Source organism: Streptomyces sp. G-G2 (assembly GCF_030063135.1).
Classification (GTDB): Bacteria; Actinomycetota; Actinomycetes; order Streptomycetales; family Streptomycetaceae; genus Streptomyces.
Genome location: NZ_JASISO010000015.1, coordinates 56,630 through 155,504, shown reverse-complemented (window position 1 = coordinate 155,504; position 98,875 = coordinate 56,630). Strand labels below are relative to the sequence as shown.

79 protein-coding genes and 3 pseudogenes (1 of these 82 only partly in view) are annotated in these 98,875 nt (G+C 73.4%); 40 read left to right on the top strand and 42 right to left on the bottom strand.

The window, feature by feature from the left end; translation table 11 throughout:
• Positions 1 to 105, top strand: a pseudogene (locus QMF80_RS14925) (IS982 family transposase); the annotation flags it as partial.
• Between the two features lie 18 nt (positions 106 to 123).
• On the opposite strand, the gene QMF80_RS14920 reads toward QMF80_RS14925, so the two are convergent.
• The 5 genes from QMF80_RS14920 to QMF80_RS14900 form a co-directional block, all read right to left on the bottom strand.
• Positions 124 to 348 carry a hypothetical protein gene (locus QMF80_RS14920; RefSeq protein WP_283453320.1) on the bottom strand — a complete coding sequence of 75 codons (225 nt, stop codon included), beginning with the start codon at positions 346 to 348 and terminating at the stop codon, positions 124 to 126.
• Positions 349 to 609: 261 nt separating this feature from the next.
• On the bottom strand, positions 610 to 1,095 hold the full coding sequence (locus tag QMF80_RS14915) for a S1 family peptidase (RefSeq protein ID WP_283453318.1): 486 nt from the start codon (positions 1,093 to 1,095) through the stop codon (positions 610 to 612).
• Positions 1,096 to 1,132: 37 nt separating this feature from the next.
• Positions 1,133 to 2,374 carry a PP2C family protein-serine/threonine phosphatase gene (locus QMF80_RS14910; RefSeq protein ID WP_283453317.1) on the bottom strand — a complete coding sequence of 414 codons (1,242 nt, stop codon included), beginning with the start codon at positions 2,372 to 2,374 and terminating at the stop codon, positions 1,133 to 1,135.
• Between the two features lie 55 nt (positions 2,375 to 2,429).
• Positions 2,430 to 2,792 (bottom strand): DUF4180 domain-containing protein, encoded by a 363-nt coding sequence (locus QMF80_RS14905; protein ID WP_283453315.1) that lies wholly within the window; start codon positions 2,790 to 2,792, stop codon positions 2,430 to 2,432.
• Positions 2,785 to 3,282 (bottom strand): helix-turn-helix domain-containing protein, encoded by a 498-nt coding sequence (locus QMF80_RS14900; RefSeq protein ID WP_283453313.1) that lies wholly within the window; start codon positions 3,280 to 3,282, stop codon positions 2,785 to 2,787. Before QMF80_RS14900 ends, QMF80_RS14905 begins: the two co-directional genes overlap by 8 nt.
• A 226-nt stretch (positions 3,283 to 3,508) precedes the next feature.
• Between QMF80_RS14900 and QMF80_RS14895 the strand changes: the two genes are divergently transcribed.
• Positions 3,509 to 4,495 (top strand): NAD-dependent epimerase/dehydratase family protein, encoded by a 987-nt coding sequence (locus QMF80_RS14895; RefSeq protein ID WP_283453312.1) that lies wholly within the window; start codon positions 3,509 to 3,511, stop codon positions 4,493 to 4,495.
• Positions 4,496 to 4,576: 81 nt separating this feature from the next.
• Here QMF80_RS14895 and QMF80_RS14890 read toward each other — a convergent pair whose 3' ends face one another.
• Entirely contained in the window at positions 4,577 to 6,937 is a 2,361-nt protein-coding gene (locus QMF80_RS14890) for a family 20 glycosylhydrolase (protein ID WP_283453310.1), read from the bottom strand.
• A 220-nt stretch (positions 6,938 to 7,157) separates the two neighbouring features.
• Between QMF80_RS14890 and QMF80_RS14885 the strand changes: the two genes are divergently transcribed.
• Both QMF80_RS14885 and QMF80_RS14880 read left to right on the top strand, forming a co-directional pair.
• A complete protein-coding gene (locus QMF80_RS14885; protein ID WP_283453308.1) occupies positions 7,158 to 8,012 on the top strand; it encodes a class I SAM-dependent methyltransferase in 855 nt (284 codons plus the stop codon).
• 170 nt (positions 8,013 to 8,182) lie between these two features.
• Complete coding sequence (locus QMF80_RS14880) at positions 8,183 to 8,998, top strand: DUF6585 family protein (RefSeq protein ID WP_283453306.1); 816 nt, start codon at positions 8,183 to 8,185, stop codon at positions 8,996 to 8,998.
• Positions 8,999 to 9,098: 100 nt separating this feature from the next.
• On the opposite strand, the gene QMF80_RS14875 is transcribed toward QMF80_RS14880, so the two are convergent.
• The 4 genes from QMF80_RS14875 to QMF80_RS14860 form a co-directional block, all read right to left on the bottom strand.
• Complete coding sequence (locus QMF80_RS14875) at positions 9,099 to 9,305, bottom strand: cold shock domain-containing protein (protein ID WP_283453304.1); 207 nt, start codon at positions 9,303 to 9,305, stop codon at positions 9,099 to 9,101.
• A 138-nt stretch (positions 9,306 to 9,443) separates the two neighbouring features.
• Positions 9,444 to 11,303, bottom strand: coding sequence for a M1 family aminopeptidase (locus QMF80_RS14870; protein WP_283453303.1), 1,860 nt, complete (start codon positions 11,301 to 11,303; stop codon positions 9,444 to 9,446).
• Between the two features lie 515 nt (positions 11,304 to 11,818).
• Positions 11,819 to 14,752 (bottom strand): AfsR/SARP family transcriptional regulator, encoded by a 2,934-nt coding sequence (locus tag QMF80_RS14865; protein ID WP_283453301.1) that lies wholly within the window; start codon positions 14,750 to 14,752, stop codon positions 11,819 to 11,821.
• Between the two features lie 354 nt (positions 14,753 to 15,106).
• Entirely contained in the window at positions 15,107 to 15,928 is an 822-nt protein-coding gene (locus QMF80_RS14860) for a helix-turn-helix transcriptional regulator (protein ID WP_283453340.1), read from the bottom strand.
• A gap of 327 nt (positions 15,929 to 16,255) precedes the next feature.
• Between QMF80_RS14860 and QMF80_RS14855 the strand changes: the two genes are divergently transcribed.
• Together QMF80_RS14855 and QMF80_RS14850 are read left to right on the top strand one after the other, a co-directional pair.
• A complete protein-coding gene (locus QMF80_RS14855) occupies positions 16,256 to 17,557 on the top strand; it encodes an MFS transporter (RefSeq protein ID WP_502962850.1) in 1,302 nt (433 codons plus the stop codon).
• A gap of 131 nt (positions 17,558 to 17,688) precedes the next feature.
• Positions 17,689 to 18,078, top strand: a complete 390-nt coding sequence (locus QMF80_RS14850) for a hypothetical protein (protein WP_283453296.1) — start codon at positions 17,689 to 17,691, stop codon at positions 18,076 to 18,078.
• 85 nt (positions 18,079 to 18,163) lie between these two features.
• Here QMF80_RS14850 and QMF80_RS14845 read toward each other — a convergent pair whose 3' ends face one another.
• The 3 genes from QMF80_RS14845 to QMF80_RS14835 are packed head-to-tail and all read right to left on the bottom strand — an operon-like array spanning position 18,164 to position 25,277.
• Complete coding sequence (locus tag QMF80_RS14845) at positions 18,164 to 19,183, bottom strand: ABC transporter ATP-binding protein (protein ID WP_283453294.1); 1,020 nt, start codon at positions 19,181 to 19,183, stop codon at positions 18,164 to 18,166.
• Positions 19,180 to 21,915, bottom strand: coding sequence for a hypothetical protein (locus QMF80_RS14840; protein ID WP_283453292.1), 2,736 nt, complete (start codon positions 21,913 to 21,915; stop codon positions 19,180 to 19,182). Before QMF80_RS14840 ends, QMF80_RS14845 begins: the two co-directional genes overlap by 4 nt.
• Entirely contained in the window at positions 21,912 to 25,277 is a 3,366-nt protein-coding gene (locus tag QMF80_RS14835; protein WP_283453290.1) for an FtsX-like permease family protein, read from the bottom strand. Before QMF80_RS14835 ends, QMF80_RS14840 begins: the two co-directional genes overlap by 4 nt.
• Before the next feature lie 146 nt (positions 25,278 to 25,423).
• On the opposite strand from QMF80_RS14835, the gene QMF80_RS14830 reads away from it, so the two are divergent.
• The 3 genes from QMF80_RS14830 to QMF80_RS14820 all read left to right on the top strand — a co-directional run bounded on the left by QMF80_RS14830 (position 25,424) and on the right by QMF80_RS14820 (position 28,838).
• Positions 25,424 to 26,167: an ABC transporter ATP-binding protein gene (locus tag QMF80_RS14830; RefSeq protein ID WP_502962848.1), complete on the top strand. Its 744-nt coding sequence runs from the start codon at positions 25,424 to 25,426 to the stop codon at positions 26,165 to 26,167.
• A gap of 307 nt (positions 26,168 to 26,474) precedes the next feature.
• The gene (locus tag QMF80_RS14825; RefSeq protein ID WP_283453287.1) at positions 26,475 to 27,086 is read left to right on the top strand and encodes a hypothetical protein; all 612 of its coding nucleotides are present in this window, start codon (positions 26,475 to 26,477) and stop codon (positions 27,084 to 27,086) included.
• A 120-nt stretch (positions 27,087 to 27,206) separates the two neighbouring features.
• Entirely contained in the window at positions 27,207 to 28,838 is a 1,632-nt protein-coding gene (locus tag QMF80_RS14820; protein WP_283453285.1) for an alpha/beta hydrolase, read from the top strand.
• Positions 28,839 to 28,912: 74 nt separating this feature from the next.
• On the opposite strand, the gene QMF80_RS14815 is transcribed toward QMF80_RS14820, so the two are convergent.
• The 4 genes and pseudogenes from QMF80_RS14815 to QMF80_RS14800 all read right to left on the bottom strand — a co-directional run bounded on the left by QMF80_RS14815 (position 28,913) and on the right by QMF80_RS14800 (position 31,534).
• On the bottom strand, positions 28,913 to 29,794 hold the full coding sequence (locus QMF80_RS14815) for a GNAT family N-acetyltransferase (protein ID WP_283453283.1): 882 nt from the start codon (positions 29,792 to 29,794) through the stop codon (positions 28,913 to 28,915).
• A 260-nt stretch (positions 29,795 to 30,054) separates the two neighbouring features.
• Positions 30,055 to 30,268: pseudogene (locus tag QMF80_RS14810) on the bottom strand (transposase); the annotation flags it as partial.
• A 232-nt stretch (positions 30,269 to 30,500) separates the two neighbouring features.
• Positions 30,501 to 30,797, bottom strand: coding sequence for a hypothetical protein (locus QMF80_RS14805; RefSeq protein ID WP_283453281.1), 297 nt, complete (start codon positions 30,795 to 30,797; stop codon positions 30,501 to 30,503).
• On the bottom strand, positions 30,794 to 31,534 hold the full coding sequence (locus QMF80_RS14800) for an HNH endonuclease family protein (RefSeq protein WP_283453279.1): 741 nt from the start codon (positions 31,532 to 31,534) through the stop codon (positions 30,794 to 30,796). The genes QMF80_RS14805 and QMF80_RS14800 overlap by 4 nt, the downstream gene beginning before the upstream one ends.
• A gap of 190 nt (positions 31,535 to 31,724) precedes the next feature.
• Between QMF80_RS14800 and QMF80_RS14795 the strand changes: the two genes are divergently transcribed.
• On the top strand, positions 31,725 to 32,255 hold the full coding sequence (locus QMF80_RS14795; protein WP_283453278.1) for an alpha/beta hydrolase: 531 nt from the start codon (positions 31,725 to 31,727) through the stop codon (positions 32,253 to 32,255).
• A gap of 177 nt (positions 32,256 to 32,432) precedes the next feature.
• Here the strand turns inward: QMF80_RS14795 and QMF80_RS14790 are convergent, their stop codons facing one another.
• Positions 32,433 to 32,804, bottom strand: coding sequence for a peptidase inhibitor family I36 protein (locus QMF80_RS14790; protein ID WP_283453276.1), 372 nt, complete (start codon positions 32,802 to 32,804; stop codon positions 32,433 to 32,435).
• A 605-nt stretch (positions 32,805 to 33,409) separates the two neighbouring features.
• Here QMF80_RS14790 and fusA point away from each other — a divergent pair.
• On the top strand, positions 33,410 to 35,536 hold the full coding sequence (gene fusA / locus QMF80_RS14785) for an elongation factor G (protein ID WP_283453274.1): 2,127 nt from the start codon (positions 33,410 to 33,412) through the stop codon (positions 35,534 to 35,536).
• Positions 35,537 to 35,594: 58 nt separating this feature from the next.
• Here fusA and QMF80_RS14780 read toward each other — a convergent pair whose 3' ends face one another.
• From QMF80_RS14780 to QMF80_RS14750, 7 genes are all read right to left on the bottom strand, one after another.
• A complete protein-coding gene (locus tag QMF80_RS14780; RefSeq protein WP_283453272.1) occupies positions 35,595 to 36,278 on the bottom strand; it encodes a DUF4230 domain-containing protein in 684 nt (227 codons plus the stop codon).
• A 45-nt stretch (positions 36,279 to 36,323) separates the two neighbouring features.
• Entirely contained in the window at positions 36,324 to 37,046 is a 723-nt protein-coding gene (locus tag QMF80_RS14775; RefSeq protein ID WP_349372208.1) for a VanZ family protein, read from the bottom strand.
• Positions 37,047 to 37,116: 70 nt separating this feature from the next.
• The gene (locus QMF80_RS14770) at positions 37,117 to 37,947 is read right to left on the bottom strand and encodes an alpha/beta hydrolase (protein WP_349372207.1); all 831 of its coding nucleotides are present in this window, start codon (positions 37,945 to 37,947) and stop codon (positions 37,117 to 37,119) included.
• Entirely contained in the window at positions 37,944 to 39,236 is a 1,293-nt protein-coding gene (locus QMF80_RS14765) for a class I SAM-dependent methyltransferase (protein ID WP_283453271.1), read from the bottom strand. The genes QMF80_RS14770 and QMF80_RS14765 overlap by 4 nt, the downstream gene beginning before the upstream one ends.
• 115 nt (positions 39,237 to 39,351) lie before the next feature.
• Positions 39,352 to 39,567: a hypothetical protein gene (locus QMF80_RS14760; RefSeq protein ID WP_283453269.1), complete on the bottom strand. Its 216-nt coding sequence runs from the start codon at positions 39,565 to 39,567 to the stop codon at positions 39,352 to 39,354.
• 287 nt (positions 39,568 to 39,854) lie between these two features.
• Entirely contained in the window at positions 39,855 to 41,348 is a 1,494-nt protein-coding gene (locus QMF80_RS14755) for an ATP-binding protein (RefSeq protein WP_283453267.1), read from the bottom strand.
• Complete coding sequence (locus QMF80_RS14750) at positions 41,341 to 42,018, bottom strand: response regulator transcription factor (RefSeq protein ID WP_283453265.1); 678 nt, start codon at positions 42,016 to 42,018, stop codon at positions 41,341 to 41,343. Before QMF80_RS14750 ends, QMF80_RS14755 begins: the two co-directional genes overlap by 8 nt.
• Before the next feature lie 133 nt (positions 42,019 to 42,151).
• Between QMF80_RS14750 and QMF80_RS14745 the strand changes: the two genes are divergently transcribed.
• Positions 42,152 to 42,832 (top strand): hypothetical protein, encoded by a 681-nt coding sequence (locus QMF80_RS14745; RefSeq protein WP_283453264.1) that lies wholly within the window; start codon positions 42,152 to 42,154, stop codon positions 42,830 to 42,832.
• A gap of 166 nt (positions 42,833 to 42,998) precedes the next feature.
• Here QMF80_RS14745 and QMF80_RS14740 read toward each other — a convergent pair whose 3' ends face one another.
• The gene (locus tag QMF80_RS14740; RefSeq protein WP_283453262.1) at positions 42,999 to 43,808 is read right to left on the bottom strand and encodes a TrmB family transcriptional regulator; all 810 of its coding nucleotides are present in this window, start codon (positions 43,806 to 43,808) and stop codon (positions 42,999 to 43,001) included.
• A 231-nt stretch (positions 43,809 to 44,039) separates the two neighbouring features.
• Between QMF80_RS14740 and QMF80_RS14735 the strand changes: the two genes are divergently transcribed.
• Entirely contained in the window at positions 44,040 to 46,070 is a 2,031-nt protein-coding gene (locus QMF80_RS14735; RefSeq protein ID WP_502962847.1) for a putative Ig domain-containing protein, read from the top strand.
• On the opposite strand, the gene QMF80_RS14730 is transcribed toward QMF80_RS14735, so the two are convergent.
• Both QMF80_RS14730 and QMF80_RS14725 read right to left on the bottom strand, forming a co-directional pair.
• Positions 45,971 to 46,495, bottom strand: coding sequence for a class I SAM-dependent methyltransferase (locus QMF80_RS14730; RefSeq protein WP_283453260.1), 525 nt, complete (start codon positions 46,493 to 46,495; stop codon positions 45,971 to 45,973). The two genes, QMF80_RS14735 and QMF80_RS14730, sit on opposite strands and share 100 nt — an antisense overlap.
• Positions 46,496 to 46,678: 183 nt before the next feature.
• Positions 46,679 to 47,155 carry a hypothetical protein gene (locus QMF80_RS14725; protein ID WP_283453258.1) on the bottom strand — a complete coding sequence of 159 codons (477 nt, stop codon included), beginning with the start codon at positions 47,153 to 47,155 and terminating at the stop codon, positions 46,679 to 46,681.
• 240 nt (positions 47,156 to 47,395) lie between these two features.
• Between QMF80_RS14725 and QMF80_RS14720 the strand changes: the two are divergent.
• Positions 47,396 to 48,109 (top strand): annotated as a pseudogene (locus QMF80_RS14720) (oleate hydratase); the annotation flags it as partial.
• 681 nt (positions 48,110 to 48,790) lie between these two features.
• Here QMF80_RS14720 and QMF80_RS14715 read toward each other — a convergent pair.
• Positions 48,791 to 49,336, bottom strand: a complete 546-nt coding sequence (locus QMF80_RS14715; protein ID WP_283453256.1) for a DoxX family membrane protein — start codon at positions 49,334 to 49,336, stop codon at positions 48,791 to 48,793.
• Positions 49,337 to 49,574: 238 nt separating this feature from the next.
• Between QMF80_RS14715 and QMF80_RS14710 the strand changes: the two genes are divergently transcribed.
• From QMF80_RS14710 to QMF80_RS14700, 3 genes are all read left to right on the top strand, one after another.
• On the top strand, positions 49,575 to 49,985 hold the full coding sequence (locus tag QMF80_RS14710; RefSeq protein ID WP_283453254.1) for a VOC family protein: 411 nt from the start codon (positions 49,575 to 49,577) through the stop codon (positions 49,983 to 49,985).
• 129 nt (positions 49,986 to 50,114) lie between these two features.
• On the top strand, positions 50,115 to 50,432 hold the full coding sequence (locus QMF80_RS14705) for a hypothetical protein (protein ID WP_283453252.1): 318 nt from the start codon (positions 50,115 to 50,117) through the stop codon (positions 50,430 to 50,432).
• 134 nt (positions 50,433 to 50,566) lie between these two features.
• Positions 50,567 to 50,722: a DUF6131 family protein gene (locus QMF80_RS14700; protein ID WP_283453251.1), complete on the top strand. Its 156-nt coding sequence runs from the start codon at positions 50,567 to 50,569 to the stop codon at positions 50,720 to 50,722.
• On the opposite strand, the gene QMF80_RS14695 is transcribed toward QMF80_RS14700, so the two are convergent.
• Positions 50,713 to 52,635 (bottom strand): glycoside hydrolase family 15 protein, encoded by a 1,923-nt coding sequence (locus QMF80_RS14695; RefSeq protein WP_283453249.1) that lies wholly within the window; start codon positions 52,633 to 52,635, stop codon positions 50,713 to 50,715. The genes QMF80_RS14700 and QMF80_RS14695 overlap by 10 nt on opposite strands.
• Positions 52,636 to 53,087: 452 nt before the next feature.
• On the opposite strand from QMF80_RS14695, the gene QMF80_RS14690 reads away from it, so the two are divergent.
• Positions 53,088 to 55,067, top strand: coding sequence for a peroxidase (locus tag QMF80_RS14690; protein WP_283453247.1), 1,980 nt, complete (start codon positions 53,088 to 53,090; stop codon positions 55,065 to 55,067).
• A gap of 110 nt (positions 55,068 to 55,177) precedes the next feature.
• Here the strand turns inward: QMF80_RS14690 and QMF80_RS14685 are convergent, their stop codons facing one another.
• Positions 55,178 to 55,747 (bottom strand): helix-turn-helix domain-containing protein, encoded by a 570-nt coding sequence (locus QMF80_RS14685; protein ID WP_283453246.1) that lies wholly within the window; start codon positions 55,745 to 55,747, stop codon positions 55,178 to 55,180.
• Between the two features lie 132 nt (positions 55,748 to 55,879).
• Between QMF80_RS14685 and QMF80_RS14680 the strand changes: the two genes are divergently transcribed.
• Both QMF80_RS14680 and QMF80_RS14675 read left to right on the top strand, forming a co-directional pair.
• Positions 55,880 to 56,998 (top strand): arylsulfotransferase family protein, encoded by a 1,119-nt coding sequence (locus QMF80_RS14680; protein WP_283453244.1) that lies wholly within the window; start codon positions 55,880 to 55,882, stop codon positions 56,996 to 56,998.
• Positions 56,995 to 58,404 carry a uracil-xanthine permease family protein gene (locus QMF80_RS14675; RefSeq protein WP_283453241.1) on the top strand — a complete coding sequence of 470 codons (1,410 nt, stop codon included), beginning with the start codon at positions 56,995 to 56,997 and terminating at the stop codon, positions 58,402 to 58,404. The genes QMF80_RS14680 and QMF80_RS14675 overlap by 4 nt, the downstream gene beginning before the upstream one ends.
• 37 nt (positions 58,405 to 58,441) lie before the next feature.
• Here the strand turns inward: QMF80_RS14675 and QMF80_RS14670 are convergent, their stop codons facing one another.
• A complete protein-coding gene (locus QMF80_RS14670; protein ID WP_283453239.1) occupies positions 58,442 to 59,317 on the bottom strand; it encodes an MmyB family transcriptional regulator in 876 nt (291 codons plus the stop codon).
• A gap of 218 nt (positions 59,318 to 59,535) precedes the next feature.
• On the opposite strand from QMF80_RS14670, the gene QMF80_RS14665 reads away from it, so the two are divergent.
• A complete protein-coding gene (locus QMF80_RS14665) occupies positions 59,536 to 60,909 on the top strand; it encodes an MFS transporter (protein ID WP_283453332.1) in 1,374 nt (457 codons plus the stop codon).
• A 22-nt stretch (positions 60,910 to 60,931) separates the two neighbouring features.
• On the opposite strand, the gene QMF80_RS14660 is transcribed toward QMF80_RS14665, so the two are convergent.
• A complete protein-coding gene (locus QMF80_RS14660) occupies positions 60,932 to 61,528 on the bottom strand; it encodes a TetR/AcrR family transcriptional regulator (RefSeq protein ID WP_283453237.1) in 597 nt (198 codons plus the stop codon).
• A 161-nt stretch (positions 61,529 to 61,689) separates the two neighbouring features.
• Between QMF80_RS14660 and QMF80_RS14655 the strand changes: the two genes are divergently transcribed.
• From QMF80_RS14655 to QMF80_RS14640, 4 genes are all read left to right on the top strand, one after another.
• Complete coding sequence (locus tag QMF80_RS14655; RefSeq protein WP_283453235.1) at positions 61,690 to 62,889, top strand: cytochrome P450; 1,200 nt, start codon at positions 61,690 to 61,692, stop codon at positions 62,887 to 62,889.
• Positions 62,890 to 62,894: 5 nt separating this feature from the next.
• Complete coding sequence (locus QMF80_RS14650) at positions 62,895 to 63,119, top strand: ferredoxin (protein WP_283453233.1); 225 nt, start codon at positions 62,895 to 62,897, stop codon at positions 63,117 to 63,119.
• Between the two features lie 240 nt (positions 63,120 to 63,359).
• On the top strand, positions 63,360 to 63,809 hold the full coding sequence (locus QMF80_RS14645) for a BP74-related protein (RefSeq protein ID WP_283453231.1): 450 nt from the start codon (positions 63,360 to 63,362) through the stop codon (positions 63,807 to 63,809).
• 149 nt (positions 63,810 to 63,958) lie between these two features.
• Positions 63,959 to 65,782 (top strand): AfsR/SARP family transcriptional regulator, encoded by a 1,824-nt coding sequence (locus QMF80_RS14640; RefSeq protein WP_283453229.1) that lies wholly within the window; start codon positions 63,959 to 63,961, stop codon positions 65,780 to 65,782.
• 66 nt (positions 65,783 to 65,848) lie between these two features.
• Here the strand turns inward: QMF80_RS14640 and QMF80_RS14635 are convergent, their stop codons facing one another.
• Complete coding sequence (locus QMF80_RS14635; RefSeq protein WP_283453227.1) at positions 65,849 to 66,511, bottom strand: helix-turn-helix transcriptional regulator; 663 nt, start codon at positions 66,509 to 66,511, stop codon at positions 65,849 to 65,851.
• A 184-nt stretch (positions 66,512 to 66,695) separates the two neighbouring features.
• On the opposite strand from QMF80_RS14635, the gene QMF80_RS14630 reads away from it, so the two are divergent.
• Together QMF80_RS14630 and QMF80_RS14625 are read left to right on the top strand one after the other, a co-directional pair.
• The gene (locus QMF80_RS14630) at positions 66,696 to 69,530 is read left to right on the top strand and encodes an AfsR/SARP family transcriptional regulator (RefSeq protein ID WP_283453224.1); all 2,835 of its coding nucleotides are present in this window, start codon (positions 66,696 to 66,698) and stop codon (positions 69,528 to 69,530) included.
• A gap of 215 nt (positions 69,531 to 69,745) precedes the next feature.
• A complete protein-coding gene (locus tag QMF80_RS14625; RefSeq protein ID WP_283453222.1) occupies positions 69,746 to 70,564 on the top strand; it encodes a class I SAM-dependent methyltransferase in 819 nt (272 codons plus the stop codon).
• Between the two features lie 8 nt (positions 70,565 to 70,572).
• On the opposite strand, the gene QMF80_RS14620 is transcribed toward QMF80_RS14625, so the two are convergent.
• Together QMF80_RS14620 and QMF80_RS14615 are read right to left on the bottom strand one after the other, a co-directional pair.
• Positions 70,573 to 71,463: a hypothetical protein gene (locus QMF80_RS14620; RefSeq protein WP_283453221.1), complete on the bottom strand. Its 891-nt coding sequence runs from the start codon at positions 71,461 to 71,463 to the stop codon at positions 70,573 to 70,575.
• Complete coding sequence (locus QMF80_RS14615; protein ID WP_283453218.1) at positions 71,460 to 71,798, bottom strand: PadR family transcriptional regulator; 339 nt, start codon at positions 71,796 to 71,798, stop codon at positions 71,460 to 71,462. Before QMF80_RS14615 ends, QMF80_RS14620 begins: the two co-directional genes overlap by 4 nt.
• 336 nt (positions 71,799 to 72,134) lie before the next feature.
• Between QMF80_RS14615 and QMF80_RS14610 the strand changes: the two genes are divergently transcribed.
• The gene (locus tag QMF80_RS14610) at positions 72,135 to 74,078 is read left to right on the top strand and encodes a transglycosylase domain-containing protein (protein ID WP_283453330.1); all 1,944 of its coding nucleotides are present in this window, start codon (positions 72,135 to 72,137) and stop codon (positions 74,076 to 74,078) included.
• Between the two features lie 46 nt (positions 74,079 to 74,124).
• Here the strand turns inward: QMF80_RS14610 and QMF80_RS14605 are convergent, their stop codons facing one another.
• Positions 74,125 to 75,447: a polysaccharide deacetylase family protein gene (locus tag QMF80_RS14605; protein WP_283453216.1), complete on the bottom strand. Its 1,323-nt coding sequence runs from the start codon at positions 75,445 to 75,447 to the stop codon at positions 74,125 to 74,127.
• Between the two features lie 317 nt (positions 75,448 to 75,764).
• Here QMF80_RS14605 and QMF80_RS14600 point away from each other — a divergent pair, with 317 nt between their 5' ends.
• From QMF80_RS14600 to QMF80_RS14580, 5 genes are all read left to right on the top strand, one after another.
• Positions 75,765 to 76,871, top strand: a complete 1,107-nt coding sequence (locus QMF80_RS14600) for an amidase domain-containing protein (protein ID WP_283453214.1) — start codon at positions 75,765 to 75,767, stop codon at positions 76,869 to 76,871.
• A 135-nt stretch (positions 76,872 to 77,006) separates the two neighbouring features.
• Positions 77,007 to 78,776 carry a serine/threonine-protein kinase gene (locus tag QMF80_RS14595; protein ID WP_283453211.1) on the top strand — a complete coding sequence of 590 codons (1,770 nt, stop codon included), beginning with the start codon at positions 77,007 to 77,009 and terminating at the stop codon, positions 78,774 to 78,776.
• A 63-nt stretch (positions 78,777 to 78,839) separates the two neighbouring features.
• The gene (locus QMF80_RS14590; protein WP_283453210.1) at positions 78,840 to 80,108 is read left to right on the top strand and encodes a VWA domain-containing protein; all 1,269 of its coding nucleotides are present in this window, start codon (positions 78,840 to 78,842) and stop codon (positions 80,106 to 80,108) included.
• Positions 80,108 to 80,944 (top strand): hypothetical protein, encoded by an 837-nt coding sequence (locus QMF80_RS14585; RefSeq protein WP_283453209.1) that lies wholly within the window; start codon positions 80,108 to 80,110, stop codon positions 80,942 to 80,944. Before QMF80_RS14590 ends, QMF80_RS14585 begins: the two co-directional genes overlap by 1 nt.
• A gap of 237 nt (positions 80,945 to 81,181) precedes the next feature.
• Positions 81,182 to 84,577, top strand: a complete 3,396-nt coding sequence (locus QMF80_RS14580; protein WP_283453208.1) for a CARDB domain-containing protein — start codon at positions 81,182 to 81,184, stop codon at positions 84,575 to 84,577.
• Positions 84,578 to 84,686: 109 nt separating this feature from the next.
• Here the strand turns inward: QMF80_RS14580 and QMF80_RS14575 are convergent, their stop codons facing one another.
• Entirely contained in the window at positions 84,687 to 85,301 is a 615-nt protein-coding gene (locus tag QMF80_RS14575; protein WP_283453207.1) for a TetR family transcriptional regulator, read from the bottom strand.
• Between the two features lie 77 nt (positions 85,302 to 85,378).
• Between QMF80_RS14575 and QMF80_RS14570 the strand changes: the two genes are divergently transcribed.
• The 3 genes from QMF80_RS14570 (at position 85,379) to QMF80_RS14560 (ending at position 92,361) form a co-directional block, all read left to right on the top strand.
• Positions 85,379 to 86,881 carry an FAD-dependent monooxygenase gene (locus tag QMF80_RS14570; RefSeq protein ID WP_283453206.1) on the top strand — a complete coding sequence of 501 codons (1,503 nt, stop codon included), beginning with the start codon at positions 85,379 to 85,381 and terminating at the stop codon, positions 86,879 to 86,881.
• 711 nt (positions 86,882 to 87,592) lie between these two features.
• Positions 87,593 to 89,302: a glycosyltransferase family 2 protein gene (locus QMF80_RS14565; RefSeq protein WP_283453205.1), complete on the top strand. Its 1,710-nt coding sequence runs from the start codon at positions 87,593 to 87,595 to the stop codon at positions 89,300 to 89,302.
• 14 nt (positions 89,303 to 89,316) lie between these two features.
• Positions 89,317 to 92,361 carry an acyltransferase family protein gene (locus QMF80_RS14560; RefSeq protein ID WP_283453204.1) on the top strand — a complete coding sequence of 1,015 codons (3,045 nt, stop codon included), beginning with the start codon at positions 89,317 to 89,319 and terminating at the stop codon, positions 92,359 to 92,361.
• Between the two features lie 105 nt (positions 92,362 to 92,466).
• On the opposite strand, the gene QMF80_RS14555 is transcribed toward QMF80_RS14560, so the two are convergent.
• The 4 genes from QMF80_RS14555 to QMF80_RS14540 form a co-directional block, all read right to left on the bottom strand.
• Complete coding sequence (locus tag QMF80_RS14555) at positions 92,467 to 93,657, bottom strand: acyltransferase family protein (protein WP_283453203.1); 1,191 nt, start codon at positions 93,655 to 93,657, stop codon at positions 92,467 to 92,469.
• A gap of 124 nt (positions 93,658 to 93,781) precedes the next feature.
• Entirely contained in the window at positions 93,782 to 94,459 is a 678-nt protein-coding gene (locus tag QMF80_RS14550) for a response regulator transcription factor (RefSeq protein ID WP_283453202.1), read from the bottom strand.
• On the bottom strand, positions 94,432 to 95,625 hold the full coding sequence (locus QMF80_RS14545) for a hypothetical protein (protein WP_283453201.1): 1,194 nt from the start codon (positions 95,623 to 95,625) through the stop codon (positions 94,432 to 94,434). Before QMF80_RS14545 ends, QMF80_RS14550 begins: the two co-directional genes overlap by 28 nt.
• Entirely contained in the window at positions 95,622 to 96,755 is a 1,134-nt protein-coding gene (locus QMF80_RS14540) for a sensor histidine kinase (RefSeq protein WP_283453200.1), read from the bottom strand. The genes QMF80_RS14545 and QMF80_RS14540 overlap by 4 nt, the downstream gene beginning before the upstream one ends.
• 180 nt (positions 96,756 to 96,935) lie before the next feature.
• On the opposite strand from QMF80_RS14540, the gene QMF80_RS14535 reads away from it, so the two are divergent.
• From QMF80_RS14535 to QMF80_RS14520, 4 genes are all read left to right on the top strand, one after another.
• Entirely contained in the window at positions 96,936 to 97,445 is a 510-nt protein-coding gene (locus QMF80_RS14535; RefSeq protein ID WP_283453199.1) for a phospholipase A2, read from the top strand.
• A 112-nt stretch (positions 97,446 to 97,557) separates the two neighbouring features.
• The gene (locus QMF80_RS14530) at positions 97,558 to 97,758 is read left to right on the top strand and encodes a hypothetical protein (RefSeq protein WP_283453198.1); all 201 of its coding nucleotides are present in this window, start codon (positions 97,558 to 97,560) and stop codon (positions 97,756 to 97,758) included.
• Positions 97,759 to 97,825: 67 nt separating this feature from the next.
• A complete protein-coding gene (locus tag QMF80_RS14525) occupies positions 97,826 to 98,473 on the top strand; it encodes an Imm49 family immunity protein (RefSeq protein ID WP_283453197.1) in 648 nt (215 codons plus the stop codon).
• Positions 98,474 to 98,769: 296 nt separating this feature from the next.
• Positions 98,770 to 98,875 carry the 5' end (the start) of a DUF6882 domain-containing protein gene (locus QMF80_RS14520; protein WP_283453196.1) on the top strand. Its footprint extends 590 nt past the window's final position, so 106 of the gene's 696 nt are visible here — the first part of the coding sequence; the start codon lies at positions 98,770 to 98,772; the stop codon falls past the right edge of the window.

Here is a 98,875-nt window from a genome sequence, read left to right as displayed (position 1 = left end):
ACAGTCCGCGTCCTGCAACGCATCCTGGCCCTCACCGCCGCAATCTGGCACAACACCAAGGCCGGCGAACCAGTGCTCCGCTCACTGACCGCCTACGATCACTGACCCCTTGGAATCAATCATCTAGAGCAGCGCGCCGAGCCCGAGGCCGATCCCGAGCACCCCGCCGTGGTGACCGTGGTGCCAGTTCTCGTGGTTCCCGTACTCATGGGCGCACCCGCCCTGCTCGTTCCCGTCGTCGAGCCGCACCCGCGCCCCGGCGGGGGCGGCGGCAGCCGTACCCGCCAGCGGTACCAGAACGGCGGCGGTCGTGCAGACCAGCGAGAGGCCACGGGTGATGCGCTTCACGGACAGCCCTTCGGCCGACGGCGGAACCGGACCCGACCGACACTATGAGCGCCCCGCGGCCCCCGCCTCCGGTGGCCCACCGGACGAGTGAGCAGGTCCCGCTCCCCGGAGGAGCCGGACAGCACGAAGTCCCGGACCCTGGGGCCCGGGACTCCTCGTGCACTTCGCTTGACCTACCCGTTCAACGACGCCCCGGCTCCGGGGACACGGGTGTCCCGCACCCAATCCGCCGGGCCCGCCTCGCCCGCCGGACCCGCGCCGTCAGGGACCCCGGCTCTCAGACCGGCAGGCCCAGGCCGAGTCCTGGGGGCCCGCGACGGGCAGCGCGGAGTAGGGCATCGGGGTGGAGAGGGTCAGCACCGCCGCGTCGTAGGTGAGCGTGCCCTCGGCGAACTTCGGGTGGACCTTGACCGAGGCGACGTGGCGGACGGCGCCCCTCGTACTCGCGATGGTCGTACGCCCGCCGATCACCAGCAGGTCGAGCGGTGCGGGGGAGTCCTTGACGCAGTGCGCGGCCGTCAGCACCTTCGTGGGTGCCACGAGGGCGCCGCCGCGGAACTGCTGTCCGTCCGCGGTCTCGATGAGCAGGGCGTACGGGTGATCCGTCACGGTGGCGTTCTGGCCGCCGTGGACCGCGGCCGCCGGAGTCGCCGTGGCCGCGGGGCCCGCCGTGGCGAGCACGGTGGCGGTGAACGCGGCTGCCGCCGTACGGGCGTCGAGTCCGAACGTGTGGTCCCCCCGGAACACGGAGCGCGGCCCGATGGCCGCGCGTCCTCGCTGCCGGTCACGACGTGCGCGGAGGGGACCCGGTTGCGTCGGAAAGCAGCCGATCCGCGGGGGTGCGCCGGTCCGGGGCCGCTTCGACCGCCCCCGCGGCCCGTTCGATGGCCACCATCGCGGCGTCGTCACCCAGGTGGCCGCCCGGGCAGTGGGCGAGCAGGTCCGCGCACAGGTGGCGCAGCAGGGCTTCGGGCCCGTTTCCGGCCCGGTCGGCGGCCCGCTCCGCCAAGGGGTAGAAGTCACCCGCCGCGTTCCGGGCCTCGATCACCCCGTCCGTGTAGAGGAGGACCGTGTCACCCGGCTCGAAGGCGAAGGACTGCGGGGTGAAACCGGCCTCCGCGAACTCCGTGAGGCCCAGTGGCGGCGCCGGGCGGTCCACGTCGAGTGCGACGACCCGGCCGTCGCGCAGCAACAGCGGTGGCGGGTGGCCGCAGCTGATGAGGCGCAGGGTCATCTCCCGGTCGGGGATGTCGAGCACGGCCGCGGTGGTGAACGCCTCGTCGTATTCGCAGCCGGCGGGTCCCCCGCCCTCGTGAGGCTCGTACGCCCCGTGCGGCTCGTACTGTCCGTCCACGGTGTCGGGGTCCAGGGCGACGGCGGCCTCCAGATGTGCGACCAGCCCCGGCAGGTCGGCCTCCTGAGGGGCGGCGGCCCGGAACGCGCCGAGTACCAGGGCGGCGTCCCCCACGGCTTCGAGCCCCTTGCCCCGGACGTCACCGATGATCAGCCGGGTGCCGTTCGGGGTGCGCGTGGCGGCGTACAGGTCTCCGCCGATCTGCGCCTCGGCCTCGGCCGCCAGATAGACGGAGGCCAGGCGCAGCGGGCCCATCCGCTCGCGCAGCGGTCGCAGCACCACCTGCTGTGCGGCCTGTGCCACCGAGCGCAGCTGGATCAGCTGCCGCTCGCGGACCTCGCGCAGGTGCGCGAAGAAGGTGACGATCACCGAGATCAGGATCAGCGCGATGATCTGGAAGGTGTGGTTGAGGTCCGTGAGGGTGGTCCGCGTGATGGCCACCACGACCTGGGCCAGCACCGCCACCGCCCCGACGAAGCCCGTCATCCGGGGCCCGGAGAAGGAGGCGGTGAGGGCGGGGGCGGCCACCAGGAACGGCCCGAGGTGAACGCCGGGCGGAGCCAGTACGTCGACGGCCGTGACGATCGCGATCAGTACGAAAGGCACCGGGAGCAGCGTCGGGCGCGGTTCCCGGAACCGGCCCTGGCCGGGATGGCGCAGCCGATGACCCATGGTCCCTGAATACACCGCGCCCGGGCTTCCCGCGCATCGGCGGGCCGTACGCCGCTCACTGGAGCCGCGCGGCCAGCTCGTCGAGGTCGGCCACGAACCAGGCGTGGTGGCCCCGGTTCGACTCGCGGACCAGGTCGGTCAGGGCCCCGCTGGCCTCCAGGTGGTGCGTGATGTCCCCGACGACGATCAGTCGGCGCCGGTAGGTCACGCACTTCTGCAGGACCGCCCCGGCGAGGCCGGTGCGGAGGTCGAAGAAGCGGTCGTCGAGCCGGTCCACCGGGACGGCGACGATCTCCGCGTGCTCGAAGGAGGGCCCGATCAGGTGGTCCAGGGCGTCCTGCTCGGTGCTGATCCGCTCGCCGGTGGCGTCCACGACGAGGACCGGGACGCCGTGGTGTTCCACGACGCGGTCAGCCACGGGGTGCCGCCGGGTTCCCGGGTCCGGCCGGGAACAGGTCGTTCCCGGGTCCGAGCGCGCCGTCGAGCAGCAGCAGCATGTCGGCCGTGTCGGCGGCGTTGCCGAGGATCACTATCTTCATACGGGATCGCTCCTTGTCGTAGACCGTCTGGACGCGCAGTGCGTCGGGGGTGTCGCGCGGGCCCTGGGCGGCAGCCGTGAGCAGCGTGCTCAAGCGGCTCGCCGCCCGCTCGTCGATCGGGTCGATGTGCACGATGCCCGACACCTCCACGTGTCCGCGCGAGGGCGCGGGGGTGCCCGGGGAGTCCTGCTCCGTGGCCGGCTGCCTGGTCAGTGCCTCGAAGTCGGCCCGGGCGATCCGGTACTGCTTGCCGATCCGGACGGCTTTGAGCCGCCCGTCACGCACATAGTTCCGGACGGTCCGCACGTGCAGTCCGAGGCGCTCGGCGACCTCTCCCACGGAATACAGCTCAGGCTCGAGACTCTCCATACGTCTGGACCCTACCTCAAACGCACCTATGGAGGAAGTTTAAGGGAACTTAGGGAATGATAGGGAATGCCAGGTCTCCTCGAACGCGTCGCCCGCGTCGAGGACCTCTTTCAGAGTTCCCCACCGAACCCGGGGCGTCCGCGGCCGCCCTGGGCTCGCCGCCGGTCCCCCAGCGGACGGCCTGACAGCCCGCCCGACCGGGATATGCCTGTAGTAGCGTGACGCGATGGAGACTCTGATACTGGGCGGTACGGCCTGGCTCGGCCGCGAGGTGGCACGACAGGCGCTCGCGCGTGGGCACCGCGTCACCTGCCTCGCGCGCGGGGAGAGCGGTCAAGTGGCCCCCGGGGCGCGGCTGGTGAGCGCCGACCGGCGGGAGGCGTCCGCGTACGCGGCGCTGCTCGACCGGGACTGGGACGCGGTCGTCGAGGTGTCGTGGCAGCCCGGCTTCGTCCGCGAGGCGCTCGCCGCGCTGGGCGCGCGGGCCCGGCACTGGACGTACGTGTCCTCGGTCAGCGCCTACGCCTCCCACGCCGTTCCCGACGCCGACGAGTCCACCCCGCTGCTGCCCCCGACCGTGCACGCCACGGTCGGCCGGGAGCTGTACGGCGAGGCGAAGGCGGCCTGCGAGCTGGTGTCCAGGGCCGCCCTGGGCGAACGCCTCCTCATCGCGCGCGCCGGGCTGATCGGCGGCCCCGGCGACCACAGCGGGCGTACTGGCTACTGGGTGGCCCGGGCCGCGCGGGACCCCCGCGGGCCCATGCTCGTACCGGACGCGCCGGACCGGGCGACCCAGGCGGTCGACGTCCGGGACCTGGCGTGCTGGCTGCTCGACGCGGCGCGGGACGGGACCGTCGGCACCTACGACGCGGTCGGCCCGGTCCTCGCCCTCGCCGACTGGATCGCCCTGTCCCGCGCCGTGGGCGGCCACACCGGGCCGGTGACGGCGGCCGGTTCCGACTGGCTGCTCGCGCGGGGCGTGGCCGGGTTCATGGGCCCCGAGTCCCTGCCCATGTGGCTGGCCGAGCCGGGCTGGGACGGCTGGTCGGCCCGCGGGGGAGCCGCGGCCCGGGCGGCGGGGCTGCGTCACCGCTCCCGGGTGGAGCTGTTGAGCGACACGCTGGTCTGGGAACGGGAGCAGGGCCTGGACCGGGACCGGCGGGCCGGGCTCAGCGCCGCGCGCGAGCGCGAACTCCTCACCGTGCTCGGCTGACCGCCCCCGGTTGACCGTGCTCGGCTGACCGCCCCAGCCCGCCGGGTGTGCCGGTGACCCCACCGGCGCACCCGGGCCCCGTCAGGCGATCTGCCACCGCTGGAAGGCCGATCCGGCGGCGGACGGCTGCTGGCTGACCGTCGCGCCGTCCGTCGCGGAGGCGGTGGTCAGCAGCAGGGCGCTCTTCTTGTCGGCCACCGCGTACTCCCCCGAGCCGAGGGCGGTCAGCAGCCAGCGCTGGCTGTCGCCGCCCGTGCAGCCGCTCTGTACGACGGCCGCGCCCGCGGCGGTGGAGCCGCCCGAGACGTCCGCGCAGAGCTGGGAGGAACCGTTGACCAGGGTGTAGCTCCCGTCGGCGTTCAGGCTCAGCCCCCACTGCTGGTTGGCACCGCCGTGCGGGGTCCACGTGATGAGCTGGGTGCCGGAGGCGGCGGAGCCCGCCGGGTCGTCGAGCGCCCTGCCCGCGGCGGTGAGGGTCCTGGTCCCGCTTAACTGTCCGCCGTACACCTCGAATTCGTAGAGGGAGTAGCCGTAGGCGGTGCCCCGCTGGGTGCCGTACAGGCGGATGTAGCGGCCGGACCCGGACAGGCCGGTGAGGTCCTGGACCCCGCCGGTCCCCGTGGTGGCCGTGTACACCGTGCGCCAGGTGGTGGCGTCGTCGGAGAGCTGGATCTGGAAGGCCTTGCCGTACGCCGCTTCCCAGCGCAGCACCACCCGGCTGACGGCCTGGCTCGACCCGAGGTCGACCTGGAGCCACTGCGGGTCGCCGTAGGCGCTCGACCAGCGGGTGGCGGGGTCGCCGTCCGTGGCCGCGGGCGCGGGGAAGTTGGCGGTCTCGGTACTGGAGGCGGTCGTGGGCCGGTTACGGGCGAGGTTGCCGGGCTGGGCGAGCCCCGGCCAGGCGGGGTTGTGGCCCACCGCCGCGACGATCGGCGTGAAGGCCGCGTACGTGCCCACCGGCTTGGGTGAACCCCAGGTCTGCTGGGCCAGGGCGCGCAGCGGGTTCGTGATGCCCGCGGCGATCTGCGCCTCGGTCTCGGCCGCGGGGTTGTCGCACCATACGTGGATGAGCGAACCGGGGTTCCGCGACGGGTCCGTGAGGGTGTTGCCGCCCTCGAAGAGGTCCGGGGTCCACGTCTCGTACATCCACTTGGTGTCCGGCTTGGCGCCGCCGAGCACGTAATAGGTCGGCGTCCAGGACTCGTTGGCCACCCGGTGCCCGGCCGCTGTCAACTGCTGGGGCGTGAGGCCGTAGTTGTACCAGTACTCGACGAGGATCCCGGCGTGCGGGGTGAGCGTCCCGTCCCCGGCCTTGATGCCGTCGTTCCACATCCGGGTGGTCTTGCCGGCCGCCCGGACCAGGTCGTCGGCCCAGTTCACGAAACCGTAGTAGGTGTCCTTCGCGGTGGCGTTCGCGCCGTAGTGGGCCCGGGCATAGCTGAGGAGCTGGGGGTACTTGGCGTAGTCCGTGACGTACTCGTCCGCTCCGATGTGCCAGTACGCCGCCGGGAACAGCGGCAGGTACTCGGTGACCAGATCCTTGATCAGGGCGTACGAGGCGGGCAGCGACAGGTCGATGAAATCGGCGCTGACCGCGCCCGAGCCGCTCTTCAGCTTGAGTTCCGGGTGGGCGGCCAGGATCGGGTTCATGTGCCCCGGGGTATCGATCTCCGGGACGATCGTGACGTGGTACTTCTGTCCGAGCGCGACCAGGTCGGCGATGTCCCGCTTGGAGTAGTGGTCGGCGGAGACGATCTCGGGGTGGCCCGCACTCTCCAGGCGGAACCCGAAGGTGTCCGACAGGTGGAAGTGGAAGTAGTTGAGCTTGAGGTAGGCCAGTTCCTTGATGTGCTGCTTCACCCAGTCGACCGTGAAGAACTTCCGGCCCTGGTCGATCATCAGACCGCGCTCGGCCTTGGCGGGCCAGTCCACCGCGGTTCCGGCGGGGATCGAGGGGGACTGGTGCAGCAGCTGGAGCACGGAACGCGTGCCGTAGAACGCCCCGGTGCCGGTTCCCGCCTGGAGGGTGACACTGGACCCGACGGTCATCCGGTATCCCTCGGCGGGCAGCGCGGCGTCGCCGAGGGTCAGGGCGATGTCGCCGGGGGAGGCGGCGCCGGTCACGACGGCCACCGGCCGCCCCACCAGGGCGCCCAGGTCCTCCGCGAAGGTGGCGGCCTCCGCGGAGAGCTGGGCGGAGTAGGCGGGGTCGACGACGACCCGGCCGGTGGCGGTGAAGGTGTAGGTGCCGGTGGCGGCCGTCCACTGGCGCAGGGCCGGGACGGTCTGCGGCGCCGCCGCGGCGGCGGCCCGCACGGGCGCGGCGGCGGCCCGCACGGGCGCGGCGGCGGCGGCGCCGGGCAGGGAGAGTGCGGCCGCGGCCAGGACGGCGGCGATCAGGAAGCGGAGCGGACGCGGGGGCCGAGGTGCCGGCCGGCGCATGGACAGACGCCTGGAAAGGCGTACGGGAAGACGCATCGTGAGTCCCCGGGGTGGGAGGGAAAGGGGAGTTCGGGGTGCGGGCAAAGTGCAGCGCAGTGCCGCGTCCATGTCAATAGGTGCTCGAAACCCCGTGGCTGCGAGCACGAACACGCACCAGGCCGCTCTCGGCCCGCCGTGTCGTAACCCGCGGTCGAGGCCGTCACGGCCCGATAGTGGTGCGGTGAGCGACTGGTCGGCGGAACCCGGGCAACCCGGAACAAGCGGTGACGGACACGGACGCGGCGGCGGGCCCGACGGTCCCGGCGGCCCCGGCAGGGGCGAGGGGGAAGCCGCCGCCTGGTCCGGGAGGGAGGGCGCGCGGGCCTTCGCCGCCGTGGTGGCGGCCACCGACTGGCTCCTCGGCTACCCCTTCGTCTTCCGGGCCCTCGCCGAACGCATCGACAGCCGCCACGTCCTGGTGGACTACGGCTGCGGCCCCGGCACGGTCGCCGACCACGCGGCCCGGCTGCTCGGCGCCAAGGTGCTGGGCGTGGACACCTCCGCCGAGATGCTCGCGCTGGCCCGCTCCGCGCGATCGGCGGTCGCGGAGTACCACCTGGTCCAGGACGGCCGGGCCGTCGGCCTGCCGGACGGCTGCGCGGACGCCGTGATGTGCAATCACGTACTGGCGTCACTGCCGACCGAGGAGGCGGTGCTCGCGGTGTTCACGGAGATCCACCGACTCCTGCGCCCCGGCGCGCCGTTCGTGCTCCTCGCCACCGATCCCGCCTGCGCCGGTACGGAGTACGCCTCCTTGCGCATCGGCGAGCCGGGGGAGGTCTACGGCCCGGGCGATCCGGTGACCGTACGGCTCCTGCGCACGGACGGGAGCTGGCAGGAGATGCCCAACCACGCGTGGCCCGTGGACGTCTACCCCCAGCTGCTCGAACAGGCGGGATTCCGGGAGGTCGTACAGCGCCACCCGACCGTGGACGAAGCCCTGCTCCTGGCCGATCCGGACCTGGTCCGGGGCCGTGCCTGGACGGCCGAGCGGGCCAGACCGCCGCTGGTGGTCACCACGGCCCGGGCGGTCTGACGGGGCGCGGCCCGGACGCTGCGGCGGGAGTGTCTTGCCCGGCCGCTGATCGTGGTGTTGGCTGCTGGGGCCACTCACCGGAACGGGCCCCGTTCCGGTGAGTGGCCCGTCGACTCCCTCCCGTCCAAGCGGCCTCGCGGGTCCGCTGTGACTCTGAAGCCGAGGCCCCCATGACCACGCCGCCCCCCCTCTCCCAGCCGGTGGACGCGCTCGCCCTCCGCAACCGCCTCGGGGGGCTGGAGCACACCTACCGGCCCGAGAGCGAGGTCTCGGTGCAGGAGAAGTACCGGCCCTGGTACATCGCCGGCTCCCTGGTCGCCATAGCCGCGCTGCTGGGCGGGGGCGCCCTGTTATGGATCTACGTGCACTGGGGGGTCGCCCTGTTCCCGCTGTGGATCGGCATCCTGGCGACCGGGCTGGTCGTCCGCGGCCCGCTCTTCCGCAAGGGCCTGGCCGCCAAGCGGCTGCACCTCTTCGAGCACGGACTGGTCGTGGACGGCGGCGGCGGGGGAGACCTGTTCGCGGTGCGCTGGGACCGGGCGCTGCTGTACCAGGAGACGGTGCGGGAAGTGATCAACTACAAGGGAACCCAGACCCCCTTCAACAGCTCGCACTCCTCGGTGGTGGTCGCCCCCGGCGGGGCCAAGACCGAACTCACCGACTTCTACAAGGAGTCGGGCACCTGGTCCGTCCTGTTGGCGGAAGCCATCGCCCACGCCCAGGTGGACAAGGTGTGGAAGGCGGTGCAGGAGGGCGGCACGATCGGGTTCGGCCCCTACACACTGTCCCGCTCCGGCATCACGAAAGGCTCGGCCGAGGGCCTGTCCTGGGGGGACGTCAGCGAGGTGGCCGTCCGCGGGGGTTTCGCCCTGGTGTGGCGCACGGGCCAGACCAAGGCCTGGGGCAGCTGCTCCGCCAAGCAGGTACCGAACCTGCTCGTCTTCCTGACCATCGCGGAGAACCTCCGCCGGCGCCAGCCCCGCTGAGGGCCGCCGCGGTCCGCTGAGGAGCGCCGAGCCCGCGGGGACACGACGGCGTGGCCGCGGCTGCCCGGAACCCTGGACGCGCCACCGCTCGGGGACGTGCTCAGGGACGGACCTGACGGGCGACGAAGCGGCCGCGGCTGAAGTCGATGCTGAAGGTGACCTGCTGGTCCTCGGAGAGGGTCTGCGGATCCGACTCTATGTCGTCGCGTTCGACGTACAGGGGGTCCTGGGCGCCGTAGGGGACAAGGAACCCGTAGCCGTTCTCACGGTTGTAGGACTGGACGAATCCTTTGACTCTCTGGGTCATGCGCCGCGCCCTTCGCCGCCGGGATCACACGTCCACTGTGCGGCGAGGGGGGCGGGCGCGCATGCCGGGCACCCGCGGTGGTGCGGCCGAACGGGTGAGCGCCCGGAGGCGCTCACCCGTGGCGGACCGCAGTCCGTATCAGCCGTCGATGCGGTGGGTGGTCCAGAACGAGGTCAGGTCCGTGGCCGTGGCGGCCTGGGCGGCCGCCTTGAACTCGGTCGTCGTCGAGACGCCGTACCAGTGGGACGCGGCGTAGTCCTTGAGCAGCTTGGCCATGACCGTGTCGCCGAGGACCCGGCGCAGGTCGTGCAGGGCGCACTTGCCGTAGCCGTAGACCACGGTGGAGTAGCGGGACGAGTGGGCGTCCCAGTACCCCATCGAGTTGGTGATCTTCTCCGCCGAGGAGGCCCACGAGACGCTGTTCCAGCAGCTCGCGCCCGTCTTGTTCTGCGCGAGGTCGGTGGCGTAGTCGGTGAACGCCTCGTCGAGCCAGGGGCTCGTGTACTCGTCGTCACCGACGATGCCGTACCACCACTGGTGGGCGATCTCGTGGGTGAGCGCCGTGGTGCTGACCAGGTCGAGGACGAAGCCGGGGTACTCCATTCCGCCGAACCAGTAGTTGTTGTCGATCACGGCGTCCAGTTCGCCGTACGGGTAGGCGCCGAAGCGCGCCGAGTGCGCGTCCACGGCGGACTTGGCGGTGCTCAGCATCGACTGGGCGTCGGAGGAGCTGATGCCCGAGACCGAGTAGATGTTGACCGGGGTGCCGGCGGCCGAGGTGCCGGAGATCTTGCTGAACGGACCGGCCGCCCAGGCGAACTCGCGGACCTTGGTGGCGGTGGCGGTGGTGACCGTCCGTCCGCTGGTGCCGGGGGTGTCCACCGAGGCGCCGGTAGCCGGGACCAGCAGGGTGGTCGGGTGGTCGAGGGTCACCTTGAAGTCGGAGGCCAGCGCGTAGAAGGACTCGCCGTTGTTGGTGTACGGGTCCAGGTGCCAGCCCGCCCCGTCCTTGACCGCGAGCACCGGCAGGGCGTTGCCGACCATGCTGAAGGCGCCGTCGTAGCCGAACCGGTCGGCGCCGCTCGGTACGGTGATGCCCAGGTCGAACCCGATCGTGGCGCTCTGGCCCTGGGCCAGGGGAGCCGGGAGGGTGATCTGGAGGGCCGTGCAGCCGACCGACAGGGCGCCCGCGGTGCCCCCGGTGAGGTTGGTGACGGTGATCGGCATGGCGGCGCAGGTGCCGTGGTAGTTGTCCCACAGCCTCAGGTACACCTCGCTGAGCGCGGTGGCGGAGGCGTTGGTGAAGGTCGCGCTCTCGTGGCCGGTCCAGCCGGTGCCGCTCGCGTTGCTGCTCAGACTGACGGTGTAGGCGGGCGCGGCCGGGGTGCGGGTGGAGTCCCCGGGCGGGGTGGTGCCGCCGGAGGTGTTGAGGGCGACGTCGTCGACGACGAAGCTGGTCTGGAGGCTGGAGTCCTCGGTCCCGGTGAAGGCGACGCTGACGGTCTGGCCCGCGAAGGCCGACACGTCGAAGGACTTCTGCGCGTAGCCGGTGTTCTTGTCCAGGTTCGAGTACGTCGCGAGCGTCGTGCTGCCGATCTTCGCCGTGAGCTGGTCGTACTTCGTGGACGTGGTGGTCTCGGCGGTGTCGATGTGCATCCAGAACGTCAGGGTGGCGGAGCTGCATCCCGCCGGGATCGTGACGCTCTGGGAGAGGGTGTCGGTGTGCGTGCTGCCGACGCCGTTGAGCCAGGCGAAGTACGTGCCGCCGTGGGCGGACTGACCGGCCCGGTTGGTGATCACGCTGGTCTGGGACTGGTTCCAGGGTGAAGTGCCGCTCTCGAAGCCGCCGTTGACGACCGCCTGGGCCGGAGTGCAGGCGGCGGCCCCGGTGACGGTGGCGGGCGAGGCCACCGCCGAGGCGGTGGAGAGCGCGGCGGCGGCCAACGTGGCGACGGCGAGTGCGGTCACGGCGAGGGCCTGGTGGGGGGTGGATCTCACACGGAACTCCTTTGAGGTGGCCGGGATTGCGGCCTGCTCGGTGGCGGCCCGCCGGACTGGGTGCGCCGGAGGGCAGCCGAGGGCTGCGCGCATCGCTCGCGCGATCGCTGGGGTGAGATGTGCGCCGCGTCTCCCTGGGTCGGGAGGGCGGCTGCCGGAAGCCTGGCAGATGTGACTGGGACATGCCATCAGCGGTGAGTAAAGGACGTACTGTCTACCCGCGTTGCCTGTTCGGCCGCGCTGCGGTCCGGCCGGAGATCCGCTCGGCGGCCGCATGAAGTCTGCTCGACGGCCGGTCGACGTCGCGGTGGGCGTCCCGGTCGATGCCGGTCGACGTCGCGCTCGTCAGGCGGTGTGGTGGACCGCCGCGACGGCCTCGTCGTAGACGGCGAGCGGATCGGCCGCCCCGCCGTTCCTGGCCGCCGCCAACTGATCAGGTCTGTCGGCCGGTTGATGCCGTCGACGGCGCCGGACGCGCCGGACGTACTGGCTCCCCCAGAGGTGCGCGCCGCCCCCTAACCGGCCGGCGGCCCCGCCGACCCCGCGAGCCCCGCCAGGACCGCGCGCGCCGCGATCTCACCCTCCTCGTACGCGTGCGCCCGGGCCTCCTGGATCGCGTCGTCGAGCTGGCGGACCGCCTCGGCCATACGGCCCGTGGCCGCCAGGGCCTCCCCGTACAGCGTGCGCAGCACCACGCGCCGGGGGGCCGCCAGCGGGGGCGCGGCGAGGGTCAGGCCGCGCAGGGCGTGATCGGCGGCCTCGGTGTGGGCGCCGGCCGCCAGGAGGTGCTGGGTCAGGTGCTGGTGGGCGAGGGTGACCGTTTCGGTACGGCCTGCCGTCTCGGCCAGCGCGAGGGCCCGCACCAGCAGCTCCCGGCTCCGTTGCCCGGCCCGCTCCGCGCCCCCGGACGGGGTGGTGTGCCGGGTGAGGGCGACGGCCAGATTGATCCGGGCCACGGCTTCCCCGGCGGTGTCCCCGGCCCGGGCGGCCAGCTCGGGGGCCCGCTCCAGCTGCGCGAGGGCCTCCGCGGAGCGGCCCTCCTCGGCCAGCACCCAGCCCAGCAGGGACCGGGCCCGGGACTGGGCGCCGGGATCCCCGTCCAGTTCGGCGGCGGCCAGGCCCCGCTGGAGGAGCGGCACCCAGCCGTCGCGGACCTGCCACAGGATCAGGGGCCACTGGAGCAGCACCAGCCGCCACGCGCGGTCGTGCATCCCGGCCGCCATGGCGGCGTCCACCGCACCGCGCAGCGCGTCCCGTTCGGCGGAGTACCAGGCGAGCGCGCCCGACCGGTCCGTGAACGGCCGGATCGCCGCCGGCCGCCGGGCCGCCGCGGGCAGGTCGCAGCAGGGCTCGCTCCCGGGTTCCGCGGCCGCGCTCGCGGCCAGCAGCGTACGCAGCCAGTGGTCGAGCAGCCGGATCAGCCCGTCGGGGTCGGGCCCGGGAACCAGGCTGCGGGCGTAGAGCCGTACGAGGTCGTGCAGGACGTACGCGTGCGGTCCCGCCTCGGCCACCAGCTGCGCGGCGGCCAGCTGGTCCAGTGCGACGGCCGCCTGTTGGGGCGGGCAGTCGGCGAGCGCGGCGGCCGTACAGATGTCCAGGGTGGCGCCGGTGTGCGGACCCAGCCGGTGGAACATCCGCCGGGCCGAGGCGGGCAGGTGCTGGACGGTGAGCCCCAGGGCGGCGGCAACTCCGGTGTCGTCGACGTTCAGCAGGTCCAGCCTGCCGTGCTCGTCGGAGAGTTCACTGGCGAAGGCGGCCAGGCCGAGGTGCGGGCGGGTGGCGAGCCGGGCCGCGGCGACCCGGAGCGCGAGCGGCAGCCCGTCGCACAGTTCGGCGAGCCGTGCGGCGGCCTCGGGCTCGGCCGCGACCAGGTCCGGTCCCAGCACGGCGGCGAGCAGCGCGGTGGACTGGGCGGTGGGGAGCGCGGCGAGCGGCACGGGGCGGGCGGCGTCCGAGGCGATCAGGCCGCCGAGCCGGTCCCGGCTGGTGGCGAGGGTGACGCAGTCCTCCCCGCCGGGCAGCAGGGGGCGGATCTGCTCCGCGTCCCGGGCGTTGTCCAGCACGATCAACATCCGCCGCCGGGCCGTGAGGTCGCGGTAGCGGGCACCCAGCGCGTCGGGTGTCCCGGGCATCCGCTCGGCCGGTACGCCGAGCGCGAGCAGGAACTCGCGGAGCACGGCGGTGGCGCCCCGGGCCGGGAGCGTGCTGTATCCGTGGAGGTCGGCGAAGAGCCTGCCGTCGGGGAAGTCGGCGCGGCGCAGGTGGGCCCAGTGCACGGCGAGCGCGGTCTTGCCGACGCCCGCGGGGCCCGTGAGCACGGCGAGGGGGCCCGGGGTTCCGGCCGTCGCCCGGTCGAGCGCGGCCAGCTCGTCCTGGCGCCCGGTGAAGCCCCGGGGGCGCCGGGGCAGCAGTTGCGGCCCGGCGGCCTCCTCCGGGGCGGCGGTACGGGCGGCGGCGCGGGCGTGACCGGCGGCGGGGGGAGGAGCGGCGGCGCGGGCGTGGCCGGCGACACGGGCCGCCCCCGGGTCAGTGGCTGCCCAGGCGCCGCCGGGACCCGCGCCGCCCCCACCCGCGTCAGCGGGATCGGCAGGACCTTGAGCGGCGACAGCGGTCGACGTCCCGGGTCGTTCCGGTCCCCGCGCGCCCCCGGACGCGCTGGACGGCGTACGGTCCACCACCGCGGCCCGGACCGCGGCCGGTTGAGGTGCGTCGGCCCGCAGCAGAGCGGTGTACGCGTCCGTGAGCACCGCTCCGGGGCCCACCCCGAGCTGGTCGGTGAGCAGTCGCCGGGTGCGGTGGAACCAGTCCAGCGCCTCCGACTGGAGACCCGCCCCGCCGAGGACCCGCATCAGAGCCGCGATCAACGGCTCGCGCAGCGGGTGGGCGACGGCCTCGGCGCGCAGCACGGCCGCCGCCGTCGCGTACTCGCCGAGCAGCGCGTGCGCCCCCGCCAGCTCCTCCACTGCGGTCAGTCGCAGCTCCTCCAGCGCGTGCGCGGCGCTCTGCAGCAACGAGCTGTGCACGGTTCCGGCCAGCGCGGGCCCCTGCCACAGCGCGAGCGCCTCCCGCAGGATCCGCACCCCGTCGCGCGGCTCGCGCTCGGCACGGGCCAGCCCGAGCAGCTCCTCGAAGCGGTGCGCGTCCACCAGGGTCTCCGGCAGCCGCAGGGCGTAGGCCGGACCGTCGGTGAGCAGCTGGACTCCGTACGCCGGTGCTCCGTGCGCCGCCAGCAGGGCGCGCAACTGCGAGACGTGCCCCTGGAGGACGGTGCGGGAGTGCCGGGGTGGCTCCTCGTCCCACAGGGCCTCCGTCAGCCGGTCCACGGCAACCGTCGCGTTGGGGCGCTGGAGCAGCATGGCCAGCAGGGTGCGGCGTTTCGCCGGGCCCAGGGGGAGCGTCTCCCCGTGCTCCGTGACCACGGCGACGGTCCCCAACACGCGGAACTCCATGCGATCCCACCTCTGTTCAGCTGATCATGACCTCCGCGGACGGCCACGTCAGAGCGTACGTCGGCCGATTTCGGGGCATAAGTCCCTTCCCGGCCATGTGCCACCACCCGGCGACCGTCGTTAGGCGGCCGTTAGGGCTTCGTTGGCGACTGGTGCAAAGCTGCGGTGAGCCACGACACACCAGGTGTGCCGCGTCGGCCCCTCGGTACCCATACAGGGGTTGGGTGACACAGCGGCCGACGCGCACGCCGACCCCGTACCCCCTCCACCCCCCCGCCGGTGGGCCGTGCGCCCGAATCGCACGGCTCACCGGCGGAGGGAGGGAGGGCCCCTCGGCCCGCGACCGGGTGCATGTCAGCCCGCGACCGGGTACATGGATCCCCGGCGGCCCTCCGGGGAGGCCAGCCACTCCAGTTTCTCCGCCGTGTCCGTGCCCGGCAGGGGCGTGTGCAGCACGATCGACAGGTCCGGCCGGGCGGGGACACGCAGTTGTGTCGACTCCACGAACAGGGTCCCCACCAGCGGGTGCTCGAACTCCTTCTGCATCAGGCCGCTCGGCTGGATGTCCCGCCGCTGCCACAACTCATCGAATTCCGGGCTCAGGTCGCGGGCCTCCTCGACCACCGCACGGAACCCGTCGTCGTCGGGGACCTCCGAGCACGCCGCCCGGAACTGGGCGACCACCGAGCCCGCGATCTCCTCCCAGCGCGTGGAGCGGGCCTTGTAGAGCGGGTCTGTGAAGAAGGCGATCAGGCAGTTCTGCACGATCTCCGGCCGCATGCCGAGCACCAGCGAGGCCGAGTCGTTGTACATCACCGTGTTCCAGTACACGTCCATGATGTGCGCGGGGAAGGGCATCCACGCGTCGATCAGCCGCTTGAGCCCGTCGCACATCTGCTGGTCGGACGCCGCGACCTGGAGCGCGGGCGGGTTGAGCCCCGCGAGGACGTACAGGTGGCGGCGCTCGGCGCTGGTCAGTTTCAGGACCCGGCCCACCGCGTCCAGTACCTGCGACGACACGGTGATGTCACGCCCCTGCTCCAGCCACTGGTACCAGGACACGCCGACCCCGGCGAGCACGGCCACTTCCTCCCGGCGCAGGCCCGGAGTGCGGCGGCGGGCCCCGCCGTCCGGCAGTCCGGCCTCCGTCGGCGTGATCCTCGCCCGCCTGTTCATCAGGAATTCCCGCAGCTCGGAACGGCGGTGTTTGTCGATCGGTGTTGCCACGTACTCCCCCTACGGCTGCCTGGTGGTGCCACCAACAGGATAAGTTCCCACTCTCCACGGTCATTCCCTGGCCCTGAAGGTAGTTCCATGAAGACCGACACGCAGGCGACGGCCGAGACCCCCGGCACCGCCGACAGCCACCTCCCCGGCACCCGCGTCCCCGACGCACACCTTCCCGAGACCCGGCGCCCCGGCGCGCACCTCCCCGATCCCGGCGACACCCGTCTCTCCGGCCGGGCCAAGCTCGTCCTCTTCGTCCTCTGCGCCGCCCAGTTCATGGTGGCCCTCGACTTCTCCGTGCTGAACGTGGCGCTGCCCGTGCTCGGCAAGGACCTGGGCCTGTCCGCGTCCGCGCTCCAGTGGGCCGTCACCGCCTTCGCCCTGCCCTCCGGCGGTTTCCTGCTCCTCTTCGGCCGGATCGCCGACCTCTTCGGCCGCAAGAAGCTCTTCCTGACCGGCCTCGCCCTCTTCGGCGGCGCCTCGCTGCTCGCCACCCTCGCCTGGGACCCGGCGTCCTTCCTCACGGGGCGCGCCCTGCAGGGTCTCGGCGCGGCCGTCATCGTGCCGACCGGCATGTCCCTGCTGACCACGACCTTCCCCGAAGGCCCGCTGCGCGCCAAGGCGCTCGGCATCTCCGGCACCCTGCTCTCCCTCGGATTCACCGTCGGCATGGTCCTGGGCGGCGTCATGACCGACACCCTCGGCTGGCGCTCCACGATGGGTCTCCTCGCCGTCGCCTCGGTGACCGTGCTGGCCCTGGCGCCCGGGCTGCTGCCCGAGTCCCGCACCCCCGAGCGGCCGCGGCTGGACGTACCCGGTGCCATCACCGTCACCGGCGCCCTGCTCGCCCTGATCTACTCCCTGTCCACGGCCGCCGTACGCGGCTTCGGCGGCGCGGATGTCTGGGGCACGCTGGCCGCGGGTCTGGCCCTGCTCGTCGCGTTCGTCGTGGTGGAGTCGAAGGCTCCGGCCCCGCTGGTCTCCCTGCCCATGCTCAAGCGGCGCACGGTCGCCTGGGGCAACATCGGCGGTCTGGTCACCTTCTCGATGATGTCGACGGTCGTCTTCGTACTGACCCTCTACCTCCAGGAGACCCTGGGCCTGTCGTCGTTCCGGACCGGCCTGGTTTTCGGAGCGCAGGGCCTCGCGTCCGTCGTCGCCGGGACCTACGCGCCCCGGATCATCGGCCGCTTCGGCGCCCACCGCACCCTGGCCGCCTCGCTGCTCGGCCAGGGCACGTTCACCGCGGCCCTGCTCGCCATAGGCGCCGGCTCCGGCGCGCTGCTGGCCACGGTGGCGGTCTCGCTGGCCAGCATGTGCCACCTCGGCGCGATCATCTCGTACGGCGTCACCGTGACGAGCGGCGTGCCCGACGAGGAACAGGGCCTGGCGACCGGCCTGATCACCACCACCCAGCAGGTCGGCATCACCATCGGGATCCCGCTGCTCGGTGTGCTGGCCACCACGGGGGCCTCGCTCTTCGACGGGGTGCGCACGGTGCTGGCCGTCGACGCGGTCATCGTGCTCGCCGCGGCGGCCCTGGTCGGGCTGGGACTGCGTACCCGGGCGAAGGTGTGAACGTCGTCCGCGCACCGGGCTCCAGGGTGATGACGTATCCATCATGACAGGTCAGAGGGTGTTTTCGTAGGACGAAGGGCACAGTGGAATGACCTTGTTCGACCCCCTGTGCACCTTTGAGAATCATCGTCATGACTCACTCAGCGCACACCGATCACCACGCCGTCCTCCGCGCCCGAGTGGCTCTCCTCGGCTCGGGGAAGCCGACCGTCGCCCAGCGGGTCGAGGCCTACCGGGTGCTGGCCCGGGTCAGCCCGCTGGCCTATCTGCCGCTACTGGCGCGGACGTTGGGCAAGTACGCCATCCGGGACTACGCCCACGAGCCGCTCATAGCGCTCGCCCTGCTGGCCGAATCCGTCGCCGCGGGCCGCCGGATGGTGGAGCTGGAACCCGTACGGGGCGACCTCCTCACCGGCTCACTGGCCGCCTACCGGGTCCAGTTGGCAGTGATGGGCCGTCAGGAGGAGGCCCGCGCCGTGGAAGCGGAGATCGCCCGCCTGGTGTCCGCCGCCGAGCGGTGACCGCCGGCGGTGCGGCCGGACGCCGAGGCGGTACGGGCGCGGGCGCGGACCGGGCCCACGCCGCCCGCGCGGGCGCCGGCCGGGCTCACGCGGCCGAATCCGGCCGTACCTCGATGTGGTCCGCGGCCAGGTCGACCGCCACCCGGTGCTCCATCCCCAGCGCCTCCAGGAAGGTGCGCGGCAGCTGCACCCGTCCGCTGCGGTCCAGCATCACGTACTCCCGCTCGCTGACCGACTCCGCGCCGTGCTCGTCGGTGACGGTGCGGCGCAGCACCTCGCTGCTGGTGCGCCCGTCCCGGATGGCCACCGTGCGCCGCACCTCGCCCGCGACCATCGGGTCGTGGGTGACGACGACCACGGTGGCTCCCAGCTCCCGGTTGACGGTGCGGAACGCCTCGAAGACGGCCGCGCCGGTCTCGGAGTCCAGTTCGCCCGTCGGTTCGTCTGCGAGCAGGACCTTCGGGGCGCCCGCCATGGCCACGGCGATGGCCACCCGCTGCTGCTGCCCGCCCGAGAGTTCGGACGGGAGGCGGCCGGCCAGCGGGCCGAGGTCCAGCGCCTCGATCAGCTCGGCCGTCCGGGCCGCGTGCCGCTTCGCGGACTTGCGGCCGCCGTCGGCCAACTCCATGGGCAGGGATATGTTCTGAGTGGCCGTCAAAAACGGCAGCAGGTTGCGCGCGGTCTGCTGCCAGACGAAACCGACCGCCTCGCGCCGGTAGCGCAGCCGGTCCCGGGAGGACATCTCCAACAGGTCGAACCCCGCCACCGTGGCGGTCCCCGCCGTCGGCAGGTCCTGCCCGGCCAGAATGTTCAGCAGCGTCGACTTCCCACTGCCCGAGGCTCCGACCAGGGCGACCAGATCGCCCTGCGCCACCGTCAACTCCAGCCCCTGGAGGGCTTGTACCTCGATGCCGTCCCCACTGAAGACCCGGACCAGACGGTCGCACGCGATGGCCGTGTCCGCCGCGAGCGCCTCGGGCTCGGCGGCGGCCACGGCGCGCCGTCCCAGCTCCTCGTAGCTCGGCTGCCCGGCCCCGGAATCCGCCCCGCCCACGTGGGTGTCCACTCGCCCGCCCGCCCTGTCGTCGGTCCGCTCGCCGCTCATGCCTGGTCTCCCGCTCTCAGTTCCGTAGTGATCTGGCGTCGTCCCGACACCGCCGCCTCCGCCAGCACGGCCATGCCCACCAGGGCGGCCAGTCCCAGCGCCTGGACCAGCACGGGCCCGAGGCCCAGGGGCACTCCGCCCGCCACGTGGGACCCGACCAGCGTGGACAGGTCCACGGCCGGCCCCAGCAGGAGCACCGCGGACGTCGCGGTGACCGCTCCGCCCAGCGCCGCGGTCAGTGCCTGCGGCAGTGATTCGGCCAGGACCAGCAGCACGCCCTGCCGGGGCCGCAGCCCCATGGTCCGCAGCCGCGCCAGCAGCGCGGCCCGTTCGGGCGCCGCCCGAACCAGCGACAGCAGTACGGCCAGCAGCGCGAAGGCCGCGGCGCCGACGGCCGAAGCCGTGAAGAGCCGTACCGCCGCGTGCTGGAGCGGGTCGGACTTCAGCTCGTCGGCCATCCCGTCGCTGGTCTGCACCCGGAAGATCGAGTCGGCCGGAGTCAGCGTGCGCGTCAGTACCCGCAACCGGTCCTCGGCGGGAGTGCCGAGCGCGTACCACCGGTTGGGCCTGGTGGTGACCGGGATCCGCGCGGTGGCCGGGCCCGCGGGCACGATGACGGTGGCGCCCGCCGCGCCGGACCGCACCGGGGTGCCGTCGACCACGCCCTTCACGGCCACCTGGAGTTCACCGCCACCGAACCGGAGCCGGTAGGTGCCCGAGGGGGCCGTCCGGGACAGCCCGCTGCTGAACAGCACGGGCAGTGGGGCGTCGGCCGAGCCGGTGCCCGGGCCCTTGAGCAGCGCCGGATCGTACGGGCCGATGCCGACCTCCTTGGACAGTGCGGCGTAGGCCTTCGGCTCCACCACGACCACGGACACCTGAGTGGTGAACCGCGTGGCCGGGTTGTCCACGAACCCGTCGTCGTCCGTCCACAGCGTGACCGAGGACCGTACGCCGTCCAGCGCGTCCGCGGCCTTCACCAGCGCGTCCGGCAGCGAGCCCCCCGGCGGCGCGGCGATCCACGCGTCCGCCAGGACGCTCACCCGGGCCGCGGCCAGCCGAGCGGCGTCCGACGCGTCCAGCACCGTGGCCCAGAACCCGCCGGTCGTGACCGCCAGCAGCAGCGCCATCAGCGGCAGTACCGGGGCCGGCCCGCGACCGGTGCTCCCGCGCGCGGCGCGGGCCAGTCCCAGGAAGCCGATCACCCCGGGTCCGCGCGCCGCGAGCCGGGCGGGCAGTGCGATGAGCAGCGGCTGGACCCGGGCCAGCAACAGCCCGCCGCACAGGGCGATCAACAGCGGCGAAGCGATCAGCAGCGGGTCCACCTCGGCCCCGGCCTGCGCGATCCCCCGCGAGCGGACCTCCGAGACGGCGGCGGCGGTGACCAGCAGCGCCAGGAGTTCCGCGACCGGCCGCCGCCACCGGTTGCCGGGCCGCGGCGGGGCGAGCAGGATCAGGGCCCGGACCGGGAAGGACAGCCAGGCGAACAGCGTCGTGGCGAGTGCCGCCCCCAGCGCGGGCAGCAGCCGCGGCGCGGGCAGCAGGACGAGGGCCGCCGCCGTGGCGAGCAGCGCGGCCGGGAGCACGGTGACCGCGCCCTCCCCGAGGAGCCTGCGGAGGAGGCCGCCGCGCGAGCAGCCGCGCGCCAGCAGCAGCCGCAGTTCCGATTCGCGCCGCTCGCCGGAGAGCGCGGCGGCCAGGCACAGGACGACGAGAACCACCCCGGCGACCCCGGCCGGTCCGCTCACCCCGAGCGGGGCGGCGGCCTGCTGCCGGGTGCGGGCCTCGGCCAGCAGTTCGGTCAACGGGGAGCTGAGCGCCATGTCGGGCCGTCCCACCTCGCCGAACAGGTCGGCCGCGACGGTCCCGCTCACATAACTGTTGATCAGACCGATCGTGGTGGGCAGCCGGTCCGCGCGCAGCCGGGTGGTGTCCAGCGGCAGCCGCCAGAAGTCCGTGGCGCCGTCGCCCCAGGCCGCGAGCCGCGGCAGCGCGTCGCCGCCGACCAGGGCGCCCGCCTGCCAGAAGGTTTTGGGTTCCCTCTCGTTGGTGTGGCCGGTGCAGGCGTGGGCGAGGCAGGGCAGCCCGGTCCACACGGGATCGGCGTCGTCGTCGGCGACGTACAGGCCGACCACCCGCGCCTCGGCGGCGGCGCTGGTGCCGGCTCCCGCCCGCAGTACCGTGCCGAGCGGTGCGCGGATCGCCTCGGACGCCCGCTTCGACAGGGCGACCGGCACGGGCCCGCCCGCCCCGCCGCTGCTCGGCCAGCCGCCCGCCACCAGCTTCAGGTGCCGCTCGGAACCGCTCAGGTACACCAGGCTCAGCTGGGGTGAGATCCCGTCGGGGCTGGCGAGTTCGGGATTGCCCAGGGCGCGGTAGTGCTCGCTCCGGCTGCCGTGCACCGGACCGCTCGGGGCGAGTGCGAGGTCCCCGCCGGTCCGGGCGGTCAGCAGGGCCGTGATCCGGTCCAGGTCCTGGGGGAGCGGCGCGTCGTCCTTGGCTTCGGAGTAGGCCTGGATGCTCGTCGCGGCGGGTCCCTTGTCCGTCACGAAGGAGCGCAGGGCCTGGTCGGCGCCCCGGTCCAGGGCGCGCGGCAGGGCCGCGCTCAGGAACACGGCGGCGAAGGCCAGTACGGCGCCCAGCAGGGCGGCGGCGGGCATGGCGCGCAGCCGGACGCGCACCCAGGACGCGGGGCGTGCGGCTCGTTCGGCCGGGCGGGCGGTGCGGGTCACGATTCCTCCACCTGACGCAGCCGGGCGGCCGTGTTGCGGTTGCGGCGGCCACCGAGGGTGGCCGACAGCAACGGCACGACGGCGATCGCGGCGGTCAGCAGCAGTGTCCAGCCGACGGGCAGGTCCACCAGTAGTTCCGGGTAGGGGCGGCGGCCCGAGGGCGTCCGTACGATCAGCGGCGCCACCAGGTGGACCAGGGCCGTACCGATCCCCACCCCGGCGGCGCAGCCGAGGCCCGCCAGGATCAGGCCCTCGGCGGCGGCGGTCCGGTTCAGGGTGCGCCGGGGCGCGCCGAGTGCCAGCAGGACCGCCGACTCCCGGGACCGTTCCCGGGCGCCCGCGGCGGCCGACGCGGCGAAGCCGATCGCCGCCAGCGCCGCGCAGGCGACGGCCAGAACGGCCAGTGCGCGCTGCGGGGCCGTGCTCAGCGGATCGTCGAGCAGCCCCGCGGCGACCTCCTCGCGCAGCAGCACCCGCTGCGTCCCGGCTCCGGCCCCGGTGCGCAGCGCGGCGGCGGCGCGGGCCGGTACGGGATCGTCGGGGGAGACGCCGGGCAGCCACCATTCGGTGACCCCGGGCAGCGCGCGGGCGCCGTCGGCGGCCATGATCCGGCCGAGCGAGGTCAGGTCCACCGCCAGTGCGGTGTCACCGGCCACCGGGAGCGCGTTGACGGCCGCGGTGACGCGAACCCGGATCATGGACTGGGCGAAGGGGACCCCGACCACGTCGCCGACCTTCGCGCCGATCGCCTTGAGGTAGCCGCGGGTGGCGATTCCGGGCAGTTCCTGGACCGATGTGACGGGCCCCGCGGTCAGTGCCAGGGTGATCTCGCCCCGGGACGGCGGGGCGCCCGAGTAGCTCATCCGCAGCAGGGCCGGTCCGTCGGCGGGGCCGGCCGCCTGGTTCCCCAGCAGCGCGGCCTCGCTGCCCTTGGGCACCGTACCCAGCTGCCACCCGACGGCCCCCGCGGCGGGCGGGACGGGGACGGCGGGACCGCCCCCGTCCCCGGTCACGGACAGGCCGTGGACCGTCAGCTCGCCGCCGACCGAGGGGAGCGGGGGAGCCTGCGGGTCCTGGGCGCCGTACGAGAGGGACACCGCGACCAGGGTCAGCGGTCCGCCGGGCCGGCCGGCCGGTGCGTCGGCCAGCGCGGCGAGGTCGACCGGGACGGTGACCCGCTTGTCCGTCGTCGGCAGCGCGACCACGGGGGTCAGGAAGGACAGCCCGAACCGGTCGCGCAGCAGCAGTCGCAGCCCGGGTGAGCCGGTCGGGACCCCGGTGGCGCGCAGGGTCAGGTCGAGCCCGATCCGCTGGGGCTGTCCGGGCAGCGGTATCCCGCCCGTCCCCTTGGCGGGAGCGCCCGGGGCGCCGGGGGTCAGCGGGCCGAAGAGCTCGCCCATCGGCTGCTCGTTCCGCAGGTCGGCGCGCAGCGGGACCCGGTCGGCCACGGACGCCGCGTCCAGGGCGAGGAGTTGCCCCGTGCGCCCCTCGGGCAGGGACTGCTCCGAGCGGATCACCGGGAGCACCCGCTCGCCGCCCGGCAGCGCCCCGTACCGGCCGCTCTGGCCGACCGGCGCGAGCTGGCTGCCGGTGATGCGCAGCCCTCCGGCGGTGGTGTAGGAGGCCTGGTCGCGCTGGGAGTCGGACCACGCGGTGTACTGCCCGAGGGCCAACACCCCGCTGGACACCGCGAGTACGAGCAGGACGACGGGACCGGTGGCGCGCTGTGGGCGGCGCGCGAGCTGCCATCCCACCAGGGCCGGACCGAGCCCGGAGCCGCGCGCCGCGAGGTGCCCGCCCAGGCGCGCCGCCAGCGGCAGCACCCGCAGGACGAGCACCGCCCCGGCGCAGAGCGCCAGCGTGGGGGCGGCGATCACGACGGGGTCCACCCCGGTGGGCGCCCCGCCGCCGGCGGTCGGTCCCGCGCCCTTGTACCGGTTCAACTGCTGGAAGGCGAGGGCCGCCAGGGCCAGCAGTGCGAGGTCCGCGCCCGAGCGGGCGGCCCCGGCCACCATCTCCTGCCGTTTGCCGCCGTGTCGTCGCACGACGGCCGAGGCCCCGCGCAGAGCGGCGGGCAGCGTGGTGAGCAGCACGCAGCCGAGCGCGCACCCGGCCGCGACCGGCCACAGCGACCAGTGGCCCGGCCAGGCCCCGGAGTTGCTGTCGACGCCGCCGAGGAAGCGCAGCAGCAGGGGGGCCAGGAGGGGGGCGAGTGCCGCGGCGGGCAGCGCGAGCAGCAGCGCCTCGGTACCGGTCAGCAGACTCAGCCTGCGGCGGGAGGCGCCGCGCGCCAGGAGCAGGGTCCGTTCGGGTTCCTGATGCTTCATCAGGGTGCCGCCGACGATCAGCAAGGTGGCCGCGGTGAGCACGACGAGTTGCATCTCACCGATCAGCAGGGTGGACCAGGCGACGGACCGCGAGGCGTGCAACTCCTGCATGACGGTGCGGAGTTCGGTCTTCGCGTTGAGTCCGGAGGTGGTCTTGAGCGAGGCCTCGAGCGCGGCGCTGCGGGCGCCGACGGCCTCGGCCTCGGCGGTGCGCACACCCGCGAAGTCGGGGGTGAGGAGGGTGAGGCGGCTGTCCTGCGCCAGCCCGCCGACGGTGAAGGCGGAGTCGTCGACGAGCAGCGGCCCGTAGGTGGTGAAGCCGCCGGTCTGGGCCCCCCGGCCGCCGACCGGGTCGAGCTGCCAGTACGCGGCGGCGGGGTCCGCGGCCCGGTACACGCCGGTGACCACCACGGTGAGCGTCGTCCCCTGGAGCCGGTCGTCCAGGCGGACTTCGGCGGGCAGCGCCGAAGCGGTCAGCCCGAGGCGGTGCAGCGCGGCCTCGGGCACGGCGACCGGAACGCGAGTGGCGGTGGCGCCGCTGCCCACGGGCTGCGGCCACTGTCCCGCCACCAGCTTGGTACGGGCCCGGTCGAGGGCGGCGAGCAGGGTCAGGTCGGCCTCCCGCTCGGGCGACGGCCCCGACCCGGCCGGAGTGGACGACGTACCGGAACCGGCCGGAGTGGACGACGTACCGGAACCGGCCGCGGATCCGGGAGTGGCGCCCGGCAGTCCGTACGCGTGGCTGCGCGGCAGGCTCTCGGTGGTGAAGGGCAGCCGGCCGAACAGGGCGTCTCCGAAGCCCCGTAGCGCCTGGTCGTCCTTGGCCCGGTCGGCCGCGGGGTGGTAGCCGGTGACGACGACGGTGGACCGGACCTGGTCACGGCCCTGGAGCGACTCGCGCAGTCCGGCGTCGCCCACCCCGCGGGTGAACGCGAACAGAGCTGTGAGCACGGTCGTGGTGATCAGTACGGTGAGTAGTACGGCGGCGGCGAGGGGCACACGCCCGCGCTGCCGACGCATGACGAACCCGAGCATGCGTGCTGTTCCTCCCCCAATACCGGACCATAGGTACCGGATAGCGGGCGATCTTGTCAGATATACGCGGACATCGGAAGGGCTTGTATCCGGCGCCCGCGGATGAGGGAATGCGCTTGTCAGCAACCATCTTGGGGGAAATGTCCATGACCACGACCGAGCAGCACCGAGCGGACTCCACGACGCCCATGGTGGTGGTGGACGACGTGCACCGCAGTTTCGGCACCGGCCCCCAGGCGGTCCACGCCCTGCGCGGGGTCTCCTTCGCACTGCGCCGGGGCGAACTGACCGCTCTCAAGGGACGTTCCGGTTCCGGCAAGACCACGCTGCTGAACCTGGTCGGCGGCCTCGACGCGCCGACCTCGGGAGCCATCCGGCTCGACGGCACCGACCTGACCGGTCTCGGCGAGGGCGCCCTGCTCGCCCTGCGCCGCGAGCGCATCGGTTTCGTGTTCCAGTCCTTCGGGCTGATACCGGTGCTGACGGCCGCCGAGAACGTCGGCGTGCCGATGCGGCTGCGCAAGGTCGCGGCCGCGCGCCGCGAGGAGCGCGTCCGCACCCTGCTCGCCCTGGTCGGACTGGCCTCGCATGCGGGGCAGCGTCCCGGTGAACTCTCCGGCGGACAGCAGCAACGCGTCGCCGTGGCACGGGCGTTGGCCAACGACCCGGATCTGATCATCGCGGACGAACCCACCGGTCAGCTCGACTCCGAGACCGGCCGCTCGATCATGGAACTGCTGCGCGCGGTGGTGCGCAGCGAGGGCGTGACCGTCCTGGTCGCCACGCACGACCCGGCCCTGATGGAACTCGCGGACCGGGTCGTGGAGATGCGCGACGGACGGGTCGTGGAGACGGCCGAGCCCGCGGTGGTGGGCGCGGACGCGGGCTGAGGCCGGGACCGGTCCCGGGGGGACCGGTCCCGGCACGCCCGGGGGGGCTCCGGCCCTCTTCCGCCTATTCCGGTTGCGGCCGGTCGCCACGCGCATTCCGCTCTCTCCGAGGCCCTCGCGGGGACCCTCGGCGGGGGCCGGGTGTGCCATCTCCCCGACAGGCGGGCGGGGTCCGGGCGGAGGCGTCGAGTCCTCTGTTGTCCGAGGATCTTCTGTGGTCACATCATCTCCGGAGCGCCGAAGACCGCGGCCGGGGCGGCGGAACCCGGGCGGTCCGCGGAGCGTCTTCACCGCGGGGGTGGTGAGCATGGCGGAGACGGACGACCGTGGGGTGTGGCGGCCCGTGGCCGTGCTGCCGGTGGTCACGGCAGCGATCGTGTACGGCTGGGCGCACTGGTGCCTGGCGAGCGGCTCCGCGCCGTCGGTCACGGTCGCGGTGGCGGCCGGCGCCGTTCTGATCGCCGCGGCCTGGGCGGCGTACTTCTTCCTCGTCGGCGGCAACGGCGGATTCCTCGGCGCGTTCCTGCTCGCGGTGGGCCTGCTGCTGGTCGTGGCCACCGCCGACCAGGCGGCTGCCCGGTCCCAGGTCGCCACGTGCGTCGTGCGCGAGGTGCGCAAGAGCGTCGAGCAGTCCGCCGGGGAAGGCGCTCCGCCCCCCAAGGCCGTCCTGCGCTTCGCGCTGAGCTGCCCCGGCGGCTACCCCGCCGAACTCAAGGACGACCGCGACCTCGCCCCGGTGGGCGGCGAGATACGGGTCGCCTACGACCCCCGGCACCGGGTCTCCCCGGCGCCGGACGGCGAGAGCTCACCCTGGAAACCGGCCCTGTGCGCGGCTGTCTTCCTCGGCCTCGCCACACTCGTCGCCGCGAAGACCACAGCACCGGCCGCCGAAACGGCGGGGCCGCCCGCCGGGGCGTAGGGACCGCTCCCGTCGGCCCACCACACCACCGGCCCACCACGCCATCTCACCACCACGCCATGGGGGCTCTCCGGAGCCGTCGGAACATCAACTCCCGGAGAATCAGAAGGAGTTATCAGCATGCAGACCCGCAGAGCCGATGGCCGACGCAGACGAGTGGTGTGGGGCATAGCCCCCCTCCTGATCGCGGTCACGGCCCTCCTCGGCGCCACGCCGGGCGCAGCCTCGGCGAGCGACACCACCGCGGCCCCCTCGCCCGCGGCCGCCGTTCCCACCCTGACCTGGGGTCCCTGCGCCAACGACGACGGCGACGGCTTCGAGTGCGCCACCGCCCAGGTGCCGCTGAACTACCGCGCCCCCGCCGGCCGCACCCTCCCGCTGGCCGTCACCCGCCGCCTCGCCCCCGACCGCGCCCACCGGGTCGGCGTACTCCTCCTGCACCCCGGCGGACCCGGCAACTCCGGAGTCGACTTCGCCCGTAACAGCTACGACGCGCTGCCCGCCTCCCTGCGCGACACCTTCGACGTCGTCGGATACGACATGCGCGGCGTGGGGCGCACGGGACAGGTGGAGTGCTGGAACGACCAGGAGTACTCGGCCGCGGTCGACGCCGCGCGCGGTGTGCCGGGGCCCGGAGCCCTGGACGGCGCGCTCAAGCAGGGCCTCGCCTTCGCGAACGCCTGCCGCGAACGGGCCGGGGACCTCGTGCCGTTCATCGGCACCGCCTCGAACGCCAAGGACATCGACCTGCTGCGTCAGGCCCTCGGCGAAGAGCAGATCACCTTCTACGGCCGCTCCTTCGGCAGCTACGTCGGCACCGTCTACGCCGCGCAGTTCCCCCGCCGCGTCCGCGCCATGGTCGTCGACGGGTCGTACGATCCGCGCCACTACGCCGACGTGGCCTACGCGTACGACGTCGGGCAGTACATCGCTCTCGACGGGGCGTTCGGCCGCTTCCTGGACTGGTGCGCGCAGAACGCCACCGCGTGCGGATTCGGCGACGGACACCCCCGGCAGGCCTTCGAACAGCTCAAGAAGGACCTGGACGCCAACCCCGTCGTCGCCGCGAACGGCCGCCCGGCCACCGGCTACACCCTCGCCTACCGCATCATGTTCAACATCAACTCGGGCAAGGAGATCTGGCCCGACCTCGGCCAGTCCCTGCGGGCGTCCCAGCTGCACCAGCGCACCTGGCTGCTGAACCCGCCCTCGCCGGCCTCCTTCGACTTCCTCAACGCCAACCTCGCCGTCGAGTGCGCCGACCGGATCTACCCGGCCGGTATCCCGCTGCTGCGCGCGGGCGTGAGCGTCCTCACCGCGGCCGCGCCCCTGCTCGGGCCCGCGATCGGTTACGGGCCGCCCACCTACGACCACAACCACGCGCCCGCCTGCGTCCAGTGGTCCGCCGACCGGTTCAGCCGCTTCGACGGTTCCTACCGGGCCGCCGGTTCCGCCCCGATTCTGGTCCTCGGCAACACCGGAGACCCGGACACCCCCTACCAGGACGCCGTGGCCCTCGCGGGAACCCTGGAGAACGGGCGGCTCCTGACCTTCGACGGTGAGGGACACACCGCCTACAACCGGAGCGCCTGCGTCACCGCGCTCGTCAACTCCTACCTCGCCACCCTGGCGCTGCCCGCCAGGGGGACGGTCTGCGCCGATGAGACGCCCCCGCCCGCCGCTTCCTCGCTCGCCCGCCGTCAGGTGACGGGGATCGACGAGACGAGGGACGTCATCCGGACGCTCCGCTAGCCGGCCAGGGCGTGTATCGAAAGTGTCGACGGGCCGGGCGAGGTGATGTCCAGGTCCGGCCCGTCTGTTTGTAGCTAGAGGTCGAGCTGGTGCTGGTGCGTCGTGTGCGTGGGTGTGTAGCCGAGACTGTCGTTGATGTGTCTCATGTGCTTGTTGCTGTCGGCGATGTCGGTCAGGAGGCCGCCGAGGCCCGGATAGTGCCCATGGGCCTGTCGGATCGACTCGGCCTTCATCCATCGGCCAAGGCCGTGTCCACGGTGCTCGGGCAGCACGCCGGTGCCGTAGTGCTGGCCGTCCCCTGTGCCGTTGCCGGGAATGACGAGTTCGGTGAATCCGGCGATCGAGCCGTTGGAGGTGTCGATGGCGACGACGGTGTGCAGCTGGTCGCCGCGCCGTTCGACGGCCTTCGCCGCGGCCCGGACCCGGTCCACGTCCCAGGTCACGGTGCCGTAGTCGCTGTCTTCCATGGGCATGTCGTCCATGGCGCGACGTGAGGCGGCAAACGTTTGGGCGAGGTCGTCGGGGACGGCTCCCCGCCATGCCGCCAGCCGGTAGCCGGGATGCGAATGCTCGATGATCTCGGCGAGGGCGGTGGTGTCCACATCGGCCAGTGGCAAGCGGGAGAACCTCAGGGTGAGGGCCTTACGAAAACCGCGCGCCACCAGGAACTGGTCGCCGGGCGCTCCGGCCTCGGCCTGCGCGATGACGCAGCGGCGGGCGTTGTCCCGGGCGGCGGCCACGGCGGCGTCGAGGAGCTGCGAGCCGACGTGCTGGCGTCGCTCCGCCGGATGGACCTGGAGGGTCAGTTCGGCCAGGTGCTCTTGTCCGGGACTGTTGAACAGGCGCAGAAAGGCGGTTCCGATGGGTATGGAATCGGCGTCGGACGCCAGCCATGCAAGGCGCCGGCTGTTCGGGCCGTGAGCGGGGTCGGTCAGTGGGGTGATGCGAGAGGACAAGGTGTCTCCGTCGTGAGGAAGTGGCAAGGGTCAGTACGCGGACTCAACTGCTGGGCACTCCTGCGCATGTGCTCCACACCTCCTCGTCGACAGCGCCGGTCCGGAACGTCCGGGACGGCTGGGAGAGCCTAGCTGGCCCACCGGTTCCTCGACAAAGGGTTAACGAAAGACCGGTGCGAGCGTGCGGACACAGCCACTCATCGATCGCCGCGGGCAGCACGGTTGCCTCATAGCGGACCGCCAGCTTGTCGTACCTCGTGGCGGGAGGCGTATGCCTTGTCGGCGCGGACCCGGCTGGGCCGGGTCCGTGGCCGGGCCCGAACCAGTGCGGGCGACACGGACTTTGTTCAGGACCGGCTCGAATTGCGAGGAGTCGCCGCGCTGTCCGGCGGTGAACACAATCGACATGGGCTTCTGCCCTTGCTCGACGGCCAGGTGGAGCTTGGTGGTCAGGCCACCGCGCGAGCGGCCAAGGCCATGGTCGTCCGGCTCGACGGCGACACCGCCGGACGGCTCGACCTGCGAGTCTCCCTTTTCGTCGCCCCGGCCGCGTGCTGGTGGGCCCGGCAGACCGCACATCCCGCCACAGCACACCGGTACGGGTGCGAAACCGTATGCCATCGATCAGCTGTCGTCTGGTCCCGGTCGGCGGTCGATCGTAGAGTCAGCCGACCCTACGGAACCGCCGGGGACGGCCGGACCGCGGTCACCCGCCGCCCTCTTCCAGCGCCCGGTAGCCGGCGCGGACCACGGCGAGGGCCGCGGTGTGCCGTGCCTGCGGGGTGTGTTCGAGGAGATGCGGGCCGGGGGAGAGCCGGTACCACTCGTCGGCATCGGCGTACTGGATCTCGATGAGGTCCTGTCCGCCGGCGCGGGCCGTGGTGCGGAGCGTCAGGTCACCGGTGATGACGCCGACCTCCTCCGTCATCGCTCCGCCGGGCCCGGCGGCGACCTTGTCCACCCATTGCTGCGCGGGCTGCTCCGCGGGCTGGGGGCCGGTCATGAGGCGCAGCTGTCCAGCATCGACGTCAGCATCTTCTTCTCCGATTCGCTGACCGTCAGTCCGTAGGTGGACTTGACGGTGGTCCAGGCCCGTCCGTACTGGCACCAGGCGCCCTTGCTCGGCGGCTGCCACAGGTCCGGCTCCTGGTCGCCCTTGGACCGGTTCGAGGACGCGGAGACGGCCAGCAGCTGCGGGTGGACCAGGTCATTGGCGAATGCCTTGCGCTGCTCCGAGGTCCACTTGTTCGCGCCGGAGCGCCACGCGGCGGCCAGCGGCACCATGTGGTCGATGTCCATCTTGGCGGCGTCCGTGATCTCCGCCCCGTCGTACAGGCTCTTCCACGTCCCCGAGACGGCCTTGCAGGAAGCGTCCTGGGTGACGTTCTTGCCGTCCCGCTTGAGCACGGTCTCGCGCGTGTCGCACTTGTTGCCCTGGTCGATCCAGTGCGTGAACTGAGCCCGGCTGTACCCGGCCATCCCGCCCCCCGGAGCCACCTTCAGGGCGGCCAGCTGGGTCCGGGCCACCGCGACGTTCACCATCCCGGGCAGTACGTCCCCGCCCACCGGCTTGGCGTCGTCGGACCCGCCCCCCGGGGCGGACGCCGAAGGCTTCGGGGTCTTCGCGCCCGCCGAGGGACCGCCCGGCTTGCCGTCTCCCACGGGAGAGGAACACCCGGCGACGGCGAGGAGCACTGTGACCGCCAGCACTCCGCCGGACACGCGCATCTGACGTCCCATATCCAGACCCCACCCTCGACCGCACGAGCTCACTTGTCCCGTTCACCCTACCCAGTACCGGTATTTCCCAAGGGGCCGGGTTCCACGTGGCGCCCTCCTTCGTACCGTCCCCCTTCCCCTTCCCCCATCTGCCCGCTTCTCCCCCTCCTCTCCGGCGCTTCTCCTTCGGCCTCTTGGGGGAAAGCCGGCCGTGGCGGCGCGGGTCACGGGCCGGGTCAGCGCCCCGGCGGTCCTCGTCGGCCACTCCTGGGGCGGCTTCGTCATCACCGCCGCCGGTACCGACGACCGGGTCGGCGCGCTCGTCTACATCGCCGCGCTCGCGCCCGACGCGGGGGAGAGCACGGAGGCGCTGATCGGAAAGTTCGACCCGCCGCCGCTCTTCTCCCACCTGGACAGCGAGGACGGGCGGCTGTGGATCGCCCGCGCCGGAATCTCCCACTTCTGCGGCGACCTGCCCGAGGAGGAGCGGCAGCTGGTCTGGGCGACCCAGGGCGCCCCGCGCGCGGAACTCCTCGGGACCAGGACCGACGAGGTCGCCTGGAGGTCGAAGCCGAGCCAGTACATCGTGGCCAAGCAGGACCACGCCATCAATCCAGAGCTGGAGCGGTTCATGGCCGAACGCATCGCCACCACCGTCGAGGCCGACACCAGCCACGTCCCGATGCTCTCGCGGCCCGAGCTCGTCCTCGACTCGATCCGCGCCGCCGCGCGCCAGATCTAGCGGCACTAGCACGGCGTAGGCGATCGCGAAGGAGCCCTGTCGCGGAGAGCGTGCGACAGGGCTCCTTCACGCCCCTCACGCTGCGTGGTGCCCGAGGCCGCCCGTGGCGGCCCGTGCCCCTGCCGCCTTTCCGGCGCGGCGGCGTGAGAATGCGTCCGGTCATTCCCTCGTGAATTATTACTGGGGTTTGAAGGAGCGGATCTGGTAGCTGCCCTGGAGATTCCCGCTGCCACCCGAAGGGGTCGATCCCACGCGGTTGTTGTAGTTGGTTCCCGTGTAGTACTGCTTGCGCCGCCCGGTGCTGTTGGCGACGGAGCGGACGTTCTGGCCGTTGCGGATGAAACTGCAGTCGTCGGCGGTGTTCGCGCGCTGGGCGCTCTGCCACTGGCAGCGTGTCCCGCTGCCGTCCCAGCCGCTGTAGATGCAGAACCAGCCGGTGGAACAGTTGTACGCGGTGGGGGCGGGCGGGGCCGCGAGGGCTGCCGGGGCGGTTCCGATGACGGCGACGAGAGCCATGGCGCCCATGACGAGCGGACGGATGATACGCATGAGAATGATCCCTCTTCCCTTGGGTGGGGGAATGTTCCTGCGGTTCGGCGCCAGTATGTCGACGCCGTTCAAGGGCGGCCCAGTCCACATGCGTGGAGAGCGAATGGATCGCGCCGCCGTCGGACCTGCCGGAATTCCCCGGACCAGCCGCTGAATCCGTCCGTTCCGCCGCCATTCCGTCGCAAAACCGGTCCACCATTCGGCCCTTGAACCCGGGCCGTCGTGACGGAACGTGTCCTCCTGCGCAGAGCCCGGGCGGAAAAAGACCGTGCCGTGCCCGTCCCGGCCGCCTACACTCGCTCCTGCGTGGCACCGCCCTGAGATCGCGGTGCGCGTGTCACCGAACCACCGAACGAGGGGAGCCCACAGCATGTGCCACACCATCGCTGTCCGCGTTCTCCGGTCGCGGTACGACGTGATCCTGGTGTCCTCGGTTTCCCGGTGACCGCCGCGCGGTTGTCACCGGACGTCCGGGACGAAGAGTGAACGCCCTCATGGCCGCTTCGTGAACACCCTCTTCCCCCCTGCCTGTTGAGCCCTGCTCGCGGCATCCCCGGGCACTTCGCGCCGCCCTGACACAGAACACGCCGGAAAGGCCTCGGGCCATGCGCACCGACACCACGACCACTACCACCACCGTCCGCAACCTCGGCATCCTCGCGCACGTCGACGCGGGCAAGACCACGCTCACCGAACGCTTCCTCTACGCGACCGGTGCCACCTACAAACGGGGCGAGGTCCATGACGGCACGACCGTCACAGACTTCGACCCGCAGGAACGCGACCGCGGGATCACCATCTTCGCGGCGGCCGTCAGCTGCACCTGGGACAGCCACCGGATCAATCTCATCGACACCCCGGGCCACGTCGACTTCTCCGACGAGGTGGAGCGGTCCCTGCGGGTGCTCGACGGGGCCGTCGCCGTCTTCGACGCCGTCGCGGGCGTCGAACCGCAGAGCGAGTCCGTGTGGCGGCAGGCCGACCGCCACGGAGTGCCGCGCATCGCCTTCGTCAACAAGATGGACCGGGTCGGAGCGGATCTCGACACGGCCGTCGCCTCCCTGCGGGACCGGCTCCACGTCGTTCCGCTGGTGGTCCAGCTGCCGATCGGGCGGGAGGACGGGTTCACCGGTGTCGTGGACCTCGTACGGATGCGCGCGCTGGTGTGGGGCGGCGGCGCCGAGCCGGGATCCTTCGAGACCGGCGACGTACCCGGCGCGCTGCTCGAAGAGGCGCTGCGGCGACGCCGGTTGCTGGAGGAGCAGGTGGCGGAGCTGCATCCGGCCGCGCTGGAGGAGTACTGCGCCACCTCGGCGCTGTCCGCCGCCACGCTGTCCGCCGCTCTGCGCGACCTGACCCGTGGCGGTGAAGGGGTGGTCGTGCTGTGCGGATCGGCCTACCGCGACCGCGCCGTCGAACCGCTGCTGGACGCCGTGGTGGCGTACCTGCCCTCCCCGGCGGACGTTCCGCCCGTCCGGGGGACCGGAACCGGCCGGGACGGCGGCGTGGAAGAACGCCGCGCCGACCCCTCGGTGCCGTTCGCCGCGCTCGCGTTCAAGGTGAACGCGACGGCGACCGGACGGCTGACCTGCCTGCGCGTGTACTCGGGAACGCTTCGGAAGGGAGACACCGTGCTGGACGCGACGGCGGGCCGCACCGAACGGATCGGCCGGATCCTGCGGGTGCAGGCCGACCGCCACACCGAGGTCGACGAGGCGGTGGCCGGGGACATCGTGGCCGTGGTCGGGCTCAAGTCGGCCCGGTCCGGATCCACGCTCTGCGCGCCCGGCGCCCCGCTCGTCCTCGAACCCCCCGCGGTGGCCGCCCCGGTGGTCTCCGTGGCCGTCGAGGCGAAGACCGGCACCGAGATCGGGAGACTGGCGTCGGCGCTGGGCCGACTGGTCGAGGAGGACCCGTCGCTGACCGTACGGACGGACCGCGAGACCGGCCAGACACTGCTGTCCGGGATGGGCGAACTGCACCTGGAGGTAGCGGTGGAGAAGATCCGCCGCAGCCACGGACTGCTCGTGGACGTCGGCAGGCCGCGCGTGGCCTACCGCGAGACGGTGGCCCGGGGCGTGTCCGGGCTGGTGTACCGGCACGTCAAACAGGACGGCGGCGCGGGCCAGTTCGCGCACGTGGTCATCGACGTCGAACCGTTCGACGGCGGGGGCGAGGTCGCGGGCCCGGGCGATGGCGGCGGCGGCCGCGCGGGCGACGGCGCGCTCGTGTTCCGGTCGGTGGTCGTCGGCGGGCGGGTGCCGCAGGAGTACGTCCGCGCGGTCGAGGCGGGCTGCCGGGACGCGCTCGCCGAGGGCCCCCTCGGCGGCCATCCGGTGACCGGGGTGCGCGTCACGCTGACCGATGGTGCGACGCACTCCAAGGACTCCTCGGAGATGGCGTTCAGGGCGGCGGGCCGGTTCGCGCTGCGCGAGGCCCTGCGCGCCTGTGCGATGGACCTGCTGGAACCGGTGGCCGAGGTCGTGGTCACCGTCCCCGACGAGGCGGTCGGCGGGGTGCTCGGCGATCTGGCGGCCCGCCGCGGCCGGGTCTGCGGTTCGGCGGTCCGTGCGGGCACGACGGCGATCACCGCGTCGGTTCCGCTGGCCGAACTCTTCGGCTACGCCTCCCGGTTGCGCAGTCGCAGCCAGGGCCGGGGCACCTTCACCGCCCGGCCCACGGGCTACGCCCCCGTACCGGAGACGGTGCGCGCGCGGGTGCTCCCCGCGTGAACGTAGGGCCCCCGACCGCTCCGGCGGTCGGGGGCGCATCGTGCGCGCGGGAGGAGCCTCAGGCGTAGGTGACCGTCACCTCCCGGAACCCCAGCGATCGGAGCAGCCCCTCCAGCATCGTCGTGGTGTTCTTCTCGGCGCGTTCGGCGAGCCCGCTCTCGCGCGCGGCGTCGGAGATGTGCCGTACCGCGAGCCGCTGCACGGCCTCCTCGCCGCCGGGATTGCCGGAGAACAGGTCCCCCAGTCGGTCCAGCAGTCCGCGCTGCTGGGACACCGCGTACGAGTGGTCGAGGTCGAGGTTCGCGGTGCCGAGCACGGCGTGCGGCAGGTGGAGCGTCGCCGCGGTGCGGTCCGCGTTCACCGTGATGCTCTTGTCGCCGAGCGCGCCCAGGTCGACGTACCCGCTGACGCTGCCCGCGCCGACGTACAGCGTCCGGGTGCCGCGGATCGAGTCCGGGAGGAAGGGCGCGTCCTTCTCCAGGTCCACCACCACCTGGAAGTTGCCGGCCGCGCCCTCGTAACGGTGCATGTCCTGGATCGACTTGAGGAGTACGGGCCCCGAACGGTCCCGGGTCTCCTCGCCGAAGAGGTCACCGAAACCGGGGAGCAGATGGAACCTGCCTACGAGCGCCACGAGTACCGCCGCCACGACCAGCGCGCCGACGATCCGCCCCCACCACGGCAGGCGGCGCGGATGCGGCGGCCCGGGCCGCCGCTCCGCGTCGAGCGATGACTTGTCCATACGACGCGCATGCCCCGGATCCGCCCGGGCTACGCCGCACCGGCCCTACCGGGCGTCGGCCCGCTGGGTGAAGCGGTGCCACCAGTGCCTGCGCCGGGGATGCACGGCCCGCCCCAGCCGCCGCCCCAGCAGCAGGTAACCGAGCAGTGCGCCCGAGGTGTTGAGGATGACGTCGTCGATGTCGAAGGCCCGGCCCGTCACCAGGGCCCCCTGGACCAGCTCGACCAGCACCATCACCAGCGCGGTGCACGCCACCACCCGCGCCAGCCCGCGCGCCTGCGGCACCAGGACGGGCAGCAGCACCCCGAACGGCACGCCCAGCAGCAGGTTCCCGCCGAGCTGCCGCACGGTCTCGCGGAACGTCCCGTGGTCGACGTAGGCCCGGATCGACTGCCCCGGACGCACATTGCTGTAGGTGAGGGCCGCGGAGGCCGGGGAGGGCTCCAGGGTGAGCCGGGCCAGGACCACACTGAAGGCGATGGTGCCGATCAGCGCGAGGACCATGGCCGCGGCTCGGAGCGCGGGGTGCATCGGAGCCGGGCGGCGCAGCGCGGCGCCCGAGCCGGGGCCCGGCCCGGCGGACGGTTCGACCACGGGCTCGGCCAGGGGCTTTCGTTCCGGCTTTCGCCGGACCGGCTCCCGCGGCCGCTCCCGCACGGGTCCTTTCGAAGGCTTGCGCAGCGTGGCCACCAGGCTCTTCGCCCGCCCGCCAGTTTCGGTCTCCGCACCCGCGCCGGCGGCCCTCCGCTTGTACCAGGTCTGTTTCATGGGCGGCGTATACCCGCGAGCGAGCGAATGAGCCCTCCGCCGCGCCGGGTTGTTGCCGGGAAGTGCGGCATCAGTTCGGCGGGGGCGGGCGGCCGGTGGAGCTCCGCGCCGGGGCGTCCGGCAGCGGTCCCGGCGCCGACCCCAGCCGTGGCAGCAACCGTTCGAGGGGCAGGACCGGCTCGCTGCCCGGAGCCCACAGTTCCGGGGGGAGGGGAGCCAGGCCCAGCAGCCCCAGGGTCAGCGCCGTCGTCACCCGGTGCCAGACGTGAGCGTCGCGCAGCATGGCGTGGCCCCCCTTCGGCATCAGGACGCCCAGCGCCCACGCACCGTCCGCGCGGGCCCGTTGAGCGAAGTCCCAGGTGGCGCGGGCGGCGGTGACCCGGTCCGCCGGATCGTGCAGGAGCAGCAGCCGCCGTCCCGTCAGGTGCCCGGTCGGTTCCCCCGGCGGGCACCAGGGCGCGAGGGCGACCACACCGCGTACGAAGGGGTCGTCCGCCACGGCGAGCGCCGCGCGCGCGCCCATCGAGTGCCCCACCAGCACCACCGGCACCGGACCGGCGTCCCGCCGGACCTCGGCCAGGGCCCGTCGCGCGTCCCGCGCGGCGTCGGCGCGCGCCCCGTTCCAGCCCCGGTGCCGGTAGCGCACCTCCGCCACCAGCACCCGGTCCAGCCCGGTGGCCGCGGCGATGGCGGAGCCGAAGGGGCGCAGCCGAGTCCGCGGCAGGTTGAGCCGCGACGGCGGATCGAGGGCGTCGGCCCGGCCGCCGTGCAGCAGCAGGACCACGGCCTCGGGATCCGGTGGCCCCCACCGCCGGACCAGGACGGGGGCCGCGTCCGGAGCCGGGTCCTGGTCCGCGTCCGGAGCCGGTTCCCCGCCGCGGCTCCCGCCCCCGCGCGTCACGACGCGGCCCGTCCGTACCAGGCCGCCGGTGTCGGCGGCATCGACGCGTCGCCCTCCCGGGACGCGCGTACGGCGAGGATCTGGTCCACACCCATCCGCCGCTGTGCGAAGGCGAGGGCGCTCCCGGCCAGGTAGAGCCGCCACACCCGGGCCGTGGGCTCACCCACCAGCGCGGTGAACCGTACCCAGCGCTCCTCCAGGGTCCGGTGCCAGGCCCGGATCGTACGGACGTAGTGCTCGCGCAGCGACTCCACCGAACGCACCTCCAGCCCCGCGACCTCCAGCAGGTCCACGGTCCGGCCCACGGGCCGCATGTGCATGTCGGGCGCGATGTACGTCCCGATGAACGCCCCGCCGCCCGGCGCCGACGCCCCCCGGGACATCTGCTGGACCAGCAGCCGCCCGCCGGGCCGCAGTACGCCGTGCAGCAGGGCGGCGAAGTCCGGGTACTCGGCGTCACCCACGTGTTCCCCCATCTCGATCGCCGTGACGGCGTCGTAACCGCCGCCCTCGATGTGGCGGTAGTGGCGCAGCTGTACGTCGACCAGCGCGCCCAGCCCCTCCTCCTCGACCCGGGCCGCGACGAACGCGTGCTGGGCCCGGGACAGGGTGACCGCGGTGACCTCGGCCTTGTGCTCCCGGGCCGCGTACAGCGCCAGCGCGCCCCACCCGCACCCGACGTCGAGCAGCCGCTTCCCGGGGCCGAGTCCCAGTTTGCGGCAGATCAGCTCCAGCTTGTCCCGCTGCGCGTCGGCCAGACCGTAGCCGGGATCGTCCGGGCGGGTCCAGTAGCCGCAGGAGTAGGCCATCGTCCGGTCCAGCAGCAGGGCGTAGAACTCGTTCGACAGATCGTAGTGGTGCGCGATCGCCGCGCGGTCCCGGGCCGCGCTGTGCGGCCGGCCGCGCAGCCGGGCCCGCCCGGGCCCGGCGTCCGGGGCGGCGGGCGGCGGGCCCACGGCGCCCAGGCCGGCGGCGAGGGCGGCCGCCTTCGCGAGGGCGCCCGGGCCCGGGCGGGCGGTGCCGTGCTCGCGCAGGGCGCTCCACACCCGGCCCAGCCCTTCGGCCAGATCGCCCTCGACGTCGAGGTCCCCGGCGATGTACGCCTCGGCCAGGCCGAGTTCACCCGGCTGCCAGAGCAGCCTGCGCAGTGCCTCCGGTGACCGCAGTACGACGACCGGAGCCCCCTCGGGCCCGGCCTCCGTACCGTCCCAGGCCCGTACCCGGACCGGCAGGGGCCCGGCGAACCAGGGCCCGAGCAGCGCGGCGAGACGGTCGGCGGCAGGCTTCATCGATGATCCCTCCGGTCAGGAGCCGCCGTCCGGCGGCCTCCCTGCCGGCCCGCCTCCCGCGACCCGGTCACCCCCTCCATTCGGAGCCGCGGACGGACCGGATTGGCCTATGGGCTCAGTTCTGGGCCAGGGTCCACTTCGTGAGCCGGTCCACGATGTCGAGGAGGGACCGCCGGGGGCCGTCGCCGATGAAGGCGAAGACGAAGAAGGAGGGAACGAGCGCGAGCACGACGCACAGTGCCGGGATGATGCGGACGACGACCGTGAGCAGGTCGGTGAGGGCGCGGAGCGCCTTGGCCTGGGCGAGGACGTCCACGAGGCGGTCGAACAAGGTGTCTCCTCAGGGTGCGGATCGGACCGGTTTGTTTGCCGCCCGAGTCGGGGGCAGAGCTGTCCCCCCGGCCCGGCCGATCCGTCGTCTCCGACGTTCTCCCAGTCGTCATCCGCCCCGCCGACCCGCACTGCCCGGGTCAGCGGTGGGTGTGACCCTTCCGCACCAGTGCCGCCCTTCCGGCCCGATGGGGCCGAATGCCGCGACCGCCGGGCACACGCCCGGCCGCCCTCGCAAGGTAGCGGCCAACCGCCGCTGCGTACAAGGGATTTGATTACGACGGGTCGCTACGGCGCCACGTGTGGGACGGCCGGCGGAAGCCTGGCCACCAGATGGGCCCCGCCGAGCCGGGCGGCGGCCGACCCCGGCGGCGGGTCCTGGACCGTGAGCGAGCCGCCCAGCCGGTGGGCGATGTCGCGGGCGATGGCCAGGCCGAGGCCGCTGCCGCCCTGGTCACGGCTGCGGGCGTCGTCGAGCCGGGTGAACCGTTCGAAGACCCGCTCGCGGTCCGCCACCGCGATGCCCGGCCCGTCGTCGGAGACCGTCAGCTCCACCGTCCCGCGGACCGCGTCCACGCTCAGCGCGAGCCGGACCTCGTGCGCGGCGTGGCGCCGCGCGTTGTCCAGGAGATTGGTGACGAGCCGCGAGAGCCACAGCGTGCTGCCCCGCACCGTCCCCCCGCCCGCGATCTCCACCGTGATCTCCACGCCTACGGGGATCCGGTCCCCCCGGCGCGGGCGGGCGGCCTCCCGCGCCACGTCCGGAAGGTCGACGACGGCGGTGGGAGCCGGTTCGGTGGTGTCGAGGCGGGCCAGCAGCAGCAGGTCCGCCGCCAGGTCCTGGAGCCGGACGGTGTCCTCCAGCGCGCCGCTCACCAACTCGCCCCACAGGGCCGGGTCGGGGTGCGCCCGGGCCACCTCCAGCTGGGTGCGGAGCACGGTGATCGGGCTGCGCAGCTCGTGGGAGGCGTCGGCGATGAACTGCCGCTGGCGGATTCCGGCGGCCTCCAACCGGTCCAGGGTGGCGTTCATGGTGACGGCGAGCCGGGCGATCTCGTCCTGGCTGGCGGGCACGGGCACCCGGCGGTGCAGGTCGAGGTCGCTTATCTCGGCGACCTCGGCGCGGATCGCCTCGACCGGGCGCAGCGCCCATCCGGTCACCCGCCAGGTGACCAGGGCGACGGTGAGGACGAGCAGCGGCATCACGACGGCCAGCGCGACCACGATCAGGTCGCCCGCCGCGTCGGCCTGCCGCAGCGAGGTCCCCGCGTAGACGGTGACGAGCCCCTGCGCCGTCGCCGCGGTCACCTGGACCACCCGCTGGCGGTGCTCCTCCCGTACCGGGCCGCCGTTCCAGGTGCCGCGGACCGTACCGGGCGCGCCGGGCCGGGCCCCCGAGACCGCGGGGCGTCCCGAGAGGTTCGGGCTCGCGGCGAGGACCCGGCCCCGGGTGTCGACGACCTGGAGGAAGTCCGTTCCCCGGCCCGGGATCAGTACGGGGCCCAGCCGGCCCTCGGTGGCCAGCGCGGCGGTGGAGACGGCCTGGCGTTCGGCGTCGCTCTGGGCGTTGTGCAGCAGGTTGTCCTCCAGCAGTCCGACCAGGCCGAAGGAGACGGCGCCGAGCGCCAGCGCGACCACGGCGGACGCGCCGAGCGTGGCCCGCGCGCGCACGGACCGGGGCCGCAGGCGCCGGGCCAGGGCGGGGAGCCCACCGCGTTCCGGAACACGGCCGCGTACGCGCTGCCGTACGCGGTCCAGGATCCGGGTCCGCTCCTCAGCCACCGTCGGCCGCCAGCCGGTACCCCGCGCCGCGGACGGTCTCCACGGCCGCCCGGCCGAAGGGCGCGTCGATCTTCCGGCGCAGCGCGCTGACGTGGACCTCGACCACGTTCAGGTCGCCCTCGTAGGCGGAGTCCCACACCTTGTCCAGGATCTCCCGCTTGGACACGACCTCACCGGCCCGCCGGGCCAGGTGCACGAGCACCGCGAACTCCCGAGAGGTCAGGCGCGCTTCGGTGCCGCCCCGGGTGCACCGCTGCGCCGCCGGGTCGATCACCAGGTCCCCGAACTCCATGACCTGCGGGCTGCGGCGGCCGGTCCGCCGGACCAGGGCGCGGAGCCGGGCCACCAGGACGACGTACGAGAAGGGCTTGGAGAGGAAGTCGTCCGCGCCTGTGTCGAGGGCCTCCGCCTCGTCGTACTCGCCGTCCTTGGCGGTGAGCATCAGGATGCCGGATTCGCACCCGGCGGCGCGCAGCCGGGCGCAGACCCGGTAGCCGTTGAGCCCGGGCAGCATGATGTCGAGCACGATGGCGTCGTAGTCGTGCTCGCCGGCCAGCCACAGCCCCTCGGGCCCGTCGTGGGCGATGTCCACGGAGAAGCCCTCGGCCCGCAGACCCCGTTGCAGGGCCACGGCCAGCCGCCGCTCGTCTTCGACCACCAGTACGCGCATGGGGTCAAGGTTCGCAGGTCCCGCCACCGGCTTGCTGAAGAGGTCTTCAGGAGGCTTCAGCGCGGCTTCAGCTTCCCGGGCGCACCATCTGCGCTGCCGGGCGGAGTGCCCGGAGAACACGAGGAGCAACCTGATGACGCAGTCCGCCCCGCAGCCGCACGAACACCCCGCCGACCCGCTGGAACCCGCGGCCGCGCCCGACCCGGACGGTCCGGTCGCCCCCGCGGCGGGCACGGCGGCGCCGGTACGCCGCGGCCGCCTGGTCCGGCTGACCCGGACGGGGCGTACGCGGTGGGTGGCCCTCGGGCTGGTGGTGCTGGTCGGCGCCGGGGCCGCCGCCGTCGCGGTCGAGCACCGCCACGAGGAGCACGCCCGGGGCGGATTCGCCGCCCTGGACCGCGACCACCGCGAGGGGGCCGGGCCGGGAGCCCGGGCCGGGGGCGGTGGCCGTCACGGCGAGGACCGCGCGGACGGCGGGCGGACGGGGTTCGCGCCGGGCCACGGCACCTTCGGCCGGGGCGGGGCGCGGTCCGCCGCCCCCGCGCCCCTGCCCGCGCTGCCCGCCGGCCAGGCCGTGGACAAGGCGGCGGGCGCGGTGTCCGGGGGCAAGGTCGAAGGGCTCCGGGTCATCGCCCAGCAGGGCGGGGGCAGCGCCTGGGAGGCCGTGGTCCTGGGTCCCGACGGGGTGCGGCACCTGGTGACGCTGGCCGGAGCCGACGGCACGGTCACGGGCAACACGGTCACCGGCGACACCGGCACGGGTGACGCCGCCGCCGGCGGACCCGAAGCACCGGAGCAGGACGCCGCCCACTGACCCGCCGCGGCCTCGGCGCGGGACCACCGCGCCGAGGGCGAGGGCGCCGGACACCGCGTGCGGCCCGGTCCCCCCGGTGGCCCGGGCGCTGAGCGGCAGGCAGCCGGTCGGCGTCACGTGCGTGTCCGGGCCGCCCGCTCGGCGCCGCGCCCCGCCCCGCCCGGGATCAGGGCCGGGGCGCGGGTTCCGCCTGTTCCCAGACCGTCTCGAAGGCGAGCCTCAGGCAGCCCGCCAGAGCCGGGTGCTCGATGTAGAGCGCGGTGGTGGCCCCCGTACCCGCCATGGGGTCGGGCATGTCGCACAGCACCAGCGCGGCGTCGGCTATGACCAGCTTGAGGGGGAGTCGCGGCGCGAACCGCGACTCCTCGCCCGCCGCGCTGAAGCGGCGGACGTTCTCCAGGACCTCCGCGTCGCCGAGCGCGTCGTGGGTGTAGACGGCGCGCGCGGTGCCCCCGGCCTGGCGGAGCCTGCGGACGGCCTTGATGCCCTCGTTGTTGGCCGCGGGTGCCACGAACGGGGGCTTGCAGAAGGTGAGCAGTTCGTGCGTGGCCTGCCGCTGGATGCTCGCGAAGCGTTCGGCGATCGCCTTCGGGTCGCGCAGCACCTCGATGTAGTCCAGCGGATCGGTGTGGGTCCGCCCGTCCGCCCACACCGGCAGGAGGGCGGCGGTGAGCGTGGCCGACACCTGGTCCAGCCGCTCCAGCGACTCCCGTTGCAAGGCCATCAGCCGGGCGAGGGCCAACTCCGGTGCCACGGCGGCGAAGGCGGCCACCCGGCCGGGGCGCAGCACGGCCAGCCGCCGCCGGACGAGCGCGTCGAGTACGTCGTACACGCGCTGGCGCGGCACGTCCGCGGCCCGGGCCACCTCCGCCGCGGTGTAGGACTCGCGCCTGACCAGTGCCAGGTAGACCCGTGCCTCGTACCGCGGCAACCCCAGTGACACGAGATCGTTGACCGCGCTGTCGTCCAACTCCATGGCAGCACACGGTATACGGGGATATCACTTACCGAAAGCAAGGCTTTGCCCTTCGCGGGTATTCCCTTGGGCCCGGATGTCATTACGTTCTGCGGTGGCCACCACGGCATGTGGTGGCAGTTCGTTCCAATGAACCCGTGCGCCCGCCGTCCCGCGCCCACACCTCCGTCAGACATGTCATGGACCTGACATGTCTGAGGTGATCCCTCGGCGTGGGACGTCAACCCCCCCATGGAGGGCAGTTCATTGCAATCGACCGTCTCCCGGCACGCCAGAAGAGTGACCCGCGGCGGCGCCACCGCCCTGTTATCGGCGGCGGCCCTGGTATCCGGCGGCATGCTCGCCTTCGCCGCCCCGTCCGTCGCCTCGGCCGTACCCGCCACCGCCACGACGTCCCACACCTCCGCCGCACACGCCCAACGGCTCTGCTCGGAGCCCACGAAGCCCGGCTACATGGCCTGCCACGCGCTCGCCCGCACCGACCTCCAGCAGCACCTCGGCCTCACACCCGGCCTCCTCCCGTCCGGCTACGGCCCCACCGACCTGCAGAGTGCCTACGCCCTGTCGGCCTCCGCCGGAGCCGGGGCCACCGTCGCCATCATCGACGCCTACGACGACCCGAACGCCGAGTCGGACCTGGCGACGTACCGCTCCCAGTACGGCCTGCCCGCCTGCACCACGGCCAACGGCTGCTTCCGCAAGGCCGACCAGAACGGCGGCACCAGCTACCCCACCGCCGACTCCGGCTGGGCCGGTGAGATCTCCCTCGACGTGGACATGGTCAGCGCGGTCTGCCCGCAATGCCACATCCTGCTCGTCGAGGCGAACCAGCCGTCGATGGCGGACCTGGGCGCCGCCGTCAACCGGGCGGTGACCATGGGGGCCAAGTACGTCTCCAACAGCTATGGCGGCGGCGAGGACTCCACCGACCCCGCCTCCGACTCCTCCTACTTCAACCACCCGGGCGTCGCCATCACCGTCAGCTCCGGCGACAGCGGCTACGGGGTCGAGTACCCGGCGGCCTCCCAGTACGTCACCGCGGTCGGCGGCACCTCGCTCAGCCGCGCGGGCGGCACCTCCCGCGGCTGGTCGGAAAGCGTCTGGGGCACCAGCTCGGGCGGCCAGGGCGCGGGCTCCGGCTGCTCCGGCTACACCACCAAGCCGTCCTGGCAGAAGGACACGGGCTGCGCCAAGCGCACCGTCGCCGACGTCTCCGCCGTCGCCGACCCGGCCACCGGCCTCGCGGTCTACGACAGCTACCAGGCCAGCGGCTGGAACGTCTACGGCGGCACCAGCGCCTCGGCGCCGATCATCGCCTCCGTCTACGCCCTGGCGGGCACCCCGGCCGCCGGTTCCTCCCCCGCGTCCTACCCGTACGCCCACACCTCCTCGCTCAACGACGTGACCAGCGGTGCCAACGGCTCCTGTGCGAGCAGCTACCTCTGCACCGCCAAGTCCGGCTACGACGGCCCCACCGGACTCGGCACGCCCAACGGCGCCGCGGCCTTCACCGGCGGATCCACCGGCGGCAACACCGTCACCGTGACCAACCCCGGCCCCCGTTCCACCACCGTCGACACGGCCGCCTCCCTCCAGATCCAGGCCACCGACTCGGCGAGCGGCCAGACCCTCACCTACAGCGCCACCGGCCTCCCGCCCGGCCTCACGGTCAACACCGCGACCGGCCTGATCAGCGGTACGCCGACCACCGCGGGCACCTACACCGTGACGGCCGGCGCCCAGGACACCACCAACGCGAGCGGCAGCGCCTCCTTCACCTGGACCGTCACCCCGGTCGGCGGCAGTTGCACCCCCGCCCAGCTCCTCGGCAACCAGGGCTTCGAGAGCGGCGCCGCCGCCCCCTGGAGCGCCTCCTCGGGCGTCGTCGACACCAGCAGCGGTGAGGCCGCGCACTCCGGCTCCTGGAAGGCCTGGCTGGACGGCTACGGATCCACCCACAGCGACTCGCTCGCCCAGACGGTGACCATCCCGGCGGGCTGCCACGCCACCCTCAGCTACTTCCTGCACATCGACACCGCGGAGACCACCACCGCCACCGCCTACGACAAGCTGACGGTACGGGCCAACTCCACCACCCTGGCGAGCTACTCCAACCTCAACAAGAACACCGGCTACGCGCAGAAGACCCTCGACCTCTCCTCCTACGCGGGGCAGACGGTGACCCTGACGTTCGGCGGCGCCGAGGACTCCAGCCTCCAGACCTCGTTCGTCATCGACGACACGGCCCTCAGCACCAGCTGAGCGCCCCGGCGAGGGCGGGCCCGGACCGAGGTCATCGGTCCGGGCCCGTCCGGTCGGTCCACCGCCGAACGGCGCCTCAGGGCGCGGAGCTCGACGAGGAACCGGCCGTCGGGGCCGGCCAGATGGCGGGCCGTCGCGGCGAAGCAGGCCAGCTGGCGCTGCTGGTCGGCGACGCGGAAGATGCTGTTGAACACCGAGTAGACCAGGGCGAAGCGACGGCCCAGGGAGTAGTCGGCCATGTCGGCGAGGGTGTCGTGGACCAGCTCACCGCCCGTCTTGGCGCGGAGCCTGCGCAGCATGTGCGGCGAGTTGTCGATGCCGTGGACGCTCGCTCCGGCCCGGGCGAGGGGGATGGCGATCCGCCCGGTGCCGACGCCGAGTTCGAGGGCGCCGCCGTGGCGTGCGTAGCGGGCCAGCACCTTCACGGCCCCGGCCCCGTCGTCGAACTCCGGGGCGTACCAGTCGTCGTAGGCGTGGTGGAACGTACCGCCGCAGTCGTCCTCCTGGCCGGTGGCGTGGTGCGCCGGGTCGTCGGTGGTGTCGTCGTTCGCGTCGTGGGGTGGTGGCGGCGCTCGGTGGTCCTCCTCGGCTGGTCGTCGGTCCCGCTGCTATCGGCCGTCCGTCCCGGCGGGCTCCGCCGGCCGCAGCCGCCGGATGTGCGGCAGCGCCGTCCGGACGACCTCCTCGAACGCCGCGACGTCACCGCTGAACACACCCGAGGGGCGGGGCCGGTGCAGGACGAGGTCCGTGAAGCCGAGCGCGGCGCACTCGGCGGCGAAGTCGAGCAGCCGGTCGGCCGACCCGGTCAGGCGGGGGACCAGTCGGCTGCCGAGCACCATCCGGTCCAGGCCCGCGAGGTCGCGGCCCGCCTCCGCGCAGGCCCGGCGCACCCCGTCGAGCTGCCGCCCCAGCAGCGGCAGTACGTCCGGGCCCGCGGTTCCCCCCGGCCGGGCGCGGTCACCATGGGTCACCCAGGCCCGCCCGTACTCCGCCGCGAGCCGCATGCCCCGCGGACCGGTGGCGGCGCCCGCGAAGGGCACGCGCGGGCGCTGGACGCAGCCGGGCACCATCCGGGCGTCCCGCACGCGGTGCGCCGTCGGTCCTCTTGCTTCCCCCGGCTCTCTCCGCGACGCGCGATCGCCCAGATGAGGCGTGGATCGCCCCGGTCGAGCAGGTGGACGTCGGCCATATCCGGGCCGTTCGCCCAGGGGCGGCCGCCTCCGATGACGCACCCCGGTTGCGGGGGCCCCCGGAGGCTGGTGGGTTGGCAGGGTGACCGCACGGCTGACCGGGGCCGGAGCGGACCCGGCGAGCGGAGACGTGTCGTGGCCAAGGCTTATCTGGTGGGCGCGGGGATCGCCTCGCTGTCGGCGGCGGCGCTGCTGATCAGGGAGGGCGGGTTCGCGGGAGGCGACATCACGATCCTGGAGGCGCAGGACCGCACGGGCGGCAGCCTGGACGCGGCGGGTGACCCGGAGACCGGGTACACCATGCGCGGTGGCCGGATGTTCGAGCTGCACTTCGAGTGCACCTACGACCTGCTCCGCTCCATTCCGTCCCTCGACGACCCGGGCAGGTCGGTCACCGACGACACCTTCGCCTTCCACGAGGACTTCGCGTGGAACGACAAGGCCCGCCTGGTGGACGCCACCGGACGGCCGGTCGACACCCGCTCCATGGGCTTCTCGGAGCGCGACCGGCTCGATCTGGTCACGTGCGTGGCCACCCCCGAGTCACGCCTGGACGGCAAGCGCATCTCCGACTGCTTCGCCCCGGAGTTCTTCACCACGAACTTCTGGTACATGTGGTGCACGACCTTCGCCTTCGAGCCGTGGCACTCGGCGATCGAATTCCGGCGCTACCTCAACCGGTTCGTGCACCTGTTCAAGACCTTCGACACGATGTCGGGCATCTACCGCACGCGCTTCAACCAGTACGACTCCATCGTGCGCCCGCTCCAGGCGTGGCTGAAGAACAACGGCGTCACGTTCTCCCTGAACACCACCGTCACCGACGTGGAACTGGCCGACACCGAAGGCACCACCGCCACCGCCGCCGCTGACCCCGGCCCTCCGGGTGCCGGGACCGCCGCCCCGCCGGCGCCCGGAGGGTGTATGACTGCCGGCATGGCGATCCCGCGGGGCGAGCACCCGAGCATCCTCGTCGGTCCCGGGCAGCCGGCGGCCGAGGCCACCGGGCCGGGACCGGCCGCGCCGCCGTGGCGGCTCTTCGAGCCCTCCCGGTCCCTCGACACCGCCCTCGTCCGGCTGCCGCCCGGTGCCGTGGCCGGGGAACACGGCGACACCGGCCCCGCCGGGTCGGCGGACGCCCTGCTGATCGTCATCGAGGGCGCCGGCTTCCTGCGGATCCCCGACGCCCGGGCCCCGCGGGCCCCCGGCGACCGGACCGCCGAGGTGCGGGCCCCGACGGCCGCGCCGAGCTGGGCCCGCACACGGTGCTCTGGCTGCCCCGGGGCTCGGCCGGGTCCTTGAGCGCGGGGCCGCAGGGCATGGTCTGCCTGGCCGTCACCGCCCGGAGCCCCGGATTCCGGGCCCTCCCCGCGATCGCGGAGGGCGGGGAGGGCGCGTGTCTGCTCCATCAGGTGTGCCCGGACTGCGGTCGTCTCGCGGGCGAACCGGGAGCGTGGTACTGCTCCCGGTGCGGATCCCGCCTGGAGCTCTGAGGTACGCCCGGAGTTCCGGTGCGGCGGCGCGGACGGCCTACGGCGCGCCGTCCCCGGGGGCGGCCGACTCGGCCGCCTCGGCGAGCGCGGCGTTGCGGCGTTTCACGACGACGGTGGCGGCGATCGCGCTGAGGGTGAACGCCACCGCGATGGCGGCCGGACGGTCCACCTTGTGGCCGCCCAGGTGGTCGAAGGAGTACCGTCCAGGCCCGGTCACCCCGAGCGCCGCGGCGGCGAAGCCGAGGAAGGCCGGGTACTCGAAGCCGCCGCCCTGCGCGAAGAACCCGGCGGGGGCGTGGACCGCGACGGCCCCCGCCATGGCGCCCGCGGCGGCGGCGCCCGCGGCCGGGGTCGCGAGCCCCAGCGCCAGCAGCGCACCGCCACCGGCCTCGCCGAGCCCCGCCGCGATCGCGCTCTGCCGCCCCGGCCGGAAGCCCATGTGCTCCATCGCCTTGGCCGTGCCGTCGATTCCGCCCCCGCCGAACCAGCCGAAGAGCTTCTGCGAACCGTGCGCCATGAGAACACCCCCCGTGCCGAGGCGCAGGGCGAGCAGTCCGAGATCCTTGCGTACGGTGAAGAGCATGTCGCCAGACCTTTCAGAGGGTGGCCGAGCAGAGTCCGTTCCCCAGCCTCGTGCCACGCCGTCCCGCGCGCATGCGGTACGCCTCCAGCGGAGGTGTGACGGCCGCCACACCCCCGGCCGTTCCCGCCCGGATCCGCCGCGCACGACGACGGTGGATCCGGCGCGCCCGGAGGCCGCGGATCCGGCGGGCACGCTGGATCCGGCGGATACGACGGTCGGCGCGGGGCAAGCGCGGCCCATGACTGTCGCGAAGACGAGCGTTCTCGTACTGGACTGCGCCGAGCCGGAGGCCCTCGCGCTGTTCTACGCCCATCTGCTGGGGGCCGAGGTCCGGTCCGGGCCCGGCTCCGACATGGTCGAGGTGGTGGGCGGAGCCGGGGTCCACCTCGCGGTGTGCCGGGACCGCGGTTACGCCCCGCCCAGCTGGCCGCGCCCCGAGGACTCCCTGCAGGCACACCTGCGGATCATGGTCGCCGCCGAGGACCTGGACGAGGCCGAGCGCGAGGCCGTGTCCCTGGGGGCCCGCCCCGTGTCGGCCGACGCCGAGGACGGCCCGCGCGCGGCCCGGCTGTTCAGCGACCCGGCCGGGCACTCGTTCACGATCGCCGCCACGGCCCCGGCCCCCGCGCCCGGCGCGATCGGAGTGTGACCGTAGGGGGATGGCGGCTCCGGCGGGTCCCAACGGGTCCGTAGGGGCGCCGGGTCCGTACGCGTCCGACGACCCCGTACGGGCCCGCCGGACACGTACGGAACACGCGCCGGAACAGCCCGACGGGCGGTGCGGGCACCCTCCGGGGCGGGGGCCCGCGCGTTCCGGCACCCGCGCCCCGTCCGTTCCCCGTCCGCACCCCGGGCCCGCGTCGGCCGACGGGCCGCCCCGGTCCGCCGCCCGGTCCGGGCACCGGCCCGGCCGGAGCCCGTCGCTGCCCCGTACATCACCGGCGCCGCGACCGCCGTGATCATTGTCCCCCAGGCCCTCGATCCGGCTCGGTTCCTCCCTCTGCTGGTCGGGGCCGCCGTCCTCCTCGTCCGCGCCGGTGACGCGGGCCCGTGGATCCGCCCGAAAGCGCCGAAGTACCCCGGCTACTGGTGGTGAGCGGGCCTGCCGGCCCGCAGATGAGCGGTGGACCGTGTAAGCGGTGAATAAACGGGCAGTCGCTTCGTTGAGGCCGCCACACACGGCCGCGACTGCCGCAGGGCAGCCGGTTCCCCGCGAGATCGGAGTGCACCGTGATCGTCCTCGGAGTAGTCCTGCTCCTCATCGCGATCCTGGCCCACATCAGCATTCTGTGGACCATCGGGATCATCCTCATCGTCGTGGGCGCGGTCCTGTGGATCATGGGAGCCATGGGACGCGCGGTCGGCGGCCGGCGGCACTACTGGTGACGCCGGGTCGCGTCGGGCGGCGTCGGCCGGGGTGAGCCCTGGGCCGCCAGCCCGGCGAGGAGCACCAGCGAATCGGTCCAGCCGAGCGGCGCCACCGATGAGGGGTTGCTCGCACCGTTGACGGTCTCGGAGAGTTCTCCGAGGCCGTTGCGGTGTGCGAGCACCCAGTCGAGCACGAGATCGGCCTTCCCGTACTGACCGGTCCCGGCCCACGCCAGGGCGAGGAACGTGGTGCTGGGCGTCCACGCGTACGCCCCCCAGTTCACGTTGGGATCGATGCCCGGGCTCAGCCCGCCGTTGGGCAGCAGCAGCGCGTCGTAGGTGGAGTCGAGGGCCGCCGCCAGCCCGGCGGGCGCGTTGTTGAAGGGCGGGGCCATGAACGCGGCGGCGCTGTCCCGGCCGCGGCGGTTCTCGCTGGTCCGGGGGTATCCGGCGGGGGCGAAACGGGTGGCGATGCCCTGGGACAGCCGCCCGGCGGCGACCGCCCAGCGGTCCGCGTCGGCGTTCCGGCCGGTCGTACGGGCGAGGTCGGCGGCGGCGTTGAGCCCAGCGAGCAGGGGAGCGGCGGTGCCGATGTTGGGCGTGGCGGTCGTCAGCTCCCAGTAGTCGGGTCCCGCGGGCGGCAGGCCGTCGGCGCCGAGGGAACCGGCCGCGTAGTCGGCGGCCTTGCGGACCATCGGGTACACCGCCGTCAGGCGCGCGGCCCGGTCCTGGGCCGGGGCGGCCTGGTACCACTGCCAGGTGGCCCAGGGCACCCAGCCGTTCGCGTCGAGCTGCCAGGTCCGGGTGTCCGGCGGGCCCGCGCCGTCGAGCGTGGTGCGGGCCTCCCAGGTGCCGTCCGGACGCTGGGTCGCCTGGTTGTAGCGGAGCACGCGGTAGGCCTCGGCGTCGTGGCCGGTGGCGGCGAACGCGGCACTGGCGAAGCTGCCGTCCCTGGGCCAGGAGTACGCCCAGGCCGGGGACCAGGCGGCGGCGAACGCCCCGTTGGGGCGCAGCAGGGCCCGCATGGACAGCAGGGCGCGCTGGTACACGGCCCGCTCGGCGGTCCCCGTGCCCGGTACCTTCCCGGCGGCCAGCCAGGCCCGGCTCTCGGAGATCTGCTCCAGCGCGGCCGGGTCGTTCGCCGCGGTCACCACCGAGGCCGCGCGGCCCGCCGGGAGGTAGCGCCACCGCCCCGAGGGCAGACGCAGTACGTTGCTGCCGTCGACGTAGGAGGCGCCCACCGTGAAGGAGGGCGTCACCGCTTCCACCGTCGTCCCGTTCGACAGCAGTCCGGCCGTACGGGCGGCCAGCGCCGACGCGGGGAGGTAGCAGGGCTCCGTCTCCCCGCAGCGTTCGGCGTCCGACGGGTCGACGCGGAAGGCGAGGCGGGCCGTCTCGGCGTGCCAGCCGCCCCAGTAGGGCCGGTCGTAGTTCCAGCTCGTCGGCGCACTGGCAGCCGCGCGGCGGGTTCCGTACCAGGTGACGGGCTTGTTCTCCGGCGTCGCGGCCTGGACGAAGAGGAAGTAGCGGGAACCGGCCTGGAGCCGTCCGTCGAGGGGGACCTCCACCCAGCCCGCCCCCGCCCCGCCCAGGGCCTTCAGGTCCAGGGTCCGGGTGGCGACCGCGGAGTCGGCGCTGTCCCGCGAGGCCCGTACCTGGACGGTCACCGTGCCCGTCGAGGCACCGCTGGCGAGGTAGAAGGCCACCCGGGTGAGCCGGGCGGAGTCCGCGGTGAACTCCTGCGCCGCCGCGTTGTCCGGACCCCTGACGCTGAACAGGGGCGTCTCGCGCGGGGTCTGGCCGCTGCCGGAGACGACCGCGGCAGCGGGACCGTCAGGAACGGGGCCGGAGGTGATGGGGCCGGTGACGGCGGCGGGAACACTCAGCAGGGCCGTCGCCAGGACGGCTGACAATGCGATGGACGGGGCCATGGGCCTCCCTCGTTCGGTGACGTGCCGTCATGACCACCGGAGCGGGCCCCGAGAGGACCGCAGGTGCACGGCACGCGGATAACGACCGCCAGGGCGCACCGTTTCTCCCCCCGCGCACCCTCGACCCGGAAGGGCCAAGCCGCTCCCGGCCGCAGACCGGAGCGCGAGGGGGAGTCGCGGGCCGATCCAGCAGGCCCCCCGGCGTCCCGGTCCGCCCCGGTCCACGGCCCGCTGACCCCACCCGCCGCCCAGGCCGCCGACCCGCCCCGACCCGCGGCCGTCGGTCCGTCAGCGCGTCGGTCCGTCAGTCCGTCAGCCGACGCTCCGTCACTCCATCGGTGTGCCTGCCGCGCGCGACCCCCTCCCATCAGCCAGGGTGATGATCATCAGCTCCCCGGCCCGCCGTCACGGCGTCGCCCGGCGGCGCACCCTCTTCCTGCCCGGAGGACACGTTGCAGAGCCCGCCCTCCCCGCACCACCCCACCCGCCGGACCGTCGTACGGGCCGGGGCCTGCGCCGCGGCCGTGCTCACCGCCGGCGCCTCGGCCGCACGGGCCGCCGCCGCCGACACCGCCGCACCCCCGGTGTCCGGCCCGGCCGGCCCGGCGGCCCCCCGGGCAGCGGCCGGCGCCCCCTTGCCCCTGCGCGCCGACGCCACCAGCCAGGGCGACATCCTCGCGGGCTTCCGCAAGGACCACGTCTGCCTGCTCCTGATCCACTTCGAAGAGGTCCACCAGGGCCGCCGGTGGCTCGGCGCCCTGCTGCCCGAGCTCTCCACGACCGATCAGGTCACGCGCTTCAACAGCGACTTCAGCGCCGCCCGCCACCTCCGGGACGGCGTGGACCCGTCCAGCATGTCCGTGCTGTGGACCGGCCTGAGCCTCACGCATGCCGGTCTGGGCGTGCTCGCCCAGAAGGACCCCTTCCCCGCCGTCCGCCCCGGGACCACCGCGGAGGCCTTCCGCGAGGGCGCCGCGGCCCGCGCCGAACACCTGGGGGACACCGGGGCCAGCGCCCCCGGCGGCTGGCTCTTCGGGGCGGCCGGTGAGGACGTCCACGCCGTCCTCACCCTGGCCGCCGACGACCCCCGGACGCTGTCCGAGGCCGCCGAGCGCCACCGCCGCTCCCTGGAGCGCGCCGCCGCCGCGGTCGTGTTCCGCCAGGAGGGCGCCACGCTCCCCGGCGAGCTCCGCGGGCACGAGCACTTCGGCTTCCTCGACGCGATCAGCCAGCCCGGGGTGAGCGGCTTCGACGCCCCCGACCCGGCGAACGCGCAGACCGTACGGGGCAAGCCCGGCACCCGGCTGGTGCCCGCCGGGGAGTTCCTGGTCGGCCACGAACGCGTCGGCGGCCGTCCCGCCGGACTGCCCGTCTGGGCCACCGGCGGTTCGTTCCACGTCGTACGGCGCCTGGCCCAGGACGTCCCGGGCTGGTGGAACCAGGCCGGTGAGTGCCTCACCGAGCTGAAGCGGTCCGGAGCCGCGCCCGCAGACGCCACCCCCACCTGGTTCGCCGCCCGTATGGTCGGCCGCTGGCCCGGCGGCGCGCCGGTCGCCACCTGCCCCGCCGCCGAACGCGTCCCGCGTCCCGGCGAGGACATCGACGGCCCGCTCGACTTCCACGACGATCCGCAGGGCTGGACCACCCCGCTCTTCTCCCACATCCGCAAGAGCAACCCCCGCGCGGGACTCCACCCGGCCCCGGGGCGCCCGGCGCTGCCCGCCTCCGAGGTGGACTCCCGCCGGATCATCCGGCGCGGGATCCCCTTCGGGCCGCCGCACCGGCCGGACTCCGGCGACGAGGCCGCGCGCGGGCTCCTGTTCATCAGCCACCAGGCCGACCTGGTCGAGCAGTTCGAGTTCATCGCGAGCCGGTGGATCAACAACCCGGACTTCCCGCCCGCCCGTCACCCGCTCCCGGGCGCCGACCCCCTCATCGGTCCCGGCTCCTCCGCCGCCTTCGAATGCCCCTCGGCGAGCGGCAGCCGCGCCACCGCCCTCTCCTTCCAGCGGCACGTCCGCACCGAGGGCACGGTCTACGCCTTCACCCCCTCGCTCCCCACCCTGCGCGCCCTGGCCGACGGCAGGCTCGACAACGCCATCGAGGTCCACCCCGCCACGGTGCTGCGCCCCGGCGACGTCCTGGACGCGGGCGCGGTCCGGCTGTGCCTGGAGACCACCGGTGACCTGGTCCTCCAGGACGGCGACGGCCGTACGGTGTGGAAGGCGGGCACGTCCGGTACGGGCACCGGGGCGCACTTCACGGCGGACGGCGAACTGAGCGTCCGCGACGCGTCCGGGGGGTCCGTCTGGTCCTCGAAGACCACCGGCCACCCCGGCGCCCGGCTGCTGGTCCGCCCGTCGGGCGACGTGGTCATCATCCAGGGGGACAAGACCCTGTGGCAGGCCAAGGGGGAGGCCCGGGCGCGCTGACCGCCTTCCCGAGGAACGGCGGCTGACGACCGACGACCGACGACCGAGCGGGGACGCCGCCGGGGCCACCGATCAACGGCCCCGGCGGCGCCGCGCGTCGGCCGACGCGGTCAGTGGTCCGCGCGGTGGTCCGAGACCGAGACCAGCAGGACCCGGGTGTCCTGGCTCGTCGCGCGCCAGCGGTGGCGCACCCCACCGGTCAGGTACAGGGTGTCCCCCCGGCCCAGCCGGTAGGTGCGGCCCTCGGCCTCCACTTCGGCCGCGCCGTCCGCGACGTACATCAACTCATCGCCCTGGTGCAGGAATTCACGGTCGGCGTGCTGGGCGCCGGTGAACTCCAGGGCGTGCATCCGGTGCTGGCCCCGGACGAGCGGGCGCACCCCCGCGTCGGGCGCCAGTCCCGCGTCGTGCCGGGCGCGGACCACGTCCACGGAGCGTTCCGTGGCGTCGGCGGCGGCGAGGAGTTCGACGGCGGTGGTCCCGAGGCCGTCCGCGATGCGCTGGAGTGAGCGCATGCTGGGCCGGGCGCGCTCGTTCTCGATCTGGCTCAGGAACGGCACGGACAGGCCGCTGCGCTCCGCGACCGCCGACAGGGTCAGGTCGAGCGCCCGCCTGCGACGGCGTACGGCGCTGCCGAGCGCGGGGTTCGGCCCCTCGTCCGTCGCTCGTGTCTCCGTCATGATCGCTGCCCTCCCCGGGTCACCCTACGTGCGGCGCGGGACGTTTCGTACGCCCGTCACACCGCTGACACACTGCGCCTCTACCTTCGAACTTGTTAGAGCAAATCAAAAAAAGTTTGAGGAGGGGCTTCTGTGCCCACCGTCGACCAGAACCAGCGCCGCCGCCGCGGCACCGGTCTCATCGCCCTGGATCCCGAAGCGGCCTTCGAGGGGTACACCCTGTACGCCCCGCTGACGGGCGGCGGCAAGGTGTACCTGGTGAACCTGCGCGGCGAGGAGGTCCACACCTGGAAGCTCCCGTACCGCCCCGGCCGCCACGCACGCGTCCTGCCCGGCGGCGACCTCGCCTACAACGGGGTCCTCCCCGGCGAGGAGGCGCTGTTCCCGATGTGGCACAAGTACCGGGGCGGGGTCATGGGCGTGTACGGACCCGACGGGACGGTGCGGCGCGAGCACGTCGACCCGCTCCAGCACCACGACGCCCACCACCTGGACGACGGCGGGATCCTCTACACCGCCCTCGAACCCCTGACGGGTCCCGACGCGGCCGGCGTCCTCGGCGGCGTCGCGGGCACCGAAGCGGCCGCGACGGTGTGGGCGGACACCATCAAGCAGGTCGACGCCGACGGCGCGGAGCTCTGGTCCTGGCGGGCCGGCGACCATCTGGACCGCGAGGCCTACCCGTTGCACCCCGACTACGCCCGGGAGCACTGGCCGCTGATCAATTCGGTGGTCCCCCTCGCGGACGGGAACGTCCTCGCGAGCCTGCGCAGCGTCTCCGCCGTCGTCGTCATCAGCCGGGACACGGGCGAGGTCCTGTGGCGCACCGAGCCGGGCACCGTGTCCCAGCAGCACCACCCCAGCGAACTGGCCAACGGCAACCTGCTGGTCTTCGACAACGGGGTCTTCCGGCCCGGCCACGACGTCCCGTACTCGCGCGTCGTCGAGATCGACCGCTCCGGGAAGATCGTGTGGGAGTACCACGACCCCGCCAAGGAGTCCTTCTTCGCCCCGTTCATGGGGGCGGCGCAGCGCCTCCCGAACGGGAACACCCTGGTGACCGACTCCCCGGCGGGCCGCCTCTTCGAGGTCACCGCCGAGGGCCTCCTGGTCTGGGAGTACGTCGTCCCCCACTTCGGCGGCTACGAGGAGTCCGAGGTCCGGGACCTCTTCCCGGCCGAGCCGAACGCGGTGTTCCGCGCCTACCGTTACGCGGCCGACGAGCTGCCCTGGCTGGAGACCGGATCATGAGCACCGCGATCGGCACGCCCGGCACATCGGGTACGTCCGGCACGCCCGGTACGGGCGCCAAGGACCCCGGGACCACCACCGCCCCCGCCGACGAGCGGGTCCCCCTGCGGCGGCTCGTGCCCCTCGCCGTCCAGCACGTCCTGGCGATGGCCGCCGCCCCCGTCTCGACCGTCTTCCTCACCGCGGGCGCCCTGCGGCTGACCCCCGGCGGGACCGCCTCGCTGCTCAGCGCGGTCCTCGTCCTCTCCGGCGCCGGATCCTTGCTCCAGTCCCTCGGCGTCTGGAAGTTCGGGGCCCGGCTGCCGTTCGTCATGCTCCCCGGCGGCGCCGCGACCGCGCTGTTCCTCCAGATCGCCAAGGACCACGGCCCGGCCGTCGCCAGCGGCTCGGTCCTCCTGGCCGCCGCGCTGCTCCTGGCCGTGGTCCCGCTGTACGCGCGGATCGTGCGGCTCTTCCCGCCGCTGGTCATGGGCGTCACCGTGCTGCTGATCGGCGTCGCCATGGTGCGCGTCGCCGCGCAGCTCATCACCGGGCCGACCGGGACCGCGGCGCCCGGGGCCGTGGTCCTGGCGGGCCTGACGGTGGCGGTGACCCTGGCCGCGTACCTCCTGCTGCGCGGGGTCTGGCGGCAGAGCGCCGTCCTCATCGGCATGGCCGCCGGAACCGCGGTCGCGGTGGCCACCGGACTCGGGACGTTCAGCCCGGCCGGTGGCAGCGGCTTCTCCCTGCCGCGGCTCTTTCCGTACGGGGCGCCGCAGTTCGACCTCGTGGCCGCCCTGCCGCTGCTGATCTTCAGCCTCACCACGCTCGCCGAGATCACCGGCCAGACCGTCCTCAACAGCGAGACCGTCGGCCGCGCGGCCGACGCGGGCCGCGATGTCCCGAAGGTCGCCCGAGCCGACGCGCTGACCTCGCTGCTCGCCGGCATCTGGGGGACGTCCCTGATGGTGACCAGCTCCGAGAACATCGGCATCAGCCGACTGACCGGCGTCCGCAGCCGGTTCGTCACGGCGGCGGCGGGCGGTCTCCTGATCGCCGTGGGCCTGCTGTCCCCGCTGTCCCGGCTGGTCGCCGGCCTCCCGCCCGCGGTGGTGGGCGGCTCCGCGCTGGTCGTCTACGCCGTCATCGCCCTCATGGGTGTCCAGATGCTGGCCCGCGCCGAACTGGCCGAGCGGGGGCAGACGATGGTGGCCGCCCTCGCCCTGGCCGCGGGGCTGCTCCCGATCGTCGCCCCGAACCTCTACGGCGGGTTCCCGGGGTGGGTCCGTACCGTACTCGGCTCCGGAGTCGTCGCCGGAACCCTCGCGGCGGTCCTGCTGCACGCCCTTTTCGCGGCGGCCGACCGCCCGGGCCGCGAGGGGGGACCGGCGGGGCGGCCCACGCGAGATCAGAAAGAGCCTGCCTAGTGCCGTGACCGGAGGGCAAACCTTCCCGGTCACCGCACTAGCCCGGCGGGCCCGCCGGGGCTGCCGCGCCGAGGGCCAGGCGTTCGAGCCGCTCCAGGCGCTCGCGGGTCTCCTCGTCCAGCGGTGTGTACGTGGTCAGCCGCGACCCCGCCGCCGGACCCAGCCACAAGTTGGTGTGTTCCAGGTGGAGCAGCCCCACCCGCGCGTTGAGGATGTACTTCGACTTGTTGGCCTGGCCGACCACCTCGTGCCGCGCCCAGACCTCCCGGAACTCCGCCGACTCCGATTCCAGCCGGTGCAGCAGGGCCTTCCACGCGGGTTCGGCCAGGTGCTCCGCCATGGAGGCCCGGAACTTGGCCGCCATCACCCGGTTCACCTCCGCCCGGTCGACCACGGCCGCCCGCCAGTCCTCGTGGGTGAAGGCGAGCCACATGCAGTTGCGGTCCTCCGGCCGCACCCGGTCCATGTCGCACAGCAACTGCCCGTACGTCGCGTTGTAGGCCAGGATGTCGTACCGGCTGTTCTGGACGCAGCCGGGCACGGGCCCCAGCTGGTCGAGCAGGGCCCGCAGCGCGGGAGTCACGGTCGGGCACGGCGCGTGCGGTGTCGGGTCGAAGGTCCCGGCCAGCGCGAACAGGTGCGTGCGCTCGCTGGTGTCCAGCAGCAGGGCGCGCGCCAGGGCGTCCAGCACCTGCTGCGAGACCTGGATCTCGCGGGCCTGCTCCAGCCAGGTGTACCAGGTGACTCCGACCGCGGAGAGCTGCGCGACCTCCTCGCGGCGCAGCCCGGGCGTCCGGCGGCGGCGGCCGCGCGGCAGCCCGACCTGCTCGGGGGTGATCCGCTCGCGGCGGCTGCGCAGGAATTCGGCCAGCTCGTGCCTGCGCACGTCCGTGGAAGGAGCGACAGTGGTCATGCTGCCAGGGTGCCGCATCGCCCATCCGGTTGCCAGGTGCTGGCAGTACCAGGATAAGCAGACTCTGGTACCAGGCTGGGGGATGGAGGATCGTCTCCGCTGTGAGCGACACAACGGTACGCACGACCCACCCGTCCCCCTCCGGCGCCACGGCCCGGGCCGCCACCCCCGGCCCCGCGGATTCCGCCCCCGGACCGGCCGTCCGCCACGGCGCGGTGATGAGCCCGCTCGGGCTGTTCACCGTACTGCTGGGCGCCGCCCTGCCCCTGATCGACTTCTTCATCGTCAATGTGGCGCTGCCCGCCATCGACCGCGACCTCTCCGCCGGTCCCGCCATGCTGGAACTCGTCGTCGGCGGATACGGCGTCTCCTACGCCGTCCTGCTCGTCCTCGGCGGCAGGCTCGGCGACATGGCCGGCCGGCGCAGGCTCTTCCTGATCGGCATGGCCGCCTTCGGCCTCACCTCCCTCGCCTGCGGCCTGGCGCCCACCGCCTGGACCCTGGTCGGGGCCCGGGTGGCCCAGGGCGCCGCGGCCGCCATGATGCTGCCGCAGGTGCTCGCCACCATCCAGGCCACCACCCAGGGACCCCGGCGGGCCCGCGCGATGAGCCTGTACGGCGCGACCGCCGGGCTGTCCATGGTCGCCGGGCAGATCCTGGGCGGCGTACTGGTCGCCGCGGACGTGGCGGGCTCCGGCTGGCGCGCGGTGTTCCTCGTGAACGTACCGGTGGTGATCCTCGGCCTGGTCCTGGCCGCCCGCGCGGTCCCGGAGACCCGGTCGGACCGCCCCGCCTCCGTCGACGTTCCCGGCACCCTGCTGCTCGGCCTGTCGCTGGTCTCCCTGCTGCTGCCGCTGACCGAGGGCCGGGCCACCGGCTGGCCGCTGTGGACCTGGGTGTCCTTCGCGGTGTTCCCGTTCGCGGCCACCGCCTTCTACCTGACCGAGCGCCGCGCGGACCGGCTCGGGCGGACCCCGCTGGTGCCGCCGAGCCTGCTGCGCCTGGACTCGCTGCGCCGCGGGCTGGTGATGGTGGTGCCCTTCTCGATCGGCTTCAGCGGCTTCATGTTCGTCGTCGCCGTGGCCCTGCAGCAGGGCCTGCTCATGGGCCCGGTGGCGGCCGGACTCGCGCTGGTGCCCATGGCCGTGTCCTTCTTCGCGGCCTCGCTCGCCGGGCCCAGCCTGATCGGCCGGTTCGGCAGCCGCGTGGTCACCGCCGGAGGCGTGCTCCAGGCCCTCGGCCTCTGCCTGCTGCTCCTGGCGGTCCTGCGCGACTGGCCCGGTCTCGGCCTCGCCGGGCTCGCCCCCGGCGTCGCCCTCGCGGGCCTCGGCCAGGGCCTCCAACTGCCGGTCCTGATGCGGATGATGCTGTCCGACGTACCGGCCGACCGGGCGGGCGTGGGCGGGGGAGTCATGGTCACCACCCAGCAGTCGGCCCTCGCCCTGGGCGTCGCGACCCTGGGCAGCCTGTTCCTGGCGCTGACCCCGGCCCTGGGCATGCGCGACGCCCTCGCCATCACCCTGCTGGTCCAGCTGGCCCTCGTCGCGCTGACGGCCCTGCTGAGCCTGCGGCTGCCGCGGGTCATGCGCTGACCCCCGCCGCCCCGGCCGCGCGTCAGGTGTCGCCGCGCGCCGGGGCGGCCCACAGCTGCCCGAGGGTGGCCAGTACCAGAGCGCACACCTCGTCCGGATCGGCGCCCGCCAGCGGCTCCCGGGCCACCACGGTCCGCATCAGCCCGATCCCGAGCAGCCAGGCCATCGCCAGGTCCGCGCGCAGCGCCCCGTCCGGCGCCCCGGAGAGCGAGGCCAGCGCGTTCTGGTACTCCTCGCCCAGCTCGCGCAGGGTCCCGGCCGCGTCCTCGCCGCGCCCCACCGAGCGCAGGTACACCTCCAGGGACCGGTCGCCCGAACCGGCCGCGCTGCTCGTGAGCATCGAGCGCAGCGCGGTCTCGAACAGCTCCTCGGGCGGGGTGGCCCGCAGCTGCTCCAGACCGCCCCGGGCCAGTACCTCGGTCAGCAGCCCGTGCTTCGACCCGAAATAACGGAAGAGCAGCGCCTGGTTGGATCCGGCCAGCTCGGCGATGTCCCGTACGGTGGCCCGCTCGTACCCCCGCTCGGCGAACAGGTCGCGCGCCGCGTCGAGTATCCGGCGCCGGGTGGCCGCGGCGTCGCGGCGGCGTTCTCCCGCCCGGGGGCCCGTGGTTTCGTCCATCGTCGAGGTCCCCGTTCGCTGTACGCCGTCGCGCCGTCCCTTTCCGGACGCGCCGGGGGCTCCGGTGGCGGCCTGTCAGGATAACGACGCGCAGGCCCCGTTGACCGTCGGGGTGGACGGTCCTAGCGTTGTAAGCAGTCGCTTACATATGGGAGGCCGCCGTGCCCGTACCGGACACCGACACCACCGAACCCCTCGCCTACCCCTTCAACTCCGCCGAAGGACTCCAGCTCGCCGACCTCTACGAACAGGTCCGCGACCGGCCCGGCCTGTTACGCGTCCAGCTGCCCTACGGCGAACCCGGCTGGCTGGTCACCCGCTACGCCGACGCCCGCCTCGTCCTCGGCGACCAGCGCTTCAGCCGGGCCGAGGGCGTCCGCCACGACGAGCCCCGCCAGTCCGAGGGGCGCTCCGACAGCGGGATCCTCGCGATGGACCCGCCCGACCACACCCGGCTGCGCTCCCTGGTGGCCCGGGCGTTCACCGTCCACCAGGTCGAGAAGCTCCGCCCGATGGTGCGCGAACTCACCGCGGTCCTCCTCGACGACCTGGAGGCGGCGGGCCCCCCGGCCGACCTGGTGGACCGCTTCGCGCTGCCGCTGCCCGTCGCGGTGATCTGCCGGATGCTCGGGGTTCCCCCCGAGGACCGCCCCCGCTTCCGGGTCTGGAGCGACGCGGCGCTGTCCACCAGCTCCCTCAGCGCGGCCGAGTTCGAGGCCAACCGCGAGGAACTGCGCGACTACATGCGGACCCTGATCCACCAGCACCGCGAGGAACCGCGCGACGACCTCATGACCGCGCTCATCGAGGCCCGCGACGGCGCCGACCGGCTCTCCGAACTGGAACTCGTCGACCTGTGCGTCGGCATCCTGGTGGCGGGACACGAGACCACCGCCTCGCAGATCCCCAACTTCACCCTCACCCTGCTCGACCACCCCGAGCAGCTCGCCCTGCTGCGCTCGCGCCCCGGCCTCCTCCCCAACGCGGTCGAGGAACTGCTGCGCTTCGTCCCCCTCGGCAGTGGCGCCGGCCAGCCGCGCTACGCCACCGAGGACATCGAGGTCGGCGGCACCCTGGTCCGGGCGGGCGCCCCGGTGATGGTCGCCACCGGCGCTGCCAACCGCGACGCGCTGCGCTTCGGCGCCCCCGGCGTCCTGGACATCACCCGCGACGGGGTCCAGCACCTCGGCTTCGGGCACGGGGTCCACCACTGCCTGGGAGCCCCGCTGGCCCGGCTCGAACTCCAGGAGGCACTGGGCGCGCTCATCGCCCGCTTCCCGGGCCTGCGCCTCGCGGGCGATGTGACCTGGAAGTCCCAGATGCTGGTCCGGGGCCCGCGCGTCATGCCGGTCGGGTGGTGAGCGCGATGACCGGGACCTGGACCGTGCACGCGGACCGGCAGCTGTGCCTGGGCTCCGGCATGTGCGCCGCCGTCGCCCCGGAGGTGTTCGCCCTGGAGGACGAACACGCCTCGGTGCGGCAGCCGGAGACCGGCGAGGACCCGCGGCTGCTCGACGCCGCCGACATCTGCCCGGCGCAGGCCATCACGGTGCGGGCGGACGGGAAGGTCATCGCCCCGCGCGGCGCGTGACGAGGCGCGGTGGTCGGCGAGGCGCGGCGGGGGCGACGCCGCGCGGCGGCTGAAAACACCCGGCATCCGCCGCCGACCGGACGAGAGGGCATCCGTGGACCTCCATGGGTGCCCTTTGGTGCTCTCTTGGGAGTCCGTTGGGGCACCCTTGGTGGACAGCGGACCAATCCGTCGATTTCCGGATTACGTTCGCCGCAGACGGGTCGACAACGCGACCCGACAGCACTGGAGGTATCAGGCATGCGACGCACCCTCACCAAGGCCGGCAGTCTCGCCGCGGTTTCCCTGTTCGCCATGGGCCTCGCCGCCCCCGCCCAGGCCGCGCCGAACGAAACCGCCGCCCAGGGTTCCGCCTCCTACTTCGAATTCACCGACGGCCGGAACACCTTCGTGTTCAAGCTGACCGACCAGGCCCGGATCCAGCAGGCCCGCGACATCCTCAGCGGTGTCGACAAGGAGAACATCAGCGTCATGGGCCGGGTCGTCAAGACCCCCGCCACCTACAACCGGCCGTGGAAGTACCAGCTGGCCCCGGACTCGGTGAAGTTCTTCAGCATGGCCGTGGAGGTGTGTGACGCGAGCATCTCCTACGTCAACGACCACCTGGGCGAGGTCGGCGGCGCGCTGCTCCCCGGCTCGACCTGGTGCCCCTGGAGCTCGAAGCTGACGCGTGAGGTCACCGCGCCGTAGCGCGCGCCCGGGGCGTCGGACACGCCCCGCTTCCCTCCGGCCGCTCCACCCCCTGCGGCCGGAGGGGTCACGTTCCGGTCATCCGCCGCGCGTACCCTGACCCCTCGCGGTGATCGAGGGAGCGAGGGCGGCACGTGGGGGAACACTGCGTGGGCGAAGGGGAGCGCACGCGGGGCGTCGCGGACGGCACGCGCTTGCGCCTGCTCGGCCCGGTGACCGCGCGGACCGCCGACGGGACCCCGCTCGGCCTGGGCCCGAACCAGCAACAGGCGCTGCTGGCCGTCCTGGTGCTGCGGGCGGGCCGGTCCGTACCCGTGCCCGAACTGTGCGACGCGCTCTGGGGGGACCAGGCGCCGCCGCGCGCCGTGGGCACCCTGCGGACGTACGCGTCCCGGCTGCGGGCCCTCTTCGAACCCGGCCGGGCCGCCCGCGCGCCCGCCCGGGTCCTGGTCCACTCCGGCGGGGGGTACGCCCTGCGGCTGTCCCGCCCGCTGGTCGACGTCGACGCCTTCGAGGACGGCCTCGCCGAAGCCGCCCGGCGCCGGGCGGCCGGAGCCACCGGAGAGGCGTACCGCGTCCGGGGCGAGGCCCTGGCGCTCTGGGCCGGATCCCCGCTCGCCGGTCTGCCCGGCCCCTATGCCGCGGCCCAGCGCGAACGGCTCACCGGGCTGTGGCTGGCCGCCCGGGAGGACCACTACCAGGACGCCCTCGAACTCGGGCTCGACCGCGACACCGCCGCGGTCGCCGCACTGCGGGCCTTCGCCGCGGAACACCCCCTGCGCGAACGCGCCCAGGCCCTGCTGATGAGGGCCCTCTACCGGACGGGCCGGTCCGGCGAGGCACTCGCCGTGTACGAGGCCGCGCGGGCCACCCTCGCCCTCGAACTCGGCGCCGTGCCCGGGCCCGAACTCTCCTGCCTGCACGACCGGTTGCGATGGCGGGCCGTCAGGGCGCCGGGCCCCGGCGGGCCCTCCGGGGCCGCGCCCGCGCCCGCCGCGGGGGCCCCGCCCGCGCTCACGCCTGCGCCCGCGTCCGCGCCGTTCGTGGGGCGGGCCGCCGAGAGCGACCTGCTCGTCCGGCTCCTCTGCGCCACCGCGGCCGGGGTGCCCGTCGCCGTGCTCACCGGCATGCCCGGCATCGGGAAGACGGCCCTCGCCGCCCAGGTGGCCGAGCGGGTCGCCGCGCACTTCCCCGACGGTGTGCTGCGGGCCGACCTCGGCGCGGGACACCCCGCCGCGCTGGACGGCCTCCTGCGGGCCCTCGGCGTACCGGGCGCGGCGGTGCCGGACGGAGCCGAGGAGGGAGCGGCCCTCTACCGCTCCCTCCTCGCGGAGCGGCGCGTCCTCCTCCTGCTGGACAACGCCCGCGATACGCGGGGGCTGCTGCCGCTGCTGCCCGGGACCCCCGGCTGCGCGGCCCTGGTGACCGCGGCCTCGCGCGGGCTCGTCGTACCGGGAGCGCGGCTGATCGAGGTACCGGAACTGGACGAGGCCCTCGCGCTGGAACTGCTCGGCGCGAGCGCTGGCCCGCCACGGGTCCGCCAGGACCCGGTCGCCCTGCGCGAACTCGCCCTCCGCTGCCGGGGTTTGCCGCTCGCGCTGCACCTGGCGGGCACCCGCCTGCGGCGCGAACCGGGGCTGACGGTGCGGGCCTTGGCCGCGCGCGGCGGCAGCGGCCTGCTCGCGCGGCTGCGGGCGGACGGCCGCTCGGTCGAGGACGGCTTCCGCCGCCGGGCCGAAGGCCTGTCCGCCGCGGCGCTGCGGGCCCTGCGCGCGACCGCCGCGGCGCCGGGCGGGTTCGGCGCGCCGGAGGCGGGCGCGCTGCTCGGGACCTCCGCGTCCGAGGCGGCCGCCGCGATCGAGGAACTCGTCGGCTCGGGACTGCTGGGCCACGGTTCCTCGGGCCGCTACCGCTGCCATCCCCTGGTCCGGGAATTCGCCCGCCACCGGCTCGGCCTCACCGCGGCCGCCTGAGGCGCCGTCGGGCGCACGGTCTCGGGCCGCGGTGCGGGGCCGGCGGTGCGGGGCCGGAGGTCCTGCTCAGATGTAGCCCTCGCGCATCGCGTACGCCACCGCGTGCGCCCGGTTGTTGAGGCGCAGCCGGGTCATCAGGCCGTGCAGGACGTTCTTGACGGTGCGTTCGGAGTAGGCCAGTTTGTCGGCGATCTGACGGGTGTCCAGGCCCTCCGCTACCAGGCGCAGGACGTCCGTCTCGCGCGGCGCCAGGCCGAACAGGGGCGGCGTGGCCGCGCCCTGGCAGGCCGCCGCCTTCTCCGAGCGGCGCAGCCGGTTCACCTGGCCCAGCACCCGGCCGATCAAGTCGGGCGGCATGACGCATTCGCCGTGCGCGGCCTGACGTACGGCCTTGACCAGCCGGTCCTCGGTCGCCTGGTGACGCCAGACGATGGCCCGTACGCCGAACTCCACCACCGAGAGCAGCTCCGGCTCGCGCAGTTCACGGGCGACGAGGACCACGCGCTGCTCGCCCCCGCGCAGCACCTCGCGCAGTTCGGCCGCCGAGTGCTCGTCGATCCGGTCGACCAGCATCACGGCCACGGCGGCGGGCGCGAGTCCGTCCCGCTCCGGTAACCGGGGCAGGACCTCCACGGTCGGCTGGTCGCGCAGATGGCTGACGACCCCGGCCCGCCCGAGCGGATCGGTGGCGTGGATCGTCACGGTGACGCGGTCGGTCGGAACCGGCATCTTGTCTTTCCCCTCCCTGAACGGGTGTTGCCGGACACAGGGTGGCGAAAGGGGATCAACAGCCCGTGCACGATCGATGGACGGCCCGGACGGACCGGCCGGCACCGCGCCCTTGGTAGGGTTCCGAATGAGTGGCGGGTGCACGCAAATATCGCCCGTCCGTACGGGGGTTGGAAGAAGATTCATGAGCGGCACGCTGCCCGAACCGCGGTTTTCCCTGCTCGGCTCGGTTCAGGCGCACCGGGGCGTCGTCCCGCTGCCGCTGGGTCCACCGCAGCAGCGCGCCCTGCTCGCCATGCTGCTGTACCGGCGCAACGCGGTCGTGGGACTCGACGAGTTGATCGACGGCCTGTGGGACGGGCAGCCGCCGCGGGCGGCTGTGGGCACGGTCAGGTCGTACGTCTACCGGCTGCGGCGCACCCTGGGCGCCGGACTCGCCACCCAGGGACCCGGTTACACCCTCCAGATCGGCCGGGACGCCCTGGACCTGGCCCGATTCGAGGACCTCGTCACCCGGTCCCGCGCCGTCGCCGCGGCCGGGGACGCGGCAGCGGCGCGGGACCTGCTCGCGCGGGCCCTGGGCATGTGGCCGGGGACCGCCCTGGCCGGGCTGCCCGGCCCGCAGGCGCGCATCCAGCGCGAGAGCCTGACCGAACTGCGCCTGTCGGTCCTCACGGAGCGGATCGAGCTCGATGTACGGCTCGGGCACCACGCGCGGCTGGTCGCCGAACTGACCGGCCTGTGCCTGGAACACCCCCTCAACGACCGGCTGCGCATCCTGCGGGACACGGCCCTGGAACGCAGCGGCCGGGGCCGGGAGGCGCGGTCGGCGCCGCCCGCAAGCGCGCCCGCCGTGTCGCTCCCGTCCGGCGCCGCGGCCGCCGCGGTCCGGTTGCCGGTTCCGGCTCAACTCCCTTATGTGCCAGGGGATTTCACTGGCCGCGAGCACGAAGTACGGTCCCTGCTGGGTACCTTCACGCGCGCCGCACCCGAGGCGATGGCCATCGCCGTCATCGGCGGCATCGGCGGGGTCGGCAAGACCACCCTCGCCGTGCACGCGGCCCAGCGGCTGCGGGAGCGCTTCCCGGACGGGCAGCTGTACGCGAACCTGCGCGGCGTCCGGGAGGACCCGGCGGAACCCGACGCCGTACTCGGGGCGTTCCTGCGCGCGCTCGGCGTCGTCGGCCCGTCCCTCCCCGACGAACCGGAGGAACGCGCGGCGCTCTACCGGTCCCGGCTGGCCGGGCAGCGGATGCTGCTCGTCCTCGACGACGTCCGCGACGCGGCCCAGCTGACCCCCCTCCTGCCCGGGACGCCCTCCTGCGCGGTGCTGGTCACCAGCCGCGGCGCGCTGCCCGAGATCCCGGCGGCCGTGCGCTTACGGCTCGACGTCCTCCCGGCGGCCGAAGCGCTGGTGCTGCTCGGCCGCATCGTGGGGGAGGGGCGGACCGCCGCCGAACCCGCCGAGGCCGCGGCCCTCGTCGAACGCTGCCGCGGCCTGCCGCTGGCCCTGCGGATCGCCGGTTCGCGACTGGCGGCCCGCCCCGCCTGGCGGCTGGCCGACTTCGTACGGCTCCTCGACGGCAGCCGCCCCGACGCACCCGGAGGGACCGCGCCCGAGGACAGCGTGGAAGCCTGTTTCCGGCTCGGATACGACCTGCTCGGCGAGGCCGAGGCGCGCCTGCTGCGGCTGCTGGCCGTCCCGCGCGCGGAAACGGTGCACCTGACCGCGGCGGCGGCGCTGGCCGGACTCGAACGGCCCGAGACGGCACGGCACCTGGAGCGGCTGACCTCGCTCGGCCTGCTGGAGTCCCCGGCTCCGTTCACCTACCGGTTCCACGACCTGATCAAGGAGTTCGCGGGCGCCCGGTCCGCGGAGTGCGACGGCCCCGGGGAGACGGCGGAGTCCCTCCTGCGGCTGATGGACCACATCCTGGCCTGCGCCCGGTACGCGTACGCCGTGGAGCGTCCCGGCCACCCGCTCGTGGGTCTGCTGACCCCCACGGTCGCGGACGGCGTGCCCCTCGTCCCCCGGGTCGGCGGGGGGAAGGCGCTGGCACCGCACATCGAGGCCGTCCTCGCCGTGGCCGCCCAGGTGCTGGAGGCGAGCCCGTCGGCCGTCGGGCTGATCGCCGACGCCGTGCTCGCACTCGACCCGCCGCTCGACGGATCGTTCCTGTGGCCCGCCGTCGTCGCCCCCGCCCGCCGCGTCCTGCGGGTCGCCGAGGAGCGCGGAGAGGTACGGGCCGCCGGTCGCGCCGGCTACATGCTGGGCGCGGCCCTCACCCGGCTGGGGCGGCTGGAGGAGGCGGAGCGCGTCCTGGCCGGGGCCGGGCGCGCGGCCCGCTCGGTCGCCGACGAGGTGGTGCGCACCGAGATCCTGACCTGCCGGGCCGTGGTCCGGCAGGCGGGCGCCGACTGGGCGGCGGCCGAGGTCCTGTACCGGGAGGCGATCGCCCTGGGCACGGCCTGCGGCAACGCGTGGGGCACCGCCAGCGCGCGCTCGAACAGCGTCAGTACGCTCCTGAACCTGCACCGCTTCGACGAGGCGGCCGAGGCCTGTCGGCTGAGCCTCGCAGCCGCCCGCGAGAGCGGGGACCGCTACGGCGAGGCCCACGCGGTGTACAGCCTGGGCATCGTGGCGCGGCACACCGGCGCCGTGGACGAGGCGGTCGCCCGGCACCGGGAGAGCGCCGAACTCGGCGTGCGCGGGGGCTACCCGGCCCTTGAGGTGATGAACCTGATCTCGCAGACCACGGCCCAGCTCGCGGGCAGCCGTACCCGGGAGGCCGTGGCGTGCGGCGAACGGGCGCTGGCCGCGGCCCGGCTCCTCGGCTGGCGCGCCGCGGAGGCCCGGGCCCTGCGCCTGCTGGGCACCGCCCTGGCGGCGGCGGGCGAGCACGACCGGGCCGAGGCCCGGCTGACGGAGGCCCTGGAACAGCTCGGCGCGCTCGGCCTCCCCGAAGCGGCCCGGGCCTCGGCCGCCCTGGCCGCGCTCCGCGCCGCCACTGGCCGCTGAGCCCCCACCCCTTCGCGGCCCCGGCGCGGGCCGCTCCTTCGCCATGTCCCCGTACCGGTGACACCCGTACCCGTGACGCCCGAGCCGCCTGCCGACGGACCCTCGATCTACATATGTCGGTGACCGGCATATAGTGATCGCATGAAGGCCGCACGTCAGCGGTCGGCACCGTCCCGCCTGCCGGGGCACCCGTGTGTGACGGAGATGGAGTAGGCATGGCCAGCAAGAAGAACCTCGTCGCCAACCGGGCGTCCCTCGCCCACAAGGTCAGGTACGCCGCGACCCGGCCGGGCCGCGTCGCCCCGTACCTGAAGCGCGCCGCCCGGGACCGGTGGCTCGCCTTCAAGCACCCCGACCACGTGGGCTACTACCGGGCCGTCATGGCCTCGGACACCAAGCGCAGCCCCGAGGCGGCGGTGGGCAGCCAGACGCACGAACGGTGGCTCGCGCTGGGGCGCATGCAGTTCGACTACCTGCTCCGGCACGGGCTCGAACCGGGGGCGCGCATGCTCGACATCGGCTGCGGCAATCTGCGCGCGGGCTGGCACTTCATCGACTACCTGGAGCCGGGCCACTACTACGGCATCGACATCTCGCCCGACATCCTGATCGCCGCGAAGGAGACGCTGACCGCGCGGGGGCTCCAGGACAAGGTCCCGCACCTGACCATCACGGGGAACCTGACGCTGGACTTCCTGCCCGACGCCCACTTCGACGTCGTGCACGCGCACAGCGTGTTCTCGCACTCGCCGGTCGAGGTCATCGACGAGTGCCTCGCCCACGTCGGCCGGATACTGGCGCCCGGCGGCCACTTCGACTTCACTTTCGACCGCACCACCGGCTCCGAACACCAGGTGCTGCGCGAGGACTTCTACTACCGGACGCAGACCCTGCTGGACCTGGCCGCCCGGCACGGACTGGCGGCCGTGTTCATGGAGGACTGGGAGGAGCTGGGCCACGGCCAGTCCAAGATCCGCGTCAGCGCGGGCCGCCCCGCTCCGCGAGCGGACCGTCCCGTCCCGGGGGTGGGCTGACCCCGGCCTCAGGTGGAGGTGGGCGTCCCGGAGTCGCGGCCGCGCCACAGCCGTACGCCGAGGGCGGCGCCGCCGATCACCGCGAGCGCGGGGAGGGCCGTGTCCTGCGCCAGCACCCCGCCGAAGAACGCGGTGATCATGAAGGGCGCCGCCGCGAGCGCGAACTGACCCATGGTGCGGAGCCCGGCCAGGGCCGAGCGGCCCGCCAGGGCCAGGGCCGCGACCACGGGGACGGCGTACCGCCAGTGGACGAAGAGACCGAGCCCCCGCGCATCGATCAGGGCGAAGAGGAGCACGGCGAGCGGCGCCCACAGGGCCACGGCGGCCACTCCCGCGGCGCTGCGGATCCTGCGGGACGGCCGCAGGTCGGGCGGGCAGGCCAGGGGAAGGAGTACGGACAGCATCGGCAGCAGCAGGAAGGCCGGGAGCTGCCACGGCACGGGCCGGTCGGCGGGCAGTACGGTCACGAGGACGGAGAGCGCCGTCCCGGCCGTCCCCGCCAGGGCCCACAGGGCTCCGGTGTAGCGCCCGCACAGGGCCACGACCGCGCCGACGAGGGCCACCAGGTAGCCCGCGCTCGTGGCGTAGGTGAGCGGATCGAGGTACTCCGGGTTGTTGCTGAGCCGCCAGTCGGCGATCGTCGAGGCGAGGTTGGAGGCGGCGTACGAGGCCGTGGCGGCCAGGGCGAAGGGCGCCACGGCCGCGAAGAGCCGCCCGCCGCGCTGCGCGGAACCCAGCCCCAGGCGCATGCGCAGTGCGTGCGCCGCGATGTCGCAGCCCTCCCGGAGCCGGGTGAGCGGGCCCGCCTCCCGGGTGGCGTCGTGGTACGCCTCGGCTATCTCGTCGCCGAACTCGCGGCGGAACCCCGCCGGGTACAGGCGCAGCAGCGGGAGGCTCACGCGGTGGCCGACTCTCCGGAGATCCCCAGGCGGCGGGTCGCCTCGCGCGCCGTGGCGGCGATCCGCCGGGCCTCGGCGGAGAGGCCCTCCCGCCCGGCGGCGGTGAGCGTGTACGTGCGGCGCAGGCGGCTGTCCACGATCTGCTCCTCGTGCACCTCGATCAGCCCCTGCCCGAGGAGCCGCTCCAGGGCCCCGTACAGCGTGCCGGTCCGCAGTTTCACCCGGCCGCCGGAGATCAGCTCCACCTCGCGGGCGATCGCGTAGCCGTGCCGGGGCTCGTCCGCGAGCGCGGTGAGGAGGAGGAGGGTGGGTTCCTGCATCGCACGATCACTCATGTGAGCATGCTAGGTCACCCACCGGCATATGTCGGCGGAGTGTCCGGTCGGCGGACCGGGGCGACGTCACGGCCCGTCGTACGACCGTTCTAGGGTGAGGGGGGAAGTACGTCAGAGGGGACATTGGGTGTGAGCAGGCGGGCCTGGACAAAGGGCGGGGCATCCACCGGCAGACGGCGCAAAACGGGCGGTTCCAAGGAGGCCGGAGAGGCTGGAGAGGCCGGTGCGTCCGCCGCGTCCGGCCGGGCCGTCGGTCCCGCGCTGGCGGGCGCGCTGGCCCGCGCCCGGTCCGCACTGGCACCGGCCGTCGAGGCCGTCCGCCCCCTGCTGCGGCGGATGCGTCCCGCGTACCCCCGGCCCGGCCGCACCGACTGGCGCCGCTGGATACCCTCCTGGCGCCAGTGGCTGGGCGCCTGCGTGTACGGGTTCCTCGCCGTGGTCGCCTTCGTGGCGTGCGCCTACGCCGTCACGGACATTCCCGACGACCTCAACTCGTTCGCGAAGCAGCAGGACAACGTCTACTACTGGTCCGACGGCTCCAAGATGGCCCGCACCGGCTGGGTCAGCCGCCAGGAGATGCCCCTGGAGAAGGTGCCCGTCAAGGTCCAGAACGCCATCCTCTCGGCCGAGAACGCGAGCTTCTACTCCGACCCCGGCGTCTCGCCCAGTGGATTCCTGCGGGCGGTGAAGGCCGCCGTGACCGGCGGGGAGACCCAGGGCGGCTCCACCATCACCCAGCAGTACGTGAAGAACGCCTACCTCAACCAGGACCGCACCCTGTCCCGCAAGTTCACCGAGATCCTCCTCGCGGTGAAGCTGGACCAGCAGACGAGCAAGAAGCAGATCCTCCAGGACTACCTCAACACCAGCTGGTTCGGCCGCGGCACCTACGGCATCCAACGGGCGTCCCAGGCCTACTACGGCAAGGACGTCTCCCAGCTCAACGCCAGCGAGGGCGCCTTCCTGGCCTCCCTCCTCAAGGGCGCCGCGCTCTACGACCCGGCGATCAGCAAGGACAACCGCCAACGGGCCGAGGAGCGCTGGAGCTGGACCCTGGACCGGATGGTCCAGACCGGCAACCTCTCGGCGGCCGAGCGCGCCACGTACACGAAGTTCCCCGAACCCCAGGCCCGCTCCGTCACCAGCGACGCGGGCGGCCAGGCCGGTTACCTGGTCGAGCTGGCCAAGGCGTACGCGATCAAGTCCGGGCACATCAAGGACGCCGACTTCGACCTCGGCGGCTACCAGATCTACACGACCTTCGACGCGTCCCGCATGGACGCCCTGACGGCCGCGGTGCAGAAGGCGCAGGAGGGCTTCGACGCCCAGCGCCGTCCCACCACGGACACGTTCGCCAAGATCGGCGCGGCGAGCATCGCCCCGGACGGACGGCTGCTCGCGGTGTACGGCGGCCCCGACTACCTGAAGCAGGGCTTCAACGAGTCGAACGCGACGACGATCCCGGTCGGCACGGCGTTCACGCCGTTCGTGTACGCCGCCGCGCTCGAGGACGGCATCCTGCGCACGCGCGGCAAGCCCCGCACCACCGTCTCCCCGTCCTCTCGGTACGACGGGAACAACCAGGTCACCGTGCAGACGCCCGACGGCCCCTACTGGGACCGCAGCGGCAAGGTGGTCAAGGGACGCAACGACGGCGCCCGCGACTGGGGGCAGGTGACCCTGCGCCAGGCCGTCGCGGACTCGGTGAACACTCCCATGCTGCAACTCGGCCTCGACGTCGGCCTCGACCACGTGGACGCGCTCGCCGAGCGCGCGGGACTGCTCAGTTCGAGCCTCGGCCCCCAGGTGCCCGCCTTCGCGCTCGGGGAGAACTCGGCGCCCAGCGCGATCCGCATGGCCGGTGCCTACGAGACCTTCGCGGCGGGCGGCATGCACACCGAGCCCTACTCGGTCCGCGCGATCACCCGCAACGGCAGCGCGCTGCAGGTCGGCGCCCCGAAGCCCACCCGGGCGATGTCGGCGGGGACGGCGCGCGCGGTGACCGAGGCGATGCGGGACACCGTGACCACGGGGTCGGCGAAGGCCGCGAACAAGGCGCACCCGGGCGCGGCGGGCAAGACGGGGACGACCGCCGCGAACACCACGGGCTGGTTCGTGGCCAGTACCGAGCAGGAGTCCACGGCCGTGGTCGTCTACCGGATGTCCCTGACCGACCTGGTTCCGCTGCCGCTGACGGGCCTGGGCGGTGACGCCCCGGCGGCCTCCGCCCCCGACCGCGCGGTGCGGCTGTGGTCGGACTACATCAAAGGCGTGAAGTGAGAGCGACGGCGCGAGGGCGGGGTGAGGCGAGCGCGCGCGGGCGTGCTCACTTCACCAGCTTGCTCCAGTCCGGCGCCTGAGCGGGATCGAGCAGTCGCAGCTTCTCCAGGACCTTCGGGTCCTGGACGTCCAGCCAGTCGGCCAGCTCGCGGAACGACACGCACTTGACTTCCTGACGCGGGCAGACGTCCCGCATGACGTCCTCGACGGCCTTCATGTAGATGCCGCCGTTCCAGTCCTCGAAGTGGTTGCCGATGTACATGGGCGCGCGGCTGCCGTTGTAGACCCGGTTGAAACCATTCACATATGACATACGGGTCTGTTCTTCCCATGCCGGATATTTGGCCGGGTCACCCTTGACGCTGTCGCCGGACTGGTTGTAAAGGAAGTTGAAGTCCATGGAGAGGACTTGCACCTCTTTGTTCTGCAACGGCACGAGTTGCAGGGGAAAGTTCCATATGCCATTGGGCTTGGACGGCCAGAGCTGGAAATCCCCCGAGGAACTCGCGTCGTAGCGCCAGCCGTACGGCTTGATCGCGGTCAGCAGGTTCTTCTGCCCCTCCAGGCACGGCGCGCGGCCGCCGACGACCTCCCGGTCGGGGTCGAAGGGCAGGGGCGCCACGTTGGTGAATCCCGTATTGGTCTTCCAGTTCTTGATGAACGAGTACGACTGGTCTATCTCGCTCTTCCACTCGGCGGGACTCCAGTCCCCGCCGCCCTTGGGCCCGCAGAAGTGGCCGTTGAAGTGCGAGCCGATCTCGTCGCCGTCGGTCCAGGCGCCCCGCAGCTGCTCCAGCGTGCTCTTCACGTGCGGGACCGTCGGGTACGAGATGGCTGCCGATCCCTGGCTGTGCTGTGGCGGGCTGTACAGCATCCGCTTGCTCTCCGGCAGCAGGTAGATGCCCGTGAGGAAGAAGGACATGTGGGCCTTGCTCTCCTTGGCCACCTCGCGGAAGTGCGAGAAGAGGTGGTCGTCGCCCTCCAGCGCGCCGTCCCAGGAGAAGACCACGAACTGCGGCGGCTTCTCGCCGGGCTTGAGCCGCTCGGGCTTGAGCTGGCCCGGCTGGGGTCCGGTGTAGGAGGTGGAGCCGTCCCCCAGCACCTTCGTCTTGCCGTCCCAGGCCTTCTCGTCACCGGCCGCGGCGGGGCCGTTCTTGGCGCCCGTCCCGCCCGCGGCGGACTTCCCGTCCTGCTCGGCGGCCCCCGAGGAGCCGCCGAGGGTGAAGGCGTAGCCAGTGGCGGCCGTCACACCGACGGCGATCACGGCGGCGCCCATGCCCAGCCGCTTGCGGTTCAGTGCCTTCTTCCGGGCCTTGTGCTCGGCCCGGGACTGCGGCTGGGGACGCGGGGCGTCGTGGGTGTCGGGCATCGTTATCGTCTTCCCCCGTAGTCACCGCAGCCCCCGCCGCGCATGGATTGTTCGTACGAATATAGAACTTGTTGGCACACCTACCACACCCCGACTCCTTTACTCCCGCTATCTCACAGTCGGCCCACAGGGCCCGCACAGGGAAAAGGGGGCCGGAGGAGTCCGCGGAACCTCGCCGTCCGCACCGATGCGCGACCGGAACCGGGCCCGGTCCCAAGAGTCGCCAGGCTGTGCGAAGATTCCGTCCCGCCGGTTCGTGTGGACCGGTGACAAGGGGAACTATCGTGATACCAAAGACGTTCAGACCCGCCGTTGGCGTGGCCCTGGCCGCAGTCCTGTCGTACGCATTCCTGCCGTCCTCCTTCGCGAGTGAGGCGCCTCCGTCGCACACCGCGGACCAGAAGACCCTCAACACCTTCGCGCGCATGGCCGACGACGTGCTCTCCCAGCGCACCGAGGCACTCGTCGAGGACCGGTCGGGACGCCGCCCCGCCGCCTCGGGCGCGAAGACCCGCATGTCCCCCCAGCTGCAGAAGGACGAGGCCGCCGCGCTGTCGTCGCTGCAGTCCCGCAAGACCCGGCTCAAGGCGCTCGGCGAGGCCTACAGCGACGCCGACACCAAGGTCACCGTGGACAAGTCCACGATCACCAAGGGGCACGCGACCGTCCAGGTCACCGAGGACACCACCCTCACCTACAAGAAGGTCCGCGGCGACGAGCCGACGACGACCGGCTTCAAGACCCGGTACGAGCTGAACCTCACCGCGAAGCCGGGCGGCGCCTGGGAGCTGAGCTCCATCGCCTCGAAGGAGAACGGCCCGGTCGCGGTCAACGAGCCGACGGCCGTCAAGAAGGTCGCCGCCATCGACGACGACGGCCAGACCTACCCCGACGGCACCCCGGCCTCCACCTCGTACCCCGCACCGGCCAAGCCCAAGGTCAAGACCGGCGGCACGTACGACTACGCCGCCATGGCGGCGTACGCGGAGAAGTACTGGAAGAACTACAACCCGGCGTACCGGCAGTTCAACGGGGCCGGGGGCGACTGCACCAACTTCATCAGCCAGTCGCTGAAGGCGGGCGGCTGGCAGAACGTCTCCGGCACCACCTACGACTACCGCAACTGGTGGTACGACGGCAGCCTGAACACCGACTCGTGGGCGGGCGCCAACGAGTGGGCCTGGTTCACCAACTCCAACAAGCGGGCCACCAACCTGGCCAACGTCTACCAGATGGATGTCGGCGACATCCTGCAGATGGACTTCAACCGGGACGGTTCCAAGGACCACTCGATGATCGTGACGTACCGGAGCAGCGCGGGAACGCCCTACGTCACCTACCACTCCACGAACACCTACCGCAAGTCGCTGGCGAGCCTGATCGCGTCCTACCCCAACGCGGTCTACTTCGCCTACCGCACCTGACAGGTCCGCCCGGTGGATCGACCCCCTCGATCCGCCGGGCGGCGCGGCCTACCGGCGCCGGTCAATTGGATACTCTCTCGGTTGACTTCGGGGCGTCGGCACGGGCCGGACGCCGCCAACAGGGGATGGTTCGCTATGAGCAGTGCGCCGCAGGCCGGTATCTTCCAGCCGCTCAAGGCAGATGACCCGGCGGTGGTGGGCGGCTACCGTCTCGCGGCCGTGCTCGGCGCGGGCGGCATGGGCAAGGTGTACCTCTCGTACACACCGGGCGGGCGGCCCATCGCGCTCAAGGTGATCCGGCCCGAGTTCGGCGAGGACCCCGAGTTCCGGCGGCGCTTCCAGCAGGAAGTGCGGGCCGCGCAACGCGTGCAGGGCCTGTACACGGCGCCCGTCATCGACTCCGACACCGAGGGCGAGATGCCCTGGCTGGCCACGGCCTACGTGCCCGGCCCCTCCCTCGCGCACGCCGTCGCCCAGCACGGCGGACTGCCCCTGCGCAGCGTCCTGTTGCTCACGGTCGGGGTCGCCGAGGCCCTCCACGTCATCCACGGCGCGGGCATCGTCCACCGCGACCTGAAGCCCGCCAACGTGCTCCTCGCCTCCGACGGCCCCCGCGTCATCGACTTCGGCATCGCCCGCGCGGCCGACACCACCGCCCTCACCAGCACCGGCGTCAGCATCGGTACCCCCGCTTTCATGGCGCCCGAGCAGGCGTCGGCCGGCGCGATCACCGCCGCGACCGACATCTTCGCCCTCGGCCAGATCGCGGCCTACGCGGCGATCGGCGCGCCCGCCTTCGGCGACGGCCCCTCGCACGCCGTGCTCTACCGGATCGTGCACGAGGACCCCGACCTCAGCAGGCTCCCCGAGGAACTCCGGTCCCTGGTGACCCGCTGCCTCAGCCGGGACCCGGCGGACCGCCCGGCCCTGACCGAGGTCATCCGGCTGTGCCAGGAGATCTCACCCGAGCCGCTGCGCCAGGGAGAGGACTGGCTGCCGCGCACCATCGCCGGGTCCATCACCGAGCGGCTGCAACTGCCCGCGCCCGCGCCCACCCCGCCCCCGGTGCAGGCCCCCGTCACGCCGACCCCGACCGCATGGTCCCCGCAGACTCCGGCCCCGGGCGCCGCGAACCCGTACACGCCGACCGCCTACGCCGTGGCGGCGGCGCCGACGCGGTCCGCCCCGGGGGTCCCCGGCGCCCCGGGCACGCCCCCTCCGGGCCACCCCGGCGCCCCCGGCACCGTCCCGCACGGCTACTACCCCCCGCAGCTCCATCACGCCGCCGGATACCCGCCCCCCGCGCAGCGCCCCAGGCGGACCGGGCTGATCGTCGCCGCGTCCGTCGCGGCCGCGGTCGTCGGGCTCGCGGTCATTGGCTACCTGCTGCCGGACGGCACCGGCAAGGGCGCCGACGCCAAGTCGACCGGCGGCGGCGGTACGGGCGCCAGTGGCGCTCCCAGCGCCTCGCAGAAGCGGCCAGACCCCCAGCCCGCCTCGTACCCGGGTGTCGACATCACGGGGAACTACCAGCTGCTCCTCGCCGACAATCCGCCGCGCCCCACCGAGGACCAGGGCGGCGGTGTGCTCTACGGCCACGGTGACCTCTTCTACTACAACGACACCTTGTTCGGGCGGGACCAGGTCGGCACCACGAACGGGAAGCTGGTCCTGCTGAACAACGCGCAGAAGGGCTCGCTGGAGACCTGCCGCACCGAGACCCGCTACACCGAGAAGATCAGCCTCGACCAGCTCTCGGACGGCTCGCAGATCTGCGTCCTGAGCAAGGCCGGTCACATCGCGGTGGCCACCTACCGCGGCAAGTCGGGCCCGGACGAGCCGAGCAAGTACATCACGGTCGACTTCACGATCTGGCGCAACGCGGACCAGCCCAAGAGCGACTGAGGTCCCCGCGGGCCGGAGCGGGCCCGTTTTGGATTGCCGGGGGATCCTCAATACGATCCGCCGATGATCACTAGAAAATGGGTGGCGGCCGGAGCGTGCGGCCTGCTCGCCACCCTGGCCGTCGGGCTCTTCCCGGCCAACGCCATGGCCGGTGAACCGGCGAAGAAGGAATCTCCCAAAGTCGAGTTGGTCCTCGATGTCAGTGGCTCCATGCGGGCCACCGACATCGACGGCCAGTCCCGGATGTCGGCGGCGAAGCAGGCGTTCAACGAGGTACTGGACGCCGTCCCCGACGATGTGCAGCTGGGCATACGGACGTTGGGGGCGAACTACCCCGGTGACGACCGGCAGCTCGGCTGCAAGGACACCAAGCAGCTCTACCCCGTCGGGCGGCTCGACCGGACCGAGGCGAAGACCGCCGTCTCGACGCTCGCTCCGACCGGCTGGACGCCCATCGGACCGGCCCTGCTCGGAGCGGCCGAGGACCTCAAGGGCGGCGACGCCACCCGCCGGATCGTGCTCATCACGGACGGCGAGGACACCTGCGCCCCGCTCGACCCCTGCGAAGTGGCCCGCGACATCGCGGCCAAGGGGATCCACCTCGTCATCGACACGCTGGGCCTCGTCCCCGACGCCAAGACGCGCAGTCAGCTGATCTGCATCGCCGAGGCCACCGGCGGGACCTACACCTCGGTCCAGCACACCTCCGAACTCTCGGGCCGGGTGCGGCAGTCGGTCGCCAGGGCCGCGGCTCCCGTCGTCACCCCGGTGGCGACCCAGGGAGCCAAGGAGTGCGCCAGTGCCCCTCGGTTGAAGCAGGGCCTCTACACCGACCGCGAGGCCTTCGGTGAGCACCGCTGGTACCGCGTGGACGTCAAGCCGGGGCAGGAACTGCGCGCCGCGGTGAGCATCGGCGCCGACCGCGCCGTCAACAACGACTACGGCGTGATGCTGCGCGCGACGACCCAGTGGGGGAGGGAGATCGTCCGCGGATCGGAGGCGGGCGACGGGCGCACCGACATGATCTCCACCGGACTGCGCTACCCGAAGGCCACGCTCGACGACGAGAAGGACGGCGCGACGGCGGAGACCGTCTGCCTCCAGGTCAGCAACTCCTTCTCGGCGCCCGCGTCGGTCAAGACCACCCCGGGCATGCCCGTGGAGCTGACCATCGACCTGGTGGACGGCCCCGGCTCCGCCGCCGACGTGGCGGCCTTCGGCCTGGGCCGCGGCTGGTGGCTGCTCGGCGTGCTCGCCCTGACCGGCCTCCTGGCGGGTCTGGTGTGGGGCTGGATCTCCCGCTGGCGTATCTCGGTATGGAGGACCAACTGATGCGTACCGTACGCACACTGACCGCTGCCGCGCTGACCCTCGTCGGCGCGCTCTGCGCCGTGGCCGCGGCCCCGGCCGTGGCCACCGGCACCCCGTCGACGGGCGCGAGCCCGTCCGCGTCGGGCAAGCCCTCCGGGCCGACCGAGGCGGGCACCGGCTTCCGCACCGCCACAGCGCTCCAGCCGGGGGAGCGGGCCACGGCCGACGCCTCCACCGGTGACTACCTGTACTGGGTGCTCCCGCTGGACGCGGGCTCGCGCACCACGGTCCGGGCGACGGTTTCCCTGCCCGCGACGGCCACCCGCCACGCCGCGTCGACCTGGCAGCTCGACGTCTACGACGGACTGCGCCGCCGCCAGCCGTGCACGTACGGCGCGCAGACGCGGGCGGTGGCCAAGGACGCCCCCTCGGTCGGCCTGTCCTGCACCCTGCGCACGGTCCGGGCCGGGGCCGAGCCGTGGTCCGACGACCCGCTGCCGGGCAGCTACTACGTACGGCTGACGGTCGTCGGGCTCGCCCAGGAGGACGTGGGCCTGCCGGTACGCGCGGAAGTCGAGGCGGCCTCGCAGGACACCGGAGGCGCGCTCGCCGTGGACGGCGCCCTCTCCGCGCCCCTCGTTCCCGGCATCGGCGCCGCCCGCGCCGACGCCGCGTCACCGGCCCAGCAGCCCGCGGCCACCGGGGGGGAACCGGCGGACGGCTGGTCCGGTGGCTGGTGGTCCGACCGCTGGCTCTGGACCGCAGGGGGCGGCGTACTCGCGGCCCTGGCGGCCATCGGCGGGTACCGGCTGACCCGGGGCGCGGGCCGCCCCTCCAGGGTGGCGCCCCACGCCTGACCGGGGTTCCACGGGGGTTTCCACAACGGCCGCGCGTGTGCCAGGCGTTGACAAAATCGTCATCTGCTAGAAATCTATGCCGCCACAGCCGCACAACTGCAATCAGATCACTCAAAAACTAAAGAATGATCCGCAAGTTTGCGGCAGGCGGGCACAACTGCCTGGTCACGTCCCACGCTCGGCTCTCCGGCCCGGTGCGTCCGCACCGGGCCGTCCCCCCATGGAACAGAGGACAGCATGAGATGGATGCACGGCGGTCGGCGGTTGCTGGCCGGCCTGGTCGTCGCGGGCCTGATCGCCCTCGGACTCCTGCCCGCCACCTTCGCCGCCGCGGCGGGCGGCCCCAACCTCGCCCTCGGCAAAGCGGTCACCGCCAGCGGGTCCCTCGGCGGCTATCCGGCCGCGGGCGTCACCGACGGCAACCAGGGCTCGTACTGGGAGAGCCCTGCCGGCGCCTTCCCGCAGTGGGTCCAGGTGGACCTCGGACGGCCCGTCGCCGTCGATCAGGTGGCGCTGAAGCTGCCCGCCGGATGGGAGGCGCGGACCGAGACGCTGACCGTGCAGGGCAGCACCGACGGGAACACCTTCAGTACCCTGTCCGCCGCGGCGGGGCGCGCCTTCGACCCGGCCCGGTCCAACACCGTCACCATCGGCTTCGCCGCCGCGACGGTGCGCCAGGTGCGGGTGAGCGTCGGCGCCAACACCGGCTGGCCCGCCGCCCAGATAGCCGAGTTCGAGGTCTACGCGGCCGACGGAAGCGGTGACCCCGGCGACCCGGGAGACCCGGGCACCCCGCCCCCGAGCGGGGTCAATCTGGCCAGGAGCAAGCCCATCGAGGCGTCCTCCACCACCCAGTCGTTCATCGCGGCCCACGCCAATGACGACAGCGTCACCAGCTACTGGGAGGCGGGCGGCCCCCAGTCCACGCTGACCGTGAAGCTCGGCTCCAACGCCGACGTCACCGGGATCGTCCTCAAGCTCAATCCCGACCCCGCCTGGTCCACCCGTACGCAGAGCCTCGAAGTGCTCGGCCGCGAGCAGTCCGCTATCGGGTTCACCACCCTGCGGGCGCGCGCCGACTACGTATTCAGCCCGTCCGGGAACCAGAACACCGTGACCGTCCCCGTCACCGGGCGCCTGGCCGACGTACAGCTGAAGTTCTCCGGCAACACCGGGGCGGACGGCGGCCAGGTCGCCGAATTCCAGGTCATCGGCGCTTCCGCGCCGAACCCGGACCTGACCTTCACCGACCTGACCTGGTCACCGGCCTCCCCGTCCGAGAGCGACGCCGTCACCGTGGGCGCCACCGTCCGCAACGCCGGTACGGTCGCCTCCGCCGCGACCACCGTCAACGTCAGCCTGGAGGGCGCGGTCTCGGGCAGCGCCCCCGTCGGCGCCCTCGCCCCCGGAGCGTCGGTCACCGTCCCCGTCCCGGTCGGCAAGCGCCCGATGGGGAGCTACACCGTCTCGGCGGTCGTCGACCCCACCGACACCGTCCCCGAGCAGGACAACACCAACAACGGCCGGACCGCGGCCGCCAAGCTCGTCGTCGGCCAGGCCCCCGGCCCCGACTTCGAAGCGCTCTCCATCACCACCGACCCGGCCAACCCGGCCGTGGGCGCCCCGGTCTCCTTCACCGTGGCCGTGCACAACCGGGGCACCACCGGGGTGGGCGCGGGCACCGTCACCCGCCTGGTCGCGGGTGCCACCACCCTGAACGGCCCCACCCCGGCGGTCGCCACCGGTGAGACGGTCGACGTGCCGGTCAACGGGACCTGGACGGCGGTCAGCGGCGGCGCCACCCTCACCGCCACCGCCGACGGCACCGGCCTGGTCGCCGAGACCAACGAGACCAACAACAGCTACGCGCGCGCCGTGGTCGTCGGCCGGGGCGCGGCCCTCCCGTACACCGAGTACGAGGCGGAGGCGGGCGGTTACACCGGCGCGCTGCTCCAGAGCGACGCCAAGCGCACCTTCGGCCACACCGACTTCGCCACCGAGTCCTCCGGCCGCGAGTCGGTGCGCCTGAGCTCCACCGGCCAGTACGTGCAGTTGACCTCGACCGGCGCGGCCAACTCGATCGTCGTGCGAAACTCCGTCCCCGACGCCCCGAACGGCGGCGGCGCCGACGCCACCATCAGCCTCTACATCAACGGCAGCTTCGCCCAGAAGCTCAGCCTGTCCTCCAAGTACAGCTGGCTCTACGGCAGTACGGACAGCCCCGAGGGACTGACCAACACCCCTGGCGCAGACGCCCGCAGGCTCTTCGACGAGTCCCACGCGCTGCTCGCGCGGAGCTACCCGCAGGGCACCACCTTCCGCCTCCAGCGCGACGCGGGCGACACGGCCTCGTACTACGTCATCGACCTGATCGACCTGGAGCAGGTGGCCCCGGCGGCCGCCAAGCCCGCCGAGTGCACTTCGATCACCGACTACGGCGCGATCCCCAACGACGGCGTCGACGACACCGCGGCCCTCCAGAAGGCCGTGACGGCGGACCAGAACGGGCAGATCGCCTGCGTGTGGATCCCGCAGGGCCAGTGGCGCCAGGAGCAGAAGATCCTCACCGACGACCCGCTGAACCGGGGCCAGTACAACCAGGTGGGCCTCAGCAACGTCTCGATCCGCGGCGCGGGGATGTGGTACTCGCAGCTCTACACCCTGACCCCGCCGCAGGACGCGGGCGGCATCAACCACCCGCACGAGGGCACCTTCGGGTTCGACATCGACGACAACACGCAGATCTCCGACATCGCCATCTTCGGCTCGGGCACCATCCGTGGCGGCGACGGAAACGCCGAGGGCGGCGTCGGCCTCAACGGCCGCTTCGGCAAGAACACGAAGATCACCAACGTATGGATCGAGCACGCCAACGTCGGTGTCTGGGTCGGCCGCGACTACGACAACATTCCGGCCCTGTGGGGTCCCGGCGACGGCGTCGACTTCAGCGGCATGCGGATCCGCGACATCTACGCCGACGGCATCAACTTCGCCAACGGCACGCGCAATTCGACCGTCTTCAACTCCTCCTTCCGCACGACCGGCGACGACTCCCTCGCGGTGTGGTCAAGCAAGTACGTGAAGGACCAGTCGGTCGACATCGGCCACGACAACCACTTCCGCAACAACACCGTCCAGCTGCCGTGGCGGGCCAACGGCATCGCGGTCTACGGCGGTTACGGCAACACCATCGAGAACAACCTGATCTACGACACGATGAACTACCCCGGCATCATGCTGGCGACCGACCACGACCCGCTGCCCTTCTCCGGGCAGACCCTGATCGCGGGCAACGGACTCTTCCGCACGGGCGGCGCCTTCTGGGGCGAGGCCCAGGAGTTCGGGGCGATCACCCTCTTCGCGGCCAACCAGCCGATCCCCGGCGTCACCATCCGGGACACCGACATCCACGACTCCACTTACGACGGGATCCAGTTCAAGACGGGCGGCGGAGCCGTCCCCGACGCGAAGGTCACCAACGTGACCATCGACAAGTCCAACAACGGCGCGGGCATCCGCGCCCACGGCGGCGCCCGCGGCAGCGCCACCCTGTCGAACGTCACCATCACCGGGTCGGCCGACGGGAACATCGTGGTCGAACCCGGCTCCCAGTTCGTGATCAACGGCGGCTAGTGCCGCGGAACGCAGCGCCAGGACCTCCGGCGCGGCGGCCCCTCGCGGGCGGCCGCGCCGGAGGTCCTCGTACGTCCGCGCCGAGCGGTGCGGCCGACGGGCCGTCGCGTCAGCCGGACCTCAGGCCGTCCCGCAGGAGGTCGAAGGCGTGATGGACGGCTCGGACCGCCTCCGGGTAGCGGTCGGCGGCGGACTCTCCGCCGATCAGGCACACGTGGTTGGCATGGGCGAGTTCGCGCTGCACCACCACCACCTGGGCGGCCGCCAGACGCGCGGTGAGCGGATCGAGCCCGGTTTCGCGCAGCGCCTCCGCCAGGGCGTCGATCCCCCGCGCCGTATAGCGCGTCAGCCCCGCCGCCAGGCTCTCGGTGCTGCCGATCAGCCGGTAGAAGGCCAGGGACCTGGGGTCGTCGTTGAGGCCGGTGTTCTCATCGCGCCGCCCGAGGCTGTCCAGCAGCGCTTCCCGCAGTGCGCGCAGGGGCGTCTGATCGGGCCGGCGGGCCCGGACGGTCCGGGCCGCCTCGTCCTCGTGGTCGGCGAACTGCTGCAGGACGAGGTCTTCCTTGGTCGGGAAGTAGGTGAAGAGGGTCCGCCGGGAGACGTCCGACGCCGCCGCGACGTCGGTCATCGAGACCTGGTCGAACCCCGCCTCGACGAACAGGCGGAGCGCCGTGACCTTGATCGTTTCGCGGGTGTGCGCCTTCTTGCGTTCTCTCAGGCCCATGCGGTCTTCCATGCAACCCACAATACCGTATGCTGCACTCAGTGCAGGATTGCACTCAGTGCATTTAAGGGGAGACCATGCGGACCGAAGTGATCGTGGCAGGAGCGGGCCCGACCGGGCTGATGCTGGCCCATGAACTGACCCTGGCCGGAGTGCCGACCGTGGTGCTGGAGCGGCAGACCGCGCGCGGCGCCCAGTCCCGGGCGGGACAGCTGCAACCGCGCACCGCCGAGGTGCTCGACCTGCGCGGGCTGCTGGCTCCGCTGCTCGCGGACGCGCCGTCCGGCGACGCGGCAGGTGGCGCGGCCGACGGTGCGCCCCAGGGTGCGTCCAGGGGTGCGTCCAGTGGCCATTTCGCCGCGCTGCCCGTCGAGCTGGACTGCCGCCCGTGGCAGACCCGTTACCCCGGGCCGGTCACTCTCCCGCAGGCCCGCCTGGAGGCCTTCCTCGAAGAGCGCCTCGTCCGCCGGGGAGTACCCGTGCTCCGCGGCCACGAGGTGACGGAGGTCGAGCAGGACGCCGACGGGGTCACGGTCGGGGGCATCCGCGCCGGCTACCTCGTCGCCTGCGACGGCGGCCACAGCACGATCCGCAAGCTCCTGGGCGTCCCCTTCCCGGGCCGGGCGAGCACGATGTCCTCCGTGGTCGCGGACATCACCCTCGCGTCCCGCTCCGACGCGGTCCCCGCCGAGCGCGGACACTTCAGCGGGCACACCGGCTCCGGCGGCGGGTTCTTCAGCGTCCTGGCCCCGCTCGACGGCGCCGTGTACCGGCTGATCTTCGGCAAGCTCTCCGGTGAGGGCCCGGGGCGCGACGTGCCCGTCGCCGCCGAAGAGGTCGACGAAGCGCTGCGCGCCGTGTACGGACCCGGGACGCGGCTGGGCGAACTGCGCGCCGCATCCCGGTTCGGCGACGCCGTACGGCAGGTCGAGCGCTATCGAGAGGGGCGGGTGTTCTTCGCCGGGGACGCGGCCCACATCCACATGCCGATCGGCGGCCAGGGCGTGAACCTGGGCACCCAGGACGCCGTGAACCTCGGCTGGAAACTCGCCGCCACGGTGCGGGGCTGGGCGCCGGAGGGACTGCTGGACACCTACCACGCCGAACGCCACCCCATCGGCGCCCGGGTGCTGCGGCACACCCGCGCCCAGGCCGTCCTCCTGAACGCCGGGCGGGACGAGGAGGTGGCGGCGCTCCGGGACATCGTCACCGACCTGGTCCGGCTGCCCGAAGGCAACCGCTTCATCTCGGGGCTGATGTCCGGCCTGGACATCCAGTACCCCGGGCTCGGCCCCCGCATGATCGACGTGGACCTGACCACCGAGGACGGCCCGACCCGCGTGAGCGCGCTGACGCACTCCGGCCGGGGCCTGCTGCTCTCCTTCGACGGCAAGGACCGGCGGATCGACGGCTGGGCCGACCGGGTCGACCACGTCGCCGCCACGACCGACGAGGACATCGACGCCGTCCTGATCCGCCCCGACGGCTACATCGCCTGGTCCGCCACCGACACCACACCCCTCGAAACGGCTCTGGCCCGCTGGTTCGGCCCGGCGTCCCGCCCGGGAGGGGCGGCCTGAGGGCTGTCCCGCAATCCCCTGATCCCCGGCGGGCGCGCGGCGCCGGCCACGGCGCCTCGCCGCGTTGCTTCGCGAAGCTCCCCCAGCCCACCGCCGTGAACCAGGACAGCGGGCTCGTCCTGGTGCTGGCCCGCAGGGCCTAAGGCAGCACGGTGGGCTGGTGTCGAGCCGGTGCAGTCGGGTCAGCAGGGTGCGGAACCGGGCCGTCGACGGCCGCCGGGCCGGATGGGTGAGCACGGTGGCGCGGACCAGTACGTACGGCGCGGAACGCACCGGGTACCGGTGAGGTCGCCGAGGTCGAGTGCCAGGTCCGGGAGCTCGAAGGCGGGGGTGTGCGCGGGTGATGTCGGACATATGCGTCTCCGGGGGTGTGGGCGCGAATGGTCGGCGCCGGGGGTTCCGGCGGCACCAACGCTCGACCACCCGCTCAAGGAACGCTGGAGACGCGGTCCCCGCCGTCGATGGCCAGACGGGATCCGGCAGGCGGCGCGACAAGACTTCCGGTGCTGTTCACCCCCCTGTGACCTGCGCCTTCCCGGACCGGACCGGGAGGACCGTTCGAATGAAGCCATAGAGAGGTCTGGACCATTGCAGTCGCGCCAATTCCGCGTTTCGTTCCACGCGTTGGCTGCCTTCCGGGCCTGTGGTCTATACCTTTGGCGGTAGGGTGGGTCACCTGAAACCAGTACATACACAGCCGTGGGGGGCTATATGACTGTGCATCATCTTCCGCAACCACCATCCGACGACGAGTTGTACTGGTACTTCGGGCCGCAGCGCCGCTGGGTCCTCGTGGCCACCTCGCTGGCCTTCGTCTTCACCGCGATGACCATGTTCACCTTCGCCCTGCGGACCCCGGCCCTGTGGGCCTTCCTCGCGGTACTCGGACTCAACGTCGCGGCCCTCGTCCTGTCCTCCGTCAACAGCCTGCGCCAGCGCAGACTGACCCGGCGCTCCCACGAGGTCCTCGTCCACGCCTGGACGCCCGCCGCGCCCCCGAGCGTCGACCTCTACCTGCCGACCTGCGGCGAACCCCTTCCCGTCCTCGCCAACGCCTACCGCGCGGTGGCCGAGGTCGACTATCCGGGCGAGCTGACCGTCTGGGTCCTGGACGACGGCGACCGGCCGGAAGTCGCCGCCCTGGCCGCCGCGCACGGGTACGAGTACGTCGTACGGCCCGACCGGGGCCACCTGAAGAAGGCGGGCAACCTCAACCACGCGCTCACCCTCAGCAGCGCCGAGTTCATCGCCATCCTCGACGCGGACTTCGCGCCCCGGCCGGACTTCCTGCACCACCTCGTGCCGTACCTGGCCGACCCGGCCGTCGGCATCGTGCAGAGCCCGCAGTGCTTCGACACCGACGAGGGCATGGAGTGGATCCAGCGGGCCGCCGGTTCGGCCCAGGAGTGGTTCTTCCGCTGGATCCAGCCGTCCCGGGACGCCAGCGACGCCGCCATCTGCTGCGGCAGCAACGCCGTCTACCGGCGCCGCGCGATCGACCTCGCCGGAGGCTTCGCCAAGCTCGACCACAGCGAGGACCTCTACACCGGACTCGCCCTGTACGAGCAGGGGTTCCGCACCCTGTACGTACCGGTACTGGTCGCCAAGGGCACCTCGCCCGACGCGGCCTCCGCCTTCATCAACCAGCAGTACCGCTGGGCGATGGGTAACCTGCACCTGCTCGGCACCCCGGTACTGGGGCGGATGCGCGCGCCCTGGCGGATGCGGCTGTGCTTCTACGAGGGCGTCGTCGGATACCTGACCACGGTGGTGAACACCTTCGCCGCGCCGCTGCCGCCGCTGGTGATGATGTTCTGGTACCCCGACCACATCCGGCCCTGGCACGTCCTGCCGCTGCTCGCCCCGCTCTGGCTCTGGCACGTCCTCCTGCCGAGGATCAGCCGGACCCGCTGGCGGGTCGAGGTGATCCGCGCGAACGTCCTGACGAGCGTGGCCGCGGCGACCGCCTTCGTGCACACCCTGCGCGGCCGCAGCGCCGCCTGGGTGCCCACCGGCGTGCGCGCTCCCGGGACGTCGGGCGGCATGGCCCGGCGCGTGGTGACCGTCTCGCTGGTCTGGCTCGTGCTCTCCAACGGCGCCGCCGCCACCGGTCTCGCGCTGGCCGTCGCGCGCAACGGCTGGGAACCCAACTGGGGGCTCCTGCTCTACCTCCTGGTGCAGTGCCAGATCAACGTTCCACTCATCCGCGACCTGGCGGCCGAACTGCGCGGGGCAACGGGGCCCCGTGGCAAGGCCGTCGGCGCCGGTCTCCGGTACGCGCGCGTACGGGCGGCCCTGCGCTCCGGAACCGGCATGCGGCCCCGCCGCTGGCCGGAGACCCTCGCCGCCTCCGCGGCCCTCCTGCTCATCGGCCTGCTGGCATCCGGGTGGGTCAACCCGATGCTTCCCTGGCTGAGTTGAAAGGCTTCATCGACATGCCCTTCCCCGTGGCTCCCGGTTTCCGCCGGAAGCGCAGCACCACCGAGCCGTCCGGGCCGCCGTCCGCGGCCACCGGCCCGCCGCCGAGCGGATCCGGCCGCGAATCCGGGCCCAGTCCGCACCGCTCCGCCTTCCGGCCCGACATCGAGGGCCTGCGCGCGGTGGCCGTCCTCGCGGTCCTCGCCTTCCACGCCGGGATCCCCGGCATGGCGGGCGGGTTCGTCGGGGTGGACGTCTTCTTCGTCATCTCCGGCTACCTGATCACCGGCCTGCTCGTCCGGGAGGCGATCACCACCGGCCGGATCCGGCTCGGTGACTTCTTCTCCCGCCGCGCCCGGCGGCTGCTGCCGTCCGCCGCCGTCGTCCTCGGCGCGGTGGCCGTGGCCGGGGCCTGGCTGACCGTACCGCTGCGGCGCACCGGCCTGGAGTACGACGTCGTCGCGGCGGCCCTGTCCTTCGCCAACTGGCGGTTCGTCTCACAGCAGACCGACTACCTCGCCGCCGGTCACGACCAGAGCCCGCTGCTGCACTTCTGGTCCCTCGCCGTGGAAGAGCAGTTCTACCTCTTCTGGGCCCCGCTGATGGCGGTGATCGCGTTCTGCGCGGCGCGCGTTGTGCGCCGCGGGCGGGTGGTACGCGTCGTCGTGGCGCTCGTCACGGCTCTCCTCATCCTCGGCTCGTTCGCCCTGTCCCTGCGCTGGAGCGACGACTCCGTCTCCCTCGCCTACCTCGGAACGCCGTCGCGCGTCTGGCAGTTCGGCGCCGGAGCCCTGCTCGCACTGCTGCCCTGGCACCTCCTGCGCGGGCCGCGCCGCCCGCTGCGGCTGCTGTGCGGCTGGGCCGGGGCCGCGGCGATCGGCTGGTGCGTCCTGTCGTACGACGCGACCACCCCGTACCCCGGTTACGCGGCGCTCGTACCGACCCTGGCCACCGCCGCCGTCATCCTCGCCGCGATCCCCGGCCGGGGCGAGCGCAACGTCGAAGGCGCCTTCGGAGTCGGCCGCCTGCTCGCAGGCCGGGCCCCCCGCGCCATCGGACGGCTCTCCTACACCCTCTACCTGTGGCACTGGCCGGTACTCGTCCTCGCCGAAGCCCGCCTGGGCGCCCTCGGCTGGCCCGCCAAGGCCGCGCTGACGGCGGCCGCCGTGCTGCCCGCCCTCGCCACCATGCGCTGGGTCGAGCGGCCGCTGCGCCGCAGCCGGACCGTCTCCGAACTGCCCCGGCGCGGACTGTCGGTGGGCATCACCGCCATCGTCCTGCCGGTCGTCCTCGCCCTCGTCGTCGGCACCACCACCCTGCGGCTGATGGGTCCGGACACCCCCGTCGACCTCCAGGGCCTCCCGCCGGGCGCCGCCTCCGGGCCCACCCTGCTCGCCCGCGGCCCGAACGCCCCCGCGCTGGACGGCCCGGTGGTACCCGGACCCGCCCAGGCGCGCAAGGACTTCCCGCCGGACGGGAACTGCGAGGTCGACCCCGCCGTGACCCGCAGCCCGGACTGCCTCTTCGGCGCGGTGGACAGCCCCGACCGGATCGTGCTGCTCGGCGACTCGCACGCCGGTCAGTGGTTCTCCCCGATGCTCGCCCTCGCCTCCCAACGCGGCTGGGCGCTCCAGGAGCTGGTCAAGCAGGGCTGCCCGCTGCCCACCCTCGCCGTGGACAACCCCCAGCTCGGTCGCGGCTACCGGGAGTGCGGCACCTGGCGGGCGGACGCCCTGGACCGGCTGCGGCAGCGGCCGAAGCCCCGCCTCATCGTGATCGCCTCGCTCAACCGCTACACCGCCGACCAGACCCTGCTGGCCGGGGCGTGGGAGGAGACCCTGAAGCCGCTGCGGGCCCTCGGAGCGCCCATCGTCTACATCGAGGACACGCCCGTACCCGGTACGGACGTCCCCGCCTGCGTCTCCGGCAGCCCGCGGACCCCGGAAGCCTGCGCGTTCGGCCGCACGGCCGCCCAGCCCGGCGACCCGCTCGCGCGGAAGATCGCTTCGGGTGCGCTGCCCGGCGTACAGACCATCAGCGTGAACCCCGTCCTGTGCCCGGGCACCGGACCGACCTGCCCCGCCGTACGGGACCGGATCCTGCTCTACCGCGACGACTCCCACCTCACCAACGTGGCGGCCGTCGTGCTGACCTCGCGGCTGGAACGACTGCTCACCGACTCCGGCGCACTGCCCGCCCCCGGCGCCCCGCGGCCCGGCACCCCGGTGAACCCCGCCGGATGGACCGAGCTGCTGCGCGACGATTTCGACGGCCCGGCCGGCGGCCGCCCCTCCGGCGCCAACTGGCAGTACGACCTGGGTACGTGCTATCCCGGCTGCCCCGCCCCGCAGTGGGGCACCGGCGAGATCGAGACCATGACCGACTCCACCGACAACGTCCGCCTCGACGGGAAGGGCGCGCTGGAGATCGTCCCCACCCGCAAGGACGGGCAGTGGAGTTCGGGCCGCATCGAGAGCAGGCGCTCCGACTTCGCGCCGCCGCCCGGGGGAGTGCTGCGGATCGAGGCGTTCCTCGCGCTGCCGGACGTCACCGGACCGAAGGCGGCGGGCTACTGGCCCGCGTTCTGGGCCCTGGGCGCGCCCCTGCGAGACGGCTACACGGGCTGGCCGTCCGTCGGTGAACTGGACATCATGGAGTCCGTCAACGGACGGGACACCGTCTTCGGCACCATGCACTGCGGGATCCTCGGCGGCGGCCCCTGCCAGGAACCCGTCGGCCTGACCTCCGGCCCGCAGCCGTGCCCGGACTGCCGTACGGGATTCCACTCGTACGCCGTCGAGGTCGACCTCTCGCCCGGTGCGCAAGAGGTGCGATGGTCCCTCGACGGACGCGTGTACCACCGGGTGAACGGGGCCCGGATGGACAAGGAGACCTGGAAGAAGGCGGTGGAACACGGCACGTTCCTGATCCTGAACGTGGCCGTCGGCGGCAAGCTCCCGCTCGCGGACGGCGCGAACGTCGGCCCCGCCACCGAACCGGGCCACCCGATGCGGGTCGACCGGGTCACCGTCTCCGCCAAGGGAGGCGTCACCCCCTCCTGACGCACCGCGCGGCGGGCCGTCGGCCCACCGGGGCCACCAGCCGCCGGCCACACGCGGCGGCGGGCCGACGGCCGAGGGAGGCCTCCTCCGTCGGCCGACCGGCGCTCAGCCCGACTTCGCGTCGCGCGAACGGCCGAACCGGCGCACCAGGGGGGTCTCGACGGTGACGTAGAGCACCCACGACGCCAGCACCGTGACCACGGCCGTGCCCGCCAGCATCGCGAGTCCGACGCCGGTGGAGTACATCTCCTGCGCGCCCAGCAGCTTGCGCAGCGTGGAGATCGCCGTGTAGTGCAGCAGGTAGAAGGCGAAGGAGATCTCACCCAGCCAGATCATCGCCCGGCTGCGGAACAGGGTGAAACGGCCCTCGATGTCGGCGATCGCCGTGGCCGCGATCAGCAGCGCGATCGGCAGGATCATCACGGCGCGCTGACCGTAGAGGTAGGGCACGTGGAAGCTCAGCCAGTACGCGCCGACCAGCAGCAGGCTCGACCAGATCATGCCGATGTTGCGCCAGCGCCCGTGCTTCACGGCGAGGGCCACCAGGATGCCGAGGGCGAAGTCGAGCATCCGGACCGGCGGGAGCACGTAGCTGAACCAGTACTGCGAGGTGGAGCTCTCCTGGCCGCCGGGAACCCGCGGCGAGTCCGGGAACAGGGCGTACGCCACGGCGGGAGTGGCCACGACCGCCGCGATCGCCCCGGTGATCCAGTACTTGAGGTGACGGGGCTGGATGCGCCGGAAGGCGCTCAGCAGCAGCGGGAAGCACAGGTAGAAGATCGCCTCGGTGGCCAGCGACCAGCTCGGGGCGTCCACACTGAAGTTGGTCATGTACTCCGGCACCCACACCTGGAGCATGAACAGGTTGCCGACGGCCACCCGGGTGGAGGTGTAGGACCCGGCGAACAACCACATGGCGAGCGCCCAGCCGACCACGTACACGGGGTAGATCTTGACGAACCGGCGCCGCCAGAACGACGTGGTGGTGTCCCGGTCCCGGGCCGACCAGGTCAGTACGAACCCGCTGAGGACGAAGAAGAACGCCACGCCGAGGCCGCCCGCCTGCCCGAACCAGTCGGCGAGCCGGTACTCGGTGGCGTCGTCCCCCAGCAGCCGAAGCGGGGGGATCGGTATGAAGGCGTGGTGGGCGAACACGGCCAGCGCGGCGGGGAACCGCAGACCGGTGAGGGAGGGCAGCCGGGAGACGCGCGGGCGTTGCGGCTCGGTGGCCGCCGCGGGGGGTCCGACTCTCTCGCGGGCTGGCGCGGAGCCGGTGAGTACCTGGTCAGTGGCCATGAACTTCCTTTCGCAGGCGGGGTAGTTGATCGCGAAAGCTTGAGCGCGACTTCTTTGTACCGCCGTGTGCTCGTGGAACGCTCAAGAACCCCGGACGCCCCGCCCGCGGGCGGTCGGCCGCGTCTCACGGGTCGTCCGCGAGCGGGTCCGCCTCCTTCGGGGAGAGGAGGTCGTCCTGGATCAGCCGGTTCGTCATGCTGAGCTTGTCCGGTGCCGGGCGGCCGACCCGCTCGTAGTGCCCCCGCGCACGTTCGATGTGGGTGGCGACCGTGCTGGGGGACATGTGCAGCTTCCGGGCGACCATCGGCTTCGACAGCCCGCTGCACCAGGCGAGCAGCACCTCGATCTGCTTCTCGGAGAGCGCGGGCCTGCCGGGGACCGGGTCCGCGACGATCATGCCGGCGTGCTTAGGGGTGGTGTACGTCTCGCCCTTCGCGGCCGCCCGGATGGCGTGGATCAGGTGCTCCTCGCCCTCCGCCTTCGTCACGAAGGACTTGGCACCCAGCCGCGCGCACTCCAGGACGACGGCCGGGGACTCCTCGCCGGAGAAGACGACGACGTTGCGTCCCTCGCGGACCAGTCGGCTCAGCTCGTGGAACTCGTGGACACCCTCCTTCTGCAGGCCCAGGTCGAAGACGACCACCTCGGCCGCGGCGCCCTCGCCGGTCCGCACCCGGGCGAACCGGGTGCCCGCCGCGATGAGGCGGATGGGGGGCCGGGCGCGCGCGCACCACCCCCGCACCCCGTCGATGACCACGTCGTGGTTGTCCAGCATCACGACGGTGACCGGCCGGTCCTCCATTGCGCCTCCATCCAGAGCGTGTTGTCGTCCGGGTCCAGAAAGCTGTCGGTCTCGATGAGCCCGTCCCCGGCCCACGGCGGCCCGAGGGCCCCGCAGTCCCCGATCACCTGCACCGACACGAACCCGGGAGTGAACACCACGGTGACCCGGGCCCAGGTCCTGGCCCGGGCGAGCGCCGGGAGCGGGAAGTTCCCGAGTGCCAGGCGGATGTCCGGCGGCGGATCGAACGCCGTTCCGTACGAGGCGATGTCCGCCTTGACCTTGCGGCGTTCCGCGGTGTCCACGTGCTGGCGCAGTTCGTGCACCAGCTGGTTGGGAACCTCGTCGTTCTCGATGAAGAGCCGCCGCATCCGCGCGGCCTCGATCCAGCAGTCCCGCTGGACGTCCGGATCGTCGCTGTCGAGGCTGCCGTCGGCGAGCCCGCGCAGCAGCGGGCCCGCGGTGTGGATCAGGCCGGCGTAACTGTGCTGGAGCGCCTGCGCGGTCTGCTCGGCCACCCGTTCGGAATGCCGGATGTCCTCGACCTGGCGACGGGCGCGTTCCGCCTCGCGCGCCGTCGCGCGCAGCGCGGTGGCGGCCGCGCCGCAGGCCAGCGGGAAACCGATCGTCCCCAGGGAGCCGGTGACGAGGTTCAGTACGGCGCCCTCGTCCACCGGCCCGGTCAGGACGAAGTTCACCGCGGTGATCGCCTCGTGCACGGCCAGGAAGAGGACCAGCCGCGACATCGGCAGGTCCAGGAGCAGGACGACCCCGATCCAGCCGACCGTGCCGAACGCCCAGTCCGAGGCGGTCGTCGGCGTCCCGGCGGGCAGCGACGCGCAGGACAGCACCGACGCGGCGAGCGCGAGGGCGACACCGGCCCAGCGGGCGGTCCCCCACGACCGGCGGCGCAGGATCAGTACGCCCTCGACGGCGGCGATGCCCAGCAGGAGCCCGTACGCGAGGATCTGCATCCACAGAGGCCGGTACACGCCGGTGCTGCGCAGCCAGCTCATGGAGAGCAGCACGATGGCGGATATGCCCAGCACGGCGACGCGCAGGTGGGACAGGAACTCGGCCGCCGTGGGCTCGCCCGACCTGCGGACCGCGTGACGGAACGGCTGGCGCGGGGGCCGCCGGGACGGCTGACGGGACGGCTGCCGGAACGCCTGGTGGAAGGAATTCATCGTCGCCACTCCAGACTGACGGTGGTTCCCCTGCCGGGCAGGGAAATGATCTCGGCACGGCCGCCGACCTCCTCGACGCGTTCGAGGATGGAACCGCGTACGCCGTGCCGCCAGGTGCCGATGCCTCCCGGATCGAAGCCCGCCCCCTCGTCGGCCACGACGACGCGCACCCCCTCGCCCGATCCGCCGACCGTGACCGAGCAGTGCCCGACCTCGGCGTGCCGGGTCACGTTGACGAGCGCCTCGTGCGCGGCGTCGGCCAGCGCCGACGCGATCGGCTGCGGCAGCAACAGAGCCGCGGGACCGCGGAGTTCGACGCGTACGGCCGCCAGCCCGATGGCCTCGCGCAGCCCCCGGATCAGGTCCGCCTCCCCGGTGGAACCGGCCTCCCAGGAGAGCAGCCGGTCCAGGTCGCGGCGGGCCTGCGCGGCCAGCAGGCCGCCGGGGATCTTCCCGGCGCCGGTCCCGACCCACAGCAGGGTCGTGGCCGCCGTGTCGTGCAAGGTCCGGTTGTGGGCCCGTTTGGCGGCGCGGATCCGCGCCTCGGCCGCCTGCCGGGCCCGCGCCGTCTCGGCGCCCGCGGCGGCCTCGTCGGCCAGCCGACCGCCCCGCAGCATCAGCGTCCACAGCATCCGGCCGAGGGAGGCGACGATCAGGGACCACCCGGCGGTCACCAGGCTGTCGAGCGAACTGCGGGCGGGCAGGGCGGCGGCGGTCCCGGCGATGGCACCGGACAGCACCAGCACGGCCGCCGCCCCGCCGAGCCGCCAGCCCGCGTAGTACTGGTAGCCCACGCACGCGAACGACAGGAACGGCAGCATCCAGGACCTTCCCTGCTCCAGCCACTCCGGCGGAACCGACCAGGGGGCGCTCGCGGCCAGCGCGGCCAGTACGAGGGCGTCAGCCAGGGTGGCGGTCGTCCCCGGCCCCCGGCGCAGGGCCCGTACGTACAGCACGCTCCACACCGTCACCAGCGACAGCACCGCGAGGGCCACCGGCGGGGCGGTCGACACGGTCGCCGCGCGCACGCCGACGACGAGCGTCGGAACACCCGTCGCGATCCGGATGACCGCGACGTAGTCGCGCCCGAGCACGCACAAGTGGGCTACCGCGCTGCCCGTTTCCGGCATGGAGCCCCCCTGGGCCGACGTGCGTCGGGTGTCCTCACGGAGTCGATTCTGCCGTCCTGAACGGCCGTTGGCTGTCGGTCGGTCGCATGACAACCAACGGGCGCGCGGATACGTAGCGTTGACCGGGAGGTCGGGCCGCCCGGCCGGATCCGGCTCGTACCGCTCCACAGGAGAGGCCCCATGTCCCGTACCCGTACCAGTCCCCGTACCGGCGCGCGCCACAGGTTCGTCGGCGCCGCGACCGCCGTCCTGGGCGCCGCGGCCCTGCTGCTCGTCCCCGCGTCCCCGGCGTCGGCGACCACGGCTCCCGGTGCCAACGCCACCCCCTTCAACGAGGGCGGCGAGACGTGGGACACCGACGGTTGCACCGACGTCCCCGACTCCGGTGTCCACTTCGCCCGGGTCCAGTTCGGCAAGCCGCCGTTCTCGGCCTACGGCTACCTCGCCGGGCGCTTCGACTTCCACCACGCCTGCAAGCACCACGACGGCTGCTACCGGTTCCGCTGGGCGGACCGTGCCACCTGCGACCAGTGGTTCCGCAACGACATGCACGCCTCCTGCGCCGCGCTGAAGTCCAACGCGGCCTGTGACGCCCGCGCCGAGCTGTACTACTGGGGCGTACGCGTCTTCGGCGAGGTCCCCTGGAAGCTGCACGCCATCAAGATCTCCATGAACCAGTACCTCGGCTGAGTCCGGCCCGCCGTCACGGCCCGATGAGGCGGACGGGCGGAGCGCACCGCTCCGCCCGTCCGCCTCGTGGCGTGTCGGCGGGCCGTCCCGCACTCGACACCCTGGAGCAGCAGTGAGCGCCCCGTCCCCACCCGGCCCGCCGTCCCCCTTCATCCCCCTGCACACCGCCGTCGTCCTGCTGATCGCCGCCCTCGTCGGTCTGGTCGCGGGCGGCCTCACCTTCCTGGCGGGCAACCCGCCCGCCGTCGGCCTGCTCGCGGGCCTGGGCGCCGCGGGGACGAGCATCCCCGTCCTGCGCTCGCTCATCGGCTGACGCTCCCGCCCGGCCCGGGGTTGGTAACGTGCCTTGGCCGACGAAACGATCAACGAAGGACAGCGACGTGCGGGAATTGGCGCGCCACCCGGTCGGCGAAGAGCTGATCGCCCGGGCGCTCGACGGAATCGACAGCCGGGCCTTCGGCCGCTGGCACGACCTGCGCTACGCCCGCCTGTCCCTGGAACACCTGAAGGCGATGGGCGACGAGCTCGCCGACCACGTGGCCGCGCGCACGCTGGAGGACCCGCAGCTCGCGCGGACCTGGCTGGACGCGTTCGCGCTGTGTCTGGTCAGCGGAATGCTCCACGAGGACGAGCTGGCGATCGGCCTGGTGATGCGGCACGACTTCGCGCCCGCCCTGTACGACGGCGTGCCGTACTCGCGGCTGGACTCGCTCTCGGAGCCGGGGGAACTCGCCGAGATGGACGCCCTGTGCGCGTACCTGACCGAGGCGAGCGGACACCTGCCCCGGGACCGGCCCCCGGTGACCGTGTGCACGCCGGACGCCGAGGAGCGCGCCGGGGCGGCGCGACAACTGGACGACCTCGGTGCGTTGACGGCGGATCAGCGGCTGCTCCGCGTCCTCCTCGACGACGACCGGGGCGCCTTCGAACGGGCCCTGGCCGAACGCCTGGAGGAGTACCGCGAGAGCGAGAGCACGGCGTCCGACGCGTCCGACGCGGCCGTCCGCGGCTGCGGCCGTTCCAGGTGATCGCGCTGGCCGCGCTCGCGGTCCAGGCGCACGGGTGGGAGCTGGAGATCAGGTCCGGCTACTTGCCGCAGGGCCCGCTCAGCGCTCCGGAAGCCGCCCCGCCGGTCGGCGTCTGAGGCCCCACGGGCCCGACGGCGCGGGTCCGACGGCCCGGGCACGATTTCACCCGGAGCCGGAGCCGGAGCCGGGGTCGGAGCCGGAGCCGGGGTCGGGGTCGGCGGCGGTACGTACGTCCCCTTCCCGTGGCCGGCCCCCCGGGAACGGCCGGGGTGGGACGGCCTCGTAGGGTCGGGAGCATGGTGAGTCAATTCAGCGACGCGTTCCTCTTCGAGGCCGAGCGCCACGCGGCCTGGGGGGCGGCCCAGCTCGAGGCCCTGACCGCGTTCCTCCCCGACGGCGGGC

Bases quoted from the DNA above. Each gene is read 5' to 3' on its own strand.
- QMF80_RS14910 (WP_283453317.1), bottom strand. From the start codon at position 2,374: ATGGGTCATCGGCTGCGCCATCCCGGCCAGGGCCGGTTCCGGGAACCG.
- QMF80_RS14900 (WP_283453313.1), bottom strand. From the start codon at position 3,282: ATGGAGAGTCTCGAGCCTGAGCTGTATTCCGTGGGAGAGGTCGCCGAG.
- QMF80_RS14895 (WP_283453312.1), top strand. From the start codon at position 3,509: ATGGAGACTCTGATACTGGGCGGTACGGCCTGGCTCGGCCGCGAGGTG.
- QMF80_RS14890 (WP_283453310.1), bottom strand. From the start codon at position 6,937: ATGCGCCGGCCGGCACCTCGGCCCCCGCGTCCGCTCCGCTTCCTGATC.
- QMF80_RS14880 (WP_283453306.1), top strand. From the start codon at position 8,183: ATGACCACGCCGCCCCCCCTCTCCCAGCCGGTGGACGCGCTCGCCCTC.
- QMF80_RS14875 (WP_283453304.1), bottom strand. From the start codon at position 9,305: ATGACCCAGAGAGTCAAAGGATTCGTCCAGTCCTACAACCGTGAGAAC.
- QMF80_RS14865 (WP_283453301.1), bottom strand. From the start codon at position 14,752: ATGGAGTTCCGCGTGTTGGGGACCGTCGCCGTGGTCACGGAGCACGGG.
- QMF80_RS14860 (WP_283453340.1), bottom strand. From the start codon at position 15,928: ATGAACAGGCGGGCGAGGATCACGCCGACGGAGGCCGGACTGCCGGAC.
- QMF80_RS14855 (WP_502962850.1), top strand. From the start codon at position 16,256: ATGGTGGCCCTCGACTTCTCCGTGCTGAACGTGGCGCTGCCCGTGCTC.
- QMF80_RS14850 (WP_283453296.1), top strand. From the start codon at position 17,689: ATGACTCACTCAGCGCACACCGATCACCACGCCGTCCTCCGCGCCCGA.
- QMF80_RS14845 (WP_283453294.1), bottom strand. From the start codon at position 19,183: ATGAGCGGCGAGCGGACCGACGACAGGGCGGGCGGGCGAGTGGACACC.
- QMF80_RS14835 (WP_283453290.1), bottom strand. From the start codon at position 25,277: ATGCTCGGGTTCGTCATGCGTCGGCAGCGCGGGCGTGTGCCCCTCGCC.
- QMF80_RS14830 (WP_502962848.1), top strand. From the start codon at position 25,424: ATGACCACGACCGAGCAGCACCGAGCGGACTCCACGACGCCCATGGTG.
- QMF80_RS14825 (WP_283453287.1), top strand. From the start codon at position 26,475: ATGGCGGAGACGGACGACCGTGGGGTGTGGCGGCCCGTGGCCGTGCTG.
- QMF80_RS14820 (WP_283453285.1), top strand. From the start codon at position 27,207: ATGCAGACCCGCAGAGCCGATGGCCGACGCAGACGAGTGGTGTGGGGC.
- QMF80_RS14805 (WP_283453281.1), bottom strand. From the start codon at position 30,797: ATGACCGGCCCCCAGCCCGCGGAGCAGCCCGCGCAGCAATGGGTGGAC.
- QMF80_RS14800 (WP_283453279.1), bottom strand. From the start codon at position 31,534: ATGGGACGTCAGATGCGCGTGTCCGGCGGAGTGCTGGCGGTCACAGTG.
- QMF80_RS14790 (WP_283453276.1), bottom strand. From the start codon at position 32,804: ATGCGTATCATCCGTCCGCTCGTCATGGGCGCCATGGCTCTCGTCGCC.
- fusA (WP_283453274.1), top strand. From the start codon at position 33,410: ATGCGCACCGACACCACGACCACTACCACCACCGTCCGCAACCTCGGC.
- QMF80_RS14780 (WP_283453272.1), bottom strand. From the start codon at position 36,278: ATGGACAAGTCATCGCTCGACGCGGAGCGGCGGCCCGGGCCGCCGCAT.
- QMF80_RS14775 (WP_349372208.1), bottom strand. From the start codon at position 37,046: ATGAAACAGACCTGGTACAAGCGGAGGGCCGCCGGCGCGGGTGCGGAG.
- QMF80_RS14765 (WP_283453271.1), bottom strand. From the start codon at position 39,236: ATGAAGCCTGCCGCCGACCGTCTCGCCGCGCTGCTCGGGCCCTGGTTC.
- QMF80_RS14750 (WP_283453265.1), bottom strand. From the start codon at position 42,018: ATGCGCGTACTGGTGGTCGAAGACGAGCGGCGGCTGGCCGTGGCCCTG.
- QMF80_RS14745 (WP_283453264.1), top strand. From the start codon at position 42,152: ATGACGCAGTCCGCCCCGCAGCCGCACGAACACCCCGCCGACCCGCTG.
- QMF80_RS14740 (WP_283453262.1), bottom strand. From the start codon at position 43,808: ATGGAGTTGGACGACAGCGCGGTCAACGATCTCGTGTCACTGGGGTTG.
- QMF80_RS14735 (WP_502962847.1), top strand. From the start codon at position 44,040: ATGGAGGGCAGTTCATTGCAATCGACCGTCTCCCGGCACGCCAGAAGA.
- QMF80_RS14715 (WP_283453256.1), bottom strand. From the start codon at position 49,336: ATGCTCTTCACCGTACGCAAGGATCTCGGACTGCTCGCCCTGCGCCTC.
- QMF80_RS14710 (WP_283453254.1), top strand. From the start codon at position 49,575: ATGACTGTCGCGAAGACGAGCGTTCTCGTACTGGACTGCGCCGAGCCG.
- QMF80_RS14695 (WP_283453249.1), bottom strand. From the start codon at position 52,635: ATGGCCCCGTCCATCGCATTGTCAGCCGTCCTGGCGACGGCCCTGCTG.
- QMF80_RS14685 (WP_283453246.1), bottom strand. From the start codon at position 55,747: ATGACGGAGACACGAGCGACGGACGAGGGGCCGAACCCCGCGCTCGGC.
- QMF80_RS14675 (WP_283453241.1), top strand. From the start codon at position 56,995: ATGAGCACCGCGATCGGCACGCCCGGCACATCGGGTACGTCCGGCACG.
- QMF80_RS14670 (WP_283453239.1), bottom strand. From the start codon at position 59,317: ATGACCACTGTCGCTCCTTCCACGGACGTGCGCAGGCACGAGCTGGCC.
- QMF80_RS14665 (WP_283453332.1), top strand. From the start codon at position 59,536: ATGAGCCCGCTCGGGCTGTTCACCGTACTGCTGGGCGCCGCCCTGCCC.
- QMF80_RS14660 (WP_283453237.1), bottom strand. From the start codon at position 61,528: ATGGACGAAACCACGGGCCCCCGGGCGGGAGAACGCCGCCGCGACGCC.
- QMF80_RS14650 (WP_283453233.1), top strand. From the start codon at position 62,895: ATGACCGGGACCTGGACCGTGCACGCGGACCGGCAGCTGTGCCTGGGC.
- QMF80_RS14645 (WP_283453231.1), top strand. From the start codon at position 63,360: ATGCGACGCACCCTCACCAAGGCCGGCAGTCTCGCCGCGGTTTCCCTG.
- QMF80_RS14635 (WP_283453227.1), bottom strand. From the start codon at position 66,511: ATGCCGGTTCCGACCGACCGCGTCACCGTGACGATCCACGCCACCGAT.
- QMF80_RS14630 (WP_283453224.1), top strand. From the start codon at position 66,696: ATGAGCGGCACGCTGCCCGAACCGCGGTTTTCCCTGCTCGGCTCGGTT.
- QMF80_RS14625 (WP_283453222.1), top strand. From the start codon at position 69,746: ATGGCCAGCAAGAAGAACCTCGTCGCCAACCGGGCGTCCCTCGCCCAC.
- QMF80_RS14615 (WP_283453218.1), bottom strand. From the start codon at position 71,798: ATGAGTGATCGTGCGATGCAGGAACCCACCCTCCTCCTCCTCACCGCG.
- QMF80_RS14610 (WP_283453330.1), top strand. From the start codon at position 72,135: ATGCGTCCCGCGTACCCCCGGCCCGGCCGCACCGACTGGCGCCGCTGG.
- QMF80_RS14605 (WP_283453216.1), bottom strand. From the start codon at position 75,447: ATGCCCGACACCCACGACGCCCCGCGTCCCCAGCCGCAGTCCCGGGCC.
- QMF80_RS14595 (WP_283453211.1), top strand. From the start codon at position 77,007: ATGAGCAGTGCGCCGCAGGCCGGTATCTTCCAGCCGCTCAAGGCAGAT.
- QMF80_RS14590 (WP_283453210.1), top strand. From the start codon at position 78,840: ATGATCACTAGAAAATGGGTGGCGGCCGGAGCGTGCGGCCTGCTCGCC.
- QMF80_RS14585 (WP_283453209.1), top strand. From the start codon at position 80,108: ATGCGTACCGTACGCACACTGACCGCTGCCGCGCTGACCCTCGTCGGC.
- QMF80_RS14580 (WP_283453208.1), top strand. From the start codon at position 81,182: ATGAGATGGATGCACGGCGGTCGGCGGTTGCTGGCCGGCCTGGTCGTC.
- QMF80_RS14575 (WP_283453207.1), bottom strand. From the start codon at position 85,301: ATGGGCCTGAGAGAACGCAAGAAGGCGCACACCCGCGAAACGATCAAG.
- QMF80_RS14570 (WP_283453206.1), top strand. From the start codon at position 85,379: ATGCGGACCGAAGTGATCGTGGCAGGAGCGGGCCCGACCGGGCTGATG.
- QMF80_RS14565 (WP_283453205.1), top strand. From the start codon at position 87,593: ATGACTGTGCATCATCTTCCGCAACCACCATCCGACGACGAGTTGTAC.
- QMF80_RS14560 (WP_283453204.1), top strand. From the start codon at position 89,317: ATGCCCTTCCCCGTGGCTCCCGGTTTCCGCCGGAAGCGCAGCACCACC.
- QMF80_RS14555 (WP_283453203.1), bottom strand. From the start codon at position 93,657: ATGGCCACTGACCAGGTACTCACCGGCTCCGCGCCAGCCCGCGAGAGA.
- QMF80_RS14550 (WP_283453202.1), bottom strand. From the start codon at position 94,459: ATGGAGGACCGGCCGGTCACCGTCGTGATGCTGGACAACCACGACGTG.
- QMF80_RS14545 (WP_283453201.1), bottom strand. From the start codon at position 95,625: ATGAATTCCTTCCACCAGGCGTTCCGGCAGCCGTCCCGTCAGCCGTCC.
- QMF80_RS14540 (WP_283453200.1), bottom strand. From the start codon at position 96,755: ATGCCGGAAACGGGCAGCGCGGTAGCCCACTTGTGCGTGCTCGGGCGC.
- QMF80_RS14535 (WP_283453199.1), top strand. From the start codon at position 96,936: ATGTCCCGTACCCGTACCAGTCCCCGTACCGGCGCGCGCCACAGGTTC.